The sequence below is a fragment of the Brassicibacter thermophilus genome (genome assembly GCF_055378355.1).
In genome coordinates this window covers 288,357-403,699 of the sequence record NZ_AP042446.1, presented here as the reverse complement: position 1 = coordinate 403,699, position 115,343 = coordinate 288,357, and the positions used below count along the sequence as shown (strand labels likewise).

Genomic DNA, 115,343 nt, shown 5'->3' with positions numbered 1-115,343 from the left:
ACTGTCAAGTAAAAGTTGGCAAAATTATTATTTTTAAATTTAATCATCCAATTTTGCTGTTTTAATTATGTTTTTATGCCCGATAGGGCAAGAGTATTCTATTTATACTTTCTACAATTTTAAAAATAAATTTACATATACTTTACAATGATTTCAAAATTGTTATTCTATAATACTAGACTTATGATTATAGAATAACAATAAGTCTGAGAGCCCTATTTTTAGGTCTAATTCTATTTATTCATCAGTATTAATGCTCTATTATGTTGTATTTTTTTAGGCTTATATTAGAGCATAGGTATCGTATGTTAGCTTATTCTTTTAAGTTATATAATATATTAGATATTAAAAACTTAGGTTCATTTGACTTGCACATTTGCAACCTAACATGTCCTTTATGGCTTTTCTTCCGTTAGTTACTGAACATTGACTAAATGGCATGCTTGCTCTTTTGTGTTTGTATATCTTGCTTTTCTTTGGCTTTTTATTTACTTCTGCTGCTGTTAATCCTACTTTTTCTATTATTTCTTCAAGCTTTTCTTCTTTTATTTCTTTGTTCAGTAGTGATTTTATTGTTGTTGCTAATTCTTTGCTTGCTTTTTCTGCTAGTATCTTGGCTAAGTTACTGGCTCCTTGTATTGACCAACTTGTTTTATTCCCTTTCATCCTTTGTGCTAATATATCACATATGCTATGTTCCATTGTTCCTAGATTTCTATATTTAATTCCTTCTGGTGGTTGCGGCATATTTATGTCTGGGCGAAGTTTGTAGAGCACTATCCCTTCTTTGTTGTTTACTAGGTAATTATATAGTGCCTGTAATTTCTTCATTTTCTTTTGATTATCATTGTTTTCTATCATTAGTTTTGTTATCATTTCTAATCCTTCTTCTATGTTACCATTGCTTAGTTTCTTTATTATTTCTTTTGCCTTTTTCTTATCTTCTATGTTCTTAAGTACTGCTTGATTTCTATGAAATGGATCTAATTGAAAGTGTGAATTGTCTTCTTTTATAACTTCTTTTATCCAGTTTGCTCCATCTCCATTTACTATTTTTGTTTCTATTTCGTCAGTATTATATTGTTTCGCTATTTTGGCTTGTCTTAGTTTTCTAAATTCTTTACTACTTCCAAAGCTTGCATATGCTTTTTTGTTCTTTAGTACATATCTATCTTTTTTCTCATGCTTCTTCTCCCAGCCTTCATAAAAAATTCCTAATTTTAGTTCTTTTTTCTCTTTTCCCTTAGTCTTTTTATCTTTACCTTGGATATTTATCCACACTCCATCCATTTCTTCAAACAATATTTTTGTTTCTTTTTTGCCTTGTAATTTTTCTTCGTTGTTTAATTTTATTTCGTGTTTTTCTTTTTGTTTTAGTTGTTCTCCTAAGTTTTGTATTATGTTCCAAGCTGCTGAATGACTTATACTTTGGTTTGTCATTTCTGTTATTTTATTTGCTGTTTTTCTATATGATTCATCTGTTGCTAGATCTACTATTTTTTCTACTAGATTTGTAGATATATGTCCTATGGTTTCCATTTTTAAGTATTCATCTAAAAGGCATTTGTAACCTCTTTTACCCTCTTGTGTAGTATATTGATATATTCTACGTTTATATTCAATTTCGCCCATTATTGTTTTTATGGTAGTTTTCTTTAATCCTTTATTTCTATATTCTTCTTTATCTCTTTCTTTCATTAATTTATTATCTAATTTTTCTAATAGCTCTACGAGCATTTCACATGCCTGTCGGCATACAAGCTTATATATAATTTTCTCTAAGTTCTTGAAATTAATTTCTTTTTCATCTAAACTTATATTATACATGTAATCATCCCTTTTATAGTTTTCTTATTAATTACTATTATATTGGATGATTCATATATGTTAAAGGTGCTTTCGGGCATCTTTTTCATTTTTGTTGTTTTTGCCTACTAAAATTATACTCTAAGTTAAGTTTCCTTAATTAACAAAACTACACCCATTTTTTTCGCAAATTTAGGAAAACCTTTTGTTAACATAAATTTAAATTGGTTAATTCATTAAATTAAAGTATTATTAATCAAATTTGATAATTTATTTTTAACATATTATATTATATTTAATTTACTTAATATTTATCATTGTTATTTAATAAATTAGATATATATATATAATTTATTTATTAAATAAAAGATATATTTCGTTTTAAAAATATTATTTAAAAAAATATATATAATAATGTTATATTTCAACATTATTAGACATAAATTTGATTTTACAATGTATTTTATTTAGAGTAATATACGGTTTGTTAAATTGCAAATACTTTTTTAGTATTTGCTTTATTTTATTACTTATTTTGCATATTTTTTGAATTTATTGATGGGGTGATAGTTTATGTATTTATTATTACTTGGGATTACAATAATTACTGGTATCCTTTTCGGTAAGTTATTGAATAAATTTAAAGTGCCATCAGTAGCTGGTTATATTATAGCAGGATTGATATTAGGAACATCTGGATTTAATTTAGTAACAGGAGAAATGTTAGACAAATTAACATTTCTAAATAACATAGCTTTAGGCATTATAGCTTTTAATATAGGAAGCGGATTAGAAGCATCTGTAATCAAACAATTAGGTAAGCCAATATTTATTATTGCTTTATGTGAAGCTACTGGAGCTTTTATATTAGTCACTTTTGTAATGCTATTATTAAAAGAAGACATACCTACAGCTTTAATACTAGGAGCTATATCTTCAGCTACTGCTCCTGCTGCAACTGTAATGGTTTTAAATGAATGTAAAGCAAAAGGCCCCTTAACAAGTACTTTACTAGGAGTTGTAGCTATGGATGATGCTATATGTTTAATGATATATGCTTTAGCTTCATCAATTGCAAAAGCATTTATAGGACAAAATAGTGTTTCCCTAAGTAAAGTAATAATTAGTCCTATAATAGAAATAGTATTTTCATTGTTTGTAGGTTTGTTATTTGGTATAATTTTAGTATACTTTGTAAAACAAGCAAAAAACAATATAGAAATGGTTACATGTATAGTAGGAGTGTTATTACTTACAGTTGGCCTAACTACTAAGCTTAATTTGTCTACGCTACTTTCTACCATGGCTTTAGGAATTACAGTTTCTAACGTTTCAACTAGAAGAAATACAGTTTTTTCTAAGGTAAAAGATTTTTCTCCACCTATAATTGTAGCATTTTTTACTTTAGCAGGGTCTAGACTCGACATATCACTATTACCTAAGATTGGATTAATAGGTTTAGCTTATCTTATCTTTAGAATATTAGGAAAAGTACTAGGAGCATTTTTAGGTGGAGCAATATCTAAAGCTCCAACTGTTGTTAGAAATAACATAGGTTTTGGACTTTTATCACAAGTAGGTGTAGCTATAGGTCTAGCAATAGTTGTTGGAAATGATTTTCCAGACACTCAAATGGGTTCAATAGTAATTACTATATTATTAGCCACTACTATTATAACTGAGATTATAGGGCCAATTATGACAAAACATGCTATAATTAAAGCTAATGAAGCAAATATCAAATAAAGGGGAAATGGATATGTATGCATTATTTCTAATATTAAATGAATTAGAGAAAGTAGATAATATATTAGAAATATTTTATGAGTTAAAATTAGGTGCAACTACATTAGACAGTTTAGGTATGGGAAAGGTATTGTTAGAACATAATGTAGATATTAAAATACTTTCAAGTTTAAAAATGATTTTAAATGAAAATAAGCCATACAGTAAAACAATAATCAGTGTAATAAGGGAAAAAGAAACGTTAGATGAAGCAATAAATCGAATAAATGAAGAGCTTGATATTCATAATAATAATGGAATAGGTTTTTTATTTGTACTTCCAGTATTACAATGTTATGGAGGAGAATACAAAGAAACTAACTAATGGAACTATATAGTTCTTTTAGTTAGTTTTTATTTACACGTTTTCTTCATTACAGTTCCTTTAACATTTTATTTTTAGTCATAGTGATAGTATAACTATGTCATTTTACATATAAGAAAATTACATAATAAAATATTTTAAAAAATTTATAATTTGCAAAATTATGACTTTGTAGTAATTATGCAATTTTTTTATATAATATATTGTAAACTAAATTTTATTTTTTGGTTGACAATGCTTTTGAAATAAGTTATTATGTTTTCATAATATAAACAAAGGGGAATAAATCATGAAACTTAAAACAAAAGATTTAGTATTAGTATCTCTTTTTACAGCACTTACTGCAATAGGAGGGTTCATATATATACCATTAGGAAATGTACCCTTTACTATGCAAACATTATTTACTATACTATCAGGTATTATTCTTGGCCCTACATTAGGTGCTCTTTCTCAACTAGTATATGTTTTATTAGGTTTAGCTGGTTTACCTATATTTGCTGGTTTTTCTGGAGGGATATCGAGTATATTTCATCCTACATTTGGATTCATTTTAGGATTTATAGTTGCATCTTATATAACAGGTAAATTATCATCATCTAATAAATCTAAAAACTTTAGCAGATATCTTTTAGCTACTTTAATAGGAACAATAGTTATATATATATTTGGTATCCCTTACTTATATTTTATATTCAATAACTATATGGGTGTAAATATGTCATGGTCGGCTGCATTGAAATCAGGCTGTATTATATTTTTACCTACTGACATATTAAAAGCTGTGTTAGCTTCATTATTAGCAAGAAAAATTGATAAAGCAGTGTAAAAATTACACTGCTTTATGTATATCCATAAAGTCCCCTAACTGATACCTCTCCAGATATTAACTTTTTCTCTTTTCCATCGCCAAAGTCAACTAATAACTCTCCTTCATCACTTAATCCTAAAACTTTAGCTTTCATTTCCTTATTGCCATCAATTATTCTAACTTCTTTCCCTATTAATATGGAATATTTTCTGCATATATCTAGTGCTTTACCTAAATAACCAGTCTTAATAAAATCTTGATACATTTCTTCAAAAATATTTAATATATCTGCAACTAATTTTTTTCTGTCAACTTTGTTTCCACTTTCAATTAAAAGTGATGTCGCTATATTTGAAATCTCTTCAGTTATATCTTTCATTTCAAGATTAACATTTATACCTATACCTACTACTAAATAATTAATCCTATTTAGTTCACAGTTCATCTCTGTAAGAATACCGCATACCTTTTTATTACCAATAACAATGTCATTAGGCCATTTAATAAATGCTTCTATTCCCATATTTCTTACTGCTTTTGTCACAGCTGCAGCACCTATTTGAGTAACCCTTGCTAGTTTTTCTGGCTTTATATTCGGTTTTAAAATTATAGACATCCATATGCCTTTATATTTAGGAGAAGCCCAACTTCTTCCTAATCTTCCTTTCCCCATAGTTTGTTCCTCTGATATAACTATAGTACCATCTTTTACTCCCTTTGATGCCAGATCTTTTGCCTTTATATTTGTAGAATCAATAGTATCATAATGATATAATGTTCTACCAATATATTTTGTTGTTAATTTGTCTTTTATTTCTTCATAAGTTAATATATCAGGAGATGAAACCAACCTATATCCTTTTTTAGATACAGATTCTATTTTATAGCCTTCTTCTTTGAGGGCATTTATATACTTCCATATTGCAGCACGGCTTACTCCAAAACTCTCGCTTATTTTTTGACCAGATATAAAATCCCCATCATTATTTTTTAATAATTCTATTATCTTTTCCTTCATAAAAGTACACCCCATTATAATTTTTTCCTTGATAGCTATCTCTATATTTAAGTTCTTTATCTATGCCAGATAAAACAGCTAATTTATTTAAACTCCATCTTGGAGCAATCAATGACTTTTTTGCCCCATCTCCAGTTAACCTATGGATAACCATATGAGGTGGTAAAACTTCTAATGAATCAACTACCAATGATATATATTCATCTTGACTTAAAACATGAAATGGTCTTTTCTGATATAGTTCATACAAATCAGTATTTTCAAGAATATACATAAGATGTAGCTTAATACCCCATGTATTTGTATGTCCTACATATTTTACAGATTCCAAAATATCTTTCTTTTCTTCCCCTGGAAGTCCTAGTATTAAATGAGTTACTACTCTTATTCCTCTATCTTTAAGGTCACTTATAGCTTTTTCATAACATTTAAGATCATATCCTCTTCTTATTACATTAGCTGTTTTTTCATGAATAGTTTGAAGTCCTAATTCTACCCACAAGTATGTCTTATTATTAATTTCATAAAGTAAATCTAAAACATCTTCAGGTAAACAATCAGGTCTAGTAGCTATAGCCAATCCTACTATATCTTCCCTTGATATTGCATCATAATACTTTTTTCTTAAATCTTCAATAGTTGAATAAGTGTTAGTAAAATTTTGAAAATAAGCTATGTATTTATTTGTCTTCCATTTTGGAGAAAGAAAATTTATCTGTTCATCTATTTGGTTTTGTATACTTAATTTTCTAGATGCAGTAAATTCTCCGGATCCTTCTTCACTGCAAAATATACATCCTTTATTGCCAATAGTACCATCTCTATTTGGGCAAGTAAAACCACCATCTAATGAAAGCTTTATAACCTTCTGTCCAAATTCTTTCCTCAATTCATAATTTAAAGTATGATATCTTTTATCTCCCCATATTCTACCCATTAAAATTCCACCATTCTATTGAAATAATTTTCAAATTATAGTTAATCATTATTTTTAAAAACCTCTCTACTTTATTTTATTATAATATAACTTGAGAAAATTGCATAATTACTTTAATGTCAAAATTAAAGCGGAATCTTTCCTATGAAAAATCCCGCTTTAAAAAACTTCTTTATATAATTTTAATAACCTAATTCCTTATTAATAATTATTACATGTATCCTGCCCTTTTCTCTTTGTCTCTTTATTAATACATATTCATTGCAAATTCTGTCTGGGCTTGAACAATCCATGCAATGACCAGTCTTGGCACAAGGAGTATTTTTATTTAATCTTTTAGTATTAGCAGGAGCAGCTATCTGTTTATTTCTTTCAACAGCTTCACTTAAATCTTTAACAATCTTGTTTATTCCTGCAACAACTATTACTTTATCAGGTCCGTAAAGCATAGCTGCTACTCTATTTCCCGTTCCGTCTACATTGTAAAGCTCTCCATTTTCTGTAATAGCGTTACTGCTTGTAAAAAACGCATCAGCAGAAAAAGCTTTTCTAAACAAATCTTCTATCTCATCTTTACTAAGCCCTTTTTCATACCTATCTAAAAAATTGTACTTCCCACTTCTTAAGAAATCAATTATCCCTGTTTCAAATAAAGTCATGGAACCGCCTACAGCAACAGTAGCCCCTTCTTTGACAATATCTTTGATTTTTTCTATAGCTTCCTCTTCATTTTCAACAAAATAACCGCTCATATTGTTTTTCTCAAGGTTTTCAATAGTTTTTTCAACTCTCTTCTTTAAAACAAATTTAACATTATTATCCATAAACACACCCCCATATATTATATATTTGTTTACTTGAGGAATTTTTATAGTTTTGACCCTAGAGAAATTATGTAATCCCTCATTTATTAATATAAGTATAATTGATATTTATAATTATTTCAATTTCTAAAGCATATATAATTATGAAATTTTCATAATTATATAATATAGATAAGAAATTTTGCAAGTTCCTCAATTGTAAAATTTTAATTAAATCTAGTGTTTTTAAAAGGATATCACTTTTTTGTATAGAACTAAATATATTAAGTTATTACAAATATCAAGTATAGGAGGTATAAAATGTCTATTACAAAAATACATGCTCATAGAGGTGCTTCGGCATATGCCCCTGAAAATACTATGCCTGCATTTAGAAAAGCTATTGAATTAAAATCAGATTTTATAGAGTTAGATGTACATATGACAAAGGATAGAAAGTTAGTAGTAATACACGATGAAAAAGTTGACAGAACAACAAATGGCAGCGGAATGGTTGCTTTTATGACACTAGATCAAATAAAAAAATTAGATGCAGGTTCATGGTTTTCTGAAAAATATAAAGGCGTTCAAATTCCTACATTAAGAGAAGTAATGGATTTAGTGAAAAACACTCCTTTATTTTTAAATATTGAAATAAAGATAGGCTATCGTTTTTACCCAAATATAGAAGAGAAAATTATTGCTCTAATAGAAGAATATGATATGATCGACAGAATAATAATATCCTCATTTGACCACTATTCTTTAGTAAGAGTAAAAGAAATCAACCCAAAGATAAAAACTGGTATTTTATATATCGCATCCTTATTTGAACCATGGGAATATGCTAGATATGTAAAAGTAGATTATCTTCATCCAAATTACATTACTGTAACTAAAGAGTTCTTACAAAGTGCAGCTAAAAATAATTTCCCTATAAATGCTTATACAGTAAATGATGAAAAGGTTATGAAAGAATTAGCTTATGGTAAAATTTCTGGAATCATAACAAATTATCCTGATAAAGCAAAAAAAATTGTAGAAAAGATTCAGGAGGAAATGTAATGGAAAATACAAAACAATTAAAACTTGATTATAAGAAGACATTTATACTAGGCTTTGGCTTTTTTGCTATAAGCTTAGTATGGCCTCTTTATAATGTATATGTTCCGATATTTTTAAGAGATTTCTTAGACAGCCAATTTCAGATAAACGCTATAATGGTCTTAGATAATATACTAGCAGTCAGCTTAATACCATTTATTGGCTCACTAAGTGATAGAACAAACACTAGATTTGGTCGAAGAATGCCTTATTTAATGGTCGGTATACCTATCTCTGCATTGATGTTTGTACTTCTTCCTCAATATACAAGTTTTTTAAATTTTATGATAGTACTCACTATCATCAACTTCTCTATGGCCATATTTCGTGCTCCAACTGTTGCCTTGATGCCTGATATCACCCCTCCTCCTCTCAGAAGTAAGGCTAATGGTATAATAAATTTCATGGGAGGGCTTGCTTCAGTATTGGTTCTTATGGGCGGGTCTTTTCTATATGATGCAAATAGATTATATCCTTTTATATTAACAGCTATACTGATGTTTTTTGCATTATTTATGCTAATTAAGTTTATAAAAGAACCTAAAATAGGTGTAAAATCTGAAAAGCAAAAGATAAAAATCATTGCTGCAGTTAAGGAAATCATAAAAGACAATGATAAGACAACTCTATTTATATTGCTAGCAATATTTTTCTGGTTTGTAGGATATCAAGGCGTAGAAGCTACATTTAGTAATTATTGCGTTTATTTCTTAGGTCTAACTGTAAGCAGATCTTCTTTTATACTAAGTATTTTTGCAGGATCTTTTTTAGCTTTTGCTATACCTGCAGGATTTATCGGATCTAAATTAGGAAAGCGAAAAACTATTCTAATAGGATTAACAGGAGATATGGTAGTATTTATATTATTAGCTATGATCGGCACAATACTTCCTTTTATAGAAATGGTTATGCTCATCCTTATGGCTATAGGAGGATTTTTTTGGGCATTAGTAAATATAAATTCTTATCCTATGGTAGTAGCAATGACTAGCGAGGAAAAAATCGGAACTTATACAGGATTATACTACTTCTCTTCTTCCCTTGCAGCTATATTAGGCCCTCTCTTTCTTGGAGGAGTAATAGATCTTACTAGCTTTAAATCAATGTTTATCTTTACAGCATTAGCTTACGCTATAGCATGGTATTTTATATCCAAAACTAAGAAGGGAATATAAGTAAACATTCAGCTTGTGGAATCATTAAATATATTGTATAATGATAATTAAAATAGGGTAGGGGGGTATTCTGCAGGGAGGTTGCTAATATGAAAAAAATCCTAAGTAAAATTGTAGATATAATTTTAATATTGTTGATTATTTACCTTTCCTTTAGACTTCTTCAAAAAAGAGGAATTATAGACAGTAAGATTGATAAAATAGACCAAGTTCCACCTTTTACTTCAACTGACATTTATGGCAAAGAAATAAATAATGATATATTCAAAAACTACGACCTAACTATAGTTAGTATTTGGTCTCCTAAATGAAGTGTATGTATAGGAGAGCTGGACGCTCTTAATCATTTACAACCGTATTTCAATATGAAAAATGTTAATTCTGTAGGCATAGTTTTAGATGGCAAAAAAAATTATGAAAGTGCTAAAAAAATATCGGAAAATATGAATTTGAAATTTATTAATATAATACCTAGCAAAGAATTTAATAAGAATTTCGTACGAAGTATAGCAGCTACACCTACAACCCTTTTTGTTGATAGTAAAGAAAATATATTAGAAACCAGATTAGGAAGTTATGGAAAAGAAGGAGATATCCAATACTTCAAAAATAAAATTAATGAACTCCTACACCCATAAAATTTATTAATGTAAAAAGCTAAGGTTCTTTTCCTTAGCTTTTTACTTATTTCTTTATTTTCCTTTTGGTTTTGCTATCTCAACATTTATCTTGTGTCCTTTTATTTTTATATTTCTAAATTCATCAATAACTTTATCAGCATATTGTTTTGGTACTTCAATAAAAGTAAATTTATTGTAAATATCAATCTTACCTATATCTTTTTTAGAAATACCAACTTTATTTACGATAACACCTACTATATTTCTAGGACTTACTTTTTCTCTTTTTCCAATGTTTATAAACAATCTTACCATCCCTGGTTCAGCTATTACTTTTCTTTTTTTAGGTATTTCTATTTCTTCATGTTCTGTTTTCTTATTTTCTTCTAAATAAAGCTTTAAAAGTGCAGAAGATATACTAGTAGAATCATATTCTTCTTCAAGAAGGATACTTATGATTTTTTCATATTTAGAAAGCTGTCCTCCATTTATTTCATGTTTAATCTTCTCTAATAAAATATTAGTTTGCTTCTTTTCTACATCGGATAGGCTAGGAATCTCTTGTCTCAAAATTTTTGTTTTAGTATATCTTTGAATATCTTTAAGCTTATACATATCTTTTCCTGTTGCAAAGCTAAAGGCTTTTCCTTCTCTTCCTACCCTTGCAGTTCTACCTATCCTATGGACATAATACTCTACATCCTGTGGGATATCATAGTTAAACACTATGTCTATGTCATCTACATCTATTCCTCTTGCTGCTACATCAGTAGCAACTAATATGTCTATATTGCCATTTCTAAATTTCGCCATTACTTTGTCTCTCTGAGATTGTTTTAGGTCTCCATGAAGTGCATCTGCAAAATATCCTCTTCCTTGAAGCTGCATAACTAAATCATTTACACGCTTTTTGGTATTACAAAAAACAAGAGCAAGTTTTGGATTGTATATATCCAAAAGTCTAGATAATATTTCAGTTTTAATTCTCTCTTTAACTTCAAAATAATACTGTTCAATTTTAGGAACTGTAAGTTCTTTATGAACGACCTTTATAATTTTTGGATTTCTTTGATATTTCTGAGCAAATCTCATTATCTCCCTAGGCATAGTTGCTGAAAAAAAGATAGTTTGTCTGCCTTCTGGAATACTATTAACTATAAACTCAATATCATCTCTAAATCCCATATCAAACATCTCATCAGCTTCATCAAGTACAAGTGTTTTTATATTGTCAGTTTTCAAAGTCCCTCTTTTTATGTGGTCTATCACTCTTCCTGGTGTACCTATAACTATATGTACTCCTTTTTTTAAAGCTTTTATTTGCCTAACAATAGCTTGCCCTCCATATACAGGCAGTACATATAAATCTTCCTTATACTTTGACAATTTTTTTATTTCCTCTGCTACTTGAATTGAAAGCTCTCTAGTAGGACATAGTACTATTGCTTGAATCGCCCTATTGTTTGTTTCGTTCATTTCAATAAGAGGTATACCAAATGCTGCAGTTTTTCCTGTACCAGTTTGAGCTTGGCCTATTATGTCAATCCCTTTTAAAATATATGGTATAGCTTGAGATTGAATAGGTGAGGCTTCTTCAAATCCCATATCAGATACTGCTTTTTTTATTTCTTGTGATATTTCCATATCTTCGAATCTTAATTTTTCCATATTAAAAGTTTATCTTCCTTCCTTTTTTGTTTTGCTGTTTAAGTATATCTTTATTATTCCAAAAAAGCAACTAAATATTAGAGGAAATTGCATAATTACTACAAGGTCAAAATTTCTAAAATTACTTTATTATGCAATTTCCTCATTAGTTTAAACTAAAGAATATTGTATTTATATAAAAAATAAATTCTAAAATAATCTTAATCATTTAGTTCCTTAAAAGGTACATTAAATACACTTCTCCATGAAATAATATTTACAATAATTAATATCATCATGTAAATATATATCCCATAAACTGATTTAGTAGAAAAATAGTGTATCAATACCAAAATTCCCAAAATAACAAACATAGGTAAAAATATTAGTCCTTCCCCTTTATTTTGGGCTGAATTAAAGGCATTAGAAAATGGGAGTGATTTTTTTGATATCTTAAAGCAAATTATTGTAAATAGCATTATGTTTAAAAATACAACAATCAAATCTATAATTATTTTACCCTTAAATATAATCATAAATATTATGCTATCAATAATATACATAGGAAGAATTAGCCTTACTAAAATTGCTTTTAATGAACCTTTAAATATTGGAGTTGTATCATCTAATGGTACAATTCTATAAACCCATGCACCTTTATAACTTCCCGAATATCCCATAGTTGTTATTATAGTTGGAACTAATATAGCTATGAAATATATGTATAAATATAGTTTAGATGAAGGTATGCTATTCCATCCACCATTTTTTACATTATTAAATAGAAATATAAAGGGAAATATTATAGAAAAACCCAGTGAAGGATAAACTCTGAGTTTAAACACTCTTTCACTTTTTATCATATCAGCTGTAAATCTGTAGAATGTTCTTTCTTTTTTACCTTTGCATATAAGTGTTGATATAAAGTAAGAAAGCCTTTTATTTTTTACTTTATCATTACTATTATTGTTGTTTAACTTCTGCAAATTTTTCTCAAAGGAAGGAACTAATTTCACATATATAAATATGGAAATAATCGGTATAATTATAGCTAAAATTGAAAAAGTTATTATATAGAAATTTTTCATACCATTTATAAAAAACTCGAAAGGAGCTGAAAACCATATTGGTGCTATAAAATACTGCCACCATTTTGGAGAAAATACCATTTTTCCTATATCAGCAAAATCAAATAACCTTCCTATTAATTGATAGCCTATAGTTATAGCTATAGTTAAAACTATTTGAACATAATTTATTATGTCTTTTAATTTTTCCCCATCATAAAATTTTAATATTAGTAAATATATTAGAGCAGTTAACACTACTATGAATAAATCCATAAGTATTATTTCTATTAAAAATACAAGGAAAAATACTATTCCATGCTTAAACAGCCCTGCTATAAGTGGGATACCGCAGATAGCAGCTGTAATATAAAACATATAAATTAATATATGTACAATTTTTGCTATACTTAATGTCTTACTATTTACTGGTTTTGTTAATATTATATTTTTATCTCTTATGTCCAAAAGTACTGAAGAAAAATCAGAAACCATAGATGTCATAATCATAAACATAGATATCCCAAATACAATACTCATTTGAAATAAATAGTTTTTACCAAATAAAATAAATGGAAGCATAATTGCGCTTATTATTAAGTACATCCATAAGGATTTCACGAAGTTGTTTCCTTCCTTTTTCATTGATGAACTATTCATTATAGTAGGTACTCTTCTTCCGTCTAAAGTAAGCTTTACTTGAAGTATTTTTCTCATTATTTCATAATCTACTCCAAGTCTTTCAAAAAATCTTCTAAACTTGTCTATAACTTTTAAAGCTCTAAAATTTTCCATACCCTACACCTCTTTAACTGTAGATACAAACTGGTTTGCTATTTCTTTATGCTCATTAAATCCTGTAAGTTGATTAAATATTTCTTCTAGAGATCCTTCTGTAGATTTAGTCTTTAATTCATCAAAGCTTCCATCTGCAACTATTTGTCCTTGATTTATAAGAACTATTCTACTGCTTATTTTTTCGACAACGTCCATAATATGAGAAGAATAAAATATAGTTTTCCCTTGATTAGCTAATTCACTTAATACCTCTTTAAATACCATAACACTATTAGCATCCATTCCACTTAAAGGTTCGTCTAAAAATAATATCTCTGGGTCATTTAATAAGCTTGATATAATCAACACCTTCTGCTTCATACCTTTTGAATATGAAGATATCCTAGAATCATAAACATTACTTATATTGAATAAGTCCATAAGCTTTTTAGCTTTTTTGTCAGCTTTCTCATATTCAAGTCCATACAATTCTCCTACAAAAGTCAGGTATTCTCTTGCAGTTAAATTATCATACATATCTGCAGTCTCAGGTACATATCCAATCTTTGCCTTGTATTCTACAGAACCATCTGATATATCGTGTCCTAATATTTTTACCTGTCCTTTATATCCTCCAATAATGCCTAACATTATTTTAACTGTAGTACTTTTCCCTGCGCCATTTGGACCTATATATCCGATAATTTGTCCATTGTATACATCTAAATTTATTCCTTTTAATACTTTCTTAGTTCCAAAGCTCATTTCTAAATCCCTTATGGCTATTACTGGATCATTTTTATTTTCCATTATATCCTACCTCCATACAAATCTTATTAAATATATACTACTATATTTTAAATCATATTTCCATTTTATATTTTGATATAAGTTTTTATTTATTTGTCCAAATTTTTGTTCTAAATGATAACTGTCAGCATATACTTAAAAAGTAAACAACGAAATGTACATGTATCTATATTATAAAAAATAATTAAAACATAACTTATGTTAATAAATATAAGTAAACAAAAGGGGATGATTTTTTGTTAAAAAAAATTTTTAGATGGATAACAAATATATTTATTATTTTCCTTATATTTATAGTCACTTTATCATTTTATTCAGTTATAAAAGCAAGAAGAAATCTTCAGGAAATACCTTCCATATTGGGATATAAACCTATGTCAGTATTATCTGGAAGCATGAGACCTAGTCTTGAACCTGGGGACATGATAGTAGTAAAGGAAATAAAACCAGAAGATGTTAATAAGGGAGATGTCATAACATTTAGAATGGACTCAGATTCATTAGTGACACATAGAGTAGTAGAGGTACTAAACCAAGGTAAAGAAATTAAGTTTAGGACAAGGGGTGATGCAAACAACACAGATGATAGTAATTTAGTTTCTTCAAAACAGCTAATAGGAATACTAGCATTTAATATCCCTAAAGGAGGTTACATAGCAAACTTTATAAGAAGTCCATTTGGTTTTATATTTTTAATATTAATACCTATTATATACTTGATAGCTAGTGAACTTAAAAAAACATTATCTGAATTAAAAAACAGTAAAAATGATAATCCTAAAAAACAAGCTTAAGAACTTGCATAATTACTAAAAAGTCAAAATTCTCAAATACTTTATTATGCAGTTTCCACACTAAAAATCTTTAAACTAAAGTAATTATTTATTTTTAATATACTAATATATTTAGAAAAAAATAAGCAATGTATGAAAAAACATATTAGGAGGTGAGAAGTATATTCAAAAAAACAAGACAGGACTATCTCCGTCAAGATAGCCCACCTTAAAATGAAATACAAAAAACTTTTCATTATTATTGTATCAAAAAAATTAAAAAATAGTATGGGACTAAAGGAGGAATTTGTAAATGAAAAAAAGATTAGTTTTAATATTAATGTTAATTGGACTATTAGCTTTTGGTGCAGGATTAGGAACATATGCTTGGTTTACAAGTAGTGCTACAAGTGAAAACAATGTTTTTGAAACTGGTACATTAGAAATTGGCGGTATTGGAAATAGTGAATTTACTACTAATTTAAACAATGGTAATAATATATATCCAGGATGGGAAGCAGGAAAAAAAATAACTGTTACAAATACTGGATCACTTGATTTAATGTACAGAATAAAAGATATCGAATACGTAAGTGGAAGTAAAATTCTTTTTGATGGTAAATATAAAGAAGATAATAATAATCGTCAAGATTGGAATTATCTACAAGTGAGTTTTGGAGATGATGAAAATTGGTATTACATAAATCAATTAAAAAACTATTATATAGGTAAAATTTATACTGATAATAGAGATGGAAACTTTTACATAAAATTTAGATTGCCAGAGAAAGCAGATAACAAATATCAAGGTAAGAATGTTACACTCAAGTTTAACCTTGAGGCTACTCAAATCGGTAATACTAGTTGGCAAATACCAAAAAATTAAAAGTGGCAGTTAATTTTTAGGATTATCAAAAGTCCAAAACCTAGAAATAAATCAGGTATGTGGGCTTTTGAACTTCTTTTTTATAGAGTTGCGGAGAATCTAGTTTTGCATTCTCCTCAGCTCTATAGATAGGAGGTGAATAAATGCATAAAATACAAATATTAAAGATAACTTCATTGTTATTATTAATTGTTATTACTTTCACATCATTTTTTTATACAAACAATCAAATAGCTTATGCTAATAACAAAATTCAACCAGACTTAACCCTATATATTCATGGAGAAAAATCTAATGGTGGTCCTATATTTCATACTAAAGGGAATATAGGCAATGGCTTGTGGGCTCCAGGAATAACTAGAAGTGGAACTATTAGAATATATAACAATTACTCAGATAGAATAAAAGTTACAAATTTGGGACTAAAAATAAAACTAGAAAAGCTTCAAGGTGAGGAATATACTCCTGTTGAAGATGAAAAGTTATATGAACTATATGCTAAAAGTATGAAGCTAACTATAAAAAAAGGAACTATGCTCATATTTACAAATACAATATATGATAAAAGCTTTTTTGAAATGCTATACATCAAAGATAATAAAAATTACCAAGGCTATGACTTACCATTAAAAAATAAATTTAATATTAGAAAAAACAAATATATAGACTTAGAATATACGGTTCACATGGATGAAAATGCTGGAAATGAACTTCAAGGTCTAAAAGCAACAGTAGCTTTTATCATTAACTCACATGAAAATCCAGAATATCAGAAACCTGATAATAATAAGAAAGACAAAGCTATTGATACTGATGGTCATTGGGCACATGATTGTATAGAAACATTATTAGAGCATGGAATCATACAAGGTTATCCTGATGGCACTATAAGACCTGAAAACTATATTACTAGAGCAGAGACTGCAATACTTATTGCAAAGGCTATAGGACTAGAAGAGAAAGAAGGCTTTACTGGATATATAGATCCTATACCTGCTTGGGTAAAAGGATACATAAAAGCTGGTACTGAAAATGGGTTTATAGAAGGATATCCAAATAAAATGTTCAAACCAAATAATAATATAACTAGAGAAGAAATGATAACAGCAGCTATGAGAGCATTTAATAAAAAAATAGATGAAGAATTTGATATTAATTTTACCGATAAGAATGCTATTCAAAACTGGGCATTTGAATATGTTAGGGCTGGTGTATATATGAATATCATAGAAGGGTATCCTGATGGGACATTTAAACCAGGTAATAACATAACTAGAGCAGAAGCTTTTACGATTATATGTAAATTATTAGGATACCATGAAGAACATAAAAATTGATTTAATCAAAAAATTGAGGAGGTGAATTTGTTGTGAATAATAAAAAGAAAAAGTTATCTAGTGTTATATATAAAACAATAATCGTGTTAATAGGAGGAGCATTAGTAGCATTAGTATTTATAGTAAACATAGACACCAGTTCTTGGTTTACCAGTCAAGTTCAAAATAAGATAAAAGTAAGAGCAGCTACTACTGAAGATATAATTGAAGATTTTAAGATTATTGAAAATAATGATGGCTCTTTTAAAATTAAGATTAGAAAAAATAAAAATTTAAACTATAATCCAACAGTTTTCTTTTCAGTTGAAGGAAGTGTAAAGGATTATATACTACATATAAATCCAGTAACTTTAAAAGATGAAGAATGTTCTATACCTATAGAATTAAATATAAATAATAAGCAATTTATTAGTGCATTATTCAAACGTAGGAGCTATCCTATAAAAGGAACTATAAGGTTAAAGTATCTAAATAACTATATTGACGAAGAAAAGGAAATAAGTTTTTCACGAAAATATTTGATGAATGAATTTTGGAAAGCTTTGTTAAATAAAAATAATGATAAAGATACTGTAGATTTGATTGAGCAAATAGCACAGCATGTTGATTGGCAAAATGAAGAACTTTTACAAAAAAAACTAGAAGCTAAAGCTGATATGACTAATAAAACAGAAATTAACGTGCCTAGTATAAGTAAAATTATATTATCCTCATATCAAAATCAAATTCTAGATGTTATAGCACCTAGACTTATACCTCACATAGAAAAACTTTATAGTAATATTGAAAATTTAACTAAAACATTAAATGAAAAAATCAATGAAATAAAATCACTTAATCAGTTTGTAGAAGAATGTAAATCACAAATTGAAACTTTAAATGAAGAAAAACTAGTCTTAGAAAATGACAATACCATTTTAACAGAAAACATTCAATCTCTTGAAGATACTAATACTGAACTTAATAAAAATATTGTAGAATTAAATAAAACAATAGAAAAATCAAATAAAAAAATAGATAGTCTTTCTGATAGTAATAGTAAATTAAAAAGTGAAAATAATTCATTATCACAAAAGTTAAATGATTTGACTGATGAAAATACAGATTTAAAAAAAGAAGTGAAAGATCTGAAACAACAGATATTAGAATTAACTACAGAAGAAGACAATGATATTACAGTTCCAGAAGAAGTATATGGTGATTAACAAAATCAGGCTTAAAATTCAAGCCTGATTTTGTTGCCTTTATGCTAAATATCTATCTCCAAAGCTACAGGACAATGGTCGCTTCCCATTACAAGAGAATGTATCTGTGAGTCTTTAAGAAAATCCTTTAACCTCTCTGATACGATAAAGTAGTCTATTCTCCATCCTGCATTTCGTTCCCTAGCCTTTCTCATATATGACCACCAAGTATATGCATCTTTTTTGTCTGGATAAAAATATCTAAAAGTATCAATAAAACCAGAAGATAATAACTCAGTCATTTTACCTCGTTCTTCATCTGTAAATCCCGCATTCCTAGTATTAGTTTTTGGGTTTTTTAAATCTATTTCTTTATGAGCTACATTAAGGTCACCACATAAAATAACGGGTTTTTTCAAATCCAATTGTTTTAAGTAATTTCTAAATGCATCCTCCCATACCATTCTATAATCTAGTCTTACTAATTCTCTTTTACTATTTGGAGTATATACATTAACTAAATAAAATTTATCAAATTCTAATGTTATTACTCTGCCTTCTTGGTCGTGTTCCTTTATACCTATTCCATATTTAACAAATAGTGGTTCTTTTTTAGTAAACACTGCAGTACCAGAGTAACCTTTTTTTACTGCATAATTCCAATACTGTTTATATCCTTCTAGTTCTAAATTTATTTGCCCTTCCTGTAACTTAGTTTCTTGTATACAAAATATATCTGCATCTACAGAATTAAAATATTCTAAAAATCCTTTTCTTACACAGGCTCTAAGTCCATTGACATTCCAAGAGACCAATTTCATAATATTTCCTCCATAAATTTATTATAAATACATATTAAACATCCTTGTATCTAATCAGTTTAATCTCAATTAAAGGTTTTTCCCACTTAATTGTCGCTTCATCCACCATCATACCTACTAAGCTAATTTCTTGGTCTTCATAATCTTCTCCTGTAAGCTGCCAATAATATTCCTCTATCTCTGATTCTCTTGTAACATTTAAAAGTTCTTCAATATACTTAATCTCCTCATCAGTACAACATGTACTATTTGTTTTGAAAATAATTTCAAATTTGTCACCCTTATCTTCCACACAAATTTCAACCTTTTTTGAAGAATTGTTTAAACAAAAGTTGAGTAATTCGCTTACTATCTTAGATACCTTTTTTATTTCTATATTCATTTTCTATATACCTCCTTATTAAAGGCTTCGGCAAGTGGAGCCAAAATTGCAGCGACGATACCTCCGGCAAGTCCGTTGTTATATAAATTTATCCCTCCATGCAGTTGTATTACATTTGTTACTACTGAAAGATGTAAAAATCCAGCAATAATACCTAATAACCATCCATAAGCTCCCGCAAGAGGTGCAATTGTTGTTCCAAATAAAGCTGAAATAATTACTGTTGTTGAAGACTTATCTAAAACATTAATACTGCTTGCTAGGTAAACCCCAATTAATATTGGAATAGAATTCATAGGATGATTACCAAAAGCTGAAAAACCAACAACTGTTAATATACCTGCTATTATAGGTCCATTAAATGTTCCTCCCGATATTATAACATATAATATACATATAAGGCCCATAATGCCCATGTTTATATATGTTATTCCATATCCTTCTAGGATGGTAAAATCCGTAACTATTCTACCAGTATATTTGAATATTCCAGCATAACGTTTAAGCCCTTGCCTGTTAAACAACATTACGCCAATAGCAATTAAAATAACAAATAAAACAATTAAAATATTTCTTAAAAACATGCTGTAATTATTTGAAAGAATACTTTGAGTTTTTATAAATATCCCAAAACTTCTCAAAATAGACGCTATTAAAGTACCAATCATTCCTCCTGTGAATCCTATATTATATAAATTATACCCATCGTGAAATCTTACCATACTAGAAGATAATGGGGTTATTATAAAACCTATTAATATTCCTACAGTTATTCCTAGAGGTATAGAAATCACTTTTGATAAATTCAACCCTAATGCTATTTCACTTATTACAGGGGATAAAGAAGTACCAAACATTAGTATTAGTATTATACTTTTTAAATGTGTTTTTTTATATTTTGAATATAAATAACCACCTAAGTAAATAGGCCAAATATTCACTATATTTTTACCAATAAAAGCAAATCCAGTAATAGTATATGTAGCAGCTATTAGCATACCATTAACTTTCAATTTAAAAATATGTAAAATAATTATGCTAATTAATGATAAAATGCCTGCGTTAAGAAATGCTGCTCCAATACCTCCTACTTCAATGTAATCTGTTAAAAGTATATCTGGTGCAATGATTATATTATATAATCCTCTTAATATATTTTGGGGTGAATCCATTATAAAGGCGAGACATATTAATCCAACAGGCAAGATAGAAAGAATTAATAAGTTAGTAATTCTTTTAACATGAAAATGATCTTTTTCTATAATATATTTCCTCAATAAAACACCTCCACATTTTTATTTAGTTTTTAGGGTAATTATATCATCTATAAAACAATTTCTCAATCCTTAATTACCTTGCTATATACAAGTAATTTGTATATAATGAAAGTTGTAATAAGTTTCAAAAATGGTAAGAATAAAGTATACAAAGATTAATAAAAGAAAGTAACGGTTAGGAGGCAAAATTATGCAGAACAAGGCAGTTGTTCTCGGTGCCAATTATTATATAGGGCTAAGTATTATTCGTTGTTTAGGAATTCATGGTATAAAAGTAGTAGCAGTAGATTACTCATCAAAAGGCACTTATGGATTCCACTCAAAGTATTGCTCCGAAACGTTAATTGCACCTCATTATAAAAAAGAACCTCAAAGTTTCCTTAACTTTTTAATTGATTACGCAAAAAAACAAGAAGCTCAACCGGTATTAATTCCAAGTGCAGACCCTTATGTGGAATTTGTAGACGAGCATTTAATGACATTACGCAAATATTTTCTAATTCCCCAAACACAACAAGGATTATACACAGAAGTCATGAATAAAGAAACTCTTCACAGTTTGGCAGCGAAACATGGTGTATTAGTTCCTGAAACAGTACGTGTTGATGAAGAAAATTTTATCCAAAAAGTAGAAGAAATAATAAAATACCCTTGTTTAGTAAAACCTACTGATTCTGCATCTTTTGTATCAAAATTTAGAAAAAAAATGTTTAAAGTATATAACCGTGATGAATTAGAATCATCAATAAAAGCAGCTAAAAATGCTAATCTTGAGGTTATTATCCAAAGGATTATACCAGGATTTGATGACCATATGTATACTTTTGATGCATATCTAAATCAAGACAGTAAAGTAACTCACTGGGCAACATGTCAAAAATACCGTCAGTACCCAATTAATTTTGGTGCTTCTGTTTATACTACACAAAAGTATGTTCCAGAGCTTTATGAAATAGGATCAAAATTTTTAGAAAGTATAAAGTGGAAAGGATTTGCAGAAATTGAATTTAAAAAAGACGCCGAATCAGGTAAATTCTATTTAATAGAAGTCAATGTTCGTATTACTAACTTTAATAATCTGCTATATAAAATAGGTCTTAACATACCTTATATAACTTATAAGGAATTAACAGGTGAACCTATTAAGCCATATGCAGTTACCCATGATACAAATTTAGTATTTTGGTACGCATTTGAAGATTTGTTAGCTGTTCGAAATTATATTAAGACTGGACAACTATCTTTTTCACAAGTATTAAAATCTTATTTTAAACATAAAGCATATGCTATCTGGGATTGGAAAGACCCTATGCCTTGGTTTGCATTCTCTAATAAACTTTTAGGTCGTGCCTTTAAAAAAATATTCAAGCCTTTTAAAAAAACAAGTGATAAAATCGCATAATCGCTATAGATTCAAAATCTTATATAGAGAAGAAGGAGAGGTACAAATGGCTAAACTCTATGATTTACTTAAATCAATCGATGTTATAGAATCGTGGAATGAAAAAAACATAGACATCAAAGGTATTGCCTATCATTCAAAAAAAGTTACCCCAGGCGATATTTTTGTATGCATAAAAGGATATAAAACAGATGGACACCGTTATATTCTAGGAGCTGTGGCAAATGGAGCTGTAGCTATAATAGTTGAAGATTATCAAGAAGGTTGGAATATACCTCAATTCCGTGTAAAAGACAGTAGGAAAGCATTGGCTGCTTTAAGTGATAAGTTTTATGGCAATCCTTCTAAACATTTGAAAGTAATCGGCATCACTGCAACAAATGGTAAAACAACAACTTCATTTATGACTAATGCTATCTTAGAAAAACATGGTTTAAAAACTGGACTTATTGGAACTGTAATGGTAAAAATGGGTGATTACTATGAACCGTCCAAACTTACAACTCCAGAATCGCTAGACCTTCATCGATACTTCGCTCAAATGAGAAAAAGAAATATAACTCATGTAACAATGGAAGTTTCATCTTCTGCATTACAATTAAATAGGGTCGGAAATGTAGATTTTGACATAGTAACTTTAAATAATATAAGCAGAGAACATATTGATTTACATGGTTCTTTTGAAAATTATTTCAATTATAAGGCTAGTTTAATACGAAATGCTGGTCCAGATAAATGGGCTATTTTAAATTTAGACTGTCCATATTCTGCGTCATTAGTTAATGAAACAAAGGCTCATGTATTAACATTTGGCATTGAAAATAAAGAAGGAGATTTAAGGTGTAAAAATTTAGACTTATCAACTGGTAGGGCTAAATTTACAGTAGAAATACAAAAACCGTTCAAAGTAGATGAAAAAGAATACAAACCAATGGAATTTGATATACAACTATCTATACCAGGTTATCATTCAGTTTATAATTCAATGGTTGCTATAATGATAGGTTTACTCTGCGATATACCAATATCTACAATACAAGAAAGCCTTCGAACATTTAATGGTGTTGAAAGAAGGTTTGAATTTATATTTGAAGATGATTTTAAAATCATAGATGATCATTTTGCTAATAGTGGTAATATAAATATAACGTTAGAAACATTGAAGTTTATGCATTATAATAACCTTAATATAGTATATGCTATTAGAGGTGGACGAGGTACTACTGTTAATAGAGAAAATGCAGAAACAATTGTAAAATGGGCACCAAAACTTGGATTAACTGAAATAACTGCAACATTGAGCAAATCTCATGTTGAAGAAAAAGATGTGGTTACTGATGATGAACTATCAGTTTTCTTAGATGTTATGTCTAAGGCAGGAATAAAGGTCAATTTGTATGAAGAATTGCCTGATGCTATATCACATGCTCTATCTGAAAAAGAACCAGGAGATATTATACTATTAGCTGGCTGTCAAGGAATGGACTACGGGGCACAAATAGCATTACAAATATTGCATAAATCAAGACCTTACCTAAGTAAAGAAAAACTATTTGAACCACTTAAAAATAGAGTTGCAGGTATAGTATAAAAGTTCTAACTTTTATATTGCAAGGAGGTCAAATATGAATGATAAAATTATAGGGATTATTGGCGGTATGGGACCTGAAGCAACAGCAAACTTTTATTTAAAGATTATTAAAGCTACAAAAGCCAAAAGAGACCAGGACCATTTCCGTGTAATAATAGATAGCAATTGTAAAATCCCTGATCGTACTGAAGCTATATTGAATAATGGTGAAAGCCCTGTTAATGCTTTAATTGAAAGCGGTAAAATTTTAGAGTCGTCTAATGTAGATGTTGCAGTTATACCATGTATAACTGCTCACTATTTTATAGATGAAGTTCAAAAACATTTATCTTATCCTATATTAAATGCTTTAGAAGAAGTGCGTAAATATATTATCAATAATTATCCTAAGGTTTCTAAAATAGGTGTATTAGCAACTTCAGGAACTATAAAAACAGGATTGTTTGAAAAATACTTAGGCAATTTAGATATTATTTATCCACTCCCTAATACACAAACACAGAAAGTAATGGAAGCTATATATGGCGAAAAGGGTATAAAAAGTGGTAATATTGATGAACCACTAGAGTTACTAAAGGAAGCAAGTAACGAATTAATTGAAAATGGTGCTGAAGTTTTGATTTTAGGATGTACAGAAATTCCCTTAGCACTAAAACAACATCATGTTTCTAAACCGTTAATCGATCCTATGGAAGTACTGGCCAATGTAGTGACTAAGTAATATTAAAGGCTATAAAACTAATAGTTTTATAGCCTTTTTATATACGGCGAAATATTTTAAGATTCCTCAGTAAATGATTGCTTAAAGTAATGAGTTGATACCATCAAATAAATTCGCAAAATAATAAATACAATTCCAATTATGATAGTTAAATATGTTATATTAAATATAAGTGCAAAAACCATAACTATAGTACTTATCAATGAAACTATAATATAAAATCTTAGTTTTCTAGTATTCTCTCCAGCTATATCTGTATAGTCATTAGAATTAAAATATTCAATAGATCCTTCAAAGTATTTATAAAATAAAAGAATCTCCATAACAAAGTTAATTATTGTCAATATTTCACCAAATATAAAATAATTAATTAATTCAATCGATAAGATATTAGTAATTCCACCTACAATGCTTATGACAACTGTAATAATAGCAAAATTTTTTGCTTTATTAAATGCTTCTATATGAGTATCCTTATACAAAGAATCTAATCCACTTAAAACAATTAAAAAGCCAATAAATGATGGAAGTATTTTTATCCCTCCAATGTTTATGTTAAAGGTAGCAATAAAAATACCCCAAAATATTTTATTATATGCATTATTCATGCTAAATCTCACCCCTCGATTTTAAATAGTGAAATACACCTTTTATATCAAAATTCTTTGGTATATACTTAATATTATATATACGAGTATATGATATGTTCCCTTCTTTATCTTCATAGTATAATTTAGGCTTTATATCAAAAAACATATATTTATCCTCTGGAGTTTTAACTTTAGCATGTATATCTAATAATTTATCTTTTTTATATTCAATTCCTGAAATCTTTCTATAATCAACATCTCCTACGGAAATATCAAAATAATCCTCTAAATCTTCTAACAAAGGAGATTCAATACTCAATAATTTTATATCTTTATTAATTCTTGCAGTAAAAGTTGATGTCCCTGTATTAGAACTAGAAGTGCTTACAGTTTTTATATCATCTCCATTCCTTACATCTTTAAACAATATTATTCTTCCAAGATTTACATCTATTGTACTTCCATCATTAAATGTTATTTTAGCATTATTAAGCTCTAATTCTTCATATTCTTTTTGTATTTTACTTAAGTCCATGTGAACATATAAAGGTTTAAGAACGTATCTCCCATATATATATCCATTTTGACTATTCTGTGAGTTATTATTGAAAAAAGAAAATCCATTATGATTAAAACCATATGAAACATCGACTTCAATATCAGGTTCTTCTTCAAAATATATATCTGTTATTTTTCTCTTATCTGATATATTTGTTATATAACTAAGTCTAAAGTTATCTACTACAACAGAATTTTGATTGCTTTGAATATATTGTTCAACATACATTTTCAAGAATACAGGATTGTCCAACCTATAAACCAATGCAAATCCTATAGCAAAAATTAATGATGAGGCAACTAATATTAATCCTACTTTCAATATTTTTTTATTTAAATCCAATATAGCACCTCCAGTAAGGTCAAAGTATTTTCTTATTCTATTTATTAGTATATCATTAAACACTATAACAAAACAAATTCATCACTATCATCCTAACATACTTCCCTACAACTTTTTTAGACTTTTTCCCCTAAAAATTCAACTAAAAGTCTAAAATACCGAAGTTAAAAAATTTATAACTTGCAAAATTTTGACCTTGTAGTTGTAGTAATTATGTAATTTCCTCAAATAATTAAGGGAAGTCAAGTTGGCTTCCCTCAATTTGAAGTTATATTTTAATATATTTTATATTTGACTTGAAGCAATAAATCCTTCTTCAATTGCGTCCAATATTCTTCTTGGATTTTTAGCATCTCCAATAACATATACTTCCTTAAATTTATCTTTAATGTCATCAATAATTGTATCATTAGATTTGTATCCTGCTGCAATTATTACATTATCAACTTCTATCTCTTGATCTTCAAGGATAATCACATTTTCTTTTATTTCCTTTACTTTTGCATTTACGTGATGCTTAACTTCATATTCATTTAATATTTTAAATAAATGTCCTACATAAGTAGCACCTATATCTTTTGCTATAGCATCCATCATTTCTATAATATGAACCTTTACTCCCCTATAAGCAAGGAATTTTGCAGTTTCCGTTCCTACAAGTCCACCACCAATTACTGCAGCAGTTTTACCAACCTTAACTTTTCCATTTAAAACATCTTCAGCCATTACCACATTTTTAGAATCTATCCCCTTGATTGGCGGAACTGTTTGTGAAGACCCTGTTGCTACGATTACTGAATCAGGGTTGAATTCTTCGAGATCTTTTGCAGATTTAATTTCTTTTTGAACAAATTTAATATCTAGCTTTAACATTTGATTGTATAGGTATTCCTTCAAAATCATGAAACTTTCTTTTTCTGGTGGAGCAGATAATGTATCCATCTTTCCACCTACTTTGTTATTCTTGTCTATTAAAATAACATTATGCCCTCTTAATTTAGCTACCCTTGCAGCTTCTAGTCCTGCAGGGCCTGCTCCTATTATAACTACATTTTTTACTTTTTCAGCTTTTTCAATTTTCCTATCCTTTTCATGACCTGCTTTCGCATTCGCAAGGCATTGTACTCCTTGTGCTACAAAAACCTTGTCGATACATCCTTGATTACATGCAACACAGTATCTGATATCCTTATATTCCTTATTCTTCATTTTAATTACTAGCTTTTCATCACTTATTAATCCTCTTCCTATAGCAACCATATCAGCTTTATCATTTTCAATTATATCTTCTATTAACTTTGCACTATTTAATCTTCCAGCAACTATAACTGGAATATTAACATCTTTTTTAAGTTTCTCAGAAAATGGTACTATAAATCCTTGCTCTATAAACATAGGTTGAATTGTATATTCTACTGAATCATAACTTCCTGCTGACAAACTTATAGCCTTAGCTCCTGCTTTTTCCACTTCTTTACATATAATCTTAACTTCATCAAAACCTAAACCATCTTCAAGATATTCATCAGCACTTATTCTTATTGTAACAGGTACTTTTTCACCACATGCCTTAATTATATCCTTTAAAACAGCCATTGGGAATCTCATTCTATTTTCAAGGCTTCCACCATATTCATCTGTCCTCTTGTTACTATGTGGTGATAAGAAACTATGAAGCAAATATCCATGGGCAAAGTGAACTTCAATTAAATCAAATCCAGCCTTTACGCTTCTTTCTGCTGCATCTACAAATTTTTTATGCATTTCGTCAATATCTTCTTTAGTCATTTCCCTTGGATTGTTTCCAAGTATTGCACAAGGAATAGCACTAGGTGCAATAGGCTGAATACCTGTTATTGCTTCACTTGCCTGCCTACCAGCATGATAAAGTTGAGCACCTATTTTACCTCCTGCATTATGAATAGCATCAGTTAATCTTTTAAGCCCTGCTATATGACTATCTTCATATAAATTTAACTGTGTAGGAAGTCCACGTCCTTCGGGAGAAACTGCTATAGACCCTGTCATAATAATAGATACTTCATTTTTAGCTCTTTCAACTAAAAAGTCTATAAGCTTATCACTAACTTCTCCACCAATTTTAGCAAGTCCATTTTCCATAGGTGCCATCATAAACCTATTTTTTAGTTCTAAATTTCCTATTTTTATAGGGGTAAAAAGTTTGGACACATTAATTCCTCCTCATCACTCTATTAAAATTATCGAGCAAATTTTATTGACTAGAAAAATATATAGCCCTCATCAATAAAATTCGTCAACGAATTTATTTTGTATTTTCATTTTATATGATTGAGAAATAAATGTCAATATATTTTGTTATATATTTAACATTATTTGAGACGAAACTTGTAAATACTTTTTGAAATCAGTAGAGTCATGATCTTTCATAAGATCATATATCTTTTCTAAAGTCTCCAGGAATTTTTCTATTTCTTCTACATCTAAACTTCTTAGAAGTCCCATAAATTTAACTGCTCTTTCAGTATTTACGCTATCTTCTAGTATTTTTTTCCCTTCCTCTGTTATATATACTCTAATAGTTCTACTATTATCTAAATATCTTTCTTTTCTTACATACCCTTTCTTCTCAAGTCTACTTACAAGTGCAGATGTAGTTGATTTATTCCAAAATGCTACATTGCCAAGTTCATCTAATGTTAAACCGTTGTCAAGATGTAGTATCCAAAGAGCATGTTGTTGTGTGTGTGTCAAACCAACTTCATTTGCAACCTTTTCCCAATCTTTTTGTATAGTCATATAATTTGCTCTCATCAAATTCAAAAATATATTAAAATAATAATTGCCCTTGCTTCTATCCAATTTTACCCCTCCAAAAAAACTATTCCAACCGTTCCATCAGCTTAAATGAATAACCTATAGCTTCAAGCAAATCTAATATCACCTCAATAATTGCTATAAAAATTTTTGTATTTCTACTGTATATCCATTAGGGTCTTGTACAAAAAATGATAACCAAATTAATAATAAACCCATTTAGTTGGAATCAAAAATGTCCACGGAATTGTAATAATTGCAATGGTAAGTGCTACTTTAAATCTTATATGATTATCAGATATTATTTTCTTTAAAGTTATTCTATAATTAAATAAAAATATAAATATCCCTGATACTAACATAGCAAATATTACTATAATAACTGCTAGAGGATTGCTAAACAAGTCATAATTTATTGCTGAAACCAATTCATATGGCATGCCCCAAGAGTCTCCCAAAATTCCAATTAAAAACAAAATTGCTGCCCCAATAATATCCGCCAAAAAACCAAATAACCAAACTTTAGTTATAGTCTTTTTATAAAAAAATTTCATATCATTTTGTATATCTTTCAACTTAAAAACAGAATAACAAAGTAATATCACCAATGAATCAATGATAAAATTACCAGCAAGAGTTATAAATATCACTGGTGGAAAAAACAATAAAAACCAAATAGGGAAAATCACATTATACAATTTTACTTGTTTCACGGTTATTCACCTCCTCCTCCAACACAAGGGACGGTTTTTATGTGTTGGAATTTACTTATTATTTCATTAATTTCTCAGTTTAATAGAATGATTAAACTTTAAAAATTTTCTAATCTAGATCAAAATTATTGTTAAGTTTCTTTAATAGCTTAAGTAATAGTTCTTTTTCTTCTTCAGAAAAACCTTTATATGCTGTTAAATACACTTCATTAGAAATATCATAAAATTTACCTTCTATTTCTCTGCCCTTTTCAGTAATTATAACATAAGTTACCCTTCTATCCTCTTTGCATTTTTCCTTTTTCACATAACCTAATTTTGTTAGCTTGTTGACTAATGGCGTAACAGTAGATTTATCTTTCCCTATTAGTTTGCTTATTGCATTCATACTTAATTTTCCATCATTATCGTACAATGCAGTAAGAATATTTCCATATGCAGGCACAATGTCATTTAACCCTTTTTCTTTTAATTTTTTTTCAATAAATCTAATCATTTTTTTCTTAGTTTTACTTATAAAATACACTATATACTTATCATTCATAATCAAGCTTCATTCCCATGTATAAATTTTTATTATTGAGGAAATAGTATATTCAATTTCCTCACTTATATAATTATAACCTTATATTAACTATCAATCAATTTGGAAAATATAGTTTGACATCAAACTACTTTTTCTTTATAATTAGTTTGTAATCAAACTATATTTATGAAAGGAGTTTTAAAATGATTAATAATACTTTTAAAGCAATGTTAATATGTGAAACAAGTGATAAGAAATTCGAAAGAAAAATAATAAACAAGCAAATTAATGAACTTCCAGAAGGAGATATTTTGATTAATGTAAAATATTCTTCCTTAAACTACAAAGATGCCCTTTCTGCTATAGGAAATAGAGGGGTAACTAAAAATTATCCTCATACTCCAGGAATTGACGCTGCAGGAATTGTAGTAGAAAGTAACAATATAGATTTTAAAGCTGGTGATAAAGTTATTGTAACAGGATATGATTTAGGAATGAATACTTCAGGAGGTTTTGAAGAATATATTAGAGTTCCTGCTGAATGGGTTGTCAAGCTCCCTCAAAACCTTTCTCTTAAAGAAAGTATGGTATATGGTACAGCTGGATTTACTGCTGCACTATCAGTCTATAAATTAGTTAACTCTGGTGTTAAACCTAATGACGGTGATATATTAGTTACAGGTGCTACTGGTGGAGTAGGCAGTATAGCTATTTCAATTTTAAATAAGCTTGGGTATAACGTAATTGCTGCTACAGGAAAATTTCATGAAAAAGAAATGTTATTAGCAACGGGAGCAAAAGATATAGTTGATAGAAAAGAGCTAGATGATGATTCTGGAAAACCTCTTTTAAAAGGTAGATGGGCAGGAGTGATAGACACAGTAGGCGGCAATATGTTAGCTACAGCTATTAAATCAACTAAGTATGGTGGCAGTGTAACATGTTGTGGAAATGTGGCTTCTCATGAATTTTCAACATCAGTTTACCCATTTATCCTACGTGGAGTAACATTATTTGGTATAGATTCTGTTCAATGTCCTAAAAATATTAGACTTGAAATTTGGGATAAATTATCTTCAGATTGGAAACCTAATAATTTATGTGATAATGTGGACGAAGTATCTTTAGAAGGATTAAGCAAAAAAATAGACATGATGTTGGCAGGTAAACATAAAGGTAGAACTATTGTTAATCTTGAATTATAGATTGAGGTGTTATTATTGAGATATGAAGGTACAATCTATCGTCCCCCTAGTGAATTTGATAGTTTAATTATACAAGCAACTATTGGATGTCCCCACAATAAATGCAGCTTTTGCAATATGTATAAAGAACGAAAATTTAGAATCAGACCATTAGAAGATATAATAAAAGATTTAGAATTAGGAAGAGAACATTATGGTGAAAATGTTGAAAAGATTTTCTTTAGCGATGGGAACACCATCTTAATGAAAACAAATGATTTATTAAGGCTTCTTAATTACTGCAATAAACTATTCCCAAATTTAAAAAGAATAACTATGTACGGTTCAGCTCAATACATTAACTTAAAAACTTTAGATGAGTTTGTTAAACTTAAAAAAGCTGGATTATCTCGAATACACTGTGGTATGGAGTCTGGTGATGATGATGTTTTAAGGCTAATGAACAAAGGCTTTTCAAGTGAGGAAATGCTTAAAGCTGGAACTTTAATTAAAAAAGTTAATATTGAATTAAGCTTATACTATATCGTAGGATTAGGTGGTACTGATTTATCTAAAAAGCATGCAGTAAATAGCAGCAAACTAATAAACAAGATAAACCCTGATTTTATTAGATTAAGAACACTTATTCCATTTGAAAATACACCTTTATATAAGCTATTTGTTGAAAATAAATTTAAAGTTTTAAATCCCCATGAAGCTTTAGAGGAAACTAAACTTTTTGTCGAAAATTTAGATAATATAACTAGCTATTTTCTAAGTGATCATATATCAAATTACTGTAATGTTAATGGAAAATTTCCTGAAGATAAAGATAAGATATTAAATAAATTAGATAAAGCATTATCTTTAGATATATCAAGCTTTAGATCCCCTACGTCAGGAGTTCTTTAAAAAAAAAGGATACTAGAAAAGTAACTATATTAATGTTACTTCTTTTAGTATCCTTTTCTTAATATATCATCGAAAGCGTCCCTACGATATATTATGGTAATATTCTTCGGGCAGTATAATAACAATTTGCATAATATCCAGATGTAAGTGTTGATATTTTTACAACATCTCCTGTACTTGGAGCATGTACGAAATTGCCATTACCTATGTATATACCTACATGATTTACATTTGCTCCGTCCTTTGCGAAAAATACTAAATCTCCATATAAAAGATTATCCTTAGATACATATGTGCCTACCTTAGCTTGAGACTTTGACGTTCTCGGTAATGATATTCCCAGCTTACCAAATAATGAATAAACTAAGCCTGAACAATCATAGCTATAAGGCCCTGTTCCTCCCCATTTATATGGTTTACCTAATTCTTGAGATATAAGACTTTTTAATTCCGATTTCAAATCACTTTCTCGCCTAATACTGCCACCTCTTGAAACAATTAATGTATCATTTGGATTCCGTTCGCTTACTAACACTTTCTCATACATTCTTTCTGCTAATACAATTGCCTCCTGTCTAGAGGCTTCTCCTTTAGGATTAAAATTATTATCTGCTAACCCATTTACTATTTCTACACAATATAGATAAGCTACAGCTTGGTAAGCCCATGGTGATATCTCATCTTGATCTGTAAATATATACTCTTGTATTTCAGAATAATCATATCCTGGTTTTGCTGCTTGCAGTGTTCGATAAAGTATTACACTTATTTCTTCTCTGGTTATTATATCATCAGGAGCAAATATCCCAGCTTCCTTACCCTTAATTATCCCTAATTTATTTGCTATAATAATCTCTGTATTCTGTGTGTCTAAAAACGGATTTTCTTCTGGCAATATAGGTTTCTTTTTACTTATAGATTCATACAATTTCACAGCAATTTCACTAAATTCTTCTCTAGTAATACTCTTTTTATACTCTCCTTGAACTCTATCAGGAACAAGCTCATTTTTTATAGCAGCATTAACATCTTCTTTTGCCCAATCACTTGGAATATCTATTTTGTTCTGTAATAAATCTGAATCAGCGTATGTAATATTAGGAATTATAACAATAGCTATCAATAAAGACATAATAGCTAATATAAACTTCCCAGCCCAACTTTTCATTAGTTATCATATCCTTCCTATCCAAGTCGATATAAAATAATTTACATATATCAACTTACTTTTTCTTACTCTTATGATATCATAAAATAAAGTATTTTTTATTTCTTTTTAATTCCATTTAAGTTGTTATATGTATATCGTAGTTTTTCAAATAATTTAAGTTATATTAATTATAAGGATATGAAGTGCTCATATTTATAATAATCTTACTTATTCTAACTCTATCTCATCATAATCTTCAGGAACTAATACTTCCTTTGAGAAGTATTTTTTAGCTTCTTCCGTATATAATTTTTGACGAAAATTATATGTAGTTTCATCTTCAGTATGATATAACAACAATTTTTTTACGTTCAATTTTTCTGCATATAATGATGCTTCTTTTACTGTGTTATGGTGCATTTTGTGAGGATGATAAATATGCTTGTCTTTATCTAAACAGTAAGATTCTAATAGTAGTAAATCTGTATTATTAATATATTTTTCATTTAATTTATTAATAGGCTCATCTCCACAAAAAACAAAATTATGATCTCCATAATCTACCCTAAAACCAAATTGCTTTGCTTTAGTAGAATGAATATCAAAAAAAGTAAATCTCATATTTAGTATTTCTAAACTTTCGTTATCCTCAACAACAATAAACTTTATTCTTTTATTTAACAAATCTATTTCTGATGGCTTTAATACTTCTTTACAAATATTAATAACTTTATGCTTCAACTCATAATGTAAGAATAAATTGAAGTTATTTTCATATTTTCCTTTAATCATTAAACTAGATATATATCTAATAACCCAAATCATTCCAAGGAGATGGTCTGTATGTTGATGGGATAGATAAGCATTATGAAGCTTTGTCCATGAAAGGTCATTCTCTTTAAAAGCTCTTAAGATTGCCGACCCACCCATACCATCAACAAGAAAATATTCATCTTTGTCAATTATTAAAAAGCTTGTATTATTATATTTAGTTGCAAAAGCAGCTCCTGTTCCTAATATTTTTAATTTCAATTTTATCCTCCTTTAAGAATAAGAGGAAATTGCATAATAAGATATTATATTAAATTTGACTATCATTAATTATGCAATTTCCAATGTAATTATCGTTTTATATTTTTAAATGCTTCTGTTTGTGCTTTAATAGATCTTTCTGCTGCAAACCTTTCAATACTTGAAGCCCCAAAGAATCCGTCTATTTCAGGTAAATGAGATATTACATATTTAGCATCCTCAGGTTCAGCAATAGGTCCACCATGGCATATTACAAGAATATCTGGATTAACTGCTTTTCCAGCTTCATAAATATCTTTTATTTTTACTAAACAGTCATCAAGTGATAATACTGTTTTAGCCCCAATTGTGCCTTTAGCTGTTAAACCCATATGAGCAACTAAAATATCTGCTCCGGCTTCTGCCATTTTAGTAGCATCTTCAGCTGAAAATACATAAGGAGTAGTTAACAAATCCAACTTATGTGCTTCCCTTATCATTTCAACTTCTAAATCATATCCCATTCCTGTTTCCTCAAGATTCTTCCTAAAATTACCATCAATCAACCCTACAGTTGGGAAATTTTGAACGCCATTAAACCCTTGGTCTTTTAGTTGTTTTAAAAAGACTGGCATTATTCTAAATGGATCAGTTCCGCACACACCAGCTAATACTGGAGTATGTTTTACTACTGGTAATACTTCGGCCCCCATATCTACAACAATTTGGTTAGCGTCACCATAAGGAAGTAATCCAGCTAAGGAACCTCTTCCAGCCATTCTATAGCGTCCAGAGTTATATATGATTAATATATCAGCACCACCAGCTTCACTTGATTTTGCTGTAATCCCAGTACCAGCTCCTACACCTACTAAAATTTTCCCTTGTTCTCTTTGTTTGCGTAAATCTTCAATAATTTCTTTTCTACTCTTTGTATTCATTAAAGCCCTCCTTATTAATTAATTTATTAACTTCCAAATTTTATACTAGCATAGCCACAGATTAATCCAACTATGTTAGCTAGTGAAAACCAGGCTATTGCAATTAATACATTATATATTTCTCCGTATCCTGGATTATTTATGCTTGGAAAATTGCCTGCATAATATCCTGCAAATAAAATAGAATAAGCATTAAAAGATGCAAGTGAACATGAAAATGTATTTGATTTCAAAGTTAACATTAATAGAAAAACTGTTAAACAGACAACAATTGCCAATACCCAGAAATTATTGTAAATAGCATTTACTACTATACTAACACCGCCTAAAAAGTATCCTATAACCATAGGTGGTATAGCTTGCTTAAATACACTTGGTTTACCACCTAAGACAAAGTACCAAGCCCAGCCAAAAAATATAGCCCAAACTGGAAGATTAATTTTTAAAGCAAAAGTAGTCAGAAATGCTATTCCAGCTACTACAAAATCTAATTTTTTAACTTTCATTGTCCCTTCCTTTCTTTTTTATTAATTCAACTAATCTTTTTGCACAAGCTATTGCAAATTCTTTGTCATTGATTACATTATCCATTTCAACTATATTTACTTTTGGATTTTTTATATTTTTTTTCAAGGTATCAAATAATATTTTATCTTCTTTAGGGCCATAAAATGGCTGCCCTTTACAGTCTATCATTGACACCCCTTTTAATGGTAGGAACAAAGTAGTTTCACTTTTAGCCATGTTTAACTTCTCAGCTATCTTTTCTCCAATTAACTTACACTCTTCAGCAGTAGTTCTCATTAATGTTGTTGTTGGATTATGCTTATAGAATTTTCTACCTTCATATTTTTGGGGCAAAGTGTCGTATGGCCCAAAATTAACCATATCCGTTGCACCAACAGATATAACTGTAGGAACTCCATTTACTGCTGCAGCTTCACATCGATTAGGGCCAGCAGATAAAATTCCTCCTGCTATCTCGTCACACCACTCTGTCGTTGTGATATCTAATACCCCAGTAATCAATCCAGCATTAATTAAAGATTCCATTGTTTTTCCACCTGTGCCAGTACAATGAAAAACTAATACTTCATAACCTTGAGATTCTAAATAATCTTTAGCCATATTAACACATGGAGTAGTTACACCAAACATAGATGCAGTTATTAGTGGTTTATCTTTTTCTGTATTAGCTTTCAAATTTTCTTTTAACTTAACCATTCCCACTATAGACAAAGCCGCGTTTGTAAATATCATTTTTGATATTTTATTTAACCCAGCAACATCTACAATAGAAGGCATCATTATAATGTCACTAGTGCCAATATACATTGAAGTATTTCCTGATGCAACTGTAGATACAATAATTTTAGGTACACCAATAGGTAACGCACGCATTGCTGGTGCAACAAGCGAAGTCCCCCCTGTTCCACCTAAAGAGATTACACCATCAAATTTCCCTTGTTTATAAAACTCTGGTAGAATCTTTTCTAACCCTTTAGATAAAGTATCTACAGCTAACCCTCTATCCTTCTTAGCTGCTATAGCAACAATATCTTTGTTAATAGCATTGCATACTTCAATATTTGAAACATCGGGTTCAAATAATGGTTCAAAAACACCAGCATGAATAGTAAATGTAGAACATCCTAATTCTTCAATTTTGTCTTTTATAAATTTATATTCATGTCCTTTTGAATCGAATGTTCCAACAATTGCAATTGATTTCATATATACCTCCTTATAATAATGTGTCTTACATTAACTTTGTATTGTTATGTGAGTAAAACATGATAGATTACATTATTACTACAGAGTCAAAATTTTACATTTCCCGTAAGTTAAAATTTTTAACTCTAGTTTCAATTTCATTATGTTATTAGATTGTGCTATCTTTATTAGTTTTATTAACAAAATAATTGGGTTAATATTGATTTATATGAAAATTTAAGTAATTTAAAAAAATAAAACCCCATAAACAGAAATTTTTAATAATCTCTGTTTATGGGGTTTATATTATAAACATTATAGTAAATTGCTAAACAAAATAAAGGAAGTTTGGATAGACCACGTGTTAAAGTTATAAATATAATAAAAGATCCTTACGGTTATCAAAAGTATCAATGCCGTAATTGTAAACGTCAATTATCTACAAAGCCTAAATCTAATACTTCACGTAATAGCAAATATCCAAGATGCCCCAAATGTGGCAAAGCATCTTTTATTCATCATGATTATAAGCACTATACAAACTACAGATGCTCAGATAAAAAATGTTATCATTCTTTGTCTAATCTTTCTAGTAAAACTAATTTTAAAAGAATGAAATTTCCTATGTTTGTTATTATTACTGCCCTTAACCTTTATTTTTTAAATAACTCTTCAACAAGAAAAACATCACAATTTCTATATATTACCTATAATATTAAAGTTTCCCATGTGTCAATTGCATCCTGAGTTAAAAAGTTTGCACCTTTGAATGGTAAAAAACATTATCTCTGGTTTATCATTGATTCTGAAACTCGCTTTATTATAATTTTCATCTATCTTTGCCGATGCCAATCATATAAGAGTTGAGTCTTTTGATGATGATGATGATGATATATCAAACAATATAATTAAATCTTTTAATAAGGAATTTAAAGCCTGGTATAAACCAAAGCGAGGTTTTAACTGTTTTGTATGAATATTATATATGGGTTAATTTACATTAACAAATTATGTTTAGATTTAATTGCGATATTTTTTTGAGGTTATTTATGATACGGTTCACCGTATATGACTAAAATGATAAACTTATTATAAAAAAACAGAGTAAATTTTTACTCTGTATCTAAATTACACAATCTATATCTATAATTTTGAACCCCTTTATCTTCAGGTCTCATAAAATAAATTGTTAATTTAATTAAAAATAAATAATATCCATATGTATTCAAAGAAGAATACTTTTTAAATTTACCATTTTTTAAACCTTCAATAACTAACTTTCTAGGAAAACTCATAGATAAACTAAAGTCAACTATTTCATTCTCATATTTTTTATCTGGAAAAAACAAAAAACCATATGTAATATTATTTTTTAATGCTATTATATCTTTTTCAATTTCTTTAATAGGAACAAAAGGGGCTATTAAAATATAATCATCTCTTTCACAATCACAAGTATTTGATAATACTATTCCTTTCATCGTTCTTCCAAATAATTCTCCATTTTCATCTGCAAATATAAATGGTAATTCTCCAATAATATCCCCTTGTCCAAGATAATCAAAAGAATTAAGCAAGAAAAAATTAATTTTCTTGCCCTCTAATTCAAACTGTTTTATAGCATTTTTTACATTTTCCTTTGTATAAGGATTTATTGAAGGAAATAATTCGGTGGCAAAATTTATAAGTTCATTAATCATACCAAATCAAAAATATTCCTTCCTAATGGTTTTGAAATTTTTTTTAGGTGATTCCTATATATTTTATATTCTTCTTTCGTTAAATTCCTCATGCCACCGAACATTTCATATGCTTCTTCAACAAACTTATGCATTTTTTTATTTGGTATAACTTTCGTATTTTCATCTTTTGAATAATCATTATAATATTTATATTTTGTACTCGTATCTTCAGTAAATATTACCTTTTCTACTATAGGTATATTTATATCAGTGTTAGGAACTTCAAGGTTTGATACAGGAGAAATAGATGTTAGCATACTTAATACTATAATTGGTATATTCATCTGTTGACTACTACTAATCATAATTCTAACACCCCTCCTTCTATAACTTTATTAATCTTATTATACAGTAAATCTTTGGTAATCTCAATTATTCTGTTTATAGACGATTGGTTTGTATAATATTGTTTAACATGATTATAAGCATATTTATCATTAACATCTAAAACCACTGATATCCAATGTCTCTTCTTTATAATTTCTGGTTTGATATTTTTATCTTTTTTTATAATTCCTTCATATACTCTTAAATTTGATATATCTATATTAACAAAATATTTATCTTCTAATAAATATGTGAATTTATTGGTAATCCTGTAAGGTTCTACATTAGATTGTAATTTCACAAACTTATCAGTAATTAACTTAATAGGATCATCATACAATTCATCAAACATTATTTTTGTTGTAATTCCACTAAAAATAAACATCCCATCAGAATATTTTGAAAAAATATCAATTACTTTTCTTATTCTTTTGTTCATATATTTAAAACATTCGTCAAAATCTCTATTGAAATTTTCATCAAAGTCTATATTTATTTGCACATTAATTAAAGATATACTAAGTTGGCTATGTCCATGTTTTGATTTTGCTGTAATTCTGGGTATCTCAGGTGGAGCATCATCAGGAATTGGTAATAAATTAAATGGTGATACAAAGTAATCACATAATTCTTCTTCTAATTCTAAAAATTTTCTTCTTATATCTGATAACTTAGGATAAAATAAATTAAAAGTAATTTTTTCTAATTTCATATTTAACACCTTCCACTTATATTATATTTAATAAGTTTATTATAAAAGTATAGAAAATATAATTTTTTATTAATATCTCCATTTTAGTATGTTTATAAACATGTTTTCTAACTATATACTCTTATTCTATAAAATTTTTTATTATTCATACTTTAAAATAATATGAATACTTATGCTACACGTATACTTCTATGAAAATATTAAAAATCCTTTAAATATTAAGTTAAAAATACTCTTACTTATGATACGGTTCACCGTATCAGTTTTACTAGCAAAACTTATTTGGTGGTAGAAATTTTTATCAAAAAATAACAAGATACTCTCCTGTTATTTTATTAGCTCCTTAATTTTGTTCTTTACCTTGTTCATAATATCACTATTAATTTTTCCAAATTTCTTAAGAGATTGCAGACACTATAACATCATCTGTTTTAGAATTATAATCATCTTTCGACAATACAAGAACAGGTCTTTTTTTAGTGGATGTTAAATCAGTAAAAGGTATTGGTATCAGTAATATATCTCCTTGTTTATACATTATTCCATACCTCATCATCTATATCATTATCCCAAAAATCTATGCTGCTCTTGCTAGCTTCTTCTAATTCCTTAAACATATTTCTTTCATTTTTCATTTTTAAATATCCTATAAAATCTATTATTTCATGCATTTGATTCTCCGGAATTTCATCAATAAGTTTTAATAATATTTGTTTAGCTGTGTCCATTCTATCACTACCTTTCAAATAATATAATATATATTTATTATACCATATTATGTATTACATATAATATATATTCAATTTTATCAATTCAAAGCCATTAAAAATATATCATCAGAACCGTCCCCACAATATATTATTTCTATACTATTGTTATAATTTGATAAATAATTAAATAAACTATACTTTGAGTCAAGTGTCATTACCTCTCCTACTTTTGTCATAAAGTCTACAATTTTATCTCCAAACCCATCAGCCCTAGCAGTTACAGGAACTTGCAGTATCATAACTACAACTAGTAAAATACATAACCACCTATTCCTCATATCATCCCTCCATTTATAATAAATTTATACTATACAAGTTTTAAGGTATATGGTAAAATACCATATACCTTATTTATAAATATTAATCGAATACCATATGCCCTTTTTCATAAATAGTTACACCTAATTCTCCTCCACCACCGGATATTCTCATATCATGAGTTTCACCTTTAATTCTTAATGTTTCAGGAGTAACTCCTATCTTATTATAATGTTTTTCCATCATTTCTTCTATTATTTTTATTTGGTTTTCGTCTAATATTTCAGACCAATATTCTCTTGCTATTTTTAAGAATAAATCTTTGTCTTTAAATCCCATATTAGCCCAGTCAGGTCTTATGCAAGTTGTTAGTATCATTCCAGAATCATCGTTCTTATATCCTCTTGTTATTGTAGGATCTACTGGTGTTACTATACCATTTATTTTTGCTACTAATTTATTTGCTAATTCAGGATGTTCTTTTATTACTTCCCAATATATTTCTGTTCCTACAGACTCTGCACCATTATTTATTACTATAGGATTGCTTAAAGTACCTTTCTTACCTTCATCTTCATCTATTATGCCTTTTTCTATTCCTAATTCTTTAAACATTTCATCTGTTATTTCTACATCTGAAGGCGGTACATCTACTATCCCTACCATTTCATTTTGATTTTCTACCGGTGATGGTTTGCCCATAAATGTTGTTACTCCTAATGAATTTAATCTGTAGAAAAATCCAGGAATTTGTTCTCTTAATACTGGCTTATCTGCACCATAAGACTCAAAACTTAATTCACCAGGTATTAATCCATTACTTATGTCATTTTCATACATATAATATATTGCTTGTCTTTCTGTTAGATTAAATCCATTTTTCGCAGCTATTATTTGCGCTATTCTTCCTCTTGTTAAACCTGTATCTTTTATTTCGTCATTGTTATAACCCTTGAAAGGTAATTGATATTCTGCTAATGCATTGTATATATGTTGAGACCAATGTCTTCCTTCTATCTTTTCTAATTTTGATACATCAATATTTGTTACATATCTTGCTAGTACAGCTGCAAATTCTGCTTCTGTTATTTGTTGATTAGGTCTAAAAGTTTTATCCTCATACCCTTTAATTATACCATTCCTTACACCCCAATAAATATATTCTGTTGCCCAATATTGTGGTACATCTTCAAATCCTTCTTTTTGCTCTTCTTCATTTTCTTCAGCTGAAATTGGGGAAGGTGCTAATATACAAATACATAGTATAAAAGCTAATATTATACTTATTAACTTTATAGATATGTTTTTCATTTCAACATCTCCCCTTTGTTTACTTGTTTTATTTTATTATATCGTATTTTTTTATTTTTTGTAATATTTGGACTTATTTTAATTATTTTCTATATGGTTAAAGCCCATAATTTTGATTTTTAATTATGGGCTTTTTGTGATATGAACATTATATAAGGGGTAATTTACATTAACAAATTATGTTTAGATTTAATTGCGATATTTTTTTGAGGTTACTTATGATACGGTTCACCGTATCGACTCCACTCGCAAAACTTATTTGATGATAGATATATCTCTTTAAATTATGGTAAAATAAAAAGCTTGGTATGTTCATGTTATGCCAAGCTTTTTATTAACTGTGGTCAATTATTCAATTTAACAAATCTTTATCACTAACAAAATATTCTCCAGGTTTATCCCCAGTTTATGAAAATTCCTATTTGCAATTTTCCTTATACCATTCATCCATTTCTACATTTACTATATTTCCTTCGTACCTAGTAGTCCATCCATCCAAATAGCTACTAAATAATCTTTGATTATGCTCATTCAAATTGCCATATACCACGCTGGAAATTATAATAACCTGACGATAATTTCTACCAGCTTTATTGCATAAATGACATGCTGAGTTTACAACATCTCCCATCCAGATTACATCATTGATACCACTTCCAGAATACCCTGCCTTTACCATTAAAGCTCTTCCATAATCTATACCTATTCCTATTGATATTTCTGAATATCCTTTTTTCCTGAGTTTATAATTTAATATTCTTATCATGCTATTGAGTTTGGCGGCTACCGAAATAACCCCATCAATATCAGGTTTATATGGAGTATCAAAAACTCCCCATACACAATCTCCATTAATATTTATTTCCATACAATTACTTTCCGCATTCATTATTGCAACACATTCTGACAAAAAAGTTCTATATATTTTTGCAAGTGTCGGTCTTCTATGCTTGTCCGTCATATCAGATGAGCCAACGATATCAATAAAAATAGCTGTAACATTTACATAGTATCCATTTTTAAATGTTAATTCACTTCTCGATGGTACATTATCTTTATCCGCAAAATTACTATTACTTGCACCGAGAATCTCATCCATTCTTTCGGAACTCTTATCTACATCATAAGATATTGTATGATTTGCTTCCATTACCTTTCCCCCTTAAATTAATCTAAATGACATACATATGAACCAAATAACAATTGTTGCCATCAGGAATTTCATTCCTTTATTATAGTATTTTGCTTTTTTGTTGCAAATCATTGAGTTAATATGTATCTGTTCTCCTAAATCTTCTAAAATTTCTTGTTGGTTCATACTATTTACTTTTGTCTTATAGTCTAAAAGTTTCATTGTCGCTATTGAACCAAAGAAAAGTATAGACTGAAAATTATTGGGATTCTTAATTCTTGCTATAATAGCCAACATAAAATATAAAATTGATATAAAACTTACAACATACAATATACAAACTAAAATTGCCCCTATGATTTCTCCACCATTTAATTCTTTTAACTTTGAAACTTCGCTAATTCTTTGCAATGCATTTGGTAAGCCTGTACTAAAAACGGAACCTATTAATACCCCTGAAAATCCCAATGCAAAAGAAACCTTTGTATCTATATTGCTTATCCAAGTATTAATCATTTCTAACATTCGAAAAGCATCCTCTTTAGTAAAAATCAAATCTACATTTTGGTCTATTTGATTATCCTCCATCATAACCTAAAACCCCCTTATGCTTTTTATCTTATCTATATATCCTTGAAATTCCGCTCTTAAATCATAATCAATTGTGTGATTTACTAATTGTTTATTTATTGCGTTTTCTAATTCACCGAGTCGATATTGTGTTTTTGCCCAGTGCAAGGTTTTATCATCCAATTTCACCCAATGATAATTTAATTCTGCCATTATTAAGGTTGTTTCATAAGCTTTATCATACATCTCATAATAACTATATATATCTATTAATGCACAATCTAGTTTACATGTTATCTCTTTATCTGAATAATTTAGTTTCCTTCCAACCTCATAGCATTTGTTAATTATAGTTGTCCAGAAATCTTCTGTAACATATTGTATATAACTTGTTTTACAATGAGCAAAACTGATAATTTTGCATATAAATTCATAATAATCTTCTGTTATATTTCTCAAAGTTTTTAGAGCATTATCCCTTTCACCAAATGCTTTGTTTTTAGCACTATTCTCATTATTATATCTTGTCCTCAAATGTTGATTTTCTCTTTTCAATCTATCTTCAAGAACTGTCAATTCTTTCTCTCTTTGAATCAGCTTGTTTATTAAATTCTCCAACTCTTTTATTCCATCTGCTAACTGCTTATAGGTATCTAAACTTACTGTATTATCCTCTTCTATTTTTATAGGGTTTCCTAACTCATCTGAAAAATCCAAATAATAGTCTTTTGTAACATAACCTTGAAATAATTTTGTCCCTTTATATTTTGCTAATTGTGTCCATACACCTTTATATTCATCTGATAACTCTTTATAAACATTCTCTGAAATAAATATTTCTCCCCCAGCTGCAATGTCTGAATACTTACTAGCATAATTGCTAACATTACCTACCCAAACGCAATCCACTTCACTTTCCTTTTCCTCATCAATCTCAACACCGTACATACCAACTTTAGTAACAAGAACTTTACCATAATCGATACCAATTCCACATTCAATAATTTTACCATTTACATTATTCTTTAAATGTTTATTTAAACTGAAATCAATGGCTGTTTGTAGACTTCTAGCTCCATTTATAGCTTTATCAACTCCTTTATCTGTAACAGTACCATCATCATCGATAGAGTCAATAAACACTCCCATTATTCTATCCCCTAAGAATTGTCTAGTTACTCCACCATTTTTTCTAACACAATCTACTGCCATTCTCATAAATGAACGATAAATTTTAACCATACTCTTAGCTTGGCTATTCTCTGTGAGATAAGTAGATTTTCTTATATCTATAAAAAGTATAGCTGCCATAATAGCATATGTTTTATTGTTGTCTTCTAGTTGTTCAATCGTTGGTGGCAAATCCGAATTAATTTCTATTTGTTCCACTGGTTTTGAAGTTATATTCTTTAATCTTTCATCCAGTTTATTAAAATCTGATTTATTTAACATTTTCCTGTCCCCCCAATTTCTCATTATTGTAGGTACATTTATACTAAAATTTAAATTAACCCCCATTAGCAATAACCATCTAACTAAACTTATCAAATTCTTCAATATATTCTTAAACTTTTGTATATTATGATGTATCTAAGGAAATAGTATTTCTTAACAATATAAAATTTTGGGGGTTTGTTTATGAATAAAAAATTCTTCATTATGGAAAATAAACATGTAGAAAGTTGTGGAACACCTCCTATTATTACAAATGAAAACTCCAATAAATATTTCGGTTATTTTGAAAATGAATATGGAGAACAATGGGTATTCGTATATGACAGAAAAACAACAAAAGGAGAGTTACGTGGTGGAGATGCTGGTTGGGATAATGTATTTGAAGTAATTAATGGTCAAGCAATCAATCTGATACTTGATGCTAACGAAAGAAAATGGCTTGAAATATGTTGGAAATCTGCAACATCTAATATTTAAATAAATTTGTTATATAGTAGGAATCTAAACTCCCCTCTAATTACTCTTTATTAGCTAAAATAATCTTTTATTAATTCCAACATTTGTCCATAATAATAGTTTAATGTTTCATAGTCCTCCACCAATCTTTTTAAAATAAATATGGGCACATCTGATATGTGCATATCATAATCTGACAATGAAACTTTAGCTATGGAATTTCTATGGCTCATCTGGTTTCTAAGTTTTCGAATATATTTATTGTTTCCCATCCAATATCCTTTTCTGCTAGTTATATTAATGTTGTCTTCTTCTTTTATATATTCCTCTACATTTTCCCTAAATTTCATAAATTTAGTATCAGTAATAGCTAATCCTTTCTTCTGTTCGAATATACATGCATAATACACTTCATCTATTCCTTTATTTAGCCCTGAATATATATTGTAAACTTGTGCTAAATTATCCCAAGCAGTGATAATTCTAAATACTCCATTTTCTATATAATAATATGCCTCCAACATTTTATTTTGCTGGCTACTTATAATAGCCTGTTGCAATGAAAATTTTATTTTTATATCTAAATCTATTAAGCTATTATATAATGTTTTATATTTAAAAAACTCATTCAAATTGTTAGATTTCTCATCATCTCCAGACATTACCCCTATTACTTCTTTTCCATCTCCAAATGGCATCACAAATATATCTAACTCATAATATATATTTGATAATATATTTTCTAAATACTTTTGCTCACTTTCTGGAAAACTAATATCTTTATCTTCTAAAAAATTCACCATAACACCCCGTCTTTAATTATTATGAATATTATAGTATAAAATATAACCTGTCCCTATTTATGATGTAATTTGTCATATAATTCCGAATCAATTCTACTAATAAAGTAATCCTTATGTTTAAATTAGCAAATATATTTAATAAAAGTCCAAATTCAAATACAGCAGTAGGCCTAATATGTCAAGCCTACTGCTGTATAATTAAAATATATCCTCTATCCTATTTTTCCAATATTTTTTATATTCCTCTGATATACTACCTGAACCCTTTTTATTATATAATATAAGTTGCGTTTGAACTATCTCTTCCTTATATTTATACTCTTTTTTGCCTTCAAAAAACCTTTTATAACCTCTAATCTTATAGTTAACATCTGAAAAAGATGTACTCTTAGGGTCTACAAATAATATTTTATAGACGCCAGTTTCTTTCTCTTTCAACCAAAATATAAAATCAGGTTTAAATTGTCTATATTTATTATTATCTTCATCATAATAAGGTATATATATTTTATCTATGGTCTCATCTATCTTACTAAACATCCACCATTCATACTTATCATCTATATCAACCTTATTAAATCTTATATAACTTTCCAAATCATTAATAAACTCATACTCACTATTTTCTTTAATAATATGTGTGATGTAATCAACTTTAGAATTTTCTGAAGTTATTATAGGTAAATAATAATGTTCAGGTATATATTTTATTCTTATTCCATTAATCTTAACTTCGTTAATTGATTTACTACTTTGCTTTAGATACCTAGATGCCTCCTCCTTCGAAATAAATCCCGCAAGCAGCTTGTCTATTATTTCATCTTCATCAATTTTATTTTCATTAGCTTTTTTAACTTTTTCTATCTCTCTAACTATATCTGCATATTTATCTTTAGATACTTTTATTTTTTTAAAATGTACAATATCTTCATTTTCATCAATTTCTCTAATTTTTAATATCTTATCTTTCATTCTTATATGATTTTTTAACTTATATATTAATATATCTAAATTGGAATAAGTATTTAAATTTGTAAATTCAAAGTTGTTTTTGTCTACCAACAATTCTTTAATCTTTTTTAATTGCTTTAAACTTATGTCATGTTTCAAAAGTAAATTATTATCATTATTTTCCAAAATATATCGTCTCATTCTTTCATAGTCTGATTTTAAAATATAAAATTTTGGCATATCACATATATTTATAAATTCAGTTTCCTTATATTTGGGAACTAAAAGGGTGTATGGTGCTTCTGATTTTCTAATATTATCTATCCCTACCATTTCTATATCTTCTTCAGTATCCTTTTCCATCGCATCTATTACTTTTTCTAATACATTTTTATCGGTAGCAAATACAAATAGGCTTTCTAATGAATGACCATAAGTTAATAGAGTACTATCTTGTTTAATGGGATTTAATTTTTTTAATACTTCTTCACCTCTAATTTTATCTATTCTCTTTCTTTCTCCTTTAATTGGTTGGATTCTAATCCCCCTACCGAGAGATTGTAGAACATATTTTTGTGATTGAGCCTGAGTGCCTATATTAATATAGTTAATTATATTAGGTCTTAAAGAATCCCATCCTTCATAAAAGGCTCTTGAGCCCATAAGTATATTTATATCTTCATATTCATCAATATTTTCAAAATATCTTTTATCTTCATATCTTTCAGTTATAGTCAGGTTCTTTAAATTATCTTTTACCCATTTCCTAGCTTCTCCAATTCTTACAATACAAAATGGACTTGGATTTTCAGATGTTTTTAAGAAAAAGGCAACTTCATTTTCATTGTCTTTTGAGTAGCTTATTTCAATTTCACCTTTTTCCCGTGAATTATACACATATTTATATATTTCATCTATATCAATACCGCTGACCTTATTTGTATCTATATCAATATCACCCATTTTATACATATATTGTCCCTTGTTAAATTCATTTATAAGCTCAATTCTTGCCTCTCTAAACAAATCAGCATCACAACCATTTTGAGCTATTTCCATTATCTCCTTAAAATATAATAGCAAATCTGGGTCTGTCTCATATTTAGATTTGTTAACTGTGTTTACTAGAGTAAGCATCATAGGGCTATGATATATTTTATCTATATCACTTAACTCCTCATAGCATTTTTTCAAGTAAGATAATGTTATTAATCCTTTTAATACTATCTTTTTTTTGTTTCTTATAACTTCATCATCTTCTATTTTACCTTTGAAATCATCAAACTCAGATTTAGATACATATATCTTTTTTCCATAACCTGCTTCTAAAAACTTCTTTAAGTTAAAATTATAAATTGTAGTTATTTTATCTATTTCATCCGTAAAAGTTGCAGAAAAGTTAAACAGAAAACCATTCTTAGAAAATGCTGAAAAGTATGCCTTCATTTTAGAGTCTCCACTTTCCCCTCTATGAGCCTCATCTAATATTACATACCATTTACCATTATTTACTCTCTGAGCATAATTTAGCATCGCATCAGTATCATGGCCATCAATAAAATTATCTGACCTGTAATAGTATACAGTTATTTCATTTGAAAAAGACATAGACATCTGCTCTGTGTTAGTCTTTTTACCTTCAAATTCTTTTAAATTTACCAATCTAATATGGGGATTATCTGGGGTTAAATTAAAGTCTTCTAATTCATCTTTTAATTGCTTTAGTAAATCATTTCTAGGGGCTAATAGCATTATATTGTTTTTAGGTATTTCCCCTCTATCCATTAGAATTCCAAGTATTTGAATAAGTTTGATTATTACAAGAGATTTTCCACTAGCAGTTGACATCCAAAAATTCATTCTATTTGTAAATTCCTTAAAACTAATAGTATCCTCTTCTACATTGAAATGTTTTTCATATATTTCAAATACTTCATCCCTAAATCCGTATTTACTACTCCTTCTTTTCTGTCCTGCAGCTGATTCAATATTTCCATCATATATAGATTTATATATTTCAAATATAGCTGATTTTCTTTTGTCATTTGCTTCAGATTCTTCATCTATTAAATAATCTTCTATATCTTCATAATATTTATATAACCCTAAAATTGCATACTTAATAGCTTCTTCTTGATATTCAAACAGAGTTCTTTTAAAAGAATATTTTTTTATATTAGGTATTTCCCAACTAGATGGAAGTTCGTCAAATTTATTTATGTCGATTATTTTTTCAAACAATATATTTTTCATTATTCACACCACCAAATTAGAGGTTTTATCATTTTATAATCTATATTATTCAAATCAACCTTTGTTCCATCTTCAAATATTACTTCATCTTCTGTTATTTTCTTAATCCATTTTCCTGTTAGATTAGATAATGTTTCTGGTATATCAATCTTTTCATATAATTTACTTAAATCTACTTTAACCTCGTCACCTTGAATTTCCATACAATAATTCAACTTTTCATCCCTTAGAAATACATATTGTTCAAATGGAGATTTGTTTTGATTATAAATCAAATGTTCATCATCTTTATATACTGCTTTTCTTAATGTATCTTCATATTGCTCTAAAGAATAGTATTTAAAAAATCCTCCACCTTGCCAATTAATGTCTTTTGAAAGATGAGGTTTCCTAATTTTATCAATCACTTTCATTGTTTTATCACCATATAAAACCCATTTCATTCTTCCTAAAATGCCTAATTTTTTTTCATTTTTTTTATCATAATAAAACTCCTTAAAATATTTTCCTAGCTCAACTCCTAAATATTTTCTATTTAATTTATGTGCAACTGCAAAGGTCGTTCCTATTCCTCCAAAAAAATCCAAAATTAAATCTCCTTTATCTGTACTAGCTTGAATAATTCTTCTCAATAAATTTTCAGGTTTTTGTGCCGAACTAAAGCCAAAGCTTTCACTTACTCTCATTTCTGATTGTGTAAATGAAAATATATCATTCCAAATATCCCCAATTGGAAATATTTTTTCATTAATTTCAATATTCTTTTTCAATAATTCACCATTTTCCCAATATTCAATATAATAATTGAAGTCATGTATTTTTTTGGGTTTTTCTATTTCTTCTTTTTTTTCTGATATCAAATCTAACCAACCAATATCAAGTTTTGTAGTATTTCTATTAGGTTTCCATAATTTATTAAATTTGCTTTTTCCATTTTTACAGTAGAAAATTGTTTGATGTTTTAATACAAAATTTTCTCCAAAACTTTTGTATCCAAATAAATCAGCTTCTTCATCTTTTGTAGCATTTGTATCAAATATAATTTCGGTAATTTCAGAATAAAGTTTTTTCAAAATTTGTTTTCCATAATCATTCGCATTATCATCTAAATGCAAATAAAAACTACCATCTTCTTTCATAAATTCTTTTCCAAGTAATATTCTGTCATATATAATTGATAACCAAGTGGAATTTTTATATTTATCAACATATATAAAATCGCTTCCAGTATTGAATGGTGGGTCTATATATATACATTGTACTTTTCCTTTGTATTTTGGTAATAGGGTATTTAAAGCCTGATAATTTTCTGAGTGGATTAATCTCCCATCTAATTCTTCATCTAAATTGTCAAATAAACCTAGTATATCTAATTCTAAATCTTTAAAATATTTGGTATCTATAGGTAAATGTTTATGTTTTTCTTCATCTCTATTATTAAAATCAAAACCATCTTCTACCATCCCTAGCTCTTCCCATTCCCTTATTTGTCTATCTAAATTAGGATGATTTGCTATTTTGTTAATTATCTCATCTGTAAGCTTATCTATTGTTATTACATAATTTGAATTTAAAACAAATTTAGGTTTATTCCATATTCTTACTAACTCATCTTCAAATTGAGATATAAAATCTATTACATCATAAGCTATATCTTTTAATACCATTAGTTGATTAATTCTCTTTTCATTGAATTTATTATAACTTCTTTCCCCATCACCAAACATATACTGATAAAGATATATATCAAATCTATCTGTTAAAAATTTCTTTGCATTCTTATTTATAAAATAATCTACTTCTGATTGCTTTTTAAAGATTTTAAACACTTTTATTAGTTCATCTTCACTTATTTCAATACCGTTTTTATTTAATTTCTTTAATATGTCATCAATTTTAGTAGTTTTATTGCCAGATTTATACTCAGGATAAAAAATAATTTTCTTTTTGTCTTTATTTTCTTTTACTATACATTCCCTAAAAACTATCTCTTTCTTCTCATTGTTTTTTTTATGTTCTAATTTGGAAACATCAAAGTAATAGTCAATACCATCCACTTCAAATTCAATATCCTGATATAATATATCAGTTTTTACATAATAAAGCATCTGAGTTTTCCAGAACAATGATACATCTTCATTCTCAGAATAAACTTTCTCATATGTATTTTTATTTAATTCATTATAGGTATAATAAACTGAGCCAGTGTCTGTAAAATAATCTTTAAAAAAATCATATAGCCTTTCATAAAGTTCTTCTTTAAATTCTGGAAATTTCTTAGTTTTCTCATTAACTACTTTAGTCAATTCTTCTTCTATTATCTCAAAATGTTTAGCCTTCATAGTCATAAGATTTACATATCCAGAATCTCCTTTAATCGGTGTCCCAATATACATATCTTTTAATATCTCATAAAACTTATCTTCATAAGTCACAATACTCACCCTTGCTTTCTAATATATTTTAATTAAAATCTTACTTTAATTCTAACAATTATATCTATTTTTTACAAATAAGAAATAAAATTTTCTACCTTATCTTCTAAATTAAAATAATTCATGGTACATCCTTTTCATTTCACATCTATTCAATTATAATTGAATAGTCTCTACTAATTTAATTGAAAGGATATGCTATGAACTACAAAATATATACTATCGCTGAAAAAAAAATAGATAAATTTTACATCGAAGCAATAAAAGAATATGAAAAAAGATTAAGTAAATACTGCAAAATTAAATTGTATCATATAAAAAATAGAGAGCAATTACTTTCAAAGTTATCTAAAAATAGCCATGTGATATTAATATCCACTGAAGGTGCCAATGTTTCCTCTGAAGAACTTGCTGAAAAGATTAATTCTTATGGGGTAACTGGTATATCAAATATAACTATTATTTTAGGAGGTTCTCTCGAAATGTTTAAAGATACCTTTGATGAATCTATAATGATTAGTACTATGGATATGGATATAGGCCTCCAAGCTACAATCTTATTCGAACAAATCTATAGGGCGTATCGTATAATTAACAATCAACCCTATCATAAATAAGACAAGCCTTTTATTTGCAAATAAGATATGTTTTTACAAATAAAAGGCTAATTATTTAAAACTGAACTCTCTGCAGTTAAGGTGACAAATGTGCATATTACTATGATACAGCGTTTTTTTATGTCAAAATCATGTATATATTGTATGTCTAATGCTAAAGCATCTATATATTTTATATATTATAAGAAATTATATGAAATTGCTTTTTATTGTTATAAGAAATTATATGAATTTATAAGAAGTATATATTAGATTCCCCTTCTAAATTTTATATAGGTTTGCCTTTTATATATACTTCTACATGTTCATATTATTAAATAAAGTGTATACTAGCCAAAAATAAAGCCTTTTCTTTTTCAGAAATAGGTATGAGTTCTATATTAAAACATTTGTTACTATATGAATAATCTTTAATTATTCTAATAGTCTCCTTCTCTTTTACTTCTTTTATTAAGTCCTCTATATCATTTTTCTTAGTTGATAATTTCCTACAAAAAGTTAATGGACGCATTTCAGTCTGATTCTCCAGATTAATTTTCACTTTTGGACTTTTTTCTTTAATTTGATTAAACCTATTAAATTGCAATATATTTACTAATCGTATAGCTTGTATATTTTTATATAGTCTCACCATATTTCCATTTATAAAATTTGAATACCCATATAGAATATGACTAATAAATTGGTCACTAATTTGAAACTTTATTTTGTGAGATTGTAAAATATAGTCCTTTAGATTATCTATTTCTAATTGATTTGCACTAATTTCAAAATCATCTATATAGAACCTTTTAATTATCTCAGTATTTATTCTATAGTAATTTTTATTCCCATACTTTTCACTTTTATAGCAAACAAATTTTAGCAAAGTGTTAGAGAGCTTTCGTGAAAATTCATTTTGGTGTAAATATTTAAAGTCTCTTTGCAATTCAAGTAGGTCTAACTCTACACATGTATTTCTAAATATATTATAATTATTTTGTTCAAACATGTTTTTTATAAACATTTTATCAAAGTCAGAGAAAATAGAAGTATCAAATTCATCAGCTTCATATATTTTAGTCAAAGTATCTATAAAAGTTGTTTTTATTGTAGCACCCAGTTGTTTTTGTACTAATGTATGTTTATTATCTATGCCATAATTATATTTAATTTTATCAATAGACTCCATGTATATACTATAATAATCTGGATTTTCAACAGTTATTTTAAAAAAATTTCTATCACTAAAATAATTAGTATCCATTAATGATATCTCATCATAAAATGCTTTCATTTTTTCATTCCTTTCTTATTTTAAAGTTTCTAATTATATTACATATAGTCAATAAAAAAGATGTACCAATAGTCTGTCTAACTATTTGTACATCTCTCTTAAAACTTTTTGATTTTTATGTTTATAAAATGTTATTATCTTCTTATTTATCTTTATTTTTATTAATTCAAACATCAAATCTTCACCCATCTTTAATTTATTTAATTCTAATAAGGTTTACAATATATCCTAGAATTGAACCAAGCTATATAGCTCATCCTTTTCCTCCTGAGTTATTCCAATATATTTTAATGTTATCGACTGAGAACTATGATTGAATGTATCCATTATGAGTCCTATATTATATCTAGAAGCTTTATAAGTCCAGTATCCCCAGGTTTTCCTTAAACTATGTGTTCCAAAATCTTCTATCCCTACGGCTATGGCTGCCTTTTTAAGCACTCTATATGCTTGTGTAGTGCTTATATATATCCTTTCTGTTTTCTTTCTACTCTCAAATAGATAATCATTATAATTTAATCCCTTATCTGCTACATATTCTTTCAAGGATTTCTTCAACTCATCATTTAATTTTATCTTTTTTTCTTTCCCTGTTTTCTTTTCACTTAATACAAAATAATTTTTAAAATTCCCTTTTTCAGTAAAGATATCTGATACTTTAATTGGAACAACATCTGATACTCTTAATCCCGTATTTAGTTGAAATTTTGCAAGGGTATAATCTCTCTGATTTTTTCCTTTTAAATAAGTTAAAAAATCCCCAATCTTCTTTTTATCTTTTATTGGTTCTACAGTCATCAGTTATCCCCCTAAAATTAAATGTAAACTTTTCCTTATTATATCATAAAAACTATACATTCAAAAACATTATCCTAAAAGTACTCATAATAAAAATCATACTAATCCTTTAAATATCAATACTTATGCACATTTACTTGAATGTATGCTTTTACATAAAAAATTACATTCATTAAGTAATAATTGTTTAATTAGTGTACTGCTGAGCTCTATTTTAGTACTTTATCTAATCTGCATATTTTGAAATATATATGCAGTTATAAAAAATTATAGCATTTGTATAATACAGTAACTAAAGATAGAAGGAGCCATTCTTAGCATTCTAAGGAGGTCTGCAAATGTTTAATATTAAAAGAGGAGAAATTTATTATGTGGATTTAGGCTTTGGAGAAGGTTCGGAAATTGGCAAAATTCGCCCATGTATAATCGTTCAAAATGACATCGGAAATCTGCACTCGCCTACCACCATCATATTACCTATTACCCATAGGCTAAAAAATATTAGGCAGCCTACTCAAGTCATACTTGATAAGGGTATGTTTAATGGAAATGGAACTACTACAGGAGTAGTCATGGGAGAACAGATTCGTACAATTAATAAAACCCGCATAAAATCCTTTACGGGTGAAAGATTGTCTCCACAGGCAATGAAAAGAATTGAACAGTCTATAAAGGTTTCCGTTGGAATTCCTTAATCAGCAAAGTGCCTATATAGGCACTTTTTTTATCGCCAGTTATAAGTCACATAACAATTATCTATAATATTGTGCCCCCAATGTTTAAACTTAAATTTCTTCCCTTACAGCAAAATCTTAGAGTATAATTTTAGTAGGCAAAAACAACAAAAATGAAAAAGATGCCCGAAAGCACCTTTAACATATATGAATCATCCAATATAATAGTAATTAATAAGAAAACTATAAAAGGGATGATTACATGTATAATATAAGTTTAGATGAAAAAGAAATTAATTTCAAGAACTTAGAGAAAATTATATATAAGCTTGTATGCCGACAGGCATGTGAAATGCTCGTAGAGCTATTAGAAAAATTAGATAATAAATTAATGAAAGAAAGAGATAAAGAAGAATATAGAAATAAAGGATTAAAGAAAACTACCATAAAAACAATAATGGGCGAAATTGAATATAAACGTAGAATATATCAATATACTACACAAGAGGGTAAAAGAGGTTACAAATGCCTTTTAGATGAATACTTAAAAATGGAAACCATAGGACATATATCTACAAATCTAGTAGAAAAAATAGTAGATCTAGCAACAGATGAATCATATAGAAAAACAGCAAATAAAATAACAGAAATGACAAACCAAAGTATAAGTCATTCAGCAGCTTGGAACATAATACAAAACTTAGGAGAACAACTAAAACAAAAAGAAAAACACGAAATAAAATTAAACAACGAAGAAAAATTACAAGGCAAAAAAGAAACAAAAATATTGTTTGAAGAAATGGATGGAGTGTGGATAAATATCCAAGGTAAAGATAAAAAGACTAAGGGAAAAGAGAAAAAAGAACTAAAATTAGGAATTTTTTATGAAGGCTGGGAGAAGAAGCATGAGAAAAAAGATAGATATGTACTAAAGAACAAAAAAGCATATGCAAGCTTTGGAAGTAGTAAAGAATTTAGAAAACTAAGACAAGCCAAAATAGCGAAACAATATAATACTGACGAAATAGAAACAAAAATAGTAAATGGAGATGGAGCAAACTGGATAAAAGAAGTTATAAAAGAAGACAATTCACACTTTCAATTAGATCCATTTCATAGAAATCAAGCAGTACTTAAGAACATAGAAGATAAGAAAAAGGCAAAAGAAATAATAAAGAAACTAAGCAATGGTAACATAGAAGAAGGATTAGAAATGATAACAAAACTAATGATAGAAAACAATGATAATCAAAAGAAAATGAAGAAATTACAGGCACTATATAATTACCTAGTAAACAACAAAGAAGGGATAGTGCTCTACAAACTTCGCCCAGACATAAATATGCCGCAACCACCAGAAGGAATTAAATATAGAAATCTAGGAACAATGGAACATAGCATATGTGATATATTAGCACAAAGGATGAAAGGGAATAAAACAAGTTGGTCAATACAAGGAGCCAGTAACTTAGCCAAGATACTAGCAGAAAAAGCAAGCAAAGAATTAGCAACAACAATAAAATCACTACTGAACAAAGAAATAAAAGAAGAAAAGCTTGAAGAAATAATAGAAAAAGTAGGATTAACAGCAGCAGAAGTAAATAAAAAGCCAAAGAAAAGCAAGATATACAAACACAAAAGAGCAAGCATGCCATTTAGTCAATGTTCAGTAACTAACGGAAGAAAAGCCATAAAGGACATGTTAGGTTGCAAATGTGCAAGTCAAATGAACCTAAGTTTTTAATATCTAATATATTATATAACTTAAAAGAATAAGCTAACATACGATACCTATGCTCTAATATAAGCCTAAAAAAATACAACATAATAGAGCATTAATACTGATGAATAAATAGAATTAGACCTAAAAATAGGGCTCTCAGACTTATTGTTATTCTATAATCATAAGTCTAGTATTATAGAATAACAATTTTGAAATCATTGTAAAGTATATGTAAATTTATTTTTAAAATTGTAGAAAGTATAAATAGAATACTCTTGCCCTATCGGGCATAAAAACATAATTAAAACAGCAAAATTGGATGATTAAATTTAAAAATAATAATTTTGCCAACTTTTACTTGACAGTATCCAGCAAAATAAATAGGTTGAATTTGGTGAAAAAATATGACATAATTATTTATAAAATATACTAAAATCTACTATATATCAACATTTTCAGAGCTTGTTATAATAAATAATTTTTCCCGAAAGTAAAAGGAGTCATCTGATATGATACATACTTTTTCAATGTATTGTAACTTAGAAATGGAAAATATTACTTTTTGTGAAGAGAAGTTTGATGCTAATTATATCTTAGTCGGTGAGATTATTAGCGATAAAAAAGCTGGTATTGCTGCTACCATAAGCAATATATATGGTGGATGGAAATTACTTTTAACAATTGATGCTATAAAACTATTAAATAAAGCTGATATTCAGGATAATGATTATAATAAAGTTGAAAATTTTTTGCATAGATTTTGCATGGATAATTTCGGTGAAATATTGAATTTAATTCTAACAAGAATAGAATATCGATACGACGCTAAAATGCTTCCTGAAGAAAGAGATTTTTTTCTCCGACGATACAAAAAAATCATTGATAAACAATATTTTGCCGAGAAGAAAACCTTTAATACATCCATCTATCACTCAAATAAAAGCAAGTCCAAAATTATTTATGACAAGCAAAGCGAAAGAGATGCAAAAGGTGCAAAGATTGAATCATATGAAAAAAATGTTCTCAGATATGAAGTTAAACTCCTCAATAGACACTTATACTATAATATGAAAAAGTATGACATTGAGAGAACTTTAAAAAATTATTGGGATTCGGAAGTTTACAGAAAATATTTCATTGAGGAGTTTGAACCAATTTTGTATCCAGGTAATTATTATAAATTATATGATATTATGAAAATTTTATCTTCAACTAATTTAAAAGAAAAAGAAATAGAAAACCTTAGAAAATTACTATTATCGATTAGTAGAAAAGGAGTTACAGAAGCAAGGAAATATTATAGTTCTTATATGTTTCATAAATATATTAATATATTGAGGAAATTGCATAATTTTAAATTGTTGATTTTTCTAAATTTCACTGAACGCAAAAAGGAGTTTCACCCCTAAATGTCGAATATATTAAGTAGACAAACTCAATACCCGAAAGGAGTGAAACTTCTTAAATGTATATTCGACAAATGAGCTTGATTTCCTTTGAGGAAATTATGGAATTTCAACAAGAAACTAAATTAGAGATGATTTTATCTCAGATTGACATTTCTAATTTAGCTTGCAAACTAAGAAAATCTCATAATTCTAAAGGCCCGAAGGGCTATGATCCTGAAACTTTAATTTATGCTTTGATTGCTATGCAAGTAGAAAAAATTCAAACTATAAAAGATTTAGTTCTTAATCTTAAGCAAAATCCTGTTTTAAGATATTGTTGTGGTTTTGGTGTCCTTGGCAAAGTACCATCTGAATCAACTTTTAGCAGATTCTTAGATAAATTAACTCAAACAGATGAACTTGAGCAATTGTTCCATTCTTTAGTTGTTAAAGCAAAAGAACTTAATATAATTGATGGAGAACATATCTCTATTGATTCAACAAAATTAAGTTCTTATGAATCTGCTAAGCGTAAAAAATATATCGTAGATGATGACTATAACCCTAACTGGGGGATAAAAAAAGATACTAATGGTAACACCGTAAAATGGTTTGGTTGGAAGCTTCATATATTATGTGATTCTAAAAGTGAACTACCATTAGATATTTTATTAACCCCAGCAAGCACTTATGATGGCACTGTAGCTATACCTTTAATAAAGCAATTTTTTAATAATTATAAAGATATTTTTAAGCCTAAATATTATGCTATGGATTCTGGATATGACTTTGAGTATGTTTATAAAGATATAATAAACGAATTTAATGGTATTCCAATAATAGCTTACAATCCTAGACGAAGCTATGCTCCACCTGCTGGATTAGATGAAGATTTTAATCCTATCTGCTCCGCAGGATATAAACTAGTGTATTGGGGCAAAGATGGTAGTTATCTTAAATTTCGTTGTCCTCATGTTTTAGGTAAGTGTAATTGCCCTCATGGAATGAATTGGTGTTCTTCTTCTACCTACGGATATACTTTTAAAGTCAATTATAAGGAAAATCCAAGGCATTATGGATATCCTTTAAGATCTTCTACTAGTTGGAAAAAGTTATATGATAAAAGGACATCAGTTGAAAGATGTAATAGTAGACTTAAAGAATATCTGAATTTAGATAACATAAGGTCTAAAGGTATTAAAAAAGCCAAGGTTCACTCATTATTAAATTGCATAGCACTTATAGCTGGAACAATATCGTTAAACTCAAGTAAAACTGTTAATAAAGCTGCCTAACGGCATAAAATTATATTTATTTAGGAGGTTCTTTGCATTATTCAAAAATAAATATCAAAAATATCAAATTTAAAATCTCATTTTCAATAAGCTATCGCTCTATGCTCTTTTTTTCTACTATAAAAAAGATGAATTATGCAATTTCCTCTATTAAATGAACTAAAAATTAATCCCATTGTAATACCTAAAAATGAAAAATTGCCTCATAAAAAGAAATACATCAAAAATCCCTTAGCTCATTTTTTTACTTAAAACAAAATAAAAAGAATGTTAATTAATAATATTTATAGAAGTAAGGTATCTCATACAAGATACCTTACTTCTATATTGAATCTATAATTCAGTTATTAAAAATGTTACATATGGTATAAATTTCTTATCTAGACTTACATATAGCTCTCTACTCCAATACTCCCATGATTTAATCATTTTTGTACATTGCCATGTGTCCTTGCCTCTCTTTTTTATCACATCTAAGGACATTAATTCATTTGTTATATTATCAATCTTTCTAAACAATTCATCATCGTTTAACTTACATTTAAATATAGCCTCGAAATCCTCATCCTCTAATATTATAGTATCCATATTGAATTCTTCATCTTTTGCAATCTTATCAGTTAAGTATAAAAGCAAAGCTTTAGCTTCTTCTCCAAGAGTATATCTAATAGTAATACTTTCATTTTGCTTTGGAGTCTTTGTTACAAAAAATGTATAATTGTTTTTTTCCATTTAATTCACCCTTTTCACTAATTTTTATAAGTTATTTATTTCACAGCGACTATAAACAATAAAAAAATAAGGTATGCCCTATAGTCATTGTCTAAGGCATACCTTTCAAACTTTTGTTTTCTCTGTCATTTTTTTAATTCCATATATAGTTGCAATACTCATACAGGCTATTGAGAAAATAGCAACACCAACAACCTCAATCATCATTTCACCTCCAAAAATATATTTTACTTTTATATTATAACATATTACTGCTAGTATTCCCAGTTTATAAACAAAGTAGCCTATTATTTTAATAGACTACTTTTTAGATGCCAGTTCTTATTCTTCATTTTTTCCTTTTATTATATCTTCTATAAGTTCCAAAATTTCTATCGTCTCTCTAATACTCATATTTCCTTTATTCCTATGCATGATTAATAATTCCTTTAGCTTGAAGAAATCTGCTTCAAATCCTCTATTTTCTTCTTTATCTAACGGTATTCCTAATGCTGTAAATATCTTTTCCATTACATTGTAGCTGGGAGCTTTTCTTTCTCCTCTCTCTATTCGACTTAAATAGGCAGCACTAAGATTTGTCATTTCAGCTAATTCTTTTATTTTTATTCCTCTTTCTATTCTTTTATTCCTAATAATTTTTCCTATATCTTCTTGTTTCATTTGAACACCTCCCTTTCCATAAAGTTGTTTAAACAACTTTATGTTTTTTTTTCTGTTAATTACTGATATAATCCCATTTGCTTAATGTTGATTAATCAACTTTATGTTTTTATTATATCATACAAAATTGCCTTAGGCAATAATTATTTGACACTTTGATTTATATGTATTATAATAGGTTTACAATTAAAAAACAAGGAGGGATTGAATGGATATAGAAAAGCAAACAAAAGTATTAGAATTGATACAGGTTCTTATAGAGATTATTCAACAGGAAGCAAATAAAACAAATGCCAAAACTAAAAATAAAATAGCTTAGTAATCTATTACTCTGGTTTGCTTAATATAAAAGGGAGTTGTCATTAATACATAATATAGGTATGACAACATAATAAAAAAGGATAAATATCAATTTCTGATTTTCAAATATATAAAAAATAAGGAACTGTTAACTTAAAATGAAAAAATAGCATGATTTTATAGAAAAATTCTTAATGGATCTTGACCTTACAGCCCTGTATGGATTTTAGCTATTACAATAAGGCTGTCAAGGGTCAAGATAAACGAGCAAAGCTCGCCCTTGACAGCCTTATTTCAAATAGCTATGAGGTGGTTAAGGGCTGTAAGGGGAAAATTGTATGGCAAATACGCCAAGGAATAAGGCAAAGCAGGAAGAACCTTGACAAGTAAATATTATGCAGATAATAACCAATTACTGCGATCCCTATCGCTATATTTAGCACCTGCTACCTGGGCAGGGGTAAGGTTATCTAAAGAAGAATGAGGTCGTATAAAATTAAAGAAAAACACAAAGTTTGCAATTAAGTTATTAGCGCTTTCAAAACAGTTAAAACCTCGCTTTGGTTTATACCAAGCCTTAAATTCCTTATTAAAAGATTCAATTATATTATTTGATATGTCATCTTTAAAAGACTCAACCCTTATATGTCTGGTACCAGTAAAGATAGATTTGGTAGGTACCTTATAAGCACTATATCTATCTGTAACAATGGCATTAGGAGAACCAAATTTCTTTGCTCTTTTAAAAAGGCTAAAGGCTTGGGTAGAATTTCTATAAGGAGATAGATGAAAATTTATAATAAAGCGAGTTTCAGAATCAATGATAAACCAAAGATAGTATTTTTTGCCATTGATTTTAACAACAGTTTCATCAGCATGCCACTCATCAGAAGAAGATAAGTCAATGGTTGAAGAAAGCTTACTAGATATACTGTCAAACAAAGGTGCAAACTTTTTAACCCAGGATGCAATGGATACATGGGAAACCTTAATATTATAAGTGATATATAGAAACTGCGATATCTTCCTTGTTGAAGAATTATTTAAAAAATAAAGGTTAAGAGCAGTAATAATAACAAACATAGGAAACCTCATTCTTTTAAAATCAGTTTTACCGGAAAGGTTAGACGATGAGGGATTATCGATAGTAGTTGGTTTAGCGATAAAGAAAGAATGGTAACACTTTTTATCTGAGCATCTATAGTTTGTATAGTGTTTATAATTATGATGAATAAAAGATGCTTTGCCACACTTGGGACATCTTGGATGTTTGGTATTGCGTGTAGTATTAGATTTAGGCTTTGTAGAAAATTGACGTCTACAATCACGGCATTGATACTTTTGATAACCATAAGGATCTTTGCCAAATTTATAAAGTTTTGAAGAATTACATCTAGGACACTTAATTTTTGGTATAATAGTCATAGGTCTCGACCTCCTTTGGAGTAGTGTTTTTGTGTCTATTGCTATTATACCTAAAGGAGTTCGAGACTTTCAATTTTCATTTAAGTTAACAGAACGAAAAATAATAAAAGGAGCTGATGCTTATGAATAAACAAACTAAAGCCGTGGGTTACATTAAAGTTAATAATATAAAACAAGAAAAGGAAGGTATCTCCTTGGTAGAAAAAGAAAGAGAAATAGTTGAATATTGTAAGAAGAATAATATAAATTTAATAAAAATTTATATAGATGAAGGTATTAGTGAAAAAGACATAGAAGGTAGAAATACATTTAAGGAAATGTTTGACTATGTCATTAATAATGATGTTGATACCATTATCTCTTTCAAGTTAAGCCGTTTCACTCGAAATATAAAAGATTTTGCTAATACAATAGATTTGTTAGAAAAAAATAATAAGAGCCTTATTTTTATAGAAGATGGCATAGATACAAAATCTGATGTTGGAAAACTTATGAGATATGTCGTAGGAGCTGTAGCAGAAATGGAGCTGAAAAATAATTCTACCTTCAAAAAAGAAGGATAAATATTAGTTTCTATACCCAAGTATAAAAAAATAATAAAAGGAGCTGATATTTATCAATAAAATAAATGCCGTTGGCTATATTAGAGTGAGTACCATAAGGCAAAAAAAAGAAGGTATTTCTCTTGAAGGCCAAGAAAGAGAAATAATTGAATATTGCAAAAGGAATAATATTAATCTGGTAAAAGTTTACAGAGATGAAGGTATAAGTGGAAAAGATATAGAGGGCAGGGATGAATTTAAAGAGATGCTTGATTATGCCTTGAAAAATAATGTTGATACTATTATATCTTTTAAGCTAAGTAGGTTTACACGAAAACTAAAAGATTTAGCAAATACAATAGATTTATTAGATGAAAATGACATTAATCTAATTTTTATCGAAGATGGAATAAATACAAAAACCCCTACTGGAAGATTTATGTGCTATATCGTTGGTGCAGTAGCAGAAATGGAAAGAGAGAATACTTCTGACTTTGTAAGTATGACTATGGGACAAAATGCTCTTAAAGGAAATTGGAATGGCGGTATTGTTTTTGGTTATGATTCTGATGATAGTAAAAAACTTATAATAAACAAAGATGAAAAGATGATTGTAGAAAAAATTTTTTATTATTTTACTGAAAAAAACTGGGGATATAAAAAAATTGCAAACTATTTAAATCACAGAAATTTAAAAACTAAAAAAGGTACTGATTGGTCAATTAATAGCATTAAACAAGTTCTAGACAATCCTATCTATGTAGGAAAAGTTAGATGGGGACAACATAAGGATTGGGATAAAAAAAGAAGAAAAGGAAAAACTGAAGAGTATATTTTAGTAGATGGTAATCACGAACCAATTATTTCAGAGGAAACATGGGAAAAAGCTCAAGCAATAAGAAAAGTAAGAGGAAAAAAATCAGCTAAAGTATATGAGGGAAATTTTCTATTAAGTGGGCTACTTCGGTGCCCCCAATGTGGGGCATCCATGCTTAGCCACAGAACCAAAAAGAAAAATGGAAAAGGATATTATCGCTATTATCAATGTTCTAGTTTTTTCAACAAAGGTTCAAGCGTATGCAAGTCTAACCTAATAAACGCAGATTTAGCAGAAGAAACAGTGATTAAGAAAATAAATGAATTTGTTCAAAAACCAGAAATTATAGAAACAATAGTCAAAGAAATAAAATCTCAAAGCCAAATAGATACAGAGCCATATATACGAGATTTACAAGTAATAGACAAAGAGTTAGCTAAAGTTGAAATAAAGAAAAAAGAAAATCTGCAACTTCAATTCAATGAAAAAATAGATGCAGAAACCTTATCTGAAATGAATTCATTTTTAAGAGAGAAAGAGAAAAATTTAAATTATAAAAAGATAGCAATAATGGAAGATTTGAACCAACTACAATCAAACACTATTCTAGATGCTGATGAAATACAAGCCATTTTTGAAAATTTCAATCTTCTATTTGAAAAAGCCGATGTGGAGCAAAAAAAGAAATTATTAAGGTCTATTATAGATGAAATTTACGTAAATGATTCTGATAATATTAAAAACAGAACAGTTAGGCAAATTAAGTTTTATTTTGAGCCACAAGAAATCCCAGAACTTGTGGCTTCTAAAAAACAAAGTAATTTTGCGACTAACGGTGATATGGTTCACCTTTTATAATCCTAAAGCTCCTATATATCTGCTCTAATAAAATCAATCTCATTAATTGATGAGGAAATGTCATCTTTGAAAAAGAGAGTTTAAAGTGGCTTTTAGTTAGTACTTTTTGAGATAATCCTAATGAACCTCCGATAATAAAGGTTATGTTACTTTTGCCTTGCAGTCCAAGGTTTTTTACCTTTGATGCTAATTCCTCTGAAGATAACTGTTTACCTTCTATTGCAAGAGAAATAACATAATCATTATCTTTAATTTTACTTAGTATCTTTTCCCCTTCTTTTTCTTTTACTCTTTCCATTTCTAACTCGCTTAAATTTTCTGGCGCTTTTTCGTCATTTACTTCAACAATATTTAACTTGCAATATTTAGATAGCCTTTTTGAGTACTCTTTTATTCCTTCTCTTATATATCTTTCTTTTATTCTGCCAACTGCTACTATTGTTATGTTCATCTGTTGCCTCCTAAATATACAATCTTTTGCACAAAACTATTCTTTATATAAAATCTCATTATTTTACTTTGAAATATAAAAAAATCTGATGTTATTTCTACTCTTTCTACTTCTGTTAATTTATTTCTCAATATTTTATTATCCATATTAATGCCTTTGCCTATGATTTTTCCATCATTAACAGCTTTAATAAAAAGGTGAAGTATAGTGTCTGAAAAATTTTCTGGTAAAATATCCGCCTTTAATTTATTACATTTCTTACAAGAAGTTACTAAGTTAAAAATTTCATCTTTCCCACCTTTACTTAAAGGTACAAAATGGTCAAGAGTAATCTGTCTATATTTAAGATTCTTACCACAATAAAAACATTTTTTATTATCTCTAATAAATATGTACAACTTGTCCTTATTACCAATTTTCAATTTATATCACCTTATAGTATTGTCATGAATTTTAAACTACTAAGTACTTAGGAACTTTATCACAAAAATCACAGGTGTGTGGACTTGTCCAGTCAGTAAATTTTACTTTCTCAAGTTCATATATATCTGGTGGCTGTTCATATATATCTACAAACTCTTCTATAGCAATTTCTAAATGCTCATTACACACTACATACATATTATCACTCCATCAAATATTATTTTTATTCAATATTACATAATAAAAAATTATAACTCATAACTTACAAAATTTTAATTCTGCAGTAATTATGTAATTTTTTAACTATAAAACTCTCTATGTAATTATTATTTTCAATACTGGTCAAAATAATCCTTCTATGTTTCTATCTTACAAAATTATTTGTCTACAATAATAGTGAAACTTATTAAACACTATTAATATAATGGTTATGCATCTAAAATACTGAAACATATGAAGTTAATATTTCGTAATAATTTTTATATTTATATATCCTGTAAACATACGTAAAAAGGCCTGACAATACTGTATATGTCAAGCCTTTTATATGCTTATTTTGTTTCCTTAAAAGTAACTTCTACTTCTTGAGGTTGTCCGTTTCTTAATATATTAAATTTAGCAGTATCTCCTGGCTGATAATTATAAAGAAGCTTTTTTAATTGATTCATATCAGTTATCTTTTTCCCATCCATTTTTGTTATAACATCTCCTGGTTTTAGACCAGCCCTCTCTGCTGCAGAATTTGGAGATATCTCAACTATAATTATACCTTCATCAGCCTTTAAATCAATTCCAAGCTGTCTTTCATATACTTGTACCTCTACTCCTACTATACCAATAACCACTGATTTAAAATTACCTCGTTTTATTACTTGGTCAACTATAGGTTTTGCTACATTTATTGGTATAGCAAAACCTAATCCTTCCCCTGATAATATTTTTGCAGTATTTATACCAATAACTTCTCCTTTTGCATTTAGTAAAGGACCACCACTATTTCCCTCATTTATTGATGCATCTGTTTGAATCAAATCATCTATTTGATTATATTCATCTACTCTTATAGTTCTATTCAATCCACTTATTATTCCAGATGTAACTGTTCTTTGAAACTCAAGACCAAGAGGATTACCTATAGCCACAGCAAGTTCTCCAATTTCCAAAGTGTCAGAATCTCCAAATTCTGCTGCAGGTAAATTGTCAGCATCTACTTTAACTATTGCAAGGTCTAATGCACTATCATACCAAAGAACAGTCCCAGGCTTTTTATCACCATTTTCAAATAATACTGTTATCCTTTCAGCATTTCCATCATCTATTACATGAGAATTGGTAAGGATGAAACCATTTTTATTTACTATGACTCCAGAGCCTACTCCTTGAACAGGTCTTTCAAATATAAAATCCCTGACAATCTTTACTGTAGTAATACCAACTACAGATTTCATAGCTTTTTTTGCTACTGCCGATACGGTAGTTATATTATCATTTGGAGTAATAGTTATATGTTCCCCTGAAGCCACATTATTTTGTTCAAATATTTTAGGAGTAGGTATAATATTCCCATACAAATAGGTAGGTGCTATATATGCAGTAATTGTACCTCCTATAATAGCTGCAATAAGAGCTACGATAAAATATGAGAAAAGTCCTCTTCTCCTTCTCGGTTTTTTATATGGTTTTGGATTATCAACATAATATGATATATTGTTCTCTTCGTCTAAATCTTTCATAACAAAATTAACGCCTCTTTTTTCTTCGTTGTCCATGAATACTCCTCCTTGCTAATATAAATTAAACACTTTTGTTGGTTTGTCTCTATATGTCATATTTAGAGATACATCTTTATCAGTATCCAACCCCACATCATTTAATATATTAGCAACTGTTTGATATGCCAATTCTGGAAAATTATTTTCTTTGCTTAAATGAGCTAACAGTACTTTTTCATTATTACCTTTTAATACTCTAGTTAGCAAATTACCTGCATCATCATTTGAAAGGTGTCCATTTGCACCCATTATTCTTTTTTTAAGAAACCATGGATACTTTCCCATTTTAAGCATCTCAACATCATGATTTGATTCCAGCATCAAAAGAGAAGAATCAGATATTTTCTTTTCTATTTCTTCGTTTACGCAACCAGTATCTGTAAGTATACTAATTTTAATACCATTATGATAAAAACAGTATCCAACAGGTTCACTTGCATCATGAAAAATATTAAATGGAAGTATCCCCAAATCACCTAATTCAAACTCTGACTCACTATTAAAAATTCGTATATTTTCATCTTTCACTTCTCCTATATCCCTTGACATACTTTTCCAAGTTTTCATATTAGCATATATAGGTATATTATATCTTCTAGATAGTATCCCTACACCCTTGGTATGGTCTATATGTTCGTGGGTAACCAAGATACAATCTATACTTTCTATGTCTACATCTATAGATTCTAATAGCTCTTTAGTTTTTTTTCCACTTAGCCCAGCATCTATTAATATCTTTATCTTTTCAGTAGCTATATAGTGGCAATTGCCACTACTACCACTTGATAGTGAACAAAATTGTAAAGTCATATTATCCTCCAAATATTCTAAAAAATTCATGTTTTTATTATACCACAAAAAAAACAATAGAAAAAGCTGAATTAAGAATCTTCAGCTTTTCTACTCTTTTCGTATCTTTGCTCCTATATTTAATAACTTACTTGTAATTCTCTCATAACCCCTCTCTATATGGTAAGCATTTTCTATTTCTGTTATACCTTCAGAAATAAGTCCTGCAATTACCAATGCCACACCAGCTCTTAAGTCTGTTGCAGCCACTTTTGCACCGCTTAATTTCTTAGCTCCTTCTACAATAGCTGTTCTACCTTCTACTTTTATATTTGCTCCCATCCTTTTTAATTCATCTATATATTTAAATCTTCCTTCAAAAATAGTCTCTGTTACCGTACTAACACCATGTGCTTTCGTAAGTAGTACAGTCATTGGCTGTTGTAAATCTGTTGGAAAACCAGGATATGGTAAAGTTTTTATATCTACACTTTTTAAGCTCTTGTTAGCTGAAACTCGTATGGAGTCACCATATTCAACGACATCTACTTCCATTTCTCTTAATTTTGCAGTAATAGGCTCTAAGTGTTTAGGTATAACATTATTGATAAGGACATCTCCTTCAGTTGCAGCAGCTATAATCATATATGTTCCTGCCTCTATTTGATCAGGAATTACACTATATGTACACCCATGGAGTTCGTCTACTCCATTTATTCTTATAATATCTGTTCCAGCACCTCTTACATCTGCACCCATAGCATTAAGAAAATTTGCTAAATCAACTATATGTGGTTCTTTTGCTGCATTTTCTATTATTGTTTTCCCTTGAGCCAAAATTGCAGCAAGCATTATATTTATTGTTGCACCTACGCTTACTACATCAAGATAAATTCTATTACCGACCAATTTATTAGCTCTACATTTTATAATCCCATGATCTATTTCAACTTCAGCTCCTAGAGCCTTAAACCCTTTTATATGTTGATCTATAGGCCTTACTCCAATATTACATCCTCCTGGATATAATACCTCAACCTCTTTGAATCTACTTAATCCTGCTCCTAATAAATAATATGATGCCCTTATATTTCTTACCTCGTCACTCGTAGCTATACAGTTTTTTATATTGCTCGTTTCTATTGTCATAATACCATTTTCATCAAAATTTATATCGGCTCCCAAGTCTTCCATTATGTTTTTCAAACATATTACATCCCTTATAAAAGGTACATTCTCAATAGTACATTTATCATTACATAACAAAGTTGCAGTTATTATGGGTAATGCTGCATTTTTAAATCCACTAATATCAACTTTACCTTTTAGCTTATTACCACCTTCTACAATAATTTTATCCATGATTTAAACTGACATATGTCAGTATAAGTCACCTCACTTTCCTGTAAACTATTGATAGACAATTATTATATCTTCATTTTTAATAAATCTTTCAAATTATAAATTACCATGACTTTGCCCTTGTATTAATTACATAAACTGTACACAAAAAAAATAGAAGAATCTTATTATTTCTTCTATTTTTTTAAGAAAAATCCTCTATTTTATTTTGAAAAATTGCATATTAAATTTAATATTCTTCTAAAAATATCTTTTCTCCTGTCTTAAATTTTATCCTCCAAGCAGGAGCAGCTTTCCCCATTTTAGCATTATTAGGATTCCCTGAAATTAAATGCTTTGTAGGATCAAAATAATAACATATACTAATATCTTCAATAGTTTTACCATAATATTCTTTCATAGTTAAAAGAGATAGTAAAGCTCTAGGAGCAGGTGTTATTTCAACATTATTTTCACTTGATTCTATAACATTTATCCAATATCTTTCAAAATTTTTTACTCCTTGAGAATCAATTAAAAATTTTGTATAAGTTTTCTCTACATAAATATTTTTATAAATTTTAGTATATTCCAAAAAAAATCCATCTTCACTTTCACGGGCATCACTAAGTTTCATATCTTCTATAGAAAAACCATTTTTTTTTAAAAAATCCTCTGCTATATTTATTGCTTTAATTTTATCGGGGATTTTTTCGTTATTGCCATCACTACTTCTTTCATAAACTATTTTTTTATTATCTAAAATTGTAAACTCAGCCTCTTCATTTTTATAATATTCTACTCCATCTATATCTATCTTTTTATATTCTCCTAATAAAATAGCAGCTAATTTATCAGGAGAATAATATTCATACTCTATTGTCAATAGAGATAATGTAGAAAAATCTAATGGTATTTCTCCTTCTATTTTAATATTCTTTTCTATCAATAGATTTTTAACATTTTCTACAAATTCATCCGTCAAAGAAGGCTGATGGATTTTTTTCGCTTGTATTAATGCATATCCAAGCAATAAATTCGTTATTATAAACGCTATTATTAATATATTTTTAGCTTTTGACCAATCCATGAATTTTTCACCATCCAAATCATACTCTTGTCACTCTACTTCCACTCATGAACAAGCTCTCCATCATATATGTCAAAAGCATATTTAACATCATCAACTTTTATAACCCATACACCTTCGACTTTTTGTCCATTACTTATCTCACAAGGGTCATAATATGCTAAATAAATATCCTTGATAGAGTTTTCTATCGCATTCTCAGATTCTTGTATCTCTGAATTATCTTTACTTATTTTTTTATTTTCATTTTGATTTTTTTGAATAAAATCATAATTTTTATCCCATACATCAAAAGAAGACAATATTGTACTATTTTCTTCTATAGAAGCAATAGAATTATTTACACTTTTTCTAACAAATCTTCTATACCCTTTTACGTATTCATTAAAAACATCTATTTCAATAGAATTAGGTATTATTTCATCGTTAGTAACTACAGGTATGCCATTTATACTATAAGTAAAAATAAAACTATAACCTTTATTATTATCATATTCTATTTCTTTAATATCCGAAATATATGAACCTTTTGGAAACCCCATATGTTTATATATAAACTCAATAGCAGTATTAAGAGAAGTATATAAATTTCTTTCATTAACCGGTTCATCTATCGAACTAAAAAATTCAATTAATCCATTTTCATATATCTTTAGAGTTTGCTGGTCATACACATATATAATTGAACCATTATTTTCAACTATTTTTCTTACATAATCTAAATCTTTATCAAAAAAAATATCTGCGATCTCATCAACTTGTTTGCTATAATCTACATCTATTTCACTTTTAACATATATAGGTGGTATTTTTTCCTTCATGTTAAATGAAATATAAATATCATTATCTATTTCTAAAAAATCTCTTACTGGATAATAATATGTATATCCATTATTTTCAATATTGTCAACAATTTTTCTCATTTCATCAATGTTTATTTCTGTATTACTTACTTTTATATTTTTTTCACCATCACTAAAAATAATATATGCATTTTGCCCTAAATAAAAATGTATATTATTTATAGAATCAATGCTTTTATGAAACGAATTATCAATTTTCACATTTAAAATTTTAGCAAGCATATAAGTATGCATTTTTTCTGAAAAATAAAAATCGATAGAGCGTTTTTGACTACCCATGTTAAAATCTTCACTGCTTATAGTCTCTATCTTTATATCATCTGATGAAAATAAATCCTTTAAAACTTTTCTCCCAATTTCCCACAATTCATAATTAATGTCTGAATACAAAATTGTATGATTCTTCCCTCCAAAATTTATCAAATACTCTTTTGGATAAATTGCATCTGAAATAACGTAATCTTGATTCTCTTCTTTTGAACTTTTTATAAAAGAGGAGAGTAGGTCTTCAGGAACTTCTATCCACAACTGCTGCGTAAGGAAAATACTTATAAGCACTAAACAAAATAAGAATAAAGATTTAAACCTTTCCTTATTCATTTATTATCATCTCCGAAAGATATTACTATACTACTCCCCATATTAATCTAATTTTGAAGGAATATCTAACTTTGGACTTGACCCTGGTTCTTTTATACTGTCTAAATTTTCCTTGGCTTGTGAAATATCTTTTATATAGACGTATTTTTCTACTACCTTTGTTTTCTCTATATCTTCAGAGATGTTTTCTGTATCAAGATTACTATCATTTTTATTCACTTCAGAATCACTACTAACTTCTTCAGTATCTTGTTTTTCCATTATCTCTTTATTAGATATTTCTTCTACATTGATTTCTTCACTAACTTCATCTTCATTAGCTTCATCTTCATTAGCTTCATCTTCACTAACTTCGTCTTCATTAATTTCATCTTCACTAGCTTCGTCAGTAGTCTTTTCTATTACATAAATTACAATCTTATTTAACCCTTGTTTTAATTCTAACTCTTCTCCAAATACTCCTGAAGGCCCTATTTTAATAATCTTATCGAAAGATAAAATATAAGTATCACTCTCAGGTAGATTGTCAAAGTCAAAATCATTTCTTACCAATTCAGGGATAGAATAAACTTCTATCAATACTTTTGTTCCTTCTGTACCTTTGCCTGATAACAAAATCACTTCGTCAGTTGTTATTAGTTTATCATCAGGTTCAAGTATCTTTACTTTATCAGCATTTTCCATATCAATTTTCAGATCTTGGTCTTCTAAGTTAACTTGGTTAACTTGCTCTTTATCAATATTAGCATCCTCTATATTGACTATAGGTGTTACATTATCAGGAATATCAGTATCATCTGCATATACTGAAACTCCATTAATAACAATAAAAGCCATTAGAAACGTTCCTGCAAGCACCTTTTTGAGCATCCTCATACCTCCTAACTACAATGTATATAATTCCACAATTTAATTATATAACATTAATATTACAGATGTATTACAGCCCAGTTAAAATTGAATTACACGTAGATATTTAATTTTTTATAGGGAGTATAATGTCTACTTCAGTTCCAATATTGTATTTACTTCGCATTACAATTCTTCCATTATGAGCTTCAACTATTTGTTTGGATATAGAAAGTCCTAAGCCAGTTCCACCTAATTCTCTTGACCTTCCCTTATCAACCCTATAAAATCTTTCAAATATTCTATCTTTATCTTCGTCAGGAATACCTATACCATTATCCTTTACAGTTATTATTATATCATTCCCTCGCTTATAAGCTATTATATATATATCACCATTATTAGGTGTATATTTTATTGCATTTGATAATATATTTAGTATAACCTGTTCTATACCATCTTTATCAACATATATACTTGGAAGTTGAGGTTTTACATCTAAATGCAAGTTATGATTCTTTTCCTCTATTGCTATTTTCATTTTCAATATTACATCATCTAGCAAATCCTTAACTTGTAATGACGTCTTTTTCCATTTTACTTTGTTATAATCAAGATTTGAAAGTTGAAGTAAATCTCTTACTATTCTAGTCATTCTATCGCATTCACTATCAATTACTGATAAAAATTGTGATGATATTTCCTTCTCTTCTATAGCTCCATTCATCAAAGTCTCAGTATAACTTTTTATAGTAGTTATTGGAGTCTTTAATTCATGAGATACATTGGCCACAAACTCTTTTCTCATATTTTCAAGTTTATATTGTTCAGTTACATCCTGTAAGACAATTATTAACCCACCAATTACATTCATATCATTTCTAAATGGAGCATATTTTGCTCTGTATATAGACCCATCAATTTCAATAATCTCGTTACCTTTCCACTTTTTCTTCAGCCGTTCAAGACGCATATTACTGTTAGTATTTTTTATAAGATCATCATATTTAATATCGTTTATTTTTTCAATATCAATTTTTAATATATCAAGTGCAACAGGATTTGCATGTATAATATTACCATCTATATCTACAGCAAGTAATCCATCAGCCATATAATTAAAAATAGTTTCCATTTTGCTTTTTTCACGATACATCTCAGAAATGGTTTCTTTAAGTTTTAAAGTTAAGTGATTAAACATACTTGCTAGTTGTCCAATTTCATCATCTGATTTTACTTCAACAAACTGATCGAAATCGCCTTTAGCCATCTTTTCTGCTTTCACAGTTACGTCTTTAATAGGGCCTGTTATACTACTAGCAATAAGAAATCCTAAAAATACAGTTATACATAAAGCTAATATCGTCGCCTTAGTTAGTATTATTTTAGACTCATTAATCGTTTTATACATATCTTCCAAATCAGAGGTTATATACATTACACCTTTAACCTTACCTACCTCATCAATAACTGGATAGGCAAGATGTTTAACTAATGCATTTGATTCGTTTAATTTTTTATGATAGCCATCAGCTTTTTCGCCATCAAGAGCTTTTAATAATAAATTAGGATTTAAAGCGTCACATACAAGTGCATTTGTACCAATTAATTTTTCATTTTTTCTTGAGTTAGTAGCAATAATAGTTGGAATATCAGAAGCACTAATAACATACAATACTTCTGTGTTATTAAAAGGAAAATCTTTATTAATAGAACTTTGAATTTCTTCCTTTACTTCATACCAATTATCTTTAGAAATAGGAGTTGATGACCTTACAACGTTCTCAACATGTCCCTCCATAGTTTTTGTAATCTGACTTATCTGGTACTCCTCAAAACTATTTATGATAAATACACCAATAATAACCATAGCAATAAAAACCAAAAGAAAATATACTACTATGAACTTCCATCTAATACTTTTAAACATCGGTTAGCCCCTCCTGAAGTAGTATCCAACTCCCCTTTTTGTAAGTATATATTTGTAGTTCCCTGATTTATCCTCTATTTTTTCCCTCAGCCTTCTTATAGTAACATCTACTGTTCTTATATCTCCATAATATTCATATCCCCATACTTCTTCCAAAAGCTGTTCTCTTGTAAATACTTGTTCACTTTTAGTAGCTAAAAATTTTAATAATTCAAATTCTCTTAATGTCAATTCAATTACATTAGAATTTTTTCTTACTTCATATTTATTTAAATCAATAATTAAATCGCCACATACTATAATATCCCCATTTTTTGTAGAATTTGAATAATCCATTCTTCTAATATTAGCCTTTACTCTTGCTATAAGCTCCCTCATACTAAATGGCTTAGTTATATAGTCATCTGCGCCAAGCTCTAATCCTAAAACCTTGTCCACTTCCTCTTCTTTTGCAGTTAACATAAGTACTGGTATTTTAAGTTTCTGTCTTATTTCCTTCAAAACTTGAAATCCATCCTTTTTAGGAAGCATTACATCAAGAAGTATAAGATCAGGTTCAGCATCAAAGGCTTTAATTATAGCATCTTGTCCATCATATGCAACTACTACATCATATCCTTCTTTTTGCAAATTAAATTTTAATATATCAGCAATGGGCTTTTCATCGTCCACAACTAAAATCCTTTTATTCATATCCATCACCCCACGTTTAATTATACTATAATTTAATCTATTATTTTGTACTTTTATTAACCTTTAATTCTATCCCCTTAAAGTTAAAGGCTATAATAATTAGTTAATATTAGTAATCATCATTCTTATATTTGAGAAAATTGCATAATAAAGTGCTTTATTATGCAATTTTCTCATTTATTTTAATTCATATAAATTTATTTTTAATACTGCCTTTATAGAATTGTCCATATTTTTACCTTCTCCAAGGATATTCAACATCATATTTACTTTATCAAATCCCCAGTTTTCTGATACATCATTTATTACCTCAAAGGATTTTCTATAAGCTATATCTTTCCTTATATCTTGAAAATTCTGCTCCAAATCTTTTAATGATACTTCACTATCAATTAGCAAATCCTTTCCCCATTCAAATCCAGTAATTTTGTATTCAGTATACAGAGCTATTCCTTCTGTAAGCCACATAGGATAATTACCTTTAGTTATATCATCTACAATTAGATGAGTAAATTCATGAACTATAGGTCCATCCTTTTCGTATACAATATTAAAGTCATCAGAAGAGTTTATCCATAATTCAGGGGAGAGTATATTTATTATACCTCCATAATATACCCCCATTGGAGGTTCTTGCTGTTTTAGTCTAACATTGTCAAGCAAATCACTTGAATTGTCATAAATAATAATGTTGCTTTTATTCTGAGGATAATAATTAAACATTTTACATACATTATTATAATACTTTTCAGCAATTTCAGCAGTTAATATTGCTATTTCTGCATCCATTTTTTGATACTTTACTATAAAATGATCTGTTTCTAATGTATAATAATCTCTTGTATTCCACAATATCCTGTTAGCTTCTATATTTCTAAATAAAGGATAAAGTGAAATTTTAAAATATCCTTGAAAACTTACTATTATAATAGATAAAAAAATAACTGCTATAATAAAGGATATAACCCCTTTATTTTTGATTAACCTCATAAGAAACATTCCCCCTTCTTATTTCTTATGTATATGAGGGAATGTAAACATTATGTCAATATTATATCATATAATTATGTAAACTTCATTGGTGATTTTTAACTCTCTAAAAACAAATAAAATTGTTTATTTAAAGCTTTTGTTCTTGTTTTTAATATATCTTATAATCAATGGTGTAAAATTTGGAAAAGCTAGCTTTATTCCTGGAATAATAAATAACCATCCAGGCATAATAGGAAGTATAAGTCCTATAATTCCTATGGTTATTAAAATAATGCCAAAAAATTTTTTTATCATACTATCTCGTCTCCACTGTATTTCTATATAGAAACTATTATTTCTTAATGTTTAAAGAAATTACATAGTAGATATCTATTCTTTTTATATCATATTACCATAAAACTATATAATTTTAAATTGATTATTAAAAATAAGTAAGAGATTACTGGTATACCAATAATCTCTTATTTGTTAGCTTATATTATTTTTTATAAAATACTATATATTTGTTCAATTGAACTATTAATTATTTTATAAATATTATCAACTTTTTTATTACATAAAGATATCATTGCAGCAACAACAGCTGGATGAAATTGAGTATTATTATTCTTTCTTATATCAATTAAAGCTTCATTTATGTCTATTGCTTTTTTATATGTTCTATTTGTTGTCATAGCGTCAAAAGCATCAGCAATTTGAATAATAGCAACTTCAATAGGAAGTTTTCTACAAATCACATTTTTAGGATATCCATTTAAATCAAATCTTTTATGGTGAAATTTAACACATTGTATCATAATTTCTGAAAAGCCTAAGCATTCTAGCAGGTCAGCTCCAAAAACAGGATGATTGGTTATAATATCAAATTCTCGATTATTTAATTTATCAGGCTTAGTCAATATGTTGCCACTTATGCCAACTTTACCTATGTCATGAAGAAGTCCAGCAAACCTTACTTCTTCACATTTATCATGTGGAAATTCAAGTTCTTTTGATATCATCCATGCATAGTCAGATACCCTAAATAAATGAGAATATGTATAAATATCTTTTAAGTTTATTGTAATTAATAAAGATTTTATAGTTTCTCTAGCAATATCATTTAATTTTTTATAATATTCATAATTCTGAAGCTTTGACTCCACATATTTTTCTGCGTATTGAAACATAATTTTAGTCCCTTTCTTTAGTATTTTCATCTATTTATAAAAAAAATATACACCTTTTCAGGTGCCTTTTTTATTATATATAATACACAATAAATTAATATATAACATAAATAGGCAACCTGGCAGTCATAGAGCTTGCTCCTTAGACCCATGGCTTTGCGACCCTACCTTTCGATAGGTGTGCCTTTTTCTATTATTTTTAACTTAAATAAAAAATGTGAACTAATTATAAAATATATACACAATTTATATTATATATTTTTCAACAGAATTTTTCAATATATTTTAATTATTTCTTTATATCGATATTTTTCGACATATGCACCTTAATATATCATATTAATTTAGAAAAGAAATTATGCAATATATAAGTAAATAAATTCAACACTTTAATTACCAGACCTTAAGTCTTAAATCGCCTCAAGTTTTAAATTTTATTCAAGTTTTAGATTAGTAACCATATACTACTTATCTGCATAGATTGAATCATAGGAAGGTGATTTTATGAAAAAAGATAAAGAGATGAAAATATGTCCAGTATTAAGTGCAAAACTTCACACTCAATCTAAAGAAGAAATTCCTGTAATTATAAGAAGTAAAGATAACGATAACGATAAGCTCAATAACTTGGTATTTAATATGGCAGGTAAAATTAAATACAACCTTCCTTTAGTAAGTGGAATAGCTTGTAGTATGCCTATAGAAGCGATAGATAAACTGGCTCAAGATCCAAGTATTGAGTATATCAGCTTTGATTCAAAAGTTTTTGCATTATTAGATGTCGCTACTTCTTCAATTAAAACTAGTGTACCACATGAATTAGGTTATACAGGTAAAGGAATAACCGTTGCAGTTATAGATACAGGAATAATTCCTCATAGCGATTTGGTCAAACCTAAAAATAGAATAATAGGTTTTAAAGATTTTATAAATGATAGAACTAAACCATATGATGATAATGGGCATGGAACTCATGTGGCTGGAATTATAGGATCTAATGGATATGCATCAAGAGGAAAGTACGCAGGTGTTGCACCTGAAGTTAATATTTTAGCTGTTAAAGCCTTGGATGAAACTGGAAGTGGTAACACTTCAGACATAGTTTCTGCAATACAATGGGTCATTGAAACTAAAAATGATTATAATACAAAAGTACTAAATCTATCTTTAGGAAGTCCTGCAACTAATTCATGTAAATCTGACCCTCTTTGTAAGGCTGTCGAAGCAGCAGTTAGATCAGGAATTACCGTTGTAGTTGCTGCAGGAAATAGTGGTCCTTCACAAATGTCTATATTATCGCCTGGAAATAGTAAAAATGTTATAACAGTTGGGGCTGTTGACGATAACAAAACTCCTGAACTTGATGATGATTTTATTGCTCCATTCTCTAGTAGAGGGCCGACAAAAGAAGGTATTAAAAAACCAGATATTGTTGCTCCAGGTGTTGACATAATGTCTTTATCAAACAAAAGCTTAGATAGTTATTTAGCTCTAAGCGGTACTTCAATGGCTACTCCATTAGTATCAGGTGCAGTAGCATTACTTTATAGCAAAAATAATAACTTAACTCCATCACAGGTTAAATATATGATTATGAATTCATGTGTTGACTTAAAAGATAAATATGAAAATCAAGGAATGGGAATTTTAAACTTAGAAAAACTATTTAAATCGTCTAATGAAAAAATTCCTTCAAACCCTCCAATTGATAATAGCCCACCAATTAGTAAGTCTCCAAATAAAAGCACATTATTTGGAAGCGATTTTGTAGTTTTAATTATAGTTTTGATATTACTCACTAGAAAGTTTTAATGGTTCTATAATAAATGTTGGGGTAGAGAAAGATGTGCCCTAACATTTATTTTCCCAAAATATAATGCACTTGCGAAATAAACCTGCTAAAATGTTAATTGGAAAAAACAACATACAAAGGAGGTTTATTCACAAGTGCAATCTAATTTTATCACACAATTATTAAATTTAGAAGGGGTTAAAATAACTAAAATATCACATGGTGATTCTTTTGTTAAAATCCATATTACAACCGATCCAAAAGAACATACTTGTCCTGCTTGTGGTGCTAAAACTTCTAAAATTCACGATTATAGAGAACAAACAATTAAGGATTTGCCTTTTCAGTTTAAGCACACCTACCTTGTGCTTCGTAAAAGAAGATATGTTTGCTCTTGTGGAAAGAGATTTTATGAGTCTTATGACTTTCTGCCTCGCTATCACCGCATGACTAACCGGTTGGCATTTTTTATTTGTCAAGAGCTTACTAAGTTAACTAGCCTAACTTCTGTAGCTAAAGTTGCCAATGTTTCTGTTTCTACTGTTATTCGTATTTTTAATTATGTTAATTATGATGTTCCTACATTACCTAAGGTTCTTTGTATTGATGAATTTAAAGGTAATGCAGAGACTGGAAAATATCAATGTATTCTTGTTGATGGGGAAAAAAATAAGGTTTTAGATATTATTCCTAATAGGTATCAAAGTGCCCTTGTAAGCTATTTTAGGCGATTTTCTCGTAAGGAAAGAAATAAGGTAAAGTTCTTCGTCTGTGACATGTGGCAGCCTTACGTTGACTTAGCCAAAGTGTTTTTCCCTAAAGCTAAAATTATTATTGATAAATACCACTTTATTAGGCATGTAACTTGGGCTATTGAAAATGTGAGAAAGCGTATTCAGAAATCTATGTCTACCACCCTTAGAAAATATTATAAGCGAAGCAGAAAATTAATTCTAACTCGTTACTATAAGCTTAAGAATGAGAATAAAGAAGCTGTTGATTTAATGCTTTTATATAATGATGACTTACGTATTGCCCATAAGCTTAAAGAGTGGTTTTATGAAATCTGTCAAAGCAATAAATATTCTTATCAATGTACAGAATTTGCTCAATGGATTGAAAATGCAGAAAACTCTGGAATACCAGAGTTTGAAAAATGTGCAGCTACATATAGAAGATGGTATAAAGAGATTAAAAATGCTTTTAAATATGGTTATACTAATAGTCCAACTGAAGGTTTTAATAATAAGATTAAGGTATTGAAACGAATATCTTTTGGGCTTAAAAACTTTCATAGGTTCCGTAATAGGATTCTTCACTGTACTAGATAAATATCTAAAAAGTAAATACCTATATGAAACCTACATTTTAGCTAGGTTTATTTAAGTGCACCCAAAAATACGTATAGCTTTATCCTCCTCAACCAAATGCAAAAATTAGAGCTAAAAATAGTAATGGAGTGTGATTTAAAAAAATCCCACCCCAAATATTGACAAAGAGCCGTTTTAATTTTAACTGTAGGTAAAAAAAAGACTTAGGTTAACCTAAGTCTTTTTTACCTATATTGTTTTCCTAAATAATTATACGGATTTTGAGGAACGTCATATTTTCTAACTTCAAAATGTAAATGTGGGCCTGTGCTATTCCCTGTATTCCCTACGGCAGCAATAATCTTGCCTTTATATACCTTTTCACCTTTTTTTACATATATCTTACTACAGTGACCATATCTAGTTTTAAATCCTCCGCCATGGTCAATTTCTACCATGTAACCATATGTACCCATCCAACCTGCATATGTAACAACTCCACCGTCAGCAGCATAAATAGCTGTACCTATTCTAGCACCTAAATCAATGCCATTGTGCATTCTCCCCCATCTCATTCCAAACCCAGATGTTAAGGTTCCCCTAGTAGGTAAACTAATAAAAGTTCCCGTACCTATTTTAGGAGGTGGTGTCTTTGTACCTTGAAGAACAATTTGAGTAACAGGTTGCGAAAGTATAACCTCATTTATTATTTCCCTACTTACCTCTATACCGTTATATTTCTCTATCTTAGCTGTTACCTCTTTTTTCCCAAATTTTCCACTTTGCTTTATCTTCCATTCATCATTATATAGAGAATCGGTTTTTTCTATTTTGACATCATATTTTATGTCCTCTATTATCTTCTTTTCTTCATAAGTAGCAACAGTCAAATATGGTTTAGGAACAATTAGGCTTAATTCATCACCTGGATATATCTTTTCAGGATTTTTACCTGGATTAGCTTTTTCTAAATCTTCAACAGATAAATTATATTTATGAGCTATACTCCAGTAACTTTCTCCCTTTTCAACCTTATGTATTTTCACTTCATCTGTACCTTTTTGAATAAAAGCTAACGCCTTATCAAAATCTTGTACACTGGATAAAGGAACTTCTTTTTTTACTATATTCACATCTTCAACAATTCTAACATCTTCAATCTTGCTACCTTCTTCTTGCATCATATTTATGTATGGTTCTTTAACTTTTTCTATTATTTCTTCAGCTTCTTCTTTAGTTTTTAATATCGCTATGTCTTTTCCATTTGCGTTTAATGCATATGCTAAAACATTAAAAGTTAAATTTGACGTTATAGCATCCTCAACTTTGCTATAAGTTATTAAATTTTCTTTATCAGCATGCACATCTTTAAATTCAAGATTTTCTTTTATAACCACTTCTAGTCCATATTTTTCACTTAATTTTTCCTCAATATCTTTTAATATATCAACTACTTTGTCTTTATTACGAACACATCCAATCTCTTGCCCACCAAAGTAAACCATGTAAGCCCTAGTATTTACTTCATGATTATGGTATAAGGAAAAAGAAAGAATTGTCACTGCCAACACAAAAGCTGATATCACAACTGATTTTAAATATTTACTAGTTTTAAATTTAAACTTCAACTTCTTATGTAAATAACGAACTTTATTTAAAAATGAGCTGTACATAAAATAAGCTCCTTCCTATTGTTCTAAGCAAATACTGTACCGTTTTAGTAGCATATGATATTTGTAACATGTTTGTAATATAATACGTTTAAATTATATCACATTTTTGGAAATTTACAATAGAAAATTCCATATAGATACTGTCAAGTAAAAGTTGGCAAAATTATTATTTTTAAATTTAATCATCCAATTTTGCTGTTTTAATTATGTTTTTATGCCCGATAGGGCAAGAGTATTCTATTTATACTTTCTACAATTTTAAAAATAAATTTACATATACTTTACAATGATTTCAAAATTGTTATTCTATAATACTAGACTTATGATTATAGAATAACAATAAGTCTGAGAGCCCTATTTTTAGGTCTAATTCTATTTATTCATCAGTATTAATGCTCTATTATGTTGTATTTTTTTAGGCTTATATTAGAGCATAGGTATCGTATGTTAGCTTATTCTTTTAAGTTATATAATATATTAGATATTAAAAACTTAGGTTCATTTGACTTGCACATTTGCAACCTAACATGTCCTTTATGGCTTTTCTTCCGTTAGTTACTGAACATTGACTAAATGGCATGCTTGCTCTTTTGTGTTTGTATATCTTGCTTTTCTTTGGCTTTTTATTTACTTCTGCTGCTGTTAATCCTACTTTTTCTATTATTTCTTCAAGCTTTTCTTCTTTTATTTCTTTGTTCAGTAGTGATTTTATTGTTGTTGCTAATTCTTTGCTTGCTTTTTCTGCTAGTATCTTGGCTAAGTTACTGGCTCCTTGTATTGACCAACTTGTTTTATTCCCTTTCATCCTTTGTGCTAATATATCACATATGCTATGTTCCATTGTTCCTAGATTTCTATATTTAATTCCTTCTGGTGGTTGCGGCATATTTATGTCTGGGCGAAGTTTGTAGAGCACTATCCCTTCTTTGTTGTTTACTAGGTAATTATATAGTGCCTGTAATTTCTTCATTTTCTTTTGATTATCATTGTTTTCTATCATTAGTTTTGTTATCATTTCTAATCCTTCTTCTATGTTACCATTGCTTAGTTTCTTTATTATTTCTTTTGCCTTTTTCTTATCTTCTATGTTCTTAAGTACTGCTTGATTTCTATGAAATGGATCTAATTGAAAGTGTGAATTGTCTTCTTTTATAACTTCTTTTATCCAGTTTGCTCCATCTCCATTTACTATTTTTGTTTCTATTTCGTCAGTATTATATTGTTTCGCTATTTTGGCTTGTCTTAGTTTTCTAAATTCTTTACTACTTCCAAAGCTTGCATATGCTTTTTTGTTCTTTAGTACATATCTATCTTTTTTCTCATGCTTCTTCTCCCAGCCTTCATAAAAAATTCCTAATTTTAGTTCTTTTTTCTCTTTTCCCTTAGTCTTTTTATCTTTACCTTGGATATTTATCCACACTCCATCCATTTCTTCAAACAATATTTTTGTTTCTTTTTTGCCTTGTAATTTTTCTTCGTTGTTTAATTTTATTTCGTGTTTTTCTTTTTGTTTTAGTTGTTCTCCTAAGTTTTGTATTATGTTCCAAGCTGCTGAATGACTTATACTTTGGTTTGTCATTTCTGTTATTTTATTTGCTGTTTTTCTATATGATTCATCTGTTGCTAGATCTACTATTTTTTCTACTAGATTTGTAGATATATGTCCTATGGTTTCCATTTTTAAGTATTCATCTAAAAGGCATTTGTAACCTCTTTTACCCTCTTGTGTAGTATATTGATATATTCTACGTTTATATTCAATTTCGCCCATTATTGTTTTTATGGTAGTTTTCTTTAATCCTTTATTTCTATATTCTTCTTTATCTCTTTCTTTCATTAATTTATTATCTAATTTTTCTAATAGCTCTACGAGCATTTCACATGCCTGTCGGCATACAAGCTTATATATAATTTTCTCTAAGTTCTTGAAATTAATTTCTTTTTCATCTAAACTTATATTATACATGTAATCATCCCTTTTATAGTTTTCTTATTAATTACTATTATATTGGATGATTCATATATGTTAAAGGTGCTTTCGGGCATCTTTTTCATTTTTGTTGTTTTTGCCTACTAAAATTATACTCTAAGTTCCATATAGCCTGTCTTTTATATTTTATTTTATATAACAGCATTTTATTCCTATATGTGGTAATAATACTAACTGTATCAATTTAAAACTTATAAAACTTAATAAATTGCTTTACTATACAATTTTTCAATCAAAACTCTATCTGAATATTGCTTTTCTTTATGATATAATAATATTAAAACTCTTTAACGGAAGGTGAGTTTATGACATTTTCGCTCCAAACAACAGATATTGACTTAGGGGACACCCCAATAGAAAATATATTTTTAAATGATTACATGCCTATAGCAGATGGCACTTATGTTAAAGTGTATCTTTTAGGCTATAAATATGCAAATGATAAAGATCATAACATAAAAGTAAATAATGAAACTATATCAAAACACTTAAATATACCTTTATCAGACGTACTAAAGGCTTGGGATTTTTGGGAAGAAAAGGGAATAATCAAAAAACATATCAAAGATAATAAAGATAAATATGATTATGAAGTTGAATTTTTAAATCTTAAGCAACTTTATATTAATAATAATTATAGACCTATCTCGTCTAAAGCTACAGCATCAGAAAATAAATCTTATTCTGCCTCTGTAAAAGACTTGATTGAAGCGAATAAAATACCAAGCATACAAGAAATGTTTAATTCTATTAGTTATATTATACGACGTCCTTTGGCACCAAATGAAAAAAGGAAAATTTTAAATTGGATTTATAACTATAATATGAATCCTGATATTATTGTAAAAGCGTATTTTTATGCAGTAGAAAAAAAAGGGAAAAAAAACGTGAATTATGTAGAAGGTATCATTAGGAATTGGTATGATATGAATATTACAAACGTAGACGCATTAAATGAACACTTTAAATCTAATGACGAAAAATTTTATAGATATGAAAGAATCATGAAAGCATTAGGATTTAACTTCCGTCTGCCTACAGAATATGAAATAAAAACTATGGATAAATGGTTTGATAATTGGAAATTTACAATAGATGTAGTCTTGAAAGCTTGTGAAAATACAAAAAAAACATCAAACCCAAACTTTAATTACATAGATAAAATATTAAACTCATGGTTTGAAAAAGGAATTAAAAGTGTTGAAGATATTAAAGAATATGATAGTACAAAGTCTACACGTTCCCAAAACAATTTTCTCACAAGTAATAAAAATATGACTGTTAAAACTAAATTTCATAATTTTGAACAAAGAACCCAAAAATACACTGAGGAAGATTTAGAGCATATTGCTAAAAGGAAAAGAAATATATAGTTTCCTTTTTAAGGAGGATATATATGAAAAATGATTATTTGCATGAAATATTAAGAGAATATGAAAAAAAAAGAGATAAGGCTATTTTTGAACAAAAAAAAAGGCAGAAAGAAGTTTATGAAAAAATTCCTAAAATAAAAGAAATAGACAATCAAATATCTAAAATAGGCTTTCTCATATCAAAGGCTATTTTAGAAAATCCAGATTCTTATGAAGAATATGTAAATAAAATTAAAGAAAAGTTAGAGTTATTAAAGAGAGAAAAAGCCATTTTACTTACAGAAAACAATATCCCACTCGAATACTTAGATATAAATTACAGTTGCAATATGTGTAAAGACACAGGTTTTCTTGAAACCGGAGAAAAGTGTAACTGTTTAAAACAAGCATTAATAAACAAATATTATAAGATGTCAAATATTGAAAACATGTTAAAAAAAGAAAATTTTCAAACCTTTGATATATCCATATTTTCTCCTGAACCTTATGGAGAAGATAACATTTCACCAAGAGAAAATATGATGGAAATATTAAATATATGTGAAGGTTTTGTCTTTAACTTTGATGAAGACAATGAAGAAAACCTTCTTTTTTATGGATCTACTGGATTAGGTAAAACATTCATGTGTAATTGTATAGCTAAAGCTTTATTAGACAAAAATAAAATAGTAATATATCAAACTGCTTTTAAAATATTAGAAATTATAGAGGGGTATAAATTTAGAAGAAATCAGGAATCAGAAATTTATAGTGATGACTATAATCTACTGTTTGATTCAGATTTATTAATAATAGACGATTTAGGCACAGAATTAACCAACACTTTTACAAATACTGAAATATTTAATATAGTAAATTCAAGACTTATAGAAGGGAAAAAAACTATAATATCAACTAATCTTTCTTTAAAAGAAATAGCAAATACATATACAGATAGGATATTTTCTAGGATATTTAGTAAATTTACCCTTTTAAAATTTTTTGGACCTGATTTAAGATGGGAATCTTATAAATCATAAGAAATATATGATATAAAAAAGCCGATGTTTAAACATCGGCTTTTTTATAAGAATGCTTTAAATTACCTGATCAATACATTATACATTAAATATAAAAAAAATATGGCGACCTGGATGGGACTCGAACCCACGACCTCCAGCGTGACAGGCTGGCATTCTAACCATCTGAACTACCAGGCCAAAAATGGTGACCCATCGGCGATTCGAACGCCGGACACCCTGATTAAAAGTCAGGTGCTCTGCCTACTGAGCTAATGGGTCACATAACAATTAATTTAAATATTAATTTCAATGTTTTGCTTAAGCTGACTCTTAATATGATACATCAAAGTTTTTATTTTGTCAATAAAAAATTTATAAATTATTTTTGTCCAGCAACTTCATCTATCACCTTTATAATACTTTTAGATAGATAACCGTTTTTTCCCATGTCATTTAATATCATCATTGCTTTTTGATGGCTCATGCCATCTCTGTATGGTCTATTCTCAGTTAAAGCTTGATATATATCTGCTACAGCAATTATTTGGTCTTCTTTAGTTAATTGATTAAAATCTAATCTCTCAGGATATCCATTTCCATTTAATTTCTCATGATGATTACCTGCCCATTCTGCAATTTCTTCTATTCCCTTTACCTGCTTTAATATAAGTTTAGTATAATATGGATGTGATTTTATAATTTTAAATTCGCTATTTGATAGCTTCCCTGGTTTTTCCAATATATAATTTGGAACAACTAATTTCCCTAAGTCATGCAAATTTGCTGCAATCTCTAATTTCTCAACTGATAAATCATCATATCCAATATAGTTAGCCATATTTCTTGTCAATTTAGCTATACCTTTTGAATGGTCATGTGTAAATTTACTTTTACTATCAATTATCATAGAAAAAGCTTTTGCAATCTTTTTTAATTGGGAAATATCTATTATTGTCTTTTCTGCCGGACTTATAAAAGATAAAATTTGACTTAAGTCATGGTACCTTAAATCAAACCAAAACTTTTCTCTTTCCATTAAACACAATAATATATCTGCAATTTCTGGATTGAAGTAAGTATTTTTAGAGTTTTCAACCCATTTTACCATTTTTTCATCACTATTAATATCCTTGTACATCCCTGAAAAAATTAAATCAAAGTAATCTGCAATATGAATAATTTGAGAAGTTAATGGAATATCATTTCCGCTTATTCCAAAAACACCGCTGCCGTTCCATTCTTCGTGATGTAACAAAATATATTTGCAAATATCTTTATTTAGTGGTAAATTCTTTACTATTTCAAACCCAAGTTTACAATGATCTCTTTTTAATTTTTTCCCATAATGTATATCCTCTATGCTATAACTAGCCATTTGACCAGCCATACCTATATCATGTATAAGAGAAGCATAATATGTGTCTTTAATTTTAACGTTAGAAAGCCCCATTTCTTTTGCAATATTAATAGAAATATAAGCTACTCTTCTAGAATGTTCATAATACCTATTTTCTGCTATATCTAAAGCAAGAGATAAAGATGTCAAAAGTTCTCCTAAATCTATCCTAAGTAAATCATTAGCTTCTTTCATACCACTTCAACATACTCCTTAAAGGTAATTTTCATTTTGTAAACGGAAGCATATATCTTCCCATTTATAATATAAAAATAATCCACAGCGTCCTTAATCTCTTCATTATTAAAAATATCTATTTCTTGATCCTCAAGTTTTTTCTTATACTCTTTTACTTTAACAAAACCACATTTTTCATAACATCTTATAGCCCTTTTATTGTATTTCAAAACATCTAAATACATTGTTTTCATTTTTAAATCATTAAAATAATATTTTAATATAGTCTTTATAGCATCAGTTCCATATCCCATATCCGTATAATTTGGATCAAATACAATACCTAGCCAACTACTCTTAGTTATAATTTTAATATTTTTAATTGTAAGGTATCCTACTACTTTATTATCTTCATTAATAACAACAAAACATTTTCTCTTTTTACTTGATACCCTACTTTTAAACCATTGCTCAATTTCTTCATCTGTAAGTTGGGGGAAATTATAATATTTAAAAAGTGGATTTTTGTGTTTACCCCAATTGAGCATACTATATACGTCATTTAATAAAAGAGGCCTAATTTTAACCTTTTCACCCTCTAATATTTTCATCGTATATACCTCCAATGCTCACTAGCAAAAATGTTACCTAATAAAAATCTAACTAGCTAATACATACCTATACTAGTTAGATTTTTATTAGCATAAAACTATTTTTTAGCTAATAATTTTTCTCCAAATTCCTTTCCAAATTCAAAACACTTCTCATAAGCTTGTTCGTATGGAACAAATGCTACTTTTAAACCTTCTTGTTCAACTTTAAGTTTTAAATTTTTTAAATGTTGTTGTATCATATTAACAGCTTCACCACTCCAGCCGTATGAACCAAAAGCACCTGCTAATTTACCTCTGTTTGTTACAGGATTTATTACTGCAAACAATTTATATATTGGAAGAAGTACATTTTGATTAATAGTAGGGCATCCTATTAACAATGCAGTACTTTCTTCTACCTTTTCCTCTAGTAGAGATAAATCTTTCATCTCTATATCCATTACTTCAACATCTATATCTCCTACAGACTTTATACCTTCTGCTATTTTATTAGCAAGTTTGCCAGTGTTTCCATAAGCAGAAACATAAGGTATAAATACTTTATTTTTCTTTAATCTTTGGCTAGCATTATTTGAAAGTTCTTCAGACCAATCAACGTATTTTTTCCAATTACTTCTCAAAATAGGCCCATGGCCAGGACATATTACATTTATATCTAAATCTCTAATTTTTTTAATTGCATCTAACATATATTTACTATAAGGTTTTAATATGACATCAAAATAGTATTTAAAAGCATCATCAAAATCATCTACTAAATCATCAAACATTCTTTCATCACAAAAATGACATCCAAATGAATCACAAGTAAATAACATCTTATCTTCTTCTAGATAAGTATATATACTGTCTGGCCAATGTAAGAATGGTGCAGATATAAATCGTAATGTCTTGTTCCCTAAGTCAAGTGTATCTCCATCTTTTACTATCATATATTTAAAATCAAAATCAATCATATGTTTTAAAAACCCTATAGCAGATTTGCTCCCAACTACAGTAGCGTTAGGTGCTATCTTTAATAAATGTCTCAAATTACTTGAATGATCAGGTTCAGTATGGTCAAGTACTATATACTCTATTTCTTCAGGGTTTACAACACTCTTTACTTTATCTAAATATTCATCTTTAAATTTTTCTTTGCTAGTTTCTATTATAGTTTTTTTATCAGCATCAATGAAATAAGAATTATAAGTTGTACCATACTTTGTTTCCATAACCACATCAAAAGTTACAAGACCAGGATCAAGTATACCAATCCATTTAACATCATCATTTATACTAATTATTTTATTATCATTCATTAAATGACCTCCTTAATATAATTGATGTATTTGATTCCCGTATTCTTATTTTAAACTTAAAACTTATTTCTTATATATTTAATTACCCATTTTAAATAATTTAAACATATTTCCTGTTAATTAACTACCTATTTTTTTCAAGGTTTAAGAATTTTGTAAATTGTCCCATCCAAACTAGCTCTACCGTTCCTGTAGGACCGTTTCTGTGTTTTGCAATTATTACTTCTCCAATATTTTTCTTCTCAGTATCTGGGTTGTAATATTCGTCTCTATATAAAAACATTACTATATCAGCATCTTGCTCTATAGCACCTGATTCTCTCAAATCAGAAAGTATAGGTCTATGATCAGACCTGAGTTCAGGAGCACGTGAAAGTTGAGATAATGCAATTACAGGACAATTTACTTCCTTTGCTAAACCCTTTAATCCTCGAGATATAGATGATATCTCTTGTTGTCTGCTTTCTGCTTTAGAATCTCCTTGCATCAGTTGTAAATAATCTACGACTATTAAATCTAATCCCTGTTCTATTTTTAGTTTTCTACATTTAGCCTTCATCTCCATGACAGTAATACCAGGTGTATCATCAATATATATATTAGTTTTTGACAATGGTCCCATAGCTCTAATAATCTTAGGCCAATCATTTTCATCAAGTTTCCCATTTATTATTTTTTGAAGTTCTACATGAGATTCGGCACTAAGCATACGTTGGACTAGCTGTTCTTTTGACATTTCTAAACTAAAAACAGCTACTTTTGCATTAGCTTTTATAGCACTATTTAATGCAATATTCATACCTAGAGCAGTCTTTCCCATAGAAGGTCGTGCTGCTATGAGTATCAAATCAGAAGGCTGTAATCCTGAAATTTTATTATCTATGTCAATAAAACCTGTAGTTATACCTCTTATATCAGATTCTTTTTCTGAAAGCTCTTCTATTTTCTTAAAGCTTTCCAATAATACTTCTTTTATTGGTGAAAATCCTTCCCTACCTCGCCTTTGAGTTATATCAAATATTTTTTTCTCAGCTAAATCAATTATACTATTTATATCTTCATTAGCGTCATATCCCTTGGACATTATCTCGTCAGAAACTTTAATCAACTTTCTTAAAATTGATTTTTCTTCAACTATTTCACAATAATATCTTATATTTGCAGTAGTCGAAACACCTTCAGATAAATCAGCTAAATATATTATGCCCCCAACTGCTTCTAATGTACCTCTTTTCTTTAATTCTTCTGAAAGAGTAATAAGGTCTACTGGCTCATTTCTATTGTATATATCTAAAATTGCAAGATATATTTCCTTATGAGCTTCTTTATAAAAATCTTCAGGTTTTAATATTTCAATAGCAGTAACAATAGCCTCTTTGTCCAAAATCATAGAACCTAAGACTGACTGTTCTGCTTCAAGACTATGGGGTGGTATCCTCCCCAATGGCTGCATTTCTGTAGCTATAATCTCCACCTCCAAACGTAGTAATAGATATCTATGCTACTACCCCTCTACTACCTTAACTTTTAATTTTGCAACTACATCTGGATAAATCTTAACCTTTGCTATAGTTGTACCCAATGATTTAATATTTCCGCCGTCTAGTTCTATCTTTCTCTTATCAATCTTAATATTGTGTTGCTTTTTTAATGAATTGGATATATCATTAGTAGTAATTGATCCAAATAATTTCCCATTTTCCCCAGCTTTGCCTTGTATCTCAACTGTTAGCTTTGATATTTTTTCAGCAAGTTCTCTTGCTTTTTTTAATTCTTCTTCTGCTTTTCTCTGTTTAGCAGTTTTCTGCTCATTTAAAACTTTTAGATTACCTTGTGTAGCTTCTTTTGCAAGTCCTTTTGGAATTAAGAAATTCCTAGCATATCCATCCTTTGCATTTACAACTTCTCCTTTTTTCCCTAATCCTTTAACATCACTTATTAAAATTACTTTCACTTATAATCATCCTCCTTCAAGTATTCTATAATAGATTCTTCCAACATTTTTTCAGCTTCGTCTATATTAGGAACATCTATTTGAGCACCTGCAATTGTTAGATGCCCTCCTCCTCCTAATTTTTCCAATATAATCTGTACGCTTATGTCTCCTAAAGACCTACCACTTATATGCACTTTCCCTTCATTAATAACTAACACAAAAGAAGCAATTATTCCACTTATATTGAGTAAATCATCTGCTGCCTCTGCTGCAATCAGCACTGAATCCTCTGTTTCCTTTTCTAGTCGAGAAATCGCAATTTTATTTTCTATTATCTTTGCATTTTTTACTACATCTGCTTTTAAAATAAATGTTTGTAGGTCATCTTGGAAAAATTGCCTTACATTAGTAGTATCAGCTCCTGCTCTCCTTAACAATGAAGCAGCCTCAAAAGTCCTCACACCAGTTTTATAAGTAAAATTTTTAGTATCAACGCTAATTCCTGCTAACAATACTTCAGCCTCAAATTTCTCAATTTCCATTTTATCTTTAGTATAATACAATATCTCAGTTACAAGTTCACAAGTAGAAGAAGCATAAGGTTCCAAATATGTTAATACAGGGTCACTAATAAATTCTGCTCCTCTTCTATGATGATCTATCAAAACCACTTTATCAATTAAATCTAATAACTCAGGTGCTTCAGTATAACTAGGCCTATGAGTATCCACTACTACACATAAAGAGTCTTTAGTAGCAATGTTTTTTGCTTCTTCCCTACTAATAATATAATCTAAATACTCTGGATGGTCATTTCTCATCCTATTGTATATATTTTTAATTGAAGGATTAATACTATTTAAAACAATAAATCCATTTTTATCTCTATTTTTTACTGCCCTTAATATACCTATAGAAGCACCAAAGCTATCCATATCTCCTATTTTATGTCCCATAATAAATACATTTTCAGATTGGTCAATAAGCTGTCTCAAAGCATGAGATATTACTCTAGCCTTAACCTTAGTTCTCTTCTCTACAGCCTTACTTTTCCCACCATAAAAACTCAGCTTGTCTATTTTTTTCACTATTGCTTGGTCTCCACCTCGTCCCAGAGCTATATCCATAGCTGCCCTTGCAAATTCATATTGCTGTGCAGGGTTTTTCCCATTAACACCTACACCTATACTCAATGTAATAGGTATTTTATTCCCCATGTTAATTTCTCTTATATCGTCTAGTATATCAAACTTTCTGTTTTCTAAAATTTTAAGATATCTATTTTCAAAAACTATTATATATTTATCGTTTTCATACTTTCTAATAAACCCATTAATTTTTGAAACAAAGCTATTCAATCTTTTATCTATCTCAGCAAAAACAGCAGGCCTGTTTACTTCATCTGTTTCATTTCTTACCTCTGAATAATTGTCTATCTGTATTAACCCAACATTTATTTTTTCTTCATTGTATTTATTTTTCAATACAGAAAATATTGTATTATCTATCCAATAGAGAATAATAATATATTCTTTTTGTATTTCTTTAGTTTTAGAGGTATCTATTATATTATACAGAACTTTATAGTTCTTATCTCCTAAATCTATTTCAATTGAAGTATTTTCTTTCTTTGACATAAAAATTGACAAATCAAAATTAGGAATCAATTCCTTAATGTTTTTATTTAAAATATCCTCTTTATCTATTATTTCTAAAAATTTGGTATTATACCAACTTATTTTGCCGTCCGTTCCTATCATAACAAGTGGAATTGGCATGTTAAATATAGCATGTTTAGTAGCTGTATCAAATTCTTTAGTTAATCCTTCTATATATTTAGCCCATTCAACCTTCTTTAGATGAATATTTTTCCAATGATAATATATAAGGTAAACTAATAGCAATACCCCGATACCAGCAATTCTTGGTTCATAAATAGCAATAATAGCAACAAGTATTCCAATTATCCAAAGATATATCTTTGTGTCAATTATTAAATATTTAAAATTTTTTTTATTTCCCATATCTAGCCTCCTAATAACTTAGGCTTATTTTGATTTTTTTAGCTTTCTAAAATCAAATATTACATCTAATAATCCAACAATAGATATAATAACACTTAATGGAAAGCTAATAACAATGAAAAGTATAAGTACTGCTTTTAGAAACTTGTTTATATTAGATTTATTCATAAGATAAACTATCAAAGATAAACCTTCTATAAAAAATATAAATGAAATAAATGTTGTTATATTTAAAAATATAGCTTCATAATAAAATATTTTAAGATATTTAATCAAACTTGCCCCTAAAAACAATATTAATGTACCTAAAATGATATTACCAGGAAGCCTAAGTTTACTAAAATTTGGTATGTTTGTTGTTTTATATCCTATCCTTTTTAATACTACAGTAGATATCCAATAGTTTAAATAACTAAGCAAAAAAGCAGATACCATTAAAATAGTAGGTATTATGATTATCATGTACTCTACAGTAGTTTGAAGTATATCTTTAATTTTAGCCATTTCATAATCAGACAAACCCATATCTTTAATAATATTTAACTGGTTATTTAATGTTAATGTAAATGATGTGTCTAATTGACTTGAAAAATCTACTCCTGTTATATATGAAATAATATATAATGTTAAAATGATAAAAATTAATACAATACCTGATGAAATAATCAATATATCTGTTGGACTAAATCTTTTTCTAATCATATAAGCTAATGTAATAGCAAGGGACCCCATAATAATAAATATTAAAAATCCTGTTGTTATATCAACTAATATTCCAACTAACAGCGATGAAGCAAATAATGCTAAAACATTAAACTTTATACCATGTCTAACTCCTAGTACAATAAAAGGAATAGGATAAAATATAATAATAAAAGGAATTAAGTAAATTCCTAAGAGTGCAAACATCGTCATAAGCATAGTAATAACTGCAGTTTCAGTTATTCTGTTAGTATTATTTCTTAAATTCAATAGCGTTCACTCTCCTATATTCTATCTTTATTAAAATGATCTAATAGTTCACTTAAGTCACCATACCATTTTTCAATCTTATGATTTTCAATTAATCCTAGTTTAGCTTTACTTTCAATTTTTAAATCTATACTTTGGAATGTTAATCCTAATCTTTTCCCTAATAAATATGATACTAATATTATGTTAGCTATTACATCTAAAATAGCTTCTTGACTATTTTGAACTCCTTTTACAAGTAATTGAAACAGAGAAGCTACCGCAGTAAGTAATTCGCTTTTAAGCCATTCAATAATTTTAATATTTTTAGTTATATCTATATTTTTTTGGCTCCCCATATATTTCCCTCCAATATGAATACCTATAACTACATTATATCAAATATTAAAATATAAAATAATTATTTATAAAGATTATTGGCAAAATTTATAGAAGACTATCCTATTAAATTTTATATAGCATAGTATATTATGTCAAATTAAATTATAAATAAAAAAAATAGATTAAAAAATATTCCCTTTAAAGGGAATATTTTAATTTTTAAAGCAAGGAAATTTTCTCCCTTATATATAATTAAAGAGAGGGTACTCAGACCCTCTCTTACTAGTCTGCTGTATATGGCAATAATGCAACTTGTCTAGCTCTCTTTATTGCTCTTGTAAGCTGCCTTTGATGCCTTGCACAGTTACCAGTTATACGCCTTGGAAGTATTTTACCTCTTTCAGTTATATATTTTTTAAGTCTATTTATATCTTTATAATCAATGTATTCAACTTTATCTACACAAAAATTACAAACTTTTTTCTTCGACTTATATCCTCTCTGAACCAACCTTTATCCCTCCTTTTAGAATGGAATATCATCTTCATCTACAGGTTGAAATCCATCTACATCCATAAAATCATTTTTATCAAAACTATTTCCATCATCTTGTGATGGTGAATTATTTCCCCATTCTAAGAATTGAACTCTATTTGCTACGACTTCAGTAATATATCTCTTACTTCCATCTTTGACATCATAAGACCTGCTTTGTATTCTACCTTGAATAGCGACGAGTCTACCCTTTGCTAAATAATTAGCACATGTCTCAGCTTGTTTCCCCCAAACAACAATATTAATAAAATCTGCAGTCGGTTGTCCTTTGCTTTCAAACTCTTGTTTTTTTTCTCTACTTAGGTCTTTATCAACAGCAATAGTAAATCTAGATACTGCCATACCATTAACAGGAAGGAATCTAAGTTCTGGGTCCCTTGTCAACCTTCCAATCAAAACAACGCTATTCAAAAAAACACCACCTTTTGGCTTTACTCTTCTTCTCTAATAATCATATGTCTTATTATAGAATCAGTAATTTTTGAAACTCTATCTAGTTCATTTACTACTTCTGAATCACCTGTAAAGTTAACAATAACATAATATCCTTCTTTAAAGTCTTTAATTTCATATGCTAATTTTCTATTTCCCCATTCATCGATATTCTCTATGGAACCTTTTTTCTCTATTATACCTTTTAACCTGTCAAATACAGCATTTCTAACATCATCTTCCATATTAGGCATAAAAATAAAAACAGCTTCATATTTTCTCATTTTTTTCACCTCCTTCTGGACTAACGGCCCTATTAAATAGAGCAAGGATTTATACAATAGTAGATTATATCATTCAATACGTCATATTTCAAGTAATATACTCAAAACATTTATAAATTTTATGCTTCCTATTACATCATATCCTTTATAGCTTCTGCAAGTCTTTTAACGCCAATAACTATCCTTTCTTCATCCATATTAGAATAATTTAGTCTCATTGTATTCTCATTCCCACCGTTTGGGAAAAAGGAACCTCCAGGTACAAATGCAACCTTCTTTTCTAATGCTTTTAATGCTAACTCTCTAGCATTTATATGTTTTGGCAATACAACCCAAGTAAATAACCCTCCTTCAGGATGAGTAAATTCTATCCCATCTGGTAATTCTTCTTCCATTGTTTTTAACATTAAATCTCTTCTTTTTTTATAAACTTTTTTAATTTTTTCTATATGCTCATCTAAATCGTATTTCTCCAAAAACTTAGCAACTTGCATTTGAGCAATTGTACTAGTTTGTAAATCCGCACCTTGTTTAACCATTATATACTTATGTAAAACATCCTTGTGCGCACAAACCCAACCTATTCTTAACCCAGGGCAAAAAGTTTTAGAAAACGTACCCAAAAAAATAACATTCCCTTTAGTATCAAAATGTTTAATTGAAGGAGGTATTTCACCTTCAAACCTCAATTCTCCATAAGGATTATCTTCAATTATAGGTATGTTGTATTTATTAGCTAGTTCAACTAATCCTCTTCTTCTTTCTACTGACCATGTTCTACCTGATGGATTTTGAAAGTCCGGAATAGTATAAATTATCTTCACATTTTTAGTATTAGTTAATATTTTTTCCAACTCTTCTAATAACATACCATCGTTATCAGTAGGAACTTCAACAAACTTAGGTTCGTAAGCTTTAAATGCATTTATAGCTCCCAAATAACTAGGACTTTCGCATAACACTACATCTCCTGGATTTAAAAATATCTTTGCTGAAAAATCTAATCCCTGTTGTGAACCACTAATTATCAAAATATTTTCATAAGTAGTTTCTATTCCTAGTTTATTTAATCTTTGAGCTATTTGTTCTCTAAGCGGTTTATATCCTTCAGTAGGACCATATTGTAACGCCCTTACACCTTGTTCATCTAAAACCTCTTTAGTTATTTCTTTCATTTCTTCTACAGGAAACAATTCAGGAGCTGGCAATCCACCTGCAAAAGAAATTATTTCAGGTTTTTGAGTAAGCTTTAATAATTCACGAATTTCTGAGGCTTTAACATTTTGCATTCGATTAGCATAATTTAAACTCACAAATAAGCACCCCCATAAATTATGTTATTATTAATTATAACACTAAATTAGAAAATCGCGCTATTATAATAATTATTTAATAAATAAGTAAAACGTTTTCTCATTAACAGTCTAACACTTTTTTATCATTTTGTCTAATTTAAATTGTTAATTAATTTTTATTAATACTTTAATTTCCATCTTTTTCGCTAGTTGCAGTACTTATAACTTTCTTTACCTTTCTTTCAAATTCCCTTCTAGGAATCCAAACTAACCTGCCACATCCTAAACATTTTATTTTAAAATCTATACCAACTCTCATAATCTGCCACTTATTTTCACCACAAGGGTGTTGCTTTTTAAGTTTTACTACATCACCAACATTATACTTTACAACCATAATTTTCCTCTCCTTTTATGATTACTCTCCTAGGATATGGTATTTCGATTCCTTCTCTATCAAAAGCCTCCTTAATCTTTTTTCGTAATTCTCTTTCAACTGCCCATTGTTCCATCGGTTTAGTTTTTGCAATTACAGATAAGACAACATCTGATTCGCCTAGATTGCTAACACCTAAAACTGTAGGGCCCTCTACAATATTACTATTATTTTTTGCAATTTCTTTAGAAATATTATTTAAAACAGATATCGCTTTATCGATATCTTCTTCATAAGCAATTCCAACATCTACCCAAGCACGCATAGCTCCTCTTGTTCTATTAGTCACTGTTTGAATATTACCATTAGGTATAATATGCAAAGCTCCTGAAAAATCTCTTATTTTAGTAACTCTTATTCCCATCGCTTCAACTATACCTTCAAACTCTCCAACTTTTATATAGTCCCCTACAGAAAACTGGTCTTCAAAAAGTATGAAAAAACCTGTTATTATATCTTTAACAAGATTTTGAGCTCCAAATCCTATTGCTAATCCTCCAATCCCTGCTGTAGCCAATATAGAAGTAGTTTTAATTCCAAACTCTTCAAGTATCGGTATAAAACCAATAAAATATATCACATATTTAGCTACACTTTTTAATATAACTGCTAGCGTATTAGACTTTCTTTCTTCTATTTTGTACTTAAAATTTTTCTGTTTTTCAAAAAACTTATCGATTACTAAATATGATACCTTAATTGCTATTTTTACCAATATTAATATAATTATTATTTTACTTATTTTGCCTAAGACAGTAAGTTGACCACTACCATCAGCAAACCATGTTTTAGCATAACTAAATACTTCTTGCAAAAGACCACCACCACTAAACTAGTAAATTTTTTGAGCAGTTTTTTTATTTCCTTCTTTATAAACTTTATATATCCCTTTTATAGAAAGTTTGCTATCCTCCATAATAGATTTTACCGTATCTAACAAACTTAAGTCAAATTTAATTGATAACCCACAGCTAGAAGTAATTTCCCTAGGAGTTGGAATAGTCTTAAAATCTAAACCTTTCTCCTTTAATAACCTTTCTCCTTTAACAGCATGATTTGTTGATTCAAATGTAACTACATAATATATTTCTTTTTTCATCACATAAAATCCTTTCAATTTTTATTTTAGAAAATTATATAGTAAGAAAGTTTATTTTTCAAGACAAAATAATTAAAATTTTAAAATTAAACCTTTACATACAAATAAATTTTAAACTCAAAATTAGCCTGTGAAAAATAAACTTTTCCCTCTTTAGTATTTAAGCACCATTAGGATAAGCCTTTAAAATGGTGCTTAAATAAATTGCGACAAAGTTTATTTAATTAACAATATAATTAAAACATTAAACTTATTTCTCTATTGTAAACATACTTTAAAATTAAAAAACCTAATGTTTTATCTTGTAATATTTCACCTATATCGTAATCGTATTAGAAGCTTCTTTCAACTTTTCTACTATAGAATACATATTTGATATTTCTCCTACCAACAATTTATCTTTAAGACCATAATAGTCAAGACATGTTCCACACGAAATTATCTCTACACCTTCTTCTTGAAGCTTTTTCAAATCATCAATTACTTCAGAACCTTCTACTGTAAGTTTAACTCCTCCATTATAAAATATAATTGTTTCTGGATATGGTGTTGATTCTGTAAGAGTGTAAATAAAACTCTTTATTAATATTTTTCCTAATTCATCAGACCCTTTCCCCATTTTGTCATTTGAAATCACTATAGTTGCTCTTCCTGTATTATTTTCATTTTCTATTTTTACTTTAGTATCTAATTTTGTATCTAAAACCTCACCTTTTGTTATTGTAACATGAAACTCCTTATCAGAAACTTTTTCAGCTGTATATTGATAATTTAATTTTTTAGCAAGTTTTGATACATTAATTTTAGCCGCTTCATTGTCAACAATAGTAGTAATGGTGCCCTCTTTTAATTCATCTAAAGCTTTTTTAGTCATGATAACAGGTTTAGGACATGCAAGTCCTCTAGCATCTATCTTTTTATTCATAGCTAATCCTCCTTAAACATTATTTTTTTTCGTATCTTCATTATACTTTTTATACTTTGGTATTTATATGATTATAGATAATATCTATATAAAGTACAACAAATATTTATTGTATCTATAATTATTTATTCCATAGATAACTAATATGGATTTTTTAAACAAGAGATATAAATAAATCATAAAATTAAATATTAAATGTAAAAAATTTAAATACTTGAATTTTAAAATTAATATTATTAATTGTTTTATTAAATATTTTAATTTTTTATTGACTTTTTTAATTATAAATCATATTATATAAATAAAGATTATATTATTTAAAATTTCTCTTAGCATAATATATATAAATAAGCTGTAAACAATATCTTTTTGGGGGTATATTTTTATGGATACAAAACTCATCTTGGATAAACTTGACAAAGGAGAAATAAGTGTTAAAGAAGCTTGTAAAAAAATAAAAGAAGACAGTAATGTAATCCAACCGAGTGTAAAATCCTCAAAGTTAAAAATTATAATAATAAATAAAAAAGAGGGTAAAAATATAAAAATTCCTGCTATTCCTTTTTGGATGATAAGTGGATTAGGAAACTTAGGTTTAAAAATTAGCTCTTTTGTAGCTAAATATAGTGATGATGACGATATTGTTAACTCATTTAAAATTTTAGATAATATTAATTTAAAAGAAATATTTGATGTGCTCCGTTATCAAGATCCTAGTGATATAATACACATTATAAATGATGATGATAAAAGTGAAATAAAAATATCAACACTGTAGAAAGGGATGAAAATCTGTGAAGAAAAAAGTTATTGGTAAATGCCCTGTTTGTAATCACGAATTAGATGTAACGAGGCTTCATTGTAGTTATTGTGATACTACTATTGAAGGTAAGTTTGACCTTTGTAAATTTTGTAAATTAAATGATGAACAAAAATATTTTGTAGAAATTTTCATTAAAAATAGAGGCAATATTAAAGAAATAGAAAAAGAATTAGGTATATCTTACCCAACTGTAAGAAATAAACTAGAAAATGTAATAGAAGCATTAGGTTATAATGCTAAATACACATCGGCGGTAAATAAAAAAGAAATTTTAGCTAAACTAAATTCAGGAGAAATATCATCTGAAGAGGCTATTAAACTTCTTAAGCAAGAGTAAATAATAATTTTAAGGGGGTAAACTAAATGTCAAATAATTTTAGTGAAGAAAAAATGCAAATATTGAAAATGGTTGAAAATGGGAAAATCACTTCTGAAGAAGGTATCGAACTATTAAATGCTTTAGAAGAGAAAAAACCTGAAACAAATATAAAATCTACTAAATCTTTGAAAGTAAGAATATATGACTCAGAAGATAAAACCAAAGTTAATGTAAATATACCTCTGTCACTGGTAGATATCGGAATTAAACTTGCTTCAGCCTATTCACCTGAACTTAAAGATTCTGGCATTGAAAAGTTTGATTTAAAACAAATAGTTGAAGAAATAAAAAACGGAGCAGAAGGTAAAATTGTAGATATAGAAAATGACGATGGAGAAAAAATTGAAGTTATAGTAGAATAATAAGTCTTATCGCATATGCGATAAGACTTATTATTTAAATAAATTTCCATCTTTTAATAGTTTTAATATAATATTATTATTATAAAAATATACTCCCAAAGTCGAATTAAACGTGCTCTTAGCAATAAATCCATCTGGTGATAATAATATTATTGGAGTTGCCAATAAAAAAATAAAATAAATCCATAATAGCCCCTTCAATACTCCAAAAACAAATCCTCCTAACCTATTAAGTTGTTTTAATACTGGAAGCTCAGCAATGTATTGAATTAATCCTCCAATAGCCATAATTATAATTCTAGCTGCAAAAAATATAATAACTATAGATATTAAGTTTAAAATGACATTTGCTAACTTATCTGCTAAAATACTCTGATCTAAAATAGACATTTGCCCTGTATTAGAATACATATCCTGTCCTGAAAAAATTCTATTTTTAATTACATCTGGAGCCTTAGCTATAATAAACAAATCAAGTCTTTTCAAAACAAAATCTCTAATTTTTTCAAATATAGAAGTATGGTCGATTATATATTTTGATAAATCTAAGTAATATAATTTTGCAATATATGCTGACAATATAAAACCAAGTAAATTAAATATGGATAGTATAAATCCCCTAGTTAATCCTTTTAATGCATTAACAATCAATATTATTATAATAATTATATCTATCCAGTTCATTATGTCACCTTCTTCATATTTTGTTTCTTTAACTATCACTTAACCTCATAATACCTATGCCTGTTGTTGTAAATATTATTAATTTTTTATTAGATAAAGTTACTTCATTAATTTCAACATCTGAGTGATAATTTAAAAACTCATTGTTATTATGGAACCCTAAAATACTTTTTTCTCCAACAATGTATACATTACTTTCACTATCTAAACGTATTTTATCATAACTTTCATCAAGGGTTATTTTTAGTTTAGTCCTCCCATAAAAATCGATTGTTTCCAAATATTCATCTCCGTCTTGATACAAAACATATATATTATTTGAATGATTATCTACATATACATATTTCAACAAATCTCCTATATTCCTCTTCCATATTAACTGATTCTTGTAATTATAAAATAGCAATTTTTTGTCTGTTGTAATTAGCATCCCATCTTTATCTATAAAATCAATGCTATTAATAAATTGATCTTCAAATATCCTGTCCCAAATTAAGGAACCATCAGAAGAATATAATTTTATCTTATTGTTCATATTACTTAAATCCATTGTACTTATTGCAAAATACTTTTTATTACTTGAGTTTTTATATAACAATATTACTTCATTTTCTACAGTAATATTAACTAATAATTTTCCTTTGTTATCTAGTATCATTGCTTGATTTACTTTTTCACTAGGCACTGTAAAAATAACAACTCTATCATCATCTCCATCTATATATTCAATTGGTTGCTTACAATCAAATTCCCACAACTTTTCGTTTTCAATTCCTATCGCATAGACTATACCTTCATATTTATCACCTATAATAATATCATTTCCTAAATATACTAATGAATTTTCTGCTAAAATATTTCGTTGCCATACAATATTACCATTTGCATCATAACAATTTAATTTTTCTCCTTGTTTGACAACTATATAATCATTATACACTTTATATAAATCATCGTCTTGTAAGTTAATATTAATATTACCTTCACTTATAAGTGTCATATTCTTATTACTAAATGTACTTTTTAATTTATTGATGAATGCTGTATTAGAAAGCAAAGTAACCATTACAATAAATAATATGACTAATACTGCCAACATCCTTTTTTTAGTTTTTGCCTTACTCTTTTTATTCAAGCTTCTCACCTCTAATATAATAATTCTTTAGCTTTTGTGAAATTCCTTCAAATGTTTATATAATTATGTAATTTTCTTACTTATTTAGCTATAATTCCTTTTATAAAAATAATAACTCAAAAAAATTGTAATCATCATAAAAAGTCCTAAATACCCCATAAATGGATATATAACAGTTACCATTTTTAAAAATCCCATTTTAGATAAAGGAATAGCTATAATACATAATACTAATATAGATTTAATCTGGTTAATATTTAATAATACTTTTAGTCTTCTTATAAATCCAAATCCATTTGCTATAGCTGTAGTAAACATCGCAAACCAAATAATAATACTATAAACAATTTTTATCTTATAACCTAAAATTTCAGTTATCTTTAACATAGGTATTTCAATACCGTTTATATCAGTATAATAAATTAATATAGGTATTAGAATAAAAATAGCGAGAAAACCTAACCCAATTCCTCCAAAAATACCCCCCTTTATAGCATTATCTCTATAATTAACCATATAAGACAATGAACTCAAAACTACTATTGCAGAAATACTATTATAACTAAAATATAATATAGCAGAAGTAATCCAATTTCCTGTTTGTGTTACTTCTGCACCATATATATTACTAAATTGAAAATTACTTTTTATCATAACCATAAGCCCAATAAATATTATTCCAAATATCAAAATAGGAACAAGAAGTATATTTATAAAAGATAAACCTTTTATATCAAATATAAAAGTCAATAACGATAAAAATAGCATCACATACACACCAATTACATATGGAATATTAAATTGTTCTTTATATACGGCACCACTTCCTGCAACCATTATACAGAATCCTGATAATAAAAAAAGTGTCACAACTACTTCAATTCCTTTGCCAATTTTAGATCCAAAAATCATATAAATTAATTCTCTATAATCTTTTATACCTTTATTATAAACACTCATTAAAACAATTGAGCCTGTAAAACTAAATAACAATGTAGTAACTAATATACCAAATATACCTTTATAACCATATACTCCAAAAAATTGTAATATCTCCTGCCCTGAAGCAAACCCTGCTCCTATTACAGTTCCTATATATATACTTGAAATTTTAAACCAATTACTTTTTCGGGACATAAAAAAACCTCCCTGTTCATATGTTAATTAATTCTATGAGCAGAAAGGTAAGTTTATAACAAAAAATAAAAAACCGGCAACGACCTACTCTCCCAGGACGTCTCCGTCCAAGTACCATCAGCGCTGAGAGGCTTAACTTCTGTGTTCGGTATGGGAACAGGTGTGACCCTCTCGCTATCGTCACCGGATATTTTTAAGGCTTGCGCCTTCAAAACTGCACAGTGAATTTTCCTGGTCAAGTCCTCGACCTATTAGTATCACTAAGCTAAAGATATCACTATCCTTACACCTGTGACCTATCAACCAGGTAGTCTACCTGGGGTCTTACTCTTTAAAAAGATGGGAAATCTTATCTTGAGGGTGGCTTCGCGCTTAGATGCCTTCAGCGCTTATCCTTTCCAGACTTAGCTACTCAGCCATGCTCCTGGCGGAACAACTGATACACCAGTGGTCTGTCCATCCCGGTCCTCTCGTACTAGGGACAGTTCCTCTCAAATTTCCTACGCCCACGACGGATAGGGACCGAACTGTCTCACGACGTTCTGAACCCAGCTCGCGTGCCTCTTTAATGGGCGAACAGCCCAACCCTTGGGACCTACTCCAGCCCCAGGATGAGACGAGCCGACATCGAGGTGCCAAACCTCCCCGTCGATGTGGACTCTTGGGGGAGATAAGCCTGTTATCCCCGGGGTAGCTTTTATCCGTTGAGCGATGGCCCTTCCACTCGGTGCCACCGGATCACTAAGTCCAACTTTCGTTCCTGCTCGAGATGTATCTCTCGCAGTCAAGCTCCCTTCTGCCTTTACACTCTACGCACGATTTCCGACCGTGCTGAGGGAACCTTTGAGCGCCTCCGTTACTCTTTAGGAGGCGACCGCCCCAGTCAAACTGCCCAACTGACAGTGTCCCAAGACCGGTTTCACGGTCTCTGGTTAGAATTTCGGCATCATAAGAGTGGTATCCCAAGGTCGACTCCACCGAAGCTGGCGCCCCGGCTTCTAAGTCTCCCACCTATCCTGTACATACGATACCAAAATCCAATGTCAGCCTGCAGTAAAGCTCCACGGGGTCTTTCCGTCCTGTCGCGGGTAACTCGCATCTTCACGAGTACTACAATTTCACCGGATCCCTTGTTGAGACAGTGCCCAAATCGTTACACCTTTCGTGCGGGTCGGAACTTACCCGACAAGGAATTTCGCTACCTTAGGACCGTTATAGTTACGGCCGCCGTTTACTGGGGCTTAAGTTCACACCTTCGCTTTCGCTAAGCGTTCCCCTTAACCTTCCAGCACCGGGCAGGTGTCAGCCCCTATACATCGTCTTTCGACTTAGCAGAGACCTATGTTTTTGGTAAACAGTCGCTTGGGCCTCTTCACTGCGGCTAAATAAGGCTTCATACAGCTAGTGTATTAACCTCTTTTAGCACCCCTTATCCCGAAGTTACGGGGTCATTTTGCCGAGTTCCTTAACAAGGGTTCTTCCGCTCATCTTAGGATTCTCTCCTCGCCTACCTGTGTCGGTTTGCGGTACGGGTACCTGCTCGCTCGATAGAGGCTTTTCTCGACAGTGTGGAATCAGTTAGTTCGCTACTTATTTTTCGCTCCCCATCACCTCTTAGGATTACTTCTACGGATTTGCCTATAGAAGCTCCCTACTGGCTTAGACACACTCAACCAACGGTGTGCATAACCTATCCTCCTGTGTCACCCCATTTCTCAAACGCTTACAGGTAGTACAGGAATCTCAACCTGTTGTCCATCGCCTACGCCATTCGGCCTCGGCTTAGGTCCCGACTAACCCTGAGAGGACGAGCCTTCCTCAGGAAACCTTAGGCTTTCGATGGGTAGGATTCTCACCTACCTTTCGCTACTCATGCCAGCATTCTCTCTTCTGTATAGTCCACCATTCCTTACGGTATAGCTTCAGTCCATACAGAATGCTCCTCTACCGATACATACGTATCCCACAGCTTCGGTGACAGGTTTGAGCCCCGGAAATTTTCGGCGCAAGACCACTCGACCAGTGAGCTATTACGCACTCTTTAAATGAATGGCTGCTTCTAAGCCAACATCCTGGTTGTCTGTGTAGTCTTACATCCTTTTCCACTTAACCTGTACTTAGGGACCTTAGCTGGTGATCTGGGCTGTTTCCCTTTTGACTACGAAACTTATCTCACGTAGTCTGACTCCCAAGAAACATGACTGTGGCATTCGGAGTTTGATAGGTTTTGGTAGCGTATGAACGCCCCTAGACCATTCAGTGCTCTACCTCCACGTCACTATTACTTGAGGCTAGCCCTAAAGCTATTTCGAGGAGAACCAGCTATATCCGGGTTCGATTGGAATTTCACCGCTACCCACAGGTCATCCGATAGCTTTTAAACGCTAAACGGTTCGAGCCTCCACGAAATTTTACTTCCGCTTCACTCTGCCCATGGGTAGGTCACCCGGTTTCGGGTCTACGACATGCAACTAAAACGCCCTATTAAGACTCGGTTTCCCTACGGCTCCATTGCATAGCAACTTAACCTTGCTGCATATCGTAACTCGCTGGCCCGTTCTACAAAAAGTACGCGGTCGTACATAAAAAGTACTTCCACTGCTTGTAAACATAGGGTTTCAGGTTCTATTTCACTCCCCTCCCGGGGTTCTTTTCACCTTTCCCTCACGGTACTACTTCGCTATCGGTCACCAGGTAGTATTTAGCCTTGGGGGGTGGTCCCCCCAGCTTCCCACAGGGTTTCACGTGTCCCGTGGTACTCTGGAATACAGCTAGAAATCATATCGTTTAACTTACAGGACTTTCACCTTCTATGGTGGTACTTTCCAGAACTCTTCAGCTACGATAATCCTTCTTTTATGCTGCATCCACAACCCCAGTAAAGGAAACCTCTACTGGTTTGGGCTCTTCCCCGTTCGCTCGCCGCTACTTAGGGAATCGATTTTTCTTTCTCTTCCTCGGGGTACTTAGATGTTTCAGTTCCCCCGGTGTCCCCTCAACTACCTATGTATTCAGTAGTTGATACCTAGAGTTTGCTCTAGGTGGGTTTCCCCATTCGGAAATCCCCGGATCAAAGCCTACTTGCGGCTACCCGAGGCATATCGGTGCTTATCCCGTCCTTCATCGGCTCCTGGTGCCAAGGCATCCACCCTATGCTCTTAATAACTTGACCAGAAATTGTAGTACTTAGTTACTCTTAGTAGTTACCAGCAATTAAATTGCTAGTATCTATCCATGTATCTAGTACTTACTATATTCACTGTGCAATTTTCAAGGTGCAATATATATTAAAAACAAAACAGTACAGAACCCTAAAATAGTCTAAATTAAAGTGTTACTCCTTAGAAAGGAGGTGATCCAGCCGCACCTTCCGATACGGCTACCTTGTTACGACTTCACCCCAGTCATCGGTCCTACCTTCGACAGCTGCCCCCAAAAGGTTAGCTCACTGGCTTCGGGTATTACCAACTCCCATGGTGTGACGGGCGGTGTGTACAAGGCCCGGGAACGCATTCACCGCGACATGCTGATTCGCGATTACTAGCAACTCCGACTTCATGTGGGCGAGTTGCAGCCCACAATCCGAACTGGGACCGGCTTATTGGGATTCGCTCACTCTTACGAGCTCGCAGCCCGTTGTACCGGCCATTGTAGCACGTGTGTAGCCCAGGACATAAAGGGCATGATGATTTGACGTCATCCCCACCTTCCTCCGGTTTGTCACCGGCAGTCTCTCTAGAGTGCCCAGCATTACCTGATGGCAACTAAAGACAAGGGTTGCGCTCGTTGCGGGACTTAACCCAACATCTCACGACACGAGCTGACGACAACCATGCACCACCTGTCACCTCAGTCCCCGAAGGGAAAGTCCTATCTCTAGGACGGTCCGAGGGATGTCAAGCCCTGGTAAGGTTCTTCGCGTTGCGTCGAATTAAACCACATGCTCCGCTGCTTGTGCGGGCCCCCGTCAATTCCTTTGAGTTTCAGTCTTGCGACCGTACTCCCCAGGCGGAGTGCTTATTGTGTTAACTGCGGCACTGAAGGATGTCTCCCCCAACACCTAGCACTCATCGTTTACGGCGTGGACTACCAGGGTATCTAATCCTGTTCGCTCCCCACGCTTTCGTGCCTCAGCGTCAGTTACAGTCCAGAGAGTCGCCTTCGCCACTGGTATTCTTCCTAATATCTACGCATTTCACCGCTACACTAGGAATTCCACTCTCCTCTCCTGCACTCAAGTTATGCAGTTTCAAATGCTTACCTCGGTTAAGCCGAGGGCTTTCACATCTGACTTACATGACCGCCTACGCACCCTTTACGCCCAGTAATTCCGGACAACGCTCGCCCCCTACGTATTACCGCGGCTGCTGGCACGTAGTTAGCCGGGGCTTCCTCCTAAGGTACCGTCATTATCTTCCCTTAGGACAGAGCTTTACGACCCGAAGGCCTTCATCGCTCACGCGGCGTCGCTGCATCAGGGTTTCCCCCATTGTGCAATATTCCCCACTGCTGCCTCCCGTAGGAGTCTGGACCGTGTCTCAGTTCCAGTGTGGCCGTTCACCCTCTCAGGCCGGCTACCCATCGTCGCCTTGGTGAGCCGTTACCTCACCAACTAGCTAATGGGACGCGGGACCATCCTATACCGCTAACACTTTGACTCACATACCATGCGGTATTAGAGTTTCATGGGGTATTAATCCCGGTTTCCCGAGGCTATCCCCCAGTATAGGGCAGGTTTCCCACGCGTTACTCACCCGTCCGCCACTAAGCTTTAACTATTCCATCCGAAGACTTCCTAATTAAAGCTTCGTTCGACTTGCATGTGTTAGGCACGCCGCCAGCGTTTGTCCTGAGCCAGGATCAAACTCTCGCATTAAAAAATTTTATCTAATAGCCTAAGCTTTTACTCTTCAGAATTAACAGGTTCTGTACTGTTTAGTTTTCAAAGAACTATTTAGTCGCCGTTAAACTCACTAATGACGACTCTTAATACTATAGCAGATTAATTTAGTTCTGTCAACACCATTTTTAGATTTTTTTATTATTTTTATTATTTAATTATTTTATAATTTAATACAACTTATAATTTAATAAAACATCCAAATAATTGAGGAAATTGTATAATAAAATAATTTATGAAATTCTGCAAGTTTAAATTTTTGTATGTAATTTTCTCAATAAACAAAAAGATGGGAATCTTTAACCCACTTAAAAAATTCCCATCATTATTATAATATTAGCTATGAATTATTGTACCACTCTTGCCTTCCATGATAAGTTCTGCTTTTTCTAATGAAGCAATAACTGCTTTTCTTCCTTTACCACCTTTTACAAATTCAATCGCTGCTTTTACTTTTGGAAGCATACTACCAGGAGCAAAATGTCCTTCCTGACAATATTTTTCTGCTTCCTCTATGCTTATGCTTTCCAAGTCTTTTTGGTCTGGTTTACCCCAGTTAATAGAAACTCTATCTACTGCAGTTAAAATAAAAAGATAGTCTGCATTAACAGTATCTGCAAGCTTAGCAGAAGCAAAATCTTTATCGATTACTACTGGTATACCTTCATACCCTCCATCATCTTTCTTTACAACTGGTACACCACCACCGCCACAAGCAATAACTACAAATTCGTTATTAAGCATATTCATTATACATTCTTTTTCTACTATCTCTTTTGGCAATGGTGAAGGTACGACTCTTCTATAACCTCTTCCAGCATCCTCTTTAAGAACCAACCCCTCATTTTCTGCCATTAATTTTTCTGCTTCTTCCTTTGTGTAAAAGCCTCCTATTGGTTTTTTAGGATTATTAAATGCTTTATCATTACTATCAACCTCTACTTGCGTTACTATAGTAGCTACATTCCAAGGCATATTTTGATTGTTTAACTCTTTTTTTATAGCATTTTGAAGGTGGTAACCAATATAGCCTTGGCTCATTGCTGTACATTCTGGAAGTTCTACTGGAACAATTTTTTCATTGATTTTAGAAGCTTCTTCAAAAGCTAAATTAATCATACCAACCTGTGGTCCATTTCCATGACTTACAACAATCTCATTACCTTGCCCTATTAAATTAACAAGAGTTTTAGCAGCTATTGCAACTTTTTCTTGCTGCTCCTTAGGAGTATTTCCTAAAGCATTTCCTCCTAATGCTATTACAATTCTATTTGATGTGTTTTTATTTTGCATATACTTTCCTCCATTATTTACAATAATTATTTAAGGCTCTTTTTGTAAAGTGATACTCCAAATATAGTCGTTATTAAAGTACCAATTATCAACGTAAGATGATATAATGGATCCCATCCTTCTCCAGTAAAGAATAACAATATTACCCCACCAGCTATAAATAAGAATCCTAATATACTTGAAAAATATAATCCAAATTTACCCATAGGTATTTTATAAGGTCTTGGAGTATTAATATCTGTATTCCTCAATTTTACCACTGTAGGAAATAACCACAAATATGGTAAAAAGAACACTAAAAAGCTAAAAGATAAAATAGTCCAAAAAGCATCATTTGCACTCCCACTTAATGCAAAATTCATAACAATTAATACTGTCGATATTACTCCCATTAATACATATGAATAATCAGGAGTATTGTACTTTTTATTTCTATGCCCGAGGAGTTTTGTATTCTTAGTAAATTCTGCTTCGTCAAGAACCTCAACTCCGCCTAACGTCCAAGAAATCATGTTTGAAACCAAAGTGAATAAAGCTATTAAAATAATACCTTTAAACATAACATTTTGTAGTCCTCCAAATACACTACATAATTCTTGTAATGCATAAAAGAAACCATCAAGGGGATCAATAGACTCTGCTGGAATTGCAGCTAATACCCCAAAAGTACCAATAACATAAAGAGCTGCAATTAAAATTCCTGCTAAAACAGTCATCTTAGGAATATTTTTACCAGGATTATCAATTTCTGAAGCAATAGAACTTATAAGCTCAAAACCCAAAAGGTTATATACAATAGCAGAACTATATGAAATTGTGTCAAAATTAAAGGTTAATGCAAAACTAGATAAAGAAAAATCGTTAGCAAGACCATTTTTTATACCGTATACAACTCCTAATAATCCAAAAATAAGCAATACAGCAACCTTTAATATAGCAGCAATATTAGTAACAGTTATACTTAAATCTACTCCTCTAATCCCTATATAAACTATTACCCAACACATTACAATAGCTAATAATGCTAATGCCCATATACTTATATCTGGAGCAAAGGCCATAGAAAACCACGTACTGAAAGCTATAAATACTGCTGGCATCCAAAATGCAACGTTTACCCAATAATACCAGGCTACAAGACTAGCTTGAAAATCTCCATATGCTCTTTTAACCCAAGCATATATTCCTCCATCTTCAGGATATGCTGCCCCTAATTCTGCGTTTATAAGTCCGTATGGAATAAAAAATAACAATGCAGTAAGTAGCCAAATAGTTATAGAAGACGCACCCATGGCAGCTGGAGCAACAAAAGTATCAAGCACAACTATACCACAAACAGTAAAAGAAACCATTTTAAATAAACTTACTTTCTTTTCAGCCATCTTTTCCTCTCCTTCATATTATAAAAGATTAAAGTATTTATTTTAGTCATAATTGAAACAACTCTTTAAAGAGTTGTTTCAATTATTTATTTAATAAATTATTTGCCTAATGGTTGCTGTTGAGTAATACAGTGAATATTTCCTCCACCTAAAATTATTTCTCTAGCATATATACCAACCACATCTCTATCAGGAAATACCTTTTGTAGAGTTTCTATTGCTTCATTATCATGAACTTCATCTCCAAATAATGGAACAATAACGGCACCATTAGCAATATAAAAATTAGCGTATGAAGCTGCTTGTCTATCTCCTTCCATTCTTGGAAGTGTACCATCTACAGCATCGACACCTTCACTTTCCTCTTTAGTGATTAATACCTCATTAGGTATATGCAATTTGTGAATTTCAAGTTTTCTTCCTTTAGCATCAGTTTCATTGGATAAATAATCATAAGCTGCCTTTGAAAGAGGATATTGGGGATCATTTTCATCATCTGTCCAAGCAAGAACTAATACTCCAGGTGCACAATAATGAACAATATTATCAACATGTTGATTTGTTTCATCTAAATAAATACCATTAGGTAACCATAAAACCTTATCTACCCCTAAATATTCCTTTAAAGTATTTTCAATTTCCTCTTTTGTCATTTGAGGATTTCTACTTTCATGCAATAAACATTCTTCAGTAACAATAGCAGTCCCATCTCCGTCTGTATGAATAGCCCCACCTTCAAGAATAAAATTTTCTAAAGAGTAGTAATCTATATTTTCAATTTCACATACTTTTCTAGCAACTTGGTCGTCTTTATCCCATGGAAAATACAATCCGTCTACCAAACCTCCCCATGCATTAAAACGCCAATCAACACCTCTGACATCTCCTTTATCATTTACAACAAAAGTAGGTCCTATATCCCTCATCCAAGAATCATCATTTGACATTTCCACTACACGAATTTTACTGCTTAGCATTTGTCTTGCATTTTCATATTGATTTTGAGATACACACATAGTAACATCTTCATATTTAGCAATAGCTTCTGCTACTTCAACAAATGCTTTTTGAGCAGGTTTTGCTCCTAATCTCCAATTATCAGTCCTTTCAGGCCAAACCATCCAGCACCCTTTATGAGGTTCAAATTCACCAGGCATCCTATATCCGTCTTTTTTAGGTGTTCCTTCTAATTTTCTAGCCATTTCGCTGCCTCCTAATATTTTGACTTATATTCTTTTCAATAAATTATTAATTCTGTCTTCATGATACTTTATTGTTTCTTCACTAGGCTTTTTATCAAATTTATGTGTAAAATACACTAAAATTGCCATTTGTGCTGTTAATCTATTTTCAGCTTGGTCAAAAGCTACACTTCTATCACTTTCTAATGCTTCACGAGTAACTTCTTCCTTATCATTTGCAGGTAAACAATGCATTAAAATAGCACCTGGAGCAGCTTTGTCTAATAACTCTTTAGTAATCACATAGTCTGGCATGAAAGCTGCTAATCTTTCTTCCTTTTCGTCTAACTGAGTAGTCCAATAAAAGCTATCCCCATATATTACATCACATTCTGAAACCTTTGAAACATCATCTGTTATCT

At 29.3% G+C, this 115,343-nt stretch carries 110 protein-coding genes, 2 tRNA genes, 3 rRNA genes and 1 riboswitch (1 of these 116 only partly in view); of the genes, 32 read left to right on the top strand and 83 right to left on the bottom strand.

The features are described from left to right. Nucleotides 1–345: 345 nt before the first annotated feature. A complete protein-coding gene (locus tag ACZ41D_RS01975; RefSeq protein WP_464150702.1) occupies nucleotides 346–1,827 on the bottom strand; it encodes an ISLre2 family transposase in 1,482 nt (493 codons plus the stop codon). Between the two features lie 552 nt (nucleotides 1,828–2,379). Here ACZ41D_RS01975 and ACZ41D_RS01970 point away from each other — a divergent pair. The 3 genes from ACZ41D_RS01970 to ACZ41D_RS01960 all read left to right on the top strand — a co-directional run bounded on the left by ACZ41D_RS01970 (nucleotide 2,380) and on the right by ACZ41D_RS01960 (nucleotide 4,745). Further along, nucleotides 2,380–3,552 carry a cation:proton antiporter gene (locus ACZ41D_RS01970; RefSeq protein WP_464152246.1) on the top strand — a complete coding sequence of 391 codons (1,173 nt, stop codon included), beginning with the start codon at nucleotides 2,380–2,382 and terminating at the stop codon, nucleotides 3,550–3,552. Between the two features lie 13 nt (nucleotides 3,553–3,565). Further along, nucleotides 3,566–3,916, top strand: a complete 351-nt coding sequence (locus tag ACZ41D_RS01965; protein WP_464152245.1) for a hypothetical protein — start codon at nucleotides 3,566–3,568, stop codon at nucleotides 3,914–3,916. Nucleotides 3,917–4,205: 289 nt separating this feature from the next. Continuing rightward, nucleotides 4,206–4,745, top strand: coding sequence for a biotin transporter BioY (locus tag ACZ41D_RS01960; RefSeq protein ID WP_464152243.1), 540 nt, complete (start codon nucleotides 4,206–4,208; stop codon nucleotides 4,743–4,745). Between the two features lie 13 nt (nucleotides 4,746–4,758). Here the strand turns inward: ACZ41D_RS01960 and ACZ41D_RS01955 are convergent, their stop codons facing one another. From ACZ41D_RS01955 to ACZ41D_RS01945, 3 genes are all read right to left on the bottom strand, one after another. Next, nucleotides 4,759–5,745: a biotin--[acetyl-CoA-carboxylase] ligase gene (locus ACZ41D_RS01955; RefSeq protein WP_464152242.1), complete on the bottom strand. Its 987-nt coding sequence runs from the start codon at nucleotides 5,743–5,745 to the stop codon at nucleotides 4,759–4,761. Beyond that, complete coding sequence (gene mnmL / locus ACZ41D_RS01950; RefSeq protein WP_464152241.1) at nucleotides 5,711–6,682, bottom strand: tRNA modification radical SAM protein MnmL/YtqA; 972 nt, start codon at nucleotides 6,680–6,682, stop codon at nucleotides 5,711–5,713. Before mnmL ends, ACZ41D_RS01955 begins: the two co-directional genes overlap by 35 nt. Before the next feature lie 182 nt (nucleotides 6,683–6,864). Beyond that, entirely contained in the window at nucleotides 6,865–7,506 is a 642-nt protein-coding gene (locus ACZ41D_RS01945) for a lactate utilization protein (protein ID WP_464152240.1), read from the bottom strand. 300 nt (nucleotides 7,507–7,806) lie between these two features. On the opposite strand from ACZ41D_RS01945, the gene ACZ41D_RS01940 reads away from it, so the two are divergent. The 4 genes from ACZ41D_RS01940 to ACZ41D_RS01925 all read left to right on the top strand — a co-directional run bounded on the left by ACZ41D_RS01940 (nucleotide 7,807) and on the right by ACZ41D_RS01925 (nucleotide 10,402). After that, nucleotides 7,807–8,550 carry a glycerophosphodiester phosphodiesterase gene (locus ACZ41D_RS01940; RefSeq protein ID WP_464152239.1) on the top strand — a complete coding sequence of 248 codons (744 nt, stop codon included), beginning with the start codon at nucleotides 7,807–7,809 and terminating at the stop codon, nucleotides 8,548–8,550. Continuing rightward, nucleotides 8,550–9,764 (top strand): MFS transporter, encoded by a 1,215-nt coding sequence (locus ACZ41D_RS01935; protein ID WP_464152238.1) that lies wholly within the window; start codon nucleotides 8,550–8,552, stop codon nucleotides 9,762–9,764. The genes ACZ41D_RS01940 and ACZ41D_RS01935 overlap by 1 nt, the downstream gene beginning before the upstream one ends. 89 nt (nucleotides 9,765–9,853) lie before the next feature. After that, the gene (locus ACZ41D_RS01930; protein ID WP_464152237.1) at nucleotides 9,854–10,075 is read left to right on the top strand and encodes a hypothetical protein; all 222 of its coding nucleotides are present in this window, start codon (nucleotides 9,854–9,856) and stop codon (nucleotides 10,073–10,075) included. A 54-nt stretch (nucleotides 10,076–10,129) separates the two neighbouring features. Further along, nucleotides 10,130–10,402, top strand: coding sequence for a hypothetical protein (locus tag ACZ41D_RS01925; protein WP_464152236.1), 273 nt, complete (start codon nucleotides 10,130–10,132; stop codon nucleotides 10,400–10,402). Nucleotides 10,403–10,456: 54 nt separating this feature from the next. On the opposite strand, the gene ACZ41D_RS01920 is transcribed toward ACZ41D_RS01925, so the two are convergent. The 3 genes from ACZ41D_RS01920 to ACZ41D_RS01910 form a co-directional block, all read right to left on the bottom strand. Continuing rightward, entirely contained in the window at nucleotides 10,457–12,052 is a 1,596-nt protein-coding gene (locus tag ACZ41D_RS01920) for a DEAD/DEAH box helicase (RefSeq protein WP_464152235.1), read from the bottom strand. A 200-nt stretch (nucleotides 12,053–12,252) separates the two neighbouring features. After that, entirely contained in the window at nucleotides 12,253–13,893 is a 1,641-nt protein-coding gene (locus ACZ41D_RS01915) for a hypothetical protein (RefSeq protein WP_464152234.1), read from the bottom strand. Between the two features lie 3 nt (nucleotides 13,894–13,896). Then, complete coding sequence (locus ACZ41D_RS01910) at nucleotides 13,897–14,685, bottom strand: ABC transporter ATP-binding protein (RefSeq protein ID WP_464152233.1); 789 nt, start codon at nucleotides 14,683–14,685, stop codon at nucleotides 13,897–13,899. A 236-nt stretch (nucleotides 14,686–14,921) separates the two neighbouring features. On the opposite strand from ACZ41D_RS01910, the gene ACZ41D_RS01905 reads away from it, so the two are divergent. From ACZ41D_RS01905 to ACZ41D_RS01890, 4 genes are all read left to right on the top strand, one after another. Beyond that, entirely contained in the window at nucleotides 14,922–15,479 is a 558-nt protein-coding gene (locus ACZ41D_RS01905) for a signal peptidase I (RefSeq protein WP_464152232.1), read from the top strand. 292 nt (nucleotides 15,480–15,771) lie between these two features. Next, nucleotides 15,772–16,344 (top strand): TasA family protein, encoded by a 573-nt coding sequence (locus ACZ41D_RS01900; protein WP_464152231.1) that lies wholly within the window; start codon nucleotides 15,772–15,774, stop codon nucleotides 16,342–16,344. 143 nt (nucleotides 16,345–16,487) lie between these two features. Beyond that, nucleotides 16,488–17,681 (top strand): S-layer homology domain-containing protein, encoded by a 1,194-nt coding sequence (locus ACZ41D_RS01895; protein WP_464152230.1) that lies wholly within the window; start codon nucleotides 16,488–16,490, stop codon nucleotides 17,679–17,681. Nucleotides 17,682–17,713: 32 nt separating this feature from the next. Beyond that, nucleotides 17,714–18,886: a coiled-coil domain-containing protein gene (locus tag ACZ41D_RS01890; RefSeq protein ID WP_464152229.1), complete on the top strand. Its 1,173-nt coding sequence runs from the start codon at nucleotides 17,714–17,716 to the stop codon at nucleotides 18,884–18,886. Nucleotides 18,887–18,930: 44 nt separating this feature from the next. Here the strand turns inward: ACZ41D_RS01890 and ACZ41D_RS01885 are convergent, their stop codons facing one another. Genes ACZ41D_RS01885 through ACZ41D_RS01875 form a run of 3 tightly spaced genes read right to left on the bottom strand, consistent with a single transcriptional unit; the run spans nucleotide 18,931 to nucleotide 21,345 of the window. Beyond that, nucleotides 18,931–19,686 carry an exodeoxyribonuclease III gene (locus tag ACZ41D_RS01885; protein ID WP_464152228.1) on the bottom strand — a complete coding sequence of 252 codons (756 nt, stop codon included), beginning with the start codon at nucleotides 19,684–19,686 and terminating at the stop codon, nucleotides 18,931–18,933. Between the two features lie 34 nt (nucleotides 19,687–19,720). Further along, nucleotides 19,721–20,068, bottom strand: coding sequence for a hypothetical protein (locus ACZ41D_RS01880; protein WP_464152227.1), 348 nt, complete (start codon nucleotides 20,066–20,068; stop codon nucleotides 19,721–19,723). After that, nucleotides 20,065–21,345: a DUF1576 domain-containing protein gene (locus tag ACZ41D_RS01875; RefSeq protein WP_464152226.1), complete on the bottom strand. Its 1,281-nt coding sequence runs from the start codon at nucleotides 21,343–21,345 to the stop codon at nucleotides 20,065–20,067. Before ACZ41D_RS01875 ends, ACZ41D_RS01880 begins: the two co-directional genes overlap by 4 nt. A 190-nt stretch (nucleotides 21,346–21,535) precedes the next feature. On the opposite strand from ACZ41D_RS01875, the gene ACZ41D_RS01870 reads away from it, so the two are divergent. From ACZ41D_RS01870 to cuyB, 3 genes are read left to right on the top strand one after another with little or no spacing between them, the layout of a single operon-like run. Next, complete coding sequence (locus ACZ41D_RS01870; RefSeq protein WP_464152225.1) at nucleotides 21,536–22,747, top strand: carboxylate--amine ligase; 1,212 nt, start codon at nucleotides 21,536–21,538, stop codon at nucleotides 22,745–22,747. Between the two features lie 46 nt (nucleotides 22,748–22,793). Beyond that, on the top strand, nucleotides 22,794–24,338 hold the full coding sequence (locus ACZ41D_RS01865; protein ID WP_464152224.1) for a Mur ligase family protein: 1,545 nt from the start codon (nucleotides 22,794–22,796) through the stop codon (nucleotides 24,336–24,338). Between the two features lie 34 nt (nucleotides 24,339–24,372). Beyond that, complete coding sequence (gene cuyB / locus ACZ41D_RS01860) at nucleotides 24,373–25,059, top strand: cysteate racemase (protein ID WP_464152223.1); 687 nt, start codon at nucleotides 24,373–24,375, stop codon at nucleotides 25,057–25,059. A gap of 56 nt (nucleotides 25,060–25,115) precedes the next feature. Here cuyB and ACZ41D_RS01855 read toward each other — a convergent pair whose 3' ends face one another. The 6 genes from ACZ41D_RS01855 to ACZ41D_RS01830 all read right to left on the bottom strand — a co-directional run bounded on the left by ACZ41D_RS01855 (nucleotide 25,116) and on the right by ACZ41D_RS01830 (nucleotide 30,603). Further along, the gene (locus ACZ41D_RS01855) at nucleotides 25,116–25,667 is read right to left on the bottom strand and encodes a hypothetical protein (RefSeq protein WP_464152222.1); all 552 of its coding nucleotides are present in this window, start codon (nucleotides 25,665–25,667) and stop codon (nucleotides 25,116–25,118) included. A 1-nt stretch (nucleotide 25,668) separates the two neighbouring features. Next, a complete protein-coding gene (locus ACZ41D_RS01850) occupies nucleotides 25,669–26,550 on the bottom strand; it encodes a hypothetical protein (protein WP_464152221.1) in 882 nt (293 codons plus the stop codon). Nucleotides 26,551–26,835: 285 nt separating this feature from the next. Then, nucleotides 26,836–28,740 carry an oxidoreductase gene (locus tag ACZ41D_RS01845; RefSeq protein ID WP_464152220.1) on the bottom strand — a complete coding sequence of 635 codons (1,905 nt, stop codon included), beginning with the start codon at nucleotides 28,738–28,740 and terminating at the stop codon, nucleotides 26,836–26,838. A 147-nt stretch (nucleotides 28,741–28,887) separates the two neighbouring features. Continuing rightward, entirely contained in the window at nucleotides 28,888–29,391 is a 504-nt protein-coding gene (locus ACZ41D_RS01840) for a MarR family winged helix-turn-helix transcriptional regulator (protein ID WP_464152219.1), read from the bottom strand. A 158-nt stretch (nucleotides 29,392–29,549) separates the two neighbouring features. Further along, nucleotides 29,550–30,059, bottom strand: coding sequence for a hypothetical protein (locus tag ACZ41D_RS01835; RefSeq protein ID WP_464152218.1), 510 nt, complete (start codon nucleotides 30,057–30,059; stop codon nucleotides 29,550–29,552). A gap of 109 nt (nucleotides 30,060–30,168) precedes the next feature. Further along, entirely contained in the window at nucleotides 30,169–30,603 is a 435-nt protein-coding gene (locus ACZ41D_RS01830; RefSeq protein WP_464152217.1) for a MarR family winged helix-turn-helix transcriptional regulator, read from the bottom strand. A 185-nt stretch (nucleotides 30,604–30,788) separates the two neighbouring features. Here ACZ41D_RS01830 and ACZ41D_RS01825 point away from each other — a divergent pair, with 185 nt between their 5' ends. Both ACZ41D_RS01825 and ACZ41D_RS01820 read left to right on the top strand, forming a co-directional pair. Next, nucleotides 30,789–31,790, top strand: coding sequence for a YhdH/YhfP family quinone oxidoreductase (locus tag ACZ41D_RS01825; protein WP_464152216.1), 1,002 nt, complete (start codon nucleotides 30,789–30,791; stop codon nucleotides 31,788–31,790). Nucleotides 31,791–31,805: 15 nt separating this feature from the next. Further along, complete coding sequence (locus tag ACZ41D_RS01820) at nucleotides 31,806–32,681, top strand: B12-binding domain-containing radical SAM protein (protein WP_464152215.1); 876 nt, start codon at nucleotides 31,806–31,808, stop codon at nucleotides 32,679–32,681. Nucleotides 32,682–32,772: 91 nt separating this feature from the next. Here ACZ41D_RS01820 and ACZ41D_RS01815 read toward each other — a convergent pair whose 3' ends face one another. The 5 genes from ACZ41D_RS01815 to ACZ41D_RS01795 form a co-directional block, all read right to left on the bottom strand. Then, nucleotides 32,773–33,849 (bottom strand): NlpC/P60 family protein, encoded by a 1,077-nt coding sequence (locus ACZ41D_RS01815; RefSeq protein WP_464152214.1) that lies wholly within the window; start codon nucleotides 33,847–33,849, stop codon nucleotides 32,773–32,775. 210 nt (nucleotides 33,850–34,059) lie between these two features. Beyond that, a complete protein-coding gene (locus ACZ41D_RS01810; RefSeq protein WP_464152213.1) occupies nucleotides 34,060–34,863 on the bottom strand; it encodes an MBL fold metallo-hydrolase in 804 nt (267 codons plus the stop codon). Between the two features lie 89 nt (nucleotides 34,864–34,952). Next, nucleotides 34,953–35,783, bottom strand: a complete 831-nt coding sequence (locus tag ACZ41D_RS01805; protein ID WP_464152212.1) for a phosphoenolpyruvate hydrolase family protein — start codon at nucleotides 35,781–35,783, stop codon at nucleotides 34,953–34,955. A gap of 26 nt (nucleotides 35,784–35,809) precedes the next feature. Next, on the bottom strand, nucleotides 35,810–36,289 hold the full coding sequence (locus tag ACZ41D_RS01800) for a DUF1097 domain-containing protein (protein WP_464152211.1): 480 nt from the start codon (nucleotides 36,287–36,289) through the stop codon (nucleotides 35,810–35,812). Further along, on the bottom strand, nucleotides 36,279–37,517 hold the full coding sequence (locus ACZ41D_RS01795; RefSeq protein WP_464152210.1) for a Tm-1-like ATP-binding domain-containing protein: 1,239 nt from the start codon (nucleotides 37,515–37,517) through the stop codon (nucleotides 36,279–36,281). Before ACZ41D_RS01795 ends, ACZ41D_RS01800 begins: the two co-directional genes overlap by 11 nt. A 327-nt stretch (nucleotides 37,518–37,844) precedes the next feature. On the opposite strand from ACZ41D_RS01795, the gene ACZ41D_RS01790 reads away from it, so the two are divergent. Then, nucleotides 37,845–38,243 (top strand): hypothetical protein, encoded by a 399-nt coding sequence (locus tag ACZ41D_RS01790; protein ID WP_464152209.1) that lies wholly within the window; start codon nucleotides 37,845–37,847, stop codon nucleotides 38,241–38,243. Between the two features lie 365 nt (nucleotides 38,244–38,608). Here the strand turns inward: ACZ41D_RS01790 and ACZ41D_RS01785 are convergent, their stop codons facing one another. The 10 genes from ACZ41D_RS01785 to ACZ41D_RS01740 form a co-directional block, all read right to left on the bottom strand. Further along, nucleotides 38,609–39,196: a hypothetical protein gene (locus ACZ41D_RS01785; RefSeq protein ID WP_464152208.1), complete on the bottom strand. Its 588-nt coding sequence runs from the start codon at nucleotides 39,194–39,196 to the stop codon at nucleotides 38,609–38,611. Then, nucleotides 39,193–39,543, bottom strand: coding sequence for a hypothetical protein (locus ACZ41D_RS01780; protein WP_464152207.1), 351 nt, complete (start codon nucleotides 39,541–39,543; stop codon nucleotides 39,193–39,195). Before ACZ41D_RS01780 ends, ACZ41D_RS01785 begins: the two co-directional genes overlap by 4 nt. Further along, nucleotides 39,540–40,277 (bottom strand): hypothetical protein, encoded by a 738-nt coding sequence (locus tag ACZ41D_RS01775; protein ID WP_464152206.1) that lies wholly within the window; start codon nucleotides 40,275–40,277, stop codon nucleotides 39,540–39,542. The genes ACZ41D_RS01780 and ACZ41D_RS01775 overlap by 4 nt, the downstream gene beginning before the upstream one ends. Before the next feature lie 397 nt (nucleotides 40,278–40,674). After that, a complete protein-coding gene (locus ACZ41D_RS01770) occupies nucleotides 40,675–40,815 on the bottom strand; it encodes a type II toxin-antitoxin system PemK/MazF family toxin (RefSeq protein ID WP_464152205.1) in 141 nt (46 codons plus the stop codon). Then, nucleotides 40,808–41,005, bottom strand: coding sequence for a hypothetical protein (locus tag ACZ41D_RS01765; RefSeq protein ID WP_464152204.1), 198 nt, complete (start codon nucleotides 41,003–41,005; stop codon nucleotides 40,808–40,810). The genes ACZ41D_RS01770 and ACZ41D_RS01765 overlap by 8 nt, the downstream gene beginning before the upstream one ends. A gap of 80 nt (nucleotides 41,006–41,085) precedes the next feature. Further along, nucleotides 41,086–41,325 carry a hypothetical protein gene (locus ACZ41D_RS01760; protein WP_464152203.1) on the bottom strand — a complete coding sequence of 80 codons (240 nt, stop codon included), beginning with the start codon at nucleotides 41,323–41,325 and terminating at the stop codon, nucleotides 41,086–41,088. Between the two features lie 82 nt (nucleotides 41,326–41,407). Next, a complete protein-coding gene (locus ACZ41D_RS01755) occupies nucleotides 41,408–42,616 on the bottom strand; it encodes an S-layer homology domain-containing protein (RefSeq protein ID WP_464152202.1) in 1,209 nt (402 codons plus the stop codon). A 418-nt stretch (nucleotides 42,617–43,034) separates the two neighbouring features. Beyond that, nucleotides 43,035–43,766, bottom strand: coding sequence for an adenylate/guanylate cyclase domain-containing protein (locus tag ACZ41D_RS01750; RefSeq protein WP_216385413.1), 732 nt, complete (start codon nucleotides 43,764–43,766; stop codon nucleotides 43,035–43,037). 12 nt (nucleotides 43,767–43,778) lie between these two features. Further along, on the bottom strand, nucleotides 43,779–44,339 hold the full coding sequence (locus ACZ41D_RS01745; protein WP_464152201.1) for a Pycsar system effector family protein: 561 nt from the start codon (nucleotides 44,337–44,339) through the stop codon (nucleotides 43,779–43,781). Nucleotides 44,340–44,342: 3 nt separating this feature from the next. Further along, the gene (locus ACZ41D_RS01740; RefSeq protein WP_464152200.1) at nucleotides 44,343–45,770 is read right to left on the bottom strand and encodes an adenylate/guanylate cyclase domain-containing protein; all 1,428 of its coding nucleotides are present in this window, start codon (nucleotides 45,768–45,770) and stop codon (nucleotides 44,343–44,345) included. A 186-nt stretch (nucleotides 45,771–45,956) separates the two neighbouring features. Here ACZ41D_RS01740 and ACZ41D_RS01735 point away from each other — a divergent pair, with 186 nt between their 5' ends. Continuing rightward, nucleotides 45,957–46,250: a hypothetical protein gene (locus ACZ41D_RS01735; protein ID WP_216385407.1), complete on the top strand. Its 294-nt coding sequence runs from the start codon at nucleotides 45,957–45,959 to the stop codon at nucleotides 46,248–46,250. A 50-nt stretch (nucleotides 46,251–46,300) separates the two neighbouring features. Here the strand turns inward: ACZ41D_RS01735 and ACZ41D_RS01730 are convergent, their stop codons facing one another. From ACZ41D_RS01730 to ACZ41D_RS01720, 3 genes are all read right to left on the bottom strand, one after another. After that, on the bottom strand, nucleotides 46,301–47,029 hold the full coding sequence (locus tag ACZ41D_RS01730) for a hypothetical protein (protein ID WP_464152199.1): 729 nt from the start codon (nucleotides 47,027–47,029) through the stop codon (nucleotides 46,301–46,303). A 201-nt stretch (nucleotides 47,030–47,230) separates the two neighbouring features. Beyond that, on the bottom strand, nucleotides 47,231–50,236 hold the full coding sequence (locus ACZ41D_RS01725; protein WP_464152198.1) for a DEAD/DEAH box helicase family protein: 3,006 nt from the start codon (nucleotides 50,234–50,236) through the stop codon (nucleotides 47,231–47,233). Then, nucleotides 50,236–52,671 (bottom strand): DNA methyltransferase, encoded by a 2,436-nt coding sequence (locus ACZ41D_RS01720; RefSeq protein WP_464152197.1) that lies wholly within the window; start codon nucleotides 52,669–52,671, stop codon nucleotides 50,236–50,238. The genes ACZ41D_RS01725 and ACZ41D_RS01720 overlap by 1 nt, the downstream gene beginning before the upstream one ends. A 200-nt stretch (nucleotides 52,672–52,871) precedes the next feature. Between ACZ41D_RS01720 and ACZ41D_RS01715 the strand changes: the two genes are divergently transcribed. Further along, entirely contained in the window at nucleotides 52,872–53,288 is a 417-nt protein-coding gene (locus tag ACZ41D_RS01715; protein ID WP_464152196.1) for a 23S rRNA (pseudouridine(1915)-N(3))-methyltransferase RlmH, read from the top strand. 313 nt (nucleotides 53,289–53,601) lie between these two features. On the opposite strand, the gene ACZ41D_RS01710 is transcribed toward ACZ41D_RS01715, so the two are convergent. Together ACZ41D_RS01710 and ACZ41D_RS01705 are read right to left on the bottom strand one after the other, a co-directional pair. After that, nucleotides 53,602–54,564: a hypothetical protein gene (locus ACZ41D_RS01710; RefSeq protein WP_132029188.1), complete on the bottom strand. Its 963-nt coding sequence runs from the start codon at nucleotides 54,562–54,564 to the stop codon at nucleotides 53,602–53,604. A gap of 228 nt (nucleotides 54,565–54,792) precedes the next feature. Further along, a complete protein-coding gene (locus ACZ41D_RS01705; RefSeq protein ID WP_464152195.1) occupies nucleotides 54,793–55,362 on the bottom strand; it encodes a tyrosine-type recombinase/integrase in 570 nt (189 codons plus the stop codon). A gap of 338 nt (nucleotides 55,363–55,700) precedes the next feature. On the opposite strand from ACZ41D_RS01705, the gene ACZ41D_RS01700 reads away from it, so the two are divergent. The 4 genes from ACZ41D_RS01700 (at nucleotide 55,701) to ACZ41D_RS01685 (ending at nucleotide 60,442) form a co-directional block, all read left to right on the top strand. Continuing rightward, nucleotides 55,701–56,057: a type II toxin-antitoxin system PemK/MazF family toxin gene (locus ACZ41D_RS01700; protein WP_464152194.1), complete on the top strand. Its 357-nt coding sequence runs from the start codon at nucleotides 55,701–55,703 to the stop codon at nucleotides 56,055–56,057. Between the two features lie 241 nt (nucleotides 56,058–56,298). Beyond that, nucleotides 56,299–57,780 carry an ISLre2 family transposase gene (locus tag ACZ41D_RS01695; RefSeq protein WP_464150702.1) on the top strand — a complete coding sequence of 494 codons (1,482 nt, stop codon included), beginning with the start codon at nucleotides 56,299–56,301 and terminating at the stop codon, nucleotides 57,778–57,780. A gap of 488 nt (nucleotides 57,781–58,268) precedes the next feature. Beyond that, entirely contained in the window at nucleotides 58,269–59,168 is a 900-nt protein-coding gene (locus ACZ41D_RS01690) for a hypothetical protein (RefSeq protein WP_464152193.1), read from the top strand. Between the two features lie 71 nt (nucleotides 59,169–59,239). After that, nucleotides 59,240–60,442 (top strand): transposase, encoded by a 1,203-nt coding sequence (locus ACZ41D_RS01685; RefSeq protein WP_464151095.1) that lies wholly within the window; start codon nucleotides 59,240–59,242, stop codon nucleotides 60,440–60,442. A gap of 333 nt (nucleotides 60,443–60,775) precedes the next feature. On the opposite strand, the gene ACZ41D_RS01680 is transcribed toward ACZ41D_RS01685, so the two are convergent. The 3 genes from ACZ41D_RS01680 to ACZ41D_RS01670 form a co-directional block, all read right to left on the bottom strand. Beyond that, nucleotides 60,776–61,174: a RepB family plasmid replication initiator protein gene (locus ACZ41D_RS01680; RefSeq protein ID WP_132029362.1), complete on the bottom strand. Its 399-nt coding sequence runs from the start codon at nucleotides 61,172–61,174 to the stop codon at nucleotides 60,776–60,778. Between the two features lie 321 nt (nucleotides 61,175–61,495). Further along, nucleotides 61,496–61,834 (bottom strand): helix-turn-helix domain-containing protein, encoded by a 339-nt coding sequence (locus tag ACZ41D_RS01675; RefSeq protein ID WP_132029359.1) that lies wholly within the window; start codon nucleotides 61,832–61,834, stop codon nucleotides 61,496–61,498. Between the two features lie 693 nt (nucleotides 61,835–62,527). Then, nucleotides 62,528–63,559 carry an IS6 family transposase gene (locus tag ACZ41D_RS01670; protein ID WP_464152192.1) on the bottom strand — a complete coding sequence of 344 codons (1,032 nt, stop codon included), beginning with the start codon at nucleotides 63,557–63,559 and terminating at the stop codon, nucleotides 62,528–62,530. Between the two features lie 122 nt (nucleotides 63,560–63,681). On the opposite strand from ACZ41D_RS01670, the gene ACZ41D_RS01665 reads away from it, so the two are divergent. Together ACZ41D_RS01665 and ACZ41D_RS01660 are read left to right on the top strand one after the other, a co-directional pair. Next, on the top strand, nucleotides 63,682–64,122 hold the full coding sequence (locus ACZ41D_RS01665; RefSeq protein ID WP_464152191.1) for a recombinase family protein: 441 nt from the start codon (nucleotides 63,682–63,684) through the stop codon (nucleotides 64,120–64,122). A 43-nt stretch (nucleotides 64,123–64,165) separates the two neighbouring features. Beyond that, on the top strand, nucleotides 64,166–65,776 hold the full coding sequence (locus tag ACZ41D_RS01660; RefSeq protein ID WP_464153103.1) for a recombinase family protein: 1,611 nt from the start codon (nucleotides 64,166–64,168) through the stop codon (nucleotides 65,774–65,776). Here ACZ41D_RS01660 and rlmH read toward each other — a convergent pair. From rlmH to ACZ41D_RS01590, 14 genes are all read right to left on the bottom strand, one after another. Continuing rightward, nucleotides 65,748–66,227: a 23S rRNA (pseudouridine(1915)-N(3))-methyltransferase RlmH gene (gene rlmH / locus ACZ41D_RS01655; RefSeq protein WP_464152190.1), complete on the bottom strand. Its 480-nt coding sequence runs from the start codon at nucleotides 66,225–66,227 to the stop codon at nucleotides 65,748–65,750. The two genes, ACZ41D_RS01660 and rlmH, sit on opposite strands and share 29 nt — an antisense overlap. Continuing rightward, entirely contained in the window at nucleotides 66,224–66,649 is a 426-nt protein-coding gene (locus tag ACZ41D_RS01650) for an HNH endonuclease (RefSeq protein ID WP_464152189.1), read from the bottom strand. The genes rlmH and ACZ41D_RS01650 overlap by 4 nt, the downstream gene beginning before the upstream one ends. Nucleotides 66,650–66,680: 31 nt before the next feature. Beyond that, entirely contained in the window at nucleotides 66,681–66,848 is a 168-nt protein-coding gene (locus tag ACZ41D_RS01645) for a CxxH/CxxC protein (RefSeq protein WP_464152188.1), read from the bottom strand. A gap of 353 nt (nucleotides 66,849–67,201) precedes the next feature. Next, nucleotides 67,202–68,419: a serine protease HtrA gene (gene htrA / locus ACZ41D_RS01640; RefSeq protein WP_464152187.1), complete on the bottom strand. Its 1,218-nt coding sequence runs from the start codon at nucleotides 68,417–68,419 to the stop codon at nucleotides 67,202–67,204. Between the two features lie 15 nt (nucleotides 68,420–68,434). Then, a complete protein-coding gene (locus ACZ41D_RS01635) occupies nucleotides 68,435–69,232 on the bottom strand; it encodes an MBL fold metallo-hydrolase (RefSeq protein ID WP_464152186.1) in 798 nt (265 codons plus the stop codon). Between the two features lie 90 nt (nucleotides 69,233–69,322). Then, nucleotides 69,323–70,573 (bottom strand): UDP-N-acetylglucosamine 1-carboxyvinyltransferase, encoded by a 1,251-nt coding sequence (locus ACZ41D_RS01630; protein WP_464152185.1) that lies wholly within the window; start codon nucleotides 70,571–70,573, stop codon nucleotides 69,323–69,325. Nucleotides 70,574–70,802: 229 nt separating this feature from the next. Next, on the bottom strand, nucleotides 70,803–71,660 hold the full coding sequence (locus ACZ41D_RS01625; RefSeq protein ID WP_464152184.1) for a two-component system regulatory protein YycI: 858 nt from the start codon (nucleotides 71,658–71,660) through the stop codon (nucleotides 70,803–70,805). Between the two features lie 17 nt (nucleotides 71,661–71,677). Then, on the bottom strand, nucleotides 71,678–73,105 hold the full coding sequence (locus tag ACZ41D_RS01620; protein WP_464152183.1) for a hypothetical protein: 1,428 nt from the start codon (nucleotides 73,103–73,105) through the stop codon (nucleotides 71,678–71,680). A 42-nt stretch (nucleotides 73,106–73,147) separates the two neighbouring features. Further along, the gene (locus ACZ41D_RS01615) at nucleotides 73,148–73,975 is read right to left on the bottom strand and encodes a hypothetical protein (protein WP_464152182.1); all 828 of its coding nucleotides are present in this window, start codon (nucleotides 73,973–73,975) and stop codon (nucleotides 73,148–73,150) included. A gap of 106 nt (nucleotides 73,976–74,081) precedes the next feature. Continuing rightward, on the bottom strand, nucleotides 74,082–75,884 hold the full coding sequence (locus ACZ41D_RS01610; RefSeq protein ID WP_464152181.1) for a HAMP domain-containing sensor histidine kinase: 1,803 nt from the start codon (nucleotides 75,882–75,884) through the stop codon (nucleotides 74,082–74,084). A 3-nt stretch (nucleotides 75,885–75,887) separates the two neighbouring features. Next, nucleotides 75,888–76,577 (bottom strand): response regulator YycF, encoded by a 690-nt coding sequence (yycF, locus tag ACZ41D_RS01605; protein ID WP_464152180.1) that lies wholly within the window; start codon nucleotides 76,575–76,577, stop codon nucleotides 75,888–75,890. Between the two features lie 177 nt (nucleotides 76,578–76,754). Continuing rightward, complete coding sequence (locus ACZ41D_RS01600) at nucleotides 76,755–77,567, bottom strand: peptidase MA family metallohydrolase (RefSeq protein ID WP_464152179.1); 813 nt, start codon at nucleotides 77,565–77,567, stop codon at nucleotides 76,755–76,757. Nucleotides 77,568–77,693: 126 nt separating this feature from the next. Next, the gene (locus tag ACZ41D_RS01595) at nucleotides 77,694–77,864 is read right to left on the bottom strand and encodes a hypothetical protein (RefSeq protein ID WP_464152178.1); all 171 of its coding nucleotides are present in this window, start codon (nucleotides 77,862–77,864) and stop codon (nucleotides 77,694–77,696) included. 191 nt (nucleotides 77,865–78,055) lie between these two features. Next, complete coding sequence (locus ACZ41D_RS01590) at nucleotides 78,056–78,769, bottom strand: HD-GYP domain-containing protein (protein ID WP_464152177.1); 714 nt, start codon at nucleotides 78,767–78,769, stop codon at nucleotides 78,056–78,058. An 80-nt stretch (nucleotides 78,770–78,849) separates the two neighbouring features. After that, nucleotides 78,850–78,934: riboswitch (cyclic di-GMP riboswitch) on the bottom strand. A 309-nt stretch (nucleotides 78,935–79,243) separates the two neighbouring features. Between ACZ41D_RS01590 and ACZ41D_RS01585 the strand changes: the two genes are divergently transcribed. Both ACZ41D_RS01585 and ACZ41D_RS01580 read left to right on the top strand, forming a co-directional pair. Further along, nucleotides 79,244–80,551 (top strand): S8 family peptidase, encoded by a 1,308-nt coding sequence (locus ACZ41D_RS01585; RefSeq protein WP_464152176.1) that lies wholly within the window; start codon nucleotides 79,244–79,246, stop codon nucleotides 80,549–80,551. A 135-nt stretch (nucleotides 80,552–80,686) separates the two neighbouring features. Further along, nucleotides 80,687–81,862 (top strand): ISL3 family transposase, encoded by a 1,176-nt coding sequence (locus tag ACZ41D_RS01580; protein ID WP_464152175.1) that lies wholly within the window; start codon nucleotides 80,687–80,689, stop codon nucleotides 81,860–81,862. 224 nt (nucleotides 81,863–82,086) lie between these two features. Here ACZ41D_RS01580 and ACZ41D_RS01575 read toward each other — a convergent pair whose 3' ends face one another. Both ACZ41D_RS01575 and ACZ41D_RS01570 read right to left on the bottom strand, forming a co-directional pair. Beyond that, nucleotides 82,087–83,514, bottom strand: coding sequence for a peptidoglycan DD-metalloendopeptidase family protein (locus tag ACZ41D_RS01575; RefSeq protein WP_464152174.1), 1,428 nt, complete (start codon nucleotides 83,512–83,514; stop codon nucleotides 82,087–82,089). A gap of 484 nt (nucleotides 83,515–83,998) precedes the next feature. Further along, on the bottom strand, nucleotides 83,999–85,480 hold the full coding sequence (locus ACZ41D_RS01570) for an ISLre2 family transposase (RefSeq protein WP_464150702.1): 1,482 nt from the start codon (nucleotides 85,478–85,480) through the stop codon (nucleotides 83,999–84,001). Nucleotides 85,481–85,809: 329 nt separating this feature from the next. On the opposite strand from ACZ41D_RS01570, the gene ACZ41D_RS01565 reads away from it, so the two are divergent. Together ACZ41D_RS01565 and ACZ41D_RS01560 are read left to right on the top strand one after the other, a co-directional pair. Beyond that, the gene (locus ACZ41D_RS01565) at nucleotides 85,810–86,877 is read left to right on the top strand and encodes a DnaD domain protein (protein ID WP_464152173.1); all 1,068 of its coding nucleotides are present in this window, start codon (nucleotides 85,810–85,812) and stop codon (nucleotides 86,875–86,877) included. Nucleotides 86,878–86,900: 23 nt separating this feature from the next. After that, on the top strand, nucleotides 86,901–87,896 hold the full coding sequence (locus ACZ41D_RS01560) for an ATP-binding protein (RefSeq protein ID WP_464152172.1): 996 nt from the start codon (nucleotides 86,901–86,903) through the stop codon (nucleotides 87,894–87,896). 103 nt (nucleotides 87,897–87,999) lie between these two features. On the opposite strand, the gene ACZ41D_RS01555 is transcribed toward ACZ41D_RS01560, so the two are convergent. The 18 genes from ACZ41D_RS01555 to yedF form a co-directional block, all read right to left on the bottom strand. After that, nucleotides 88,000–88,076: transfer RNA gene (locus ACZ41D_RS01555), tRNA-Asp, on the bottom strand. A 5-nt stretch (nucleotides 88,077–88,081) separates the two neighbouring features. Beyond that, nucleotides 88,082–88,157 (bottom strand) — tRNA-Lys (locus ACZ41D_RS01550). Between the two features lie 100 nt (nucleotides 88,158–88,257). Next, nucleotides 88,258–89,469 (bottom strand): HD-GYP domain-containing protein, encoded by a 1,212-nt coding sequence (locus tag ACZ41D_RS01545; protein ID WP_464152171.1) that lies wholly within the window; start codon nucleotides 89,467–89,469, stop codon nucleotides 88,258–88,260. Continuing rightward, nucleotides 89,466–90,062: a GNAT family N-acetyltransferase gene (locus ACZ41D_RS01540; RefSeq protein ID WP_464152170.1), complete on the bottom strand. Its 597-nt coding sequence runs from the start codon at nucleotides 90,060–90,062 to the stop codon at nucleotides 89,466–89,468. Before ACZ41D_RS01540 ends, ACZ41D_RS01545 begins: the two co-directional genes overlap by 4 nt. A 98-nt stretch (nucleotides 90,063–90,160) precedes the next feature. Next, nucleotides 90,161–91,366, bottom strand: a complete 1,206-nt coding sequence (locus ACZ41D_RS01535; RefSeq protein WP_464152169.1) for an FprA family A-type flavoprotein — start codon at nucleotides 91,364–91,366, stop codon at nucleotides 90,161–90,163. Between the two features lie 124 nt (nucleotides 91,367–91,490). Beyond that, complete coding sequence (dnaB, locus tag ACZ41D_RS01530; RefSeq protein ID WP_464153102.1) at nucleotides 91,491–92,819, bottom strand: replicative DNA helicase; 1,329 nt, start codon at nucleotides 92,817–92,819, stop codon at nucleotides 91,491–91,493. Nucleotides 92,820–92,870: 51 nt separating this feature from the next. Then, nucleotides 92,871–93,320 (bottom strand): 50S ribosomal protein L9, encoded by a 450-nt coding sequence (rplI, locus tag ACZ41D_RS01525; RefSeq protein WP_464152168.1) that lies wholly within the window; start codon nucleotides 93,318–93,320, stop codon nucleotides 92,871–92,873. Next, the gene (locus tag ACZ41D_RS01520; RefSeq protein WP_464152167.1) at nucleotides 93,317–95,326 is read right to left on the bottom strand and encodes a DHH family phosphoesterase; all 2,010 of its coding nucleotides are present in this window, start codon (nucleotides 95,324–95,326) and stop codon (nucleotides 93,317–93,319) included. The genes rplI and ACZ41D_RS01520 overlap by 4 nt, the downstream gene beginning before the upstream one ends. A 24-nt stretch (nucleotides 95,327–95,350) precedes the next feature. Further along, the gene (locus ACZ41D_RS01515; RefSeq protein WP_464152166.1) at nucleotides 95,351–96,298 is read right to left on the bottom strand and encodes a YybS family protein; all 948 of its coding nucleotides are present in this window, start codon (nucleotides 96,296–96,298) and stop codon (nucleotides 95,351–95,353) included. A gap of 14 nt (nucleotides 96,299–96,312) precedes the next feature. Continuing rightward, entirely contained in the window at nucleotides 96,313–96,636 is a 324-nt protein-coding gene (locus tag ACZ41D_RS01510) for a MazG-like family protein (protein ID WP_464152165.1), read from the bottom strand. Between the two features lie 265 nt (nucleotides 96,637–96,901). Beyond that, the gene (gene rpsR / locus ACZ41D_RS01505; RefSeq protein ID WP_464152164.1) at nucleotides 96,902–97,129 is read right to left on the bottom strand and encodes a 30S ribosomal protein S18; all 228 of its coding nucleotides are present in this window, start codon (nucleotides 97,127–97,129) and stop codon (nucleotides 96,902–96,904) included. 15 nt (nucleotides 97,130–97,144) lie between these two features. Next, complete coding sequence (locus ACZ41D_RS01500; protein ID WP_464152163.1) at nucleotides 97,145–97,585, bottom strand: single-stranded DNA-binding protein; 441 nt, start codon at nucleotides 97,583–97,585, stop codon at nucleotides 97,145–97,147. 20 nt (nucleotides 97,586–97,605) lie between these two features. Then, nucleotides 97,606–97,890, bottom strand: coding sequence for a 30S ribosomal protein S6 (gene rpsF / locus ACZ41D_RS01495; protein ID WP_464152162.1), 285 nt, complete (start codon nucleotides 97,888–97,890; stop codon nucleotides 97,606–97,608). A gap of 131 nt (nucleotides 97,891–98,021) precedes the next feature. Next, nucleotides 98,022–99,203 carry an aminotransferase-like domain-containing protein gene (locus ACZ41D_RS01490; protein ID WP_464152161.1) on the bottom strand — a complete coding sequence of 394 codons (1,182 nt, stop codon included), beginning with the start codon at nucleotides 99,201–99,203 and terminating at the stop codon, nucleotides 98,022–98,024. Nucleotides 99,204–99,372: 169 nt separating this feature from the next. Next, nucleotides 99,373–99,582: a DUF951 domain-containing protein gene (locus ACZ41D_RS01485; protein WP_464152160.1), complete on the bottom strand. Its 210-nt coding sequence runs from the start codon at nucleotides 99,580–99,582 to the stop codon at nucleotides 99,373–99,375. After that, nucleotides 99,566–100,435, bottom strand: coding sequence for a mechanosensitive ion channel family protein (locus tag ACZ41D_RS01480; RefSeq protein WP_464152159.1), 870 nt, complete (start codon nucleotides 100,433–100,435; stop codon nucleotides 99,566–99,568). Before ACZ41D_RS01480 ends, ACZ41D_RS01485 begins: the two co-directional genes overlap by 17 nt. Before the next feature lie 18 nt (nucleotides 100,436–100,453). Continuing rightward, the gene (locus ACZ41D_RS01475) at nucleotides 100,454–100,720 is read right to left on the bottom strand and encodes a putative Se/S carrier protein (RefSeq protein WP_464152158.1); all 267 of its coding nucleotides are present in this window, start codon (nucleotides 100,718–100,720) and stop codon (nucleotides 100,454–100,456) included. A gap of 316 nt (nucleotides 100,721–101,036) precedes the next feature. Continuing rightward, complete coding sequence (gene yedF, locus ACZ41D_RS01470) at nucleotides 101,037–101,645, bottom strand: sulfurtransferase-like selenium metabolism protein YedF (RefSeq protein ID WP_464152157.1); 609 nt, start codon at nucleotides 101,643–101,645, stop codon at nucleotides 101,037–101,039. A 385-nt stretch (nucleotides 101,646–102,030) separates the two neighbouring features. On the opposite strand from yedF, the gene ACZ41D_RS01465 reads away from it, so the two are divergent. From ACZ41D_RS01465 to ACZ41D_RS01455, 3 genes are read left to right on the top strand one after another with little or no spacing between them, the layout of a single operon-like run. Next, the gene (locus ACZ41D_RS01465) at nucleotides 102,031–102,423 is read left to right on the top strand and encodes a hypothetical protein (protein WP_464152156.1); all 393 of its coding nucleotides are present in this window, start codon (nucleotides 102,031–102,033) and stop codon (nucleotides 102,421–102,423) included. Nucleotides 102,424–102,439: 16 nt separating this feature from the next. Further along, nucleotides 102,440–102,805 (top strand): DUF2089 family protein, encoded by a 366-nt coding sequence (locus ACZ41D_RS01460; protein WP_464152155.1) that lies wholly within the window; start codon nucleotides 102,440–102,442, stop codon nucleotides 102,803–102,805. Nucleotides 102,806–102,831: 26 nt separating this feature from the next. Beyond that, nucleotides 102,832–103,209, top strand: coding sequence for an SHOCT-like domain-containing protein (locus ACZ41D_RS01455; protein ID WP_464152154.1), 378 nt, complete (start codon nucleotides 102,832–102,834; stop codon nucleotides 103,207–103,209). Nucleotides 103,210–103,239: 30 nt separating this feature from the next. Here the strand turns inward: ACZ41D_RS01455 and ACZ41D_RS01450 are convergent, their stop codons facing one another. The 10 genes from ACZ41D_RS01450 to argF form a co-directional block, all read right to left on the bottom strand. Then, complete coding sequence (locus ACZ41D_RS01450) at nucleotides 103,240–103,932, bottom strand: CvpA family protein (protein WP_464152153.1); 693 nt, start codon at nucleotides 103,930–103,932, stop codon at nucleotides 103,240–103,242. Further along, a complete protein-coding gene (locus ACZ41D_RS01445; RefSeq protein WP_464152152.1) occupies nucleotides 103,922–105,028 on the bottom strand; it encodes a DUF5711 family protein in 1,107 nt (368 codons plus the stop codon). Before ACZ41D_RS01445 ends, ACZ41D_RS01450 begins: the two co-directional genes overlap by 11 nt. An 84-nt stretch (nucleotides 105,029–105,112) precedes the next feature. After that, nucleotides 105,113–106,165 (bottom strand): YkvI family membrane protein, encoded by a 1,053-nt coding sequence (locus ACZ41D_RS01440; RefSeq protein WP_464152151.1) that lies wholly within the window; start codon nucleotides 106,163–106,165, stop codon nucleotides 105,113–105,115. A 71-nt stretch (nucleotides 106,166–106,236) separates the two neighbouring features. Further along, a 5S ribosomal RNA gene (rrf, locus tag ACZ41D_RS01435) occupies nucleotides 106,237–106,353 on the bottom strand. A 43-nt stretch (nucleotides 106,354–106,396) separates the two neighbouring features. After that, nucleotides 106,397–109,337, bottom strand: a 23S ribosomal RNA gene (locus ACZ41D_RS01430). Nucleotides 109,338–109,510: 173 nt separating this feature from the next. Further along, nucleotides 109,511–111,041 (bottom strand): 16S ribosomal RNA (locus ACZ41D_RS01425). Together the 16S, 23S and 5S rRNA genes form the textbook arrangement of a ribosomal RNA operon. Nucleotides 111,042–111,401: 360 nt before the next feature. Then, entirely contained in the window at nucleotides 111,402–112,358 is a 957-nt protein-coding gene (gene arcC / locus ACZ41D_RS01420; RefSeq protein WP_464152150.1) for a carbamate kinase, read from the bottom strand. A gap of 26 nt (nucleotides 112,359–112,384) precedes the next feature. Then, entirely contained in the window at nucleotides 112,385–113,740 is a 1,356-nt protein-coding gene (locus ACZ41D_RS01415; protein WP_464152149.1) for an APC family permease, read from the bottom strand. Between the two features lie 98 nt (nucleotides 113,741–113,838). Further along, entirely contained in the window at nucleotides 113,839–114,942 is a 1,104-nt protein-coding gene (gene aguA / locus ACZ41D_RS01410) for an agmatine deiminase (protein WP_464152148.1), read from the bottom strand. Nucleotides 114,943–114,966: 24 nt separating this feature from the next. Further along, nucleotides 114,967–115,343: the final stretch of an ornithine carbamoyltransferase gene (gene argF / locus ACZ41D_RS01405; RefSeq protein WP_464152147.1), read on the bottom strand. It continues 670 nt past the right edge of the window; the window shows 377 of its 1,047 coding nt (coding positions 671–1,047); the start codon falls outside the window, past its right edge; the stop codon is at nucleotides 114,967–114,969.

Coding starts and splice junctions, on each gene's coding strand:
- ACZ41D_RS01975 (WP_464150702.1), bottom strand. CDS start 1,827: ATGTATAATATAAGTTTAGATGAAAAAGAAATTAATTTCAAGAACTTA.
- ACZ41D_RS01970 (WP_464152246.1), top strand. CDS start 2,380: ATGTATTTATTATTACTTGGGATTACAATAATTACTGGTATCCTTTTC.
- ACZ41D_RS01965 (WP_464152245.1), top strand. CDS start 3,566: ATGTATGCATTATTTCTAATATTAAATGAATTAGAGAAAGTAGATAAT.
- ACZ41D_RS01960 (WP_464152243.1), top strand. CDS start 4,206: ATGAAACTTAAAACAAAAGATTTAGTATTAGTATCTCTTTTTACAGCA.
- ACZ41D_RS01955 (WP_464152242.1), bottom strand. CDS start 5,745: ATGAAGGAAAAGATAATAGAATTATTAAAAAATAATGATGGGGATTTT.
- mnmL (WP_464152241.1), bottom strand. CDS start 6,682: ATGGGTAGAATATGGGGAGATAAAAGATATCATACTTTAAATTATGAA.
- ACZ41D_RS01945 (WP_464152240.1), bottom strand. CDS start 7,506: ATGGATAATAATGTTAAATTTGTTTTAAAGAAGAGAGTTGAAAAAACT.
- ACZ41D_RS01940 (WP_464152239.1), top strand. CDS start 7,807: ATGTCTATTACAAAAATACATGCTCATAGAGGTGCTTCGGCATATGCC.
- ACZ41D_RS01935 (WP_464152238.1), top strand. CDS start 8,550: ATGGAAAATACAAAACAATTAAAACTTGATTATAAGAAGACATTTATA.
- ACZ41D_RS01930 (WP_464152237.1), top strand. CDS start 9,854: ATGAAAAAAATCCTAAGTAAAATTGTAGATATAATTTTAATATTGTTG.
- ACZ41D_RS01925 (WP_464152236.1), top strand. CDS start 10,130: ATGAAAAATGTTAATTCTGTAGGCATAGTTTTAGATGGCAAAAAAAAT.
- ACZ41D_RS01920 (WP_464152235.1), bottom strand. CDS start 12,052: ATGGAAAAATTAAGATTCGAAGATATGGAAATATCACAAGAAATAAAA.
- ACZ41D_RS01915 (WP_464152234.1), bottom strand. CDS start 13,893: ATGGAAAATTTTAGAGCTTTAAAAGTTATAGACAAGTTTAGAAGATTT.
- ACZ41D_RS01910 (WP_464152233.1), bottom strand. CDS start 14,685: ATGGAAAATAAAAATGATCCAGTAATAGCCATAAGGGATTTAGAAATG.
- ACZ41D_RS01900 (WP_464152231.1), top strand. CDS start 15,772: ATGAAAAAAAGATTAGTTTTAATATTAATGTTAATTGGACTATTAGCT.
- ACZ41D_RS01895 (WP_464152230.1), top strand. CDS start 16,488: ATGCATAAAATACAAATATTAAAGATAACTTCATTGTTATTATTAATT.
- ACZ41D_RS01885 (WP_464152228.1), bottom strand. CDS start 19,686: ATGAAATTGGTCTCTTGGAATGTCAATGGACTTAGAGCCTGTGTAAGA.
- ACZ41D_RS01880 (WP_464152227.1), bottom strand. CDS start 20,068: ATGAATATAGAAATAAAAAAGGTATCTAAGATAGTAAGCGAATTACTC.
- ACZ41D_RS01870 (WP_464152225.1), top strand. CDS start 21,536: ATGCAGAACAAGGCAGTTGTTCTCGGTGCCAATTATTATATAGGGCTA.
- ACZ41D_RS01865 (WP_464152224.1), top strand. CDS start 22,794: ATGGCTAAACTCTATGATTTACTTAAATCAATCGATGTTATAGAATCG.
- cuyB (WP_464152223.1), top strand. CDS start 24,373: ATGAATGATAAAATTATAGGGATTATTGGCGGTATGGGACCTGAAGCA.
- ACZ41D_RS01855 (WP_464152222.1), bottom strand. CDS start 25,667: ATGAATAATGCATATAATAAAATATTTTGGGGTATTTTTATTGCTACC.
- ACZ41D_RS01830 (WP_464152217.1), bottom strand. CDS start 30,603: ATGAATGATAAGTATATAGTGTATTTTATAAGTAAAACTAAGAAAAAA.
- ACZ41D_RS01825 (WP_464152216.1), top strand. CDS start 30,789: ATGATTAATAATACTTTTAAAGCAATGTTAATATGTGAAACAAGTGAT.
- ACZ41D_RS01815 (WP_464152214.1), bottom strand. CDS start 33,849: ATGAAAAGTTGGGCTGGGAAGTTTATATTAGCTATTATGTCTTTATTG.
- ACZ41D_RS01805 (WP_464152212.1), bottom strand. CDS start 35,783: ATGAATACAAAGAGTAGAAAAGAAATTATTGAAGATTTACGCAAACAA.
- ACZ41D_RS01800 (WP_464152211.1), bottom strand. CDS start 36,289: ATGAAAGTTAAAAAATTAGATTTTGTAGTAGCTGGAATAGCATTTCTG.
- ACZ41D_RS01795 (WP_464152210.1), bottom strand. CDS start 37,517: ATGAAATCAATTGCAATTGTTGGAACATTCGATTCAAAAGGACATGAA.
- ACZ41D_RS01785 (WP_464152208.1), bottom strand. CDS start 39,196: ATGATTAATGAACTTATAAATTTTGCCACCGAATTATTTCCTTCAATA.
- ACZ41D_RS01780 (WP_464152207.1), bottom strand. CDS start 39,543: ATGATTAGTAGTAGTCAACAGATGAATATACCAATTATAGTATTAAGT.
- ACZ41D_RS01775 (WP_464152206.1), bottom strand. CDS start 40,277: ATGAAATTAGAAAAAATTACTTTTAATTTATTTTATCCTAAGTTATCA.
- ACZ41D_RS01770 (WP_464152205.1), bottom strand. CDS start 40,815: ATGTATAAACAAGGAGATATATTACTGATACCAATACCTTTTACTGAT.
- ACZ41D_RS01765 (WP_464152204.1), bottom strand. CDS start 41,005: ATGGACACAGCTAAACAAATATTATTAAAACTTATTGATGAAATTCCG.
- ACZ41D_RS01760 (WP_464152203.1), bottom strand. CDS start 41,325: ATGAGGAATAGGTGGTTATGTATTTTACTAGTTGTAGTTATGATACTG.
- ACZ41D_RS01755 (WP_464152202.1), bottom strand. CDS start 42,616: ATGAAAAACATATCTATAAAGTTAATAAGTATAATATTAGCTTTTATA.
- ACZ41D_RS01750 (WP_216385413.1), bottom strand. CDS start 43,766: ATGGAAGCAAATCATACAATATCTTATGATGTAGATAAGAGTTCCGAA.
- ACZ41D_RS01745 (WP_464152201.1), bottom strand. CDS start 44,339: ATGATGGAGGATAATCAAATAGACCAAAATGTAGATTTGATTTTTACT.
- ACZ41D_RS01740 (WP_464152200.1), bottom strand. CDS start 45,770: ATGTTAAATAAATCAGATTTTAATAAACTGGATGAAAGATTAAAGAAT.
- ACZ41D_RS01735 (WP_216385407.1), top strand. CDS start 45,957: ATGAATAAAAAATTCTTCATTATGGAAAATAAACATGTAGAAAGTTGT.
- ACZ41D_RS01725 (WP_464152198.1), bottom strand. CDS start 50,236: ATGAAAAATATATTGTTTGAAAAAATAATCGACATAAATAAATTTGAC.
- ACZ41D_RS01715 (WP_464152196.1), top strand. CDS start 52,872: ATGAACTACAAAATATATACTATCGCTGAAAAAAAAATAGATAAATTT.
- ACZ41D_RS01710 (WP_132029188.1), bottom strand. CDS start 54,564: ATGAAAGCATTTTATGATGAGATATCATTAATGGATACTAATTATTTT.
- ACZ41D_RS01705 (WP_464152195.1), bottom strand. CDS start 55,362: ATGACTGTAGAACCAATAAAAGATAAAAAGAAGATTGGGGATTTTTTA.
- ACZ41D_RS01700 (WP_464152194.1), top strand. CDS start 55,701: ATGTTTAATATTAAAAGAGGAGAAATTTATTATGTGGATTTAGGCTTT.
- ACZ41D_RS01695 (WP_464150702.1), top strand. CDS start 56,299: ATGTATAATATAAGTTTAGATGAAAAAGAAATTAATTTCAAGAACTTA.
- ACZ41D_RS01690 (WP_464152193.1), top strand. CDS start 58,269: ATGATACATACTTTTTCAATGTATTGTAACTTAGAAATGGAAAATATT.
- ACZ41D_RS01685 (WP_464151095.1), top strand. CDS start 59,240: ATGAGCTTGATTTCCTTTGAGGAAATTATGGAATTTCAACAAGAAACT.
- ACZ41D_RS01680 (WP_132029362.1), bottom strand. CDS start 61,174: ATGGAAAAAAACAATTATACATTTTTTGTAACAAAGACTCCAAAGCAA.
- ACZ41D_RS01675 (WP_132029359.1), bottom strand. CDS start 61,834: ATGAAACAAGAAGATATAGGAAAAATTATTAGGAATAAAAGAATAGAA.
- ACZ41D_RS01670 (WP_464152192.1), bottom strand. CDS start 63,559: ATGACTATTATACCAAAAATTAAGTGTCCTAGATGTAATTCTTCAAAA.
- ACZ41D_RS01665 (WP_464152191.1), top strand. CDS start 63,682: ATGAATAAACAAACTAAAGCCGTGGGTTACATTAAAGTTAATAATATA.
- rlmH (WP_464152190.1), bottom strand. CDS start 66,227: ATGAACATAACAATAGTAGCAGTTGGCAGAATAAAAGAAAGATATATA.
- ACZ41D_RS01645 (WP_464152188.1), bottom strand. CDS start 66,848: ATGTATGTAGTGTGTAATGAGCATTTAGAAATTGCTATAGAAGAGTTT.
- htrA (WP_464152187.1), bottom strand. CDS start 68,419: ATGGACAACGAAGAAAAAAGAGGCGTTAATTTTGTTATGAAAGATTTA.
- ACZ41D_RS01635 (WP_464152186.1), bottom strand. CDS start 69,232: ATGACTTTACAATTTTGTTCACTATCAAGTGGTAGTAGTGGCAATTGC.
- ACZ41D_RS01630 (WP_464152185.1), bottom strand. CDS start 70,573: ATGGATAAAATTATTGTAGAAGGTGGTAATAAGCTAAAAGGTAAAGTT.
- ACZ41D_RS01620 (WP_464152183.1), bottom strand. CDS start 73,105: ATGAATAAGGAAAGGTTTAAATCTTTATTCTTATTTTGTTTAGTGCTT.
- ACZ41D_RS01615 (WP_464152182.1), bottom strand. CDS start 73,975: ATGCTCAAAAAGGTGCTTGCAGGAACGTTTCTAATGGCTTTTATTGTT.
- ACZ41D_RS01610 (WP_464152181.1), bottom strand. CDS start 75,884: ATGTTTAAAAGTATTAGATGGAAGTTCATAGTAGTATATTTTCTTTTG.
- yycF (WP_464152180.1), bottom strand. CDS start 76,577: ATGAATAAAAGGATTTTAGTTGTGGACGATGAAAAGCCCATTGCTGAT.
- ACZ41D_RS01600 (WP_464152179.1), bottom strand. CDS start 77,567: ATGAGGTTAATCAAAAATAAAGGGGTTATATCCTTTATTATAGCAGTT.
- ACZ41D_RS01595 (WP_464152178.1), bottom strand. CDS start 77,864: ATGATAAAAAAATTTTTTGGCATTATTTTAATAACCATAGGAATTATA.
- ACZ41D_RS01590 (WP_464152177.1), bottom strand. CDS start 78,769: ATGAAAATACTAAAGAAAGGGACTAAAATTATGTTTCAATACGCAGAA.
- ACZ41D_RS01585 (WP_464152176.1), top strand. CDS start 79,244: ATGAAAAAAGATAAAGAGATGAAAATATGTCCAGTATTAAGTGCAAAA.
- ACZ41D_RS01575 (WP_464152174.1), bottom strand. CDS start 83,514: ATGTACAGCTCATTTTTAAATAAAGTTCGTTATTTACATAAGAAGTTG.
- ACZ41D_RS01570 (WP_464150702.1), bottom strand. CDS start 85,480: ATGTATAATATAAGTTTAGATGAAAAAGAAATTAATTTCAAGAACTTA.
- ACZ41D_RS01565 (WP_464152173.1), top strand. CDS start 85,810: ATGACATTTTCGCTCCAAACAACAGATATTGACTTAGGGGACACCCCA.
- ACZ41D_RS01560 (WP_464152172.1), top strand. CDS start 86,901: ATGAAAAATGATTATTTGCATGAAATATTAAGAGAATATGAAAAAAAA.
- ACZ41D_RS01545 (WP_464152171.1), bottom strand. CDS start 89,469: ATGAAAGAAGCTAATGATTTACTTAGGATAGATTTAGGAGAACTTTTG.
- ACZ41D_RS01540 (WP_464152170.1), bottom strand. CDS start 90,062: ATGAAAATATTAGAGGGTGAAAAGGTTAAAATTAGGCCTCTTTTATTA.
- ACZ41D_RS01535 (WP_464152169.1), bottom strand. CDS start 91,366: ATGAATGATAATAAAATAATTAGTATAAATGATGATGTTAAATGGATT.
- dnaB (WP_464153102.1), bottom strand. CDS start 92,819: ATGCAGCCATTGGGGAGGATACCACCCCATAGTCTTGAAGCAGAACAG.
- ACZ41D_RS01520 (WP_464152167.1), bottom strand. CDS start 95,326: ATGGGAAATAAAAAAAATTTTAAATATTTAATAATTGACACAAAGATA.
- ACZ41D_RS01510 (WP_464152165.1), bottom strand. CDS start 96,636: ATGGGGAGCCAAAAAAATATAGATATAACTAAAAATATTAAAATTATT.
- rpsF (WP_464152162.1), bottom strand. CDS start 97,890: ATGAGAAAATATGAAGCTGTTTTTATTTTTATGCCTAATATGGAAGAT.
- ACZ41D_RS01485 (WP_464152160.1), bottom strand. CDS start 99,582: ATGGTTGTAAAGTATAATGTTGGTGATGTAGTAAAACTTAAAAAGCAA.
- ACZ41D_RS01475 (WP_464152158.1), bottom strand. CDS start 100,720: ATGAAAAAAGAAATATATTATGTAGTTACATTTGAATCAACAAATCAT.
- yedF (WP_464152157.1), bottom strand. CDS start 101,645: ATGAATAAAAAGATAGATGCTAGAGGACTTGCATGTCCTAAACCTGTT.
- ACZ41D_RS01465 (WP_464152156.1), top strand. CDS start 102,031: ATGGATACAAAACTCATCTTGGATAAACTTGACAAAGGAGAAATAAGT.
- ACZ41D_RS01455 (WP_464152154.1), top strand. CDS start 102,832: ATGTCAAATAATTTTAGTGAAGAAAAAATGCAAATATTGAAAATGGTT.
- ACZ41D_RS01440 (WP_464152151.1), bottom strand. CDS start 106,165: ATGTCCCGAAAAAGTAATTGGTTTAAAATTTCAAGTATATATATAGGA.
- arcC (WP_464152150.1), bottom strand. CDS start 112,358: ATGCAAAATAAAAACACATCAAATAGAATTGTAATAGCATTAGGAGGA.
- ACZ41D_RS01415 (WP_464152149.1), bottom strand. CDS start 113,740: ATGGCTGAAAAGAAAGTAAGTTTATTTAAAATGGTTTCTTTTACTGTT.
- aguA (WP_464152148.1), bottom strand. CDS start 114,942: ATGGCTAGAAAATTAGAAGGAACACCTAAAAAAGACGGATATAGGATG.